At 59.2% G+C, this 115,343-nt stretch carries 100 protein-coding genes, 5 tRNA genes, 2 pseudogenes and 1 riboswitch (1 of these 108 only partly in view); of the genes and pseudogenes, 63 read left to right on the forward strand and 44 right to left on the reverse strand.

Annotated elements, in window-relative coordinates:
• Positions 1-10: 10 nt before the first annotated feature.
• The 3 genes and pseudogenes from H4V96_RS00250 to H4V96_RS00260 all read right to left on the reverse strand — a co-directional run.
• Positions 11-616, reverse strand: coding sequence for a hypothetical protein (locus tag H4V96_RS00250; RefSeq protein ID WP_280720632.1), 606 nt, complete (start codon positions 614-616; stop codon positions 11-13).
• Between the two features lie 344 nt (positions 617-960).
• Positions 961-1,467 (reverse strand): ImmA/IrrE family metallo-endopeptidase, encoded by a 507-nt coding sequence (locus H4V96_RS00255; protein WP_196856370.1) that lies wholly within the window; start codon positions 1,465-1,467, stop codon positions 961-963.
• Between the two features lie 168 nt (positions 1,468-1,635).
• Positions 1,636-1,827 (reverse strand): annotated as a pseudogene (locus H4V96_RS00260) (IS5/IS1182 family transposase); the annotation flags it as partial.
• 1,294 nt (positions 1,828-3,121) lie between these two features.
• On the opposite strand from H4V96_RS00260, the gene H4V96_RS00270 reads away from it, so the two are divergent.
• From H4V96_RS00270 to H4V96_RS00280, 3 genes are read left to right on the forward strand one after another with little or no spacing between them, the layout of a single operon-like run.
• A complete protein-coding gene (locus tag H4V96_RS00270; RefSeq protein WP_196856371.1) occupies positions 3,122-3,916 on the forward strand; it encodes a TIGR04255 family protein in 795 nt (264 codons plus the stop codon).
• Positions 3,917-3,928: 12 nt separating this feature from the next.
• Positions 3,929-4,564, forward strand: coding sequence for a hypothetical protein (locus H4V96_RS00275; protein ID WP_196856372.1), 636 nt, complete (start codon positions 3,929-3,931; stop codon positions 4,562-4,564).
• 9 nt (positions 4,565-4,573) lie between these two features.
• Positions 4,574-5,413 carry a hypothetical protein gene (locus tag H4V96_RS00280; protein WP_196856373.1) on the forward strand — a complete coding sequence of 280 codons (840 nt, stop codon included), beginning with the start codon at positions 4,574-4,576 and terminating at the stop codon, positions 5,411-5,413.
• A gap of 228 nt (positions 5,414-5,641) precedes the next feature.
• On the opposite strand, the gene H4V96_RS00285 is transcribed toward H4V96_RS00280, so the two are convergent.
• The 4 genes from H4V96_RS00285 to H4V96_RS00300 all read right to left on the reverse strand — a co-directional run bounded on the left by H4V96_RS00285 (position 5,642) and on the right by H4V96_RS00300 (position 9,807).
• Positions 5,642-5,827 (reverse strand): hypothetical protein, encoded by a 186-nt coding sequence (locus H4V96_RS00285; protein ID WP_196856374.1) that lies wholly within the window; start codon positions 5,825-5,827, stop codon positions 5,642-5,644.
• A 106-nt stretch (positions 5,828-5,933) separates the two neighbouring features.
• The gene (locus H4V96_RS00290) at positions 5,934-6,503 is read right to left on the reverse strand and encodes a recombinase family protein (RefSeq protein ID WP_196856422.1); all 570 of its coding nucleotides are present in this window, start codon (positions 6,501-6,503) and stop codon (positions 5,934-5,936) included.
• A 1,465-nt stretch (positions 6,504-7,968) separates the two neighbouring features.
• Positions 7,969-8,412, reverse strand: coding sequence for a hypothetical protein (locus H4V96_RS00295; RefSeq protein WP_196856375.1), 444 nt, complete (start codon positions 8,410-8,412; stop codon positions 7,969-7,971).
• Positions 8,413-9,087: 675 nt separating this feature from the next.
• Positions 9,088-9,807, reverse strand: coding sequence for a hypothetical protein (locus tag H4V96_RS00300; RefSeq protein ID WP_196856376.1), 720 nt, complete (start codon positions 9,805-9,807; stop codon positions 9,088-9,090).
• A gap of 334 nt (positions 9,808-10,141) precedes the next feature.
• Between H4V96_RS00300 and H4V96_RS00305 the strand changes: the two are divergent.
• The 3 genes and pseudogenes from H4V96_RS00305 to H4V96_RS00315 all read left to right on the forward strand — a co-directional run.
• Positions 10,142-10,325 (forward strand): annotated as a pseudogene (locus H4V96_RS00305) (ISL3 family transposase); the annotation flags it as partial.
• Positions 10,326-12,480: 2,155 nt separating this feature from the next.
• Positions 12,481-12,849 (forward strand): hypothetical protein, encoded by a 369-nt coding sequence (locus H4V96_RS00310; protein WP_196856377.1) that lies wholly within the window; start codon positions 12,481-12,483, stop codon positions 12,847-12,849.
• Positions 12,850-13,126: 277 nt separating this feature from the next.
• A complete protein-coding gene (locus H4V96_RS00315; protein ID WP_196856378.1) occupies positions 13,127-13,639 on the forward strand; it encodes an HAD domain-containing protein in 513 nt (170 codons plus the stop codon).
• Positions 13,640-13,976: 337 nt separating this feature from the next.
• Here the strand turns inward: H4V96_RS00315 and H4V96_RS00320 are convergent, their stop codons facing one another.
• Positions 13,977-14,285: a helix-turn-helix transcriptional regulator gene (locus tag H4V96_RS00320; protein ID WP_280720633.1), complete on the reverse strand. Its 309-nt coding sequence runs from the start codon at positions 14,283-14,285 to the stop codon at positions 13,977-13,979.
• Between the two features lie 57 nt (positions 14,286-14,342).
• Positions 14,343-14,582, reverse strand: coding sequence for a hypothetical protein (locus tag H4V96_RS00325; protein WP_196856379.1), 240 nt, complete (start codon positions 14,580-14,582; stop codon positions 14,343-14,345).
• A gap of 745 nt (positions 14,583-15,327) precedes the next feature.
• Between H4V96_RS00325 and H4V96_RS00330 the strand changes: the two genes are divergently transcribed.
• Entirely contained in the window at positions 15,328-15,633 is a 306-nt protein-coding gene (locus H4V96_RS00330; protein ID WP_196856380.1) for a helix-turn-helix domain-containing protein, read from the forward strand.
• 85 nt (positions 15,634-15,718) lie between these two features.
• A complete protein-coding gene (locus H4V96_RS00335; protein WP_280720634.1) occupies positions 15,719-16,681 on the forward strand; it encodes a replication initiation protein in 963 nt (320 codons plus the stop codon).
• 22 nt (positions 16,682-16,703) lie between these two features.
• Here the strand turns inward: H4V96_RS00335 and H4V96_RS00340 are convergent, their stop codons facing one another.
• Positions 16,704-18,299: a hypothetical protein gene (locus H4V96_RS00340; RefSeq protein WP_280720635.1), complete on the reverse strand. Its 1,596-nt coding sequence runs from the start codon at positions 18,297-18,299 to the stop codon at positions 16,704-16,706.
• Positions 18,300-18,430: 131 nt separating this feature from the next.
• On the opposite strand from H4V96_RS00340, the gene H4V96_RS00345 reads away from it, so the two are divergent.
• Positions 18,431-19,426, forward strand: coding sequence for an IS481 family transposase (locus H4V96_RS00345; RefSeq protein WP_280720636.1), 996 nt, complete (start codon positions 18,431-18,433; stop codon positions 19,424-19,426).
• Positions 19,427-20,785: 1,359 nt separating this feature from the next.
• A complete protein-coding gene (locus tag H4V96_RS00350; RefSeq protein WP_280720637.1) occupies positions 20,786-21,268 on the forward strand; it encodes a toll/interleukin-1 receptor domain-containing protein in 483 nt (160 codons plus the stop codon).
• 51 nt (positions 21,269-21,319) lie between these two features.
• Here H4V96_RS00350 and H4V96_RS00355 read toward each other — a convergent pair whose 3' ends face one another.
• The 12 genes from H4V96_RS00355 to petA all read right to left on the reverse strand — a co-directional run bounded on the left by H4V96_RS00355 (position 21,320) and on the right by petA (position 36,185).
• The gene (locus H4V96_RS00355; RefSeq protein ID WP_280720638.1) at positions 21,320-22,105 is read right to left on the reverse strand and encodes a hypothetical protein; all 786 of its coding nucleotides are present in this window, start codon (positions 22,103-22,105) and stop codon (positions 21,320-21,322) included.
• 864 nt (positions 22,106-22,969) lie between these two features.
• Positions 22,970-26,089: a DEAD/DEAH box helicase family protein gene (locus tag H4V96_RS00360; protein ID WP_280720639.1), complete on the reverse strand. Its 3,120-nt coding sequence runs from the start codon at positions 26,087-26,089 to the stop codon at positions 22,970-22,972.
• A gap of 41 nt (positions 26,090-26,130) precedes the next feature.
• A complete protein-coding gene (locus H4V96_RS00365) occupies positions 26,131-27,069 on the reverse strand; it encodes a DUF5655 domain-containing protein (protein WP_196856385.1) in 939 nt (312 codons plus the stop codon).
• A complete protein-coding gene (locus H4V96_RS00370) occupies positions 27,066-28,337 on the reverse strand; it encodes a restriction endonuclease subunit S (RefSeq protein WP_196856386.1) in 1,272 nt (423 codons plus the stop codon). The genes H4V96_RS00365 and H4V96_RS00370 overlap by 4 nt, the downstream gene beginning before the upstream one ends.
• On the reverse strand, positions 28,334-30,181 hold the full coding sequence (locus H4V96_RS00375; protein ID WP_196856387.1) for a class I SAM-dependent DNA methyltransferase: 1,848 nt from the start codon (positions 30,179-30,181) through the stop codon (positions 28,334-28,336). Before H4V96_RS00375 ends, H4V96_RS00370 begins: the two co-directional genes overlap by 4 nt.
• Positions 30,182-30,590: 409 nt before the next feature.
• Positions 30,591-31,658, reverse strand: a complete 1,068-nt coding sequence (locus H4V96_RS00380; protein WP_196856388.1) for a site-specific integrase — start codon at positions 31,656-31,658, stop codon at positions 30,591-30,593.
• A gap of 134 nt (positions 31,659-31,792) precedes the next feature.
• Positions 31,793-31,868: transfer RNA gene (locus H4V96_RS00385), tRNA-Thr, on the reverse strand.
• A 26-nt stretch (positions 31,869-31,894) separates the two neighbouring features.
• A complete protein-coding gene (locus tag H4V96_RS00390) occupies positions 31,895-32,407 on the reverse strand; it encodes a ClpXP protease specificity-enhancing factor (protein ID WP_196856389.1) in 513 nt (170 codons plus the stop codon).
• Between the two features lie 225 nt (positions 32,408-32,632).
• On the reverse strand, positions 32,633-33,244 hold the full coding sequence (locus tag H4V96_RS00395) for a glutathione S-transferase N-terminal domain-containing protein (RefSeq protein WP_010394154.1): 612 nt from the start codon (positions 33,242-33,244) through the stop codon (positions 32,633-32,635).
• A gap of 120 nt (positions 33,245-33,364) precedes the next feature.
• A complete protein-coding gene (locus H4V96_RS00400; protein ID WP_010394155.1) occupies positions 33,365-34,129 on the reverse strand; it encodes a cytochrome c1 in 765 nt (254 codons plus the stop codon).
• A 32-nt stretch (positions 34,130-34,161) separates the two neighbouring features.
• A complete protein-coding gene (locus H4V96_RS00405; RefSeq protein ID WP_010394156.1) occupies positions 34,162-35,574 on the reverse strand; it encodes a cytochrome bc complex cytochrome b subunit in 1,413 nt (470 codons plus the stop codon).
• Between the two features lie 2 nt (positions 35,575-35,576).
• Positions 35,577-36,185: a ubiquinol-cytochrome c reductase iron-sulfur subunit gene (petA, locus tag H4V96_RS00410; RefSeq protein ID WP_196856391.1), complete on the reverse strand. Its 609-nt coding sequence runs from the start codon at positions 36,183-36,185 to the stop codon at positions 35,577-35,579.
• Positions 36,186-36,598: 413 nt separating this feature from the next.
• Between petA and mscL the strand changes: the two genes are divergently transcribed.
• Genes mscL through H4V96_RS00430 form a run of 4 tightly spaced genes read left to right on the forward strand, consistent with a single transcriptional unit; the run spans position 36,599 to position 39,331 of the window.
• Entirely contained in the window at positions 36,599-37,048 is a 450-nt protein-coding gene (gene mscL, locus H4V96_RS00415; RefSeq protein WP_029496110.1) for a large conductance mechanosensitive channel protein MscL, read from the forward strand.
• Between the two features lie 39 nt (positions 37,049-37,087).
• A complete protein-coding gene (locus tag H4V96_RS00420) occupies positions 37,088-38,248 on the forward strand; it encodes a Do family serine endopeptidase (protein ID WP_196856392.1) in 1,161 nt (386 codons plus the stop codon).
• Between the two features lie 21 nt (positions 38,249-38,269).
• Positions 38,270-38,962 carry a DUF2461 domain-containing protein gene (locus tag H4V96_RS00425; protein WP_196856393.1) on the forward strand — a complete coding sequence of 231 codons (693 nt, stop codon included), beginning with the start codon at positions 38,270-38,272 and terminating at the stop codon, positions 38,960-38,962.
• 27 nt (positions 38,963-38,989) lie between these two features.
• On the forward strand, positions 38,990-39,331 hold the full coding sequence (locus tag H4V96_RS00430; protein WP_196856424.1) for a cupin domain-containing protein: 342 nt from the start codon (positions 38,990-38,992) through the stop codon (positions 39,329-39,331).
• A 9-nt stretch (positions 39,332-39,340) separates the two neighbouring features.
• Here the strand turns inward: H4V96_RS00430 and H4V96_RS00435 are convergent, their stop codons facing one another.
• From H4V96_RS00435 to H4V96_RS00455, 5 genes are all read right to left on the reverse strand, one after another.
• Positions 39,341-40,387, reverse strand: coding sequence for an NAD(P)H-dependent glycerol-3-phosphate dehydrogenase (locus H4V96_RS00435; RefSeq protein ID WP_010394163.1), 1,047 nt, complete (start codon positions 40,385-40,387; stop codon positions 39,341-39,343).
• Between the two features lie 116 nt (positions 40,388-40,503).
• A complete protein-coding gene (locus tag H4V96_RS00440; protein WP_010394166.1) occupies positions 40,504-40,965 on the reverse strand; it encodes an SH3 domain-containing protein in 462 nt (153 codons plus the stop codon).
• Between the two features lie 83 nt (positions 40,966-41,048).
• Positions 41,049-41,522, reverse strand: coding sequence for a protein-export chaperone SecB (gene secB, locus H4V96_RS00445; protein ID WP_010394167.1), 474 nt, complete (start codon positions 41,520-41,522; stop codon positions 41,049-41,051).
• A gap of 160 nt (positions 41,523-41,682) precedes the next feature.
• A complete protein-coding gene (grxC, locus tag H4V96_RS00450) occupies positions 41,683-41,949 on the reverse strand; it encodes a glutaredoxin 3 (protein WP_010394169.1) in 267 nt (88 codons plus the stop codon).
• Positions 41,950-42,099: 150 nt separating this feature from the next.
• The gene (locus H4V96_RS00455; protein WP_010394171.1) at positions 42,100-42,516 is read right to left on the reverse strand and encodes a rhodanese-like domain-containing protein; all 417 of its coding nucleotides are present in this window, start codon (positions 42,514-42,516) and stop codon (positions 42,100-42,102) included.
• 106 nt (positions 42,517-42,622) lie between these two features.
• Between H4V96_RS00455 and gpmA the strand changes: the two genes are divergently transcribed.
• From gpmA to H4V96_RS00540, 17 genes are all read left to right on the forward strand, one after another.
• Entirely contained in the window at positions 42,623-43,369 is a 747-nt protein-coding gene (gene gpmA, locus H4V96_RS00460) for a 2,3-diphosphoglycerate-dependent phosphoglycerate mutase (protein ID WP_010394173.1), read from the forward strand.
• 76 nt (positions 43,370-43,445) lie between these two features.
• Positions 43,446-44,906: a peptidoglycan DD-metalloendopeptidase family protein gene (locus tag H4V96_RS00465; protein ID WP_196856425.1), complete on the forward strand. Its 1,461-nt coding sequence runs from the start codon at positions 43,446-43,448 to the stop codon at positions 44,904-44,906.
• Positions 44,907-44,953: 47 nt separating this feature from the next.
• Complete coding sequence (locus H4V96_RS00470; RefSeq protein WP_196856394.1) at positions 44,954-46,447, forward strand: S41 family peptidase; 1,494 nt, start codon at positions 44,954-44,956, stop codon at positions 46,445-46,447.
• A gap of 84 nt (positions 46,448-46,531) precedes the next feature.
• Positions 46,532-47,284 carry a molybdopterin-synthase adenylyltransferase MoeB gene (gene moeB, locus H4V96_RS00475; RefSeq protein WP_196856395.1) on the forward strand — a complete coding sequence of 251 codons (753 nt, stop codon included), beginning with the start codon at positions 46,532-46,534 and terminating at the stop codon, positions 47,282-47,284.
• Positions 47,285-47,386: 102 nt separating this feature from the next.
• The gene (gspG, locus tag H4V96_RS00480; RefSeq protein ID WP_196856396.1) at positions 47,387-47,839 is read left to right on the forward strand and encodes a type II secretion system major pseudopilin GspG; all 453 of its coding nucleotides are present in this window, start codon (positions 47,387-47,389) and stop codon (positions 47,837-47,839) included.
• Between the two features lie 12 nt (positions 47,840-47,851).
• Positions 47,852-48,346, forward strand: coding sequence for a GspH/FimT family pseudopilin (locus H4V96_RS00485; protein WP_010394184.1), 495 nt, complete (start codon positions 47,852-47,854; stop codon positions 48,344-48,346).
• Complete coding sequence (gene gspI / locus H4V96_RS00490) at positions 48,343-48,762, forward strand: type II secretion system minor pseudopilin GspI (RefSeq protein WP_280720640.1); 420 nt, start codon at positions 48,343-48,345, stop codon at positions 48,760-48,762. The genes H4V96_RS00485 and gspI overlap by 4 nt, the downstream gene beginning before the upstream one ends.
• A complete protein-coding gene (locus H4V96_RS00495) occupies positions 48,762-49,385 on the forward strand; it encodes a prepilin-type N-terminal cleavage/methylation domain-containing protein (protein ID WP_010394188.1) in 624 nt (207 codons plus the stop codon). The genes gspI and H4V96_RS00495 overlap by 1 nt, the downstream gene beginning before the upstream one ends.
• The gene (gspK, locus tag H4V96_RS00500; protein WP_280720641.1) at positions 49,382-50,359 is read left to right on the forward strand and encodes a type II secretion system minor pseudopilin GspK; all 978 of its coding nucleotides are present in this window, start codon (positions 49,382-49,384) and stop codon (positions 50,357-50,359) included. The genes H4V96_RS00495 and gspK overlap by 4 nt, the downstream gene beginning before the upstream one ends.
• A 19-nt stretch (positions 50,360-50,378) precedes the next feature.
• Complete coding sequence (gspL, locus tag H4V96_RS00505; RefSeq protein ID WP_280720642.1) at positions 50,379-51,608, forward strand: type II secretion system protein GspL; 1,230 nt, start codon at positions 50,379-50,381, stop codon at positions 51,606-51,608.
• On the forward strand, positions 51,605-52,144 hold the full coding sequence (gene gspM / locus H4V96_RS00510; RefSeq protein WP_196856399.1) for a type II secretion system protein GspM: 540 nt from the start codon (positions 51,605-51,607) through the stop codon (positions 52,142-52,144). The genes gspL and gspM overlap by 4 nt, the downstream gene beginning before the upstream one ends.
• On the forward strand, positions 52,141-52,917 hold the full coding sequence (locus H4V96_RS00515; protein ID WP_010394198.1) for a type II secretion system protein N: 777 nt from the start codon (positions 52,141-52,143) through the stop codon (positions 52,915-52,917). Before gspM ends, H4V96_RS00515 begins: the two co-directional genes overlap by 4 nt.
• Entirely contained in the window at positions 52,914-55,172 is a 2,259-nt protein-coding gene (gene gspD, locus H4V96_RS00520; protein WP_196856400.1) for a type II secretion system secretin GspD, read from the forward strand. The genes H4V96_RS00515 and gspD overlap by 4 nt, the downstream gene beginning before the upstream one ends.
• A 10-nt stretch (positions 55,173-55,182) precedes the next feature.
• A complete protein-coding gene (gspE, locus tag H4V96_RS00525; protein ID WP_010394202.1) occupies positions 55,183-56,604 on the forward strand; it encodes a type II secretion system ATPase GspE in 1,422 nt (473 codons plus the stop codon).
• A 10-nt stretch (positions 56,605-56,614) separates the two neighbouring features.
• The gene (gspF, locus tag H4V96_RS00530; protein WP_010394204.1) at positions 56,615-57,835 is read left to right on the forward strand and encodes a type II secretion system inner membrane protein GspF; all 1,221 of its coding nucleotides are present in this window, start codon (positions 56,615-56,617) and stop codon (positions 57,833-57,835) included.
• A 19-nt stretch (positions 57,836-57,854) separates the two neighbouring features.
• Complete coding sequence (locus tag H4V96_RS00535) at positions 57,855-58,415, forward strand: type II secretion system protein N (protein WP_196856401.1); 561 nt, start codon at positions 57,855-57,857, stop codon at positions 58,413-58,415.
• 70 nt (positions 58,416-58,485) lie between these two features.
• Positions 58,486-60,744 (forward strand): patatin-like phospholipase family protein, encoded by a 2,259-nt coding sequence (locus H4V96_RS00540; protein WP_196856402.1) that lies wholly within the window; start codon positions 58,486-58,488, stop codon positions 60,742-60,744.
• Here the strand turns inward: H4V96_RS00540 and H4V96_RS00545 are convergent.
• The 9 genes from H4V96_RS00545 to H4V96_RS00585 all read right to left on the reverse strand — a co-directional run bounded on the left by H4V96_RS00545 (position 60,717) and on the right by H4V96_RS00585 (position 69,418).
• The gene (locus tag H4V96_RS00545) at positions 60,717-61,502 is read right to left on the reverse strand and encodes a helix-turn-helix transcriptional regulator (protein WP_043460548.1); all 786 of its coding nucleotides are present in this window, start codon (positions 61,500-61,502) and stop codon (positions 60,717-60,719) included. The genes H4V96_RS00540 and H4V96_RS00545 overlap by 28 nt on opposite strands.
• Positions 61,503-62,018: 516 nt before the next feature.
• On the reverse strand, positions 62,019-62,213 hold the full coding sequence (locus tag H4V96_RS00550) for a hypothetical protein (RefSeq protein ID WP_070345939.1): 195 nt from the start codon (positions 62,211-62,213) through the stop codon (positions 62,019-62,021).
• 18 nt (positions 62,214-62,231) lie between these two features.
• Complete coding sequence (gene hslU / locus H4V96_RS00555; protein WP_280720643.1) at positions 62,232-63,602, reverse strand: ATP-dependent protease ATPase subunit HslU; 1,371 nt, start codon at positions 63,600-63,602, stop codon at positions 62,232-62,234.
• Between the two features lie 43 nt (positions 63,603-63,645).
• The gene (gene hslV, locus H4V96_RS00560) at positions 63,646-64,182 is read right to left on the reverse strand and encodes an ATP-dependent protease subunit HslV (protein WP_010394217.1); all 537 of its coding nucleotides are present in this window, start codon (positions 64,180-64,182) and stop codon (positions 63,646-63,648) included.
• 217 nt (positions 64,183-64,399) lie between these two features.
• Entirely contained in the window at positions 64,400-64,852 is a 453-nt protein-coding gene (gene dksA / locus H4V96_RS00565; RefSeq protein ID WP_010394218.1) for an RNA polymerase-binding protein DksA, read from the reverse strand.
• Positions 64,853-65,333: 481 nt separating this feature from the next.
• On the reverse strand, positions 65,334-66,461 hold the full coding sequence (locus tag H4V96_RS00570) for a GTP-binding protein (protein ID WP_280720644.1): 1,128 nt from the start codon (positions 66,459-66,461) through the stop codon (positions 65,334-65,336).
• Between the two features lie 139 nt (positions 66,462-66,600).
• The gene (locus tag H4V96_RS00575) at positions 66,601-67,548 is read right to left on the reverse strand and encodes a tyrosine recombinase XerC (protein ID WP_196856405.1); all 948 of its coding nucleotides are present in this window, start codon (positions 67,546-67,548) and stop codon (positions 66,601-66,603) included.
• Positions 67,549-67,555: 7 nt separating this feature from the next.
• Positions 67,556-68,221: a DUF484 family protein gene (locus H4V96_RS00580; RefSeq protein ID WP_196856406.1), complete on the reverse strand. Its 666-nt coding sequence runs from the start codon at positions 68,219-68,221 to the stop codon at positions 67,556-67,558.
• Positions 68,222-68,398: 177 nt separating this feature from the next.
• On the reverse strand, positions 68,399-69,418 hold the full coding sequence (locus H4V96_RS00585; protein ID WP_196856407.1) for a porin: 1,020 nt from the start codon (positions 69,416-69,418) through the stop codon (positions 68,399-68,401).
• A 415-nt stretch (positions 69,419-69,833) separates the two neighbouring features.
• Here H4V96_RS00585 and H4V96_RS00590 point away from each other — a divergent pair, with 415 nt between their 5' ends.
• Positions 69,834-71,333 (forward strand): SEL1-like repeat protein, encoded by a 1,500-nt coding sequence (locus tag H4V96_RS00590; protein ID WP_070345936.1) that lies wholly within the window; start codon positions 69,834-69,836, stop codon positions 71,331-71,333.
• Positions 71,334-71,356: 23 nt separating this feature from the next.
• Here the strand turns inward: H4V96_RS00590 and dapF are convergent, their stop codons facing one another.
• Genes dapF through H4V96_RS00605 form a run of 3 tightly spaced genes read right to left on the reverse strand, consistent with a single transcriptional unit; the run spans position 71,357 to position 73,991 of the window.
• Complete coding sequence (gene dapF / locus H4V96_RS00595; protein WP_010394225.1) at positions 71,357-72,220, reverse strand: diaminopimelate epimerase; 864 nt, start codon at positions 72,218-72,220, stop codon at positions 71,357-71,359.
• Between the two features lie 20 nt (positions 72,221-72,240).
• Positions 72,241-73,125 (reverse strand): lipid A biosynthesis acyltransferase, encoded by an 885-nt coding sequence (locus tag H4V96_RS00600; protein ID WP_010394226.1) that lies wholly within the window; start codon positions 73,123-73,125, stop codon positions 72,241-72,243.
• On the reverse strand, positions 73,122-73,991 hold the full coding sequence (locus H4V96_RS00605) for a lysophospholipid acyltransferase family protein (protein ID WP_196856408.1): 870 nt from the start codon (positions 73,989-73,991) through the stop codon (positions 73,122-73,124). Before H4V96_RS00605 ends, H4V96_RS00600 begins: the two co-directional genes overlap by 4 nt.
• A 188-nt stretch (positions 73,992-74,179) precedes the next feature.
• Here H4V96_RS00605 and metK point away from each other — a divergent pair, with 188 nt between their 5' ends.
• The 5 genes from metK (at position 74,180) to metF (ending at position 78,901) form a co-directional block, all read left to right on the forward strand.
• On the forward strand, positions 74,180-75,346 hold the full coding sequence (gene metK / locus H4V96_RS00610) for a methionine adenosyltransferase (RefSeq protein ID WP_070345934.1): 1,167 nt from the start codon (positions 74,180-74,182) through the stop codon (positions 75,344-75,346).
• Between the two features lie 143 nt (positions 75,347-75,489).
• Positions 75,490-76,002 (forward strand): hypothetical protein, encoded by a 513-nt coding sequence (locus H4V96_RS00615; protein WP_196856409.1) that lies wholly within the window; start codon positions 75,490-75,492, stop codon positions 76,000-76,002.
• Positions 76,003-76,089: 87 nt separating this feature from the next.
• A riboswitch (S-adenosyl-L-homocysteine riboswitch) is annotated at positions 76,090-76,154 on the forward strand.
• A 24-nt stretch (positions 76,155-76,178) separates the two neighbouring features.
• A complete protein-coding gene (gene ahcY / locus H4V96_RS00620; protein WP_070345932.1) occupies positions 76,179-77,603 on the forward strand; it encodes an adenosylhomocysteinase in 1,425 nt (474 codons plus the stop codon).
• Between the two features lie 124 nt (positions 77,604-77,727).
• Complete coding sequence (locus H4V96_RS00625) at positions 77,728-78,084, forward strand: phage holin family protein (RefSeq protein ID WP_010394234.1); 357 nt, start codon at positions 77,728-77,730, stop codon at positions 78,082-78,084.
• Complete coding sequence (metF, locus tag H4V96_RS00630) at positions 78,071-78,901, forward strand: methylenetetrahydrofolate reductase [NAD(P)H] (protein ID WP_010394235.1); 831 nt, start codon at positions 78,071-78,073, stop codon at positions 78,899-78,901. Before H4V96_RS00625 ends, metF begins: the two co-directional genes overlap by 14 nt.
• A gap of 20 nt (positions 78,902-78,921) precedes the next feature.
• Here the strand turns inward: metF and H4V96_RS00635 are convergent, their stop codons facing one another.
• Positions 78,922-79,521: a 5-formyltetrahydrofolate cyclo-ligase gene (locus tag H4V96_RS00635; RefSeq protein WP_348533187.1), complete on the reverse strand. Its 600-nt coding sequence runs from the start codon at positions 79,519-79,521 to the stop codon at positions 78,922-78,924.
• A gap of 32 nt (positions 79,522-79,553) precedes the next feature.
• Here H4V96_RS00635 and H4V96_RS00640 point away from each other — a divergent pair, with 32 nt between their 5' ends.
• From H4V96_RS00640 to H4V96_RS00655, 4 genes are all read left to right on the forward strand, one after another.
• A complete protein-coding gene (locus H4V96_RS00640; protein ID WP_196856411.1) occupies positions 79,554-81,533 on the forward strand; it encodes a lytic transglycosylase domain-containing protein in 1,980 nt (659 codons plus the stop codon).
• 22 nt (positions 81,534-81,555) lie between these two features.
• Positions 81,556-82,272: a glutathione S-transferase family protein gene (locus tag H4V96_RS00645; protein WP_010394242.1), complete on the forward strand. Its 717-nt coding sequence runs from the start codon at positions 81,556-81,558 to the stop codon at positions 82,270-82,272.
• Positions 82,273-82,285: 13 nt separating this feature from the next.
• On the forward strand, positions 82,286-83,383 hold the full coding sequence (locus H4V96_RS00650; protein WP_196856427.1) for a multifunctional CCA tRNA nucleotidyl transferase/2'3'-cyclic phosphodiesterase/2'nucleotidase/phosphatase: 1,098 nt from the start codon (positions 82,286-82,288) through the stop codon (positions 83,381-83,383).
• 87 nt (positions 83,384-83,470) lie between these two features.
• Complete coding sequence (locus tag H4V96_RS00655; RefSeq protein WP_196856412.1) at positions 83,471-84,187, forward strand: GNAT family N-acetyltransferase; 717 nt, start codon at positions 83,471-83,473, stop codon at positions 84,185-84,187.
• On the opposite strand, the gene H4V96_RS00660 is transcribed toward H4V96_RS00655, so the two are convergent.
• Complete coding sequence (locus H4V96_RS00660; protein ID WP_010394249.1) at positions 84,188-84,712, reverse strand: Lrp/AsnC family transcriptional regulator; 525 nt, start codon at positions 84,710-84,712, stop codon at positions 84,188-84,190. It lies immediately after the preceding gene.
• Between the two features lie 125 nt (positions 84,713-84,837).
• Here H4V96_RS00660 and hppD point away from each other — a divergent pair, with 125 nt between their 5' ends.
• The 6 genes from hppD (at position 84,838) to kefC (ending at position 98,261) form a co-directional block, all read left to right on the forward strand.
• Positions 84,838-85,956, forward strand: a complete 1,119-nt coding sequence (gene hppD, locus H4V96_RS00665) for a 4-hydroxyphenylpyruvate dioxygenase (RefSeq protein WP_196856413.1) — start codon at positions 84,838-84,840, stop codon at positions 85,954-85,956.
• 234 nt (positions 85,957-86,190) lie between these two features.
• Positions 86,191-89,787 (forward strand): indolepyruvate ferredoxin oxidoreductase family protein, encoded by a 3,597-nt coding sequence (locus H4V96_RS00670; RefSeq protein ID WP_010394255.1) that lies wholly within the window; start codon positions 86,191-86,193, stop codon positions 89,785-89,787.
• A 130-nt stretch (positions 89,788-89,917) separates the two neighbouring features.
• Positions 89,918-91,450, forward strand: a complete 1,533-nt coding sequence (locus H4V96_RS00675) for a S41 family peptidase (RefSeq protein ID WP_280720645.1) — start codon at positions 89,918-89,920, stop codon at positions 91,448-91,450.
• A gap of 163 nt (positions 91,451-91,613) precedes the next feature.
• Positions 91,614-94,337, forward strand: a complete 2,724-nt coding sequence (locus H4V96_RS00680; RefSeq protein WP_196856415.1) for a TonB-dependent receptor — start codon at positions 91,614-91,616, stop codon at positions 94,335-94,337.
• A 158-nt stretch (positions 94,338-94,495) separates the two neighbouring features.
• Complete coding sequence (locus H4V96_RS00685; RefSeq protein WP_196856416.1) at positions 94,496-96,304, forward strand: M14 family metallopeptidase; 1,809 nt, start codon at positions 94,496-94,498, stop codon at positions 96,302-96,304.
• Positions 96,305-96,437: 133 nt separating this feature from the next.
• Positions 96,438-98,261, forward strand: coding sequence for a glutathione-regulated potassium-efflux system protein KefC (gene kefC / locus H4V96_RS00690; protein WP_196856417.1), 1,824 nt, complete (start codon positions 96,438-96,440; stop codon positions 98,259-98,261).
• Between the two features lie 93 nt (positions 98,262-98,354).
• On the opposite strand, the gene ttcA is transcribed toward kefC, so the two are convergent.
• Genes ttcA through H4V96_RS00705 form a run of 3 tightly spaced genes read right to left on the reverse strand, consistent with a single transcriptional unit; the run spans position 98,355 to position 100,551 of the window.
• Positions 98,355-99,317: a tRNA 2-thiocytidine(32) synthetase TtcA gene (gene ttcA, locus H4V96_RS00695; RefSeq protein WP_280720646.1), complete on the reverse strand. Its 963-nt coding sequence runs from the start codon at positions 99,315-99,317 to the stop codon at positions 98,355-98,357.
• Positions 99,314-99,712 carry a dihydroneopterin aldolase gene (locus H4V96_RS00700; RefSeq protein ID WP_010394268.1) on the reverse strand — a complete coding sequence of 133 codons (399 nt, stop codon included), beginning with the start codon at positions 99,710-99,712 and terminating at the stop codon, positions 99,314-99,316. The genes ttcA and H4V96_RS00700 overlap by 4 nt, the downstream gene beginning before the upstream one ends.
• Before the next feature lie 53 nt (positions 99,713-99,765).
• Complete coding sequence (locus H4V96_RS00705) at positions 99,766-100,551, reverse strand: SDR family oxidoreductase (protein WP_196856419.1); 786 nt, start codon at positions 100,549-100,551, stop codon at positions 99,766-99,768.
• A 101-nt stretch (positions 100,552-100,652) separates the two neighbouring features.
• On the opposite strand from H4V96_RS00705, the gene H4V96_RS00710 reads away from it, so the two are divergent.
• The 16 genes from H4V96_RS00710 to rpoB form a co-directional block, all read left to right on the forward strand.
• Positions 100,653-101,804, forward strand: a complete 1,152-nt coding sequence (locus tag H4V96_RS00710; RefSeq protein WP_010394273.1) for an SAM-dependent methyltransferase — start codon at positions 100,653-100,655, stop codon at positions 101,802-101,804.
• Between the two features lie 119 nt (positions 101,805-101,923).
• Positions 101,924-103,012, forward strand: a complete 1,089-nt coding sequence (locus tag H4V96_RS00715; protein ID WP_196856420.1) for a DnaJ domain-containing protein — start codon at positions 101,924-101,926, stop codon at positions 103,010-103,012.
• A 63-nt stretch (positions 103,013-103,075) separates the two neighbouring features.
• Positions 103,076-104,671 (forward strand): DUF3369 domain-containing protein, encoded by a 1,596-nt coding sequence (locus H4V96_RS00720; protein ID WP_010394279.1) that lies wholly within the window; start codon positions 103,076-103,078, stop codon positions 104,669-104,671.
• A gap of 145 nt (positions 104,672-104,816) precedes the next feature.
• Positions 104,817-106,463, forward strand: a complete 1,647-nt coding sequence (locus tag H4V96_RS00725) for a response regulator (protein WP_196856421.1) — start codon at positions 104,817-104,819, stop codon at positions 106,461-106,463.
• Between the two features lie 233 nt (positions 106,464-106,696).
• Positions 106,697-106,781 (forward strand) — tRNA-Tyr (locus tag H4V96_RS00730).
• 59 nt (positions 106,782-106,840) lie between these two features.
• A tRNA-Gly gene (locus tag H4V96_RS00735) sits at positions 106,841-106,914 on the forward strand.
• 41 nt (positions 106,915-106,955) lie between these two features.
• Positions 106,956-107,030, forward strand: a tRNA-Thr gene (locus tag H4V96_RS00740).
• Positions 107,031-107,118: 88 nt separating this feature from the next.
• Positions 107,119-108,309, forward strand: coding sequence for an elongation factor Tu (tuf, locus tag H4V96_RS00745; RefSeq protein WP_070345915.1), 1,191 nt, complete (start codon positions 107,119-107,121; stop codon positions 108,307-108,309).
• Between the two features lie 66 nt (positions 108,310-108,375).
• A tRNA-Trp gene (locus tag H4V96_RS00750) sits at positions 108,376-108,451 on the forward strand.
• 32 nt (positions 108,452-108,483) lie between these two features.
• The gene (gene secE / locus H4V96_RS00755; RefSeq protein WP_010394308.1) at positions 108,484-108,867 is read left to right on the forward strand and encodes a preprotein translocase subunit SecE; all 384 of its coding nucleotides are present in this window, start codon (positions 108,484-108,486) and stop codon (positions 108,865-108,867) included.
• Positions 108,867-109,493 carry a transcription termination/antitermination protein NusG gene (gene nusG / locus H4V96_RS00760; protein ID WP_010394310.1) on the forward strand — a complete coding sequence of 209 codons (627 nt, stop codon included), beginning with the start codon at positions 108,867-108,869 and terminating at the stop codon, positions 109,491-109,493. Before secE ends, nusG begins: the two co-directional genes overlap by 1 nt.
• A 115-nt stretch (positions 109,494-109,608) precedes the next feature.
• The gene (gene rplK, locus H4V96_RS00765) at positions 109,609-110,043 is read left to right on the forward strand and encodes a 50S ribosomal protein L11 (RefSeq protein WP_010394312.1); all 435 of its coding nucleotides are present in this window, start codon (positions 109,609-109,611) and stop codon (positions 110,041-110,043) included.
• Positions 110,043-110,738: a 50S ribosomal protein L1 gene (gene rplA / locus H4V96_RS00770; protein ID WP_010394314.1), complete on the forward strand. Its 696-nt coding sequence runs from the start codon at positions 110,043-110,045 to the stop codon at positions 110,736-110,738. Before rplK ends, rplA begins: the two co-directional genes overlap by 1 nt.
• A gap of 319 nt (positions 110,739-111,057) precedes the next feature.
• Positions 111,058-111,600, forward strand: coding sequence for a 50S ribosomal protein L10 (gene rplJ, locus H4V96_RS00775; protein WP_029496119.1), 543 nt, complete (start codon positions 111,058-111,060; stop codon positions 111,598-111,600).
• 67 nt (positions 111,601-111,667) lie between these two features.
• A complete protein-coding gene (gene rplL / locus H4V96_RS00780) occupies positions 111,668-112,039 on the forward strand; it encodes a 50S ribosomal protein L7/L12 (protein WP_010394320.1) in 372 nt (123 codons plus the stop codon).
• Between the two features lie 244 nt (positions 112,040-112,283).
• Positions 112,284-115,343, forward strand: partial view of a DNA-directed RNA polymerase subunit beta gene (rpoB, locus tag H4V96_RS00785; RefSeq protein WP_010394322.1) — the 5' portion only. The gene runs 1,047 nt beyond the window's last position; 3,060 of the gene's 4,107 nt are visible here — the first part of the coding sequence; its start codon is at positions 112,284-112,286; its stop codon lies beyond the right edge, outside the window.

Genomic DNA, 115,343 nt, shown 5'->3' on the forward strand with positions numbered 1-115,343 from the left:
CGCCGTTTCGCTATTTCTTCTCAAAGAATGGGGAAAACAGTTCTTTTAGTCGCTTTCCGAACTCATAGAGGGGGATAGCGTAACCGGATTCCTTGCTAGCGCCGTCCACATCAGGATTTTTTCCTGAGTCAGATTTTTTTGATGGGTCGTATGGTTCTAAAGCGAGCGCAGAACGAAGGATGGCTACGGTAATCACGACGATTGCAATCACCAGAATCGAAATCACAGCTACAGATGATGTGCTGAGGCTAGTCTGGTACGAAGAAATCATCTTGTACAAATGGGCCTGATCGCTTAACTCAGGCTCATCCCCATCCTTCAGCTGCGACGAATCGATATTTGTTTCTTTGCTATCTTTGGCGTCAGCCTTAGCCTTCGAGGCGACTGTTTTCCCGACAAGCGAAGAGGGCGCTGTTGTTGCGGCTACAATCGTTGCAGTCGTAGTGACGGGTTTAGCCTCAACCACTTTGAGCAAGAATGCGTTAGCGCCGCCGACGTGTGTACTAAACGCGCATACCACTGTCCACAAAAGATACAAGAGCACACCTACTGGAATTGCTGCAGCAAGCGCGAACACATAATGTATACGTCGAACGACCTTTACGTCATTAGCCACTAGGGTTAAGGTACTAGTAACTCTCCCCTGCAGTGAACTATTACTATTTATAGAACCTTCGGATTGATCTCCGGCACCTGCGGTTGGCGTACCCGGCTGAGGCGTGTTACCGGCACCTTGGTTTGGCGCACCCGGCTGAGGCGCGTTACCGGCACCTTGGTCTGGAGTACCCGACTGAGATGAATTTCCTGCACTTGGGTTTGATGTACTTGACTGAGGTGCGTCACCGGCACCTGGGTTTTGCGTACTAGACTCAGGTGAGTTTCCGGCACTTGGGTTTGGCGTGTTCGACTGAGGTAAATTTCCAATACTCGGGCTTGGCGCACTCGACGGTTCCATACCACTCATAAAAGTAAACCAATATTATCGAGCCTGTAGCCCATTGCTAAAGTTGACACGCCGAACAAATTTGCAATCTCCTCAATTGAGGAGGCATGGCCGCTCATGACGACATCGTGAACGGTATCAGCGGGCATTAAGATCTCGGCCGCGAACTGGTTCGCCGCGCGCTCACGCGGGTCTCTAGTACCTGTCGTGAAGGAATCGGGATAATCTCGTGGAGATGTACCGTGTTTAAGGACGTAATGACCTAACTCATGTGCGATCGTAAAACGCTGACGCGTAAATGAGTCGTATCCATTGAACTCGATCAGTGGGATTCCATTTTCGGTGTTAGAGGCATCCCTAAAGTAACCACTGAACTGAAATTCCGGGTCGGTGCGCCTTATTACCTGTAAACCCATCCGCCGTGCAATATCATCCACTCGGATCGGCAGACTACCATCCCAATGCATGTGTAGCACGTCCTCAGCGGCCCTACGAGGGTCGCTATAGCTGTTGGCGTAGTACATGATGTGATCGCAGAAAAGGCATGAAGTAATCGTGATAGTAACACAGTGTGACTACCACGCCATAGTTGTCATTGTACTAAGATTGTACGGGATTTCCAATGGTGGAAATCCCGAAGGCTTTGATGCACAAATAAGCTCAGAGCGTAATACCCCTTTTCTCCGGCGCAATTAGGCCATGGCCACCGCCGTCGGCGTGCCGAGTCGAGTGAAGTAATTGAGGATTGCTGCACGCACTTGAAGCTCAGCGACCTAGCGGTCGGAATCGCGCGCCATCACCCGCTCGCCGAGCAGCTTAAAACTGCGCATTTTAGTTTCCACCAGGTCGCTACTGCGCCAGTGCGCCACCTGTTCACGCCAGATCGCTGCAGATGTTCGTGGATTTGCCATGAAGTTCCTTGAAATGAAAACCTCGATTTTACCGACGAGGGCGTTGGCGTTACAGGTGGAATGGTTGGACGCTTACGGTAGAGCACCGCGGGAAACTGCATGAGAGTTGTGCTCGGCTCTTGAGGCCGGGTGGGGGACAAGTGCCGAAAGGCGCTTGCATATTGACTGCGCGTCAGGGGCGACGTCTATACGGAACAGTATTCTTGGGCTGGGGTCGTGTCCCGGCGTTGTCGGACATGTGGCGGACAATGCGGCGCTGACCATTGAGGTTGGCCTGTTGTCCGGCGCTCAAATTTCGAGGCGATGGATGGATCAGCAACAACCGCGAGCAGTACAACACCAGATGTTAAGTTCTCAATCTTGGCAGGGCTTCATGCCGCTTGACCTGGAGCGGCGGACACATGTCGATACTGCATGTGCTGCTTACCACTTGGGGAGAAAACCGCAGACATTGCGGGTATAGGCGTCCGCCGAAAATGGGCCTCTGCGACCGGTTCGGGTGAACGGCCGGCTGGCTTGGCCGGTAGAGGCTATCCGGCGCGTTCTTGGTGCTTGAGAGAAGGGTGTCGCACCTGTGCATGCGACTTATTCGATAAGAGCCCTTTTGGGCTCTTTGGTCACCTGTGCATGGTGCGACAGGCCGCTGGTTAGTCCGGCTTGATTGATCAAGCCGGGTTACACAGGGGTTACATGGCGTCCAGAAAGCAAAAAGCCCAATCCTGAGGATTGGGCTAAGTGCTTGAATTTATTGGTGCCGACTGCCGGTTTCGAACTGGCCACCTGATGATTACAAATCAACTTCAATACCATGTAATCAAAAGAAATTTTCAATAAAATCAATGACTTAAATTACCCTGCTGTACCGCATTTTACCACTATTTACCGCAGTCACTGCAGCAGAATTGCAGCAAAACAGCAAGGAGAGCTGACTGGCGGTAAGACGGCTGTCATCGAGGGCCCTGGCTCTTTGACTGCCCTCGTGCTCGAACGACGATTTGCTCAGCGATTGTTGTGAACGACATTTCATGGTTTTTTGACACTTAGCTAGTCAAGTTTATGTGTGCCATGTTCGTTTGTTACTGCGTTTGGCATAGCACCGCTCTGTGAGGAGTCATGACGTTTTGTTTTGCCGCCTCGAGCCATTCGCTCTTGCCTGAGGTCATGTCGAACGCAGAGCTTGTAAAAATTTGCGCTGCTTTCATTGGTAGAGATGTCAACCATAGTGTAAAGTGGCAGCTCGGACGTCAAGTACAATGTCGAGGACACCATGGGAACCAAACTAAACAACGCGCCCGTCTACTACACGGTCGCACAAGTGCAGTTCAATCCGGTGCTGGACTTGGATGGGTACATTCCTGCTATACAATCAAAGATGCGCGAGGCGCACTTCCCTGACTACAAAAAGGAAGTCTTCCAGCGGCTTGTGCTGCCGTTTAGCAATGCAGAGCAAGGCCAGATGGCGGCACCGAACATTACACCTCAGTCGCGCTACCTGTTCGGCGACATTGATGGGCGCTCGCTGTTCCTTCTAGAGACGAACGCACTGTCGTTCCAGACCACCCGGTACGACACCTTTGAGACTTTTTCTGCGACCCTGCTGATGGGCCTCGGTATTCTACATGGCGCCCTCCGCCTCGACTTTGTGGAGCGCATCGGCCTGCGGTACTTGGATGCGGTCCAACCGTCGAAAAATGGCGAGACCTTGAGGGAATTCCTTGTTCCAGAGGTATTGGGCCACTCGCTGCGCGGAGAGGGACAGCTTCAGCACTCGGTTAGTGAGACGAGCGTTCTGACTGCAGCTGGTCAACTCGTGTCGCGTGTCCTCATTCGGAATGGACATGTGGGGCTGCCGGTGGAACTGGGTGGATTTGCCCCCACCATTGACCCGCGATTCACCCAGCATGAGAGTCTGCATGCCATCGTTGATACGGATGCGTCCATCGCCCATCGGGAGGCGTTCGAACTCGCAAAGTTCGGTGCGCGTCTCACGGCGCTGCACGAAGACATCGTCAAGTCCTTCAATTCCACGGTCACTGACCACGCACGGGCCTCTTGGGCCTAAGGGAACGACATCATGAGCACTGCAATGACCTACGGCGGTTGGGTCACCGACCGACCGGCAGCGACGGGTGTTTCATCCGCTGTGTTTCGATGGGTGGGCTGGATGGCGGCAGCCGGTGCCGCACTGACCGGCCTTGGCACTGGGGGTGAACTATCGATTGAGCACCTGCAGCGCAGCATCCATCAGATGCAGCACATGGCGCCCACAGTTGAAGTCACCGATGTGGCAACGGTTCGTACCCCGGCCGAGGACCTTATTCGCATCCGCGAGGTCTTGAAGCCTGCTGTGTCCGACCTTGCAACCACCTTCGGAGTATCGCGTCAGTCTGTCTATAACTGGCTCAACGGAGAACCTGTTGCGGACGAGAACGCTGCCAAGTTGCAGGACCTCGCACAAGCTGCGGATGTGTTGGACCATGAGGGCATCACGGCCAACGCCGCTCTGTTGAAGCGCAAGTTCGCCAATGGTCGGACGCTGCTGCAGGTGGCCCAAGCTGGAGGGTCTGCACGAGATGCCACCCTGCAACTGGTGCAGTTGCATAAGCGCGAGATGGTCCAGCGCGAACGCATGGCAGCTCGGTTTGCGAATCGTGCGAAGACTCTGCCAAGCGCCGACTTCGACCTTCCGTCGGCTAACGACCATGCTTGAGGGGGAGACGTGGTCGAGTGGAACCGTGACACCCCATGGCGCCAAGGACATCTGCTAAGCAGCGATACCGTCGCGGCCTTGGGGCTTGGTCATGCGACCGAGCCTGAGAAGACCCTAGTCATCGTCGCCAGCCACGATTGCGACCTCGCGCAGTCGGCTGAAGGGGAGCCTAGCATTGAGGTCGTTATCGGCCGACTCGTGACGGACAAGGACGGTAACTGCACCCACGCCAAGAACGCTCGCAAGCTCCAGGTCGAGTTTGCTGGCGCTGCTGTTTTCTGGGCGGAGTTCGAGGCTACGGCCAAGGTCTCTGTCGACAAGCTGAAATTGAACGAGTTCGGTCCGCGCGCCGACGCGAACCTGTCCGGCGAGAACCATGCCATCTTCCAGATGTGGCTCGCCAGCCGCTATCGCCGCTCAGCCTTTCCCGATGAGTTCGAACGCCGCCTGACCTCGAAGCAGTTAAAGCTCCATGAGAAGATTGCCAAGGCGTTGAAGCCCCACGGCGAACTCATCGCGGGTGTCTTCTTCGACGTAGACGGGGGCGCAGAGCTCACGCGGGATGGCCCCGACGACACCTATACCCTCGACATCATCATCCTGCATGCGGCTGACCCAGACTTCGATGCGGCCGAGAAGGCAGCGATTGCAGCAGCCGACGCAATCCGGACGGCGTTCGAGGACAAGCTTTTCAAGCCTAGCAAGACATGGCAGCATATCGAACTAAGTTCCTGTGACGCAATCTCAGAATCTGTGCTGACTTACCAGCAGTTCAAGCTGTTGAAGCGTTGGCGGCTGGACCACATCAGCCTTGCCGCCGAACCCCAGCAGCCCGTGCTGGCCGACTAAGAACCAATGACTAACCATGATTGACCCGTTTCAATCATTGACCTTCACTATGCTGGCCAATCGCGGCGTTTACGTCGTCCTATTCGGCTCTGGCCTCTCGCGGTCGGCCCAGATTCCCACTGGTTGGGAAATCACGCTCGACCTCGTTCCAAAACACCGGTGGAACGTCAGCAGCTTCTCCGGCAAGGAAACTGTCACTGGGCGACCGTTTCCTTGCCGACGTCCAACTTACCCGGTCACCCTTTGCTCGCGCATGATGGGCCGGACTTCGACGAACTTTCGCGCTGGGCGATTGTCATTTGAAGGGGCAGCAATTTTCGCAAAAAGCGCCACAATGCTTTCTGTCTTCTCATCAGCTATTCGCTGGTCAAAAGTGTGATGCCTTCTTGCTAACGGGAATTTTTCCATTTGCATGCTTTCGCCGGTAGAGGCAACAATTTCGGAAATGTTAGCACGAACGTCTCCTGAAAGCCTGTCGTCGGCAGCCGACTAATAGAATGTTTTCTGACTCCGTTTGTCTTTACTTCGCTGGACGTCGGCCCGCAGCTTGTATGTTGTACAGAGTAGAACGTGAAACACTGAACTGCTTCGCAATTTCAGTAATCGACATTTCTCTGTCCTTCATCATTGCCAGGACGGCTCGTTGCTGCACCGTGCTTAGAACGCATCGTCGGCCGCCTACTCGGCCACGAGCCCGAGCGGCCGCCAAGCCGGCCAGGGTTCGTTCTCTCAGCAGCTCTCGCTCGAACTGCGCTAATGCCGCAAACATGTGAAAAACCAGTTTCCCCGCTGGCCCGCTGGTGTCGATGGCTTCCTTCAATGATTTGAACTTAACTTCACGGGCGTCGAGGTCGTTGATGATGTTGACCAGGTCTTGCAAGTTCCGCCCCAGGCGGTCAAGCCGCCAAACGACCAATGTGTCGCCCGCGCGAAGAGCCCTCAGGCAATGACTAAGTTCGGGCCTGTCGATAGACTTCCCGCTTGCTGTGTCTTGGTAGATACTAATTGTTCCGGTGTCGTGTAGTGCGTCACGCTGAAGGTCGAGCGTCTGCTCATTTGTGCTGACTCGTGCATATCCAAAAACTGCCATTGCGTACCCCTTTTTTAGACGCTGATTGATGGAGCGGATGATGAACATCCAAAGGGGTATAGCGCGATGTGAAAGTGATGAATTACAAACGTCCACAAAACCATCGTTTTCCCGACTCATCAGCCGTCCCCGTTGATGAAATCTCATTTGGCAACTCACCAAGCTGGATGCCTTCCTCGGCGCGTTGCCTCACAATCCGTCTCCTGCCAGCCGCTGGCCAAGGCAAATTGCTCGGCCCGAAGACTTGCGTCAGCCGATGCGTCAGTGCCGAGCTGACCGGGCGGCGTGGCGACCTCGTAAAAGCGTCGAGTGGTGCGCGCCCTCGGCTTGCCAAAGCGGCCTGTGCATAGGCAGCTGGCAGCGAACTGCGCGGCCCTTTCCGTGATGGCGCCACGAGGATGACGCAGCTTCTCGTGGCGATGGCAACAACACCCTCGGCGGAGAGACGGCAAGACTGAAGAAAACAGACTGTCATTGTCGTTTCAGTGATGGCGTCACGCGGGCAAGGATAGTTTTCGTGACGGTGCATTACATCAATACCGTAACGGTGTCATGAAGATAACTCAGCTCCCCATGGCGATGGCGACAAGACCCTCGGCGGTGTAGCGGCAAGACTGAAGAAAACAGACTGTCACGGTCGTTTCAGTGATGGCGTCACGCGGGCAAGGATAGTTTTCGTGACGGTGCATTACATCAATACCGTAACGGCGTCACGAAGATAACTCAGCTCCCCCGGCGATGGCGACAAGACCCTCGGCGGTGTCGCGGCAAGACTGAAGAAAAACAGACTGTCACGGTCGTTTCAGTGATGGCGTCACGCGGGCAAGGATAGTTTTCGTGACGATTCATCACATCAATACATTTATGCACCGTGATGCGCGCTATACCGTACATGCGAGACAAATACGACCACCTCACAATGTACCTGTTTACTGACGAAGCACTCCCACAAATGCCCAGCGCGCCGGCGCCCAAGCTTGGTCGTCCGAGAAAAGCGGACGCACTTAGCGATGCCGAGCGCGCCCAGCGCTACCGCGCCCGGAAAAAGGCCCGCTTGGCCGAGCTCAAGGATGAGACCAAGCCGGTAAACTCGACAGTCATAGACTTATCTGCGCTCGCCCCTTGGAAGCGCAGATAGAAGGTGTGGCCGCGATTCCAGGTATGTTTGGGCAGCCAGGAAAAGCGGCATAGGTAAGCGTTTGCACCCACTAGGCCACCCTGCGGGCGTACGATAGCCGGGGCCGGAAATTGCAGGACATAGCGTTGCTGTCAAAAAACGGCGACATAAGAAACTGAACCTGGTTGGCCGCTGTCTGCGCGGCGCTATACCCGGTTACTCGCCACGCTGACGGAGGTCACGCAAGTCCCCAGGCAGCGTCCCGTGTTTATGCAATCTGGTTGCCTAAAATAGGTTAGCAGAGTCGACGGCGACTGTAAGCCGCCGTGCCACTTGGAGAACGCGTGTTCAGTGTGTAATCGGACGCCAAACCATGTTGTCGTCCATGATTTCGATGCTCACATCTTCAAGCGACATTGACCCAACGTAGCCCAGCCAATCGACCGGATTCGCTTTCATCTTCTTTCCAGATTTTTCTAGCTTTCGCCAGACCGTAGCAAACATTTTCGCTGTTCTGCGCAGTTCCTCGCCGCGTATGAGGACAGCTGCGGAGATGCCGAACCGAACTAAGCCGCCGCCCACTTCGTATAGTTCTTTGACAGTCAGCACCCGTGTAACATTTCCATATTCATCGCCGAGCGGCTTCAGAGCGGACGGCTCGTATTTCGGATGAGTAGAGAACCACAGGATAGGCAGTTCAGGAGCACTCACACCGATATCGGAAGGCAAGAGCAAACCGCTTTGCTTGATGAGGTCGAATTTTTGTGCGGTGGTGTAGTGGTAAGCAATCATCTTAATCTCTTTTATCAATGGGTTAGCGAGACGATGTGCAGGGACATCGTCGCGGTCAAAGGATAAAAAGAGAGAAAAGCTCGCTTTTTGATGTGTCGGCCGTAGACAAGCGTCTAGGATGGCTTAATTTTGCCACATGGAAATTATTCTTGCAAGTCGTGGCGGCTCACCCGTGGTAACGCGTATAGCGTGAAGTTAAAAAAGTGACCTACCAGGACACTTCTTTCGCCGTACGGATGCAGCCCAGAACGGTGGATGCGCCGTGGCTGTAAAAGATTGTCTGAGTCGCCATGTCGCCCGCATCCGAAAGAGGCTAAGCGGTAGCGTGGTGACTCATCATCCAATCGGCAGATTTACGAGCGACTAACCGATACTGAAAAACTGTCCTAGTAGGACAGTTTTCATCGGGCCCGGGTAGCAGCCTGGGGTAATGGCAGCCGGCGATGAAAAAAGTGTCCTAGTAGGACAGTCTCTCAGGTCCGGAGCGCACCCACGGGCGACGCGCGACTGGCGCTGGAAAAAGTATTGATTTGACGACAAGAGAGCGTCACGGCCGGAAACAGGTAAGTCTCGCATTTCCGTCACTTCCAGCGGGGAGCAGAACGACCGCAAGCAAAAAAGCATGCATGAATTTCGGCTGCATGCTGCTCAGAATCGCCGAGTCGGCGGTGAGTTTTACTCTCTTTGATAGGACGTGTAATAGCAGCGTTCAAGTCCGCCAGACAGCTTGAGGCAATAGTCGATGTCCGCCAGTTGAAGGTCTCGGACACCTTCTCGCAGCTCTTCAAGGCCGGCTGCGTCTAGGATGCCGTACTTGACCGGGGCGCCGTGGTTGAAGATGATGACCATTGCCTCTCCGTCATCAAGCTCGACGACCTCGGGCCTTGCGTTGTGGTAGTACACAGACGGCGAGCACAGTGCTTCATCGCTGTCGGCAGCGATGGCTCGGGCCTCATGCAGGCTCCAAGGCTCGGCCGGGCTGAACTTCAAGCTCGACGCCTTGCAGCCTGCGACGTTGACTTCTAGGTCGTAGATGTCAGTAATCCAGTCACATTCCATCCAATCATTACCTTCGAGGAACCGCTTAAAGCCATCAAGGTCTGTGTGCGTCATGCCGCCGTTGTGCCCGATGTCTGCACTGTGAAGCAGAATTCCATCGCAGCGTGCCGTTGCAACACTGAACTCGTCGCCTACCCGGTCGAGCTCTTCGTCAGTGCAATTTGCTAGGGCAGCCAAGGCGGCCGCTTGAGGTGTGCGGTACACAGAGAAAAATGCACCCTGATACTCTTGGTTCGCGGTCTCGCCGACGTACTGTTCGTTGATGTAATCAGTGCCTTCATCGCTGCGGGCGAAAGCAATGCTGGTGTCAAAATCGATGTAAATGAATTCGCTCATGTCAAAGTCTTTAGTTAAGGGGAGCGGTGCCGAGATGCCTTTTTGACATGGATTTTTATGTCGAGTCGTTGGTTGATGATGAGCCAATCTAAACGTAAAAATGGTCTGTCGGCAGGCCGCGATACGAGCAGTATAATTGCTTTACGGAAATTCGCAAGTCCTTGATTTGATTAAATTTTTTGTTATTTTCTGCAATCGTAAAAATGCCCACTATTTCCAAGTTATTTTTCAGATTATTTTATTTTTAGTGGCACCGTAAATTGTTTCAAATTCGAAATAATATTGGCGTAATTTTTAGACTACTGGAGGGCGGCATCGGGCGCCGTACCATTTTTACAGCTCCGAGGTCGTGCGTGCCCGGCTCCTGTTTAAGAATCGGGGGCGCAGCCAGCCCAAGGCGGTTGTCGAGGACCTGATAAGCCGCCCCCACGCCGACTCACGAGTCCCTGATAGAGATGCTTGGGGACCGGTGTGGGTCGTGCCCGGGCGTGTTCGACGGCTGGATGCTTGAGGGCCACCGGGTGCCGCAGTGCCGGCGCAGGCCCGCCGGGAAATGCTCCGCTTTGTGAAGGATGCGCGCGACGCGCAGCTGTTCAAAGTTAGGATTGCGTAGCTTGTCCGTGGAGGACTCTCAGCCGTGAGCTGGGTGCTAATTGTTGGTATGCAGAACGCCTAGCCGGCGCTCGTGCGCGTGATTATTCCGCGCTGAATAATTTCAGGTTGGTCAGGTGGCGATTGTCCGTGGGGGACGCTAAGTAAGCGCGCGTAAATTCTTGTGATTTCTGGCTGCCATAAGGGGCGCTTTGCTGCGTTGCTCACCGCTAGCAGCCGCGGCGGCGGACCGGCTCTTACTGCGTCGCGGCGCGCGCCTTGCGTCGCATCCCCTTCTGTTCGATATAAATCACAAGAATTTCTGCACGCTTACTTAGAAGGACAGTTTTTGGTCACCCACCCGGCGCCAGGTCGAAGTCGCTGGAGTTGCGAAACTGTCCTACTAGGACAGTTTGTGGCGGCCGGCGCGGGGCCAGGTCGTTGGGGTTGTGAAAGTGTCCTACTAGGATAGTTTGTGGTGGCTGGCGCGGAGGCCGGTCGATTGTGGCCGGCACGGCGCCCGGAAGAGCTCGTTGGGGTTGCTAAAGTCTGCTACTAAGACAGTGTGTGGTCACCGGCGCGGCGCCAGGTCGTTGGGGTTGTGAAACTGTCCTACTAGGACAGTTTTTGGCGGCTGGCGCGGGGGCCGGTCGATTGTGGCCGGCAAGGCACCAGGTCGAGCTCGGTGGGATTGCGAAAGTGTCCTAGTAGGACAGTTTGTGGTCGCCGGCGCGGGGCCAAGTCGTTGGGGTTGTGAAAGTGTCCTACTAGGACAGTTTGCGGGGGCTGGCGCGGGGGGCGGTCGATTGTGGCCGGCAAGGCACCAGGTCGAGCTCGGTGGGATTGCGGAAGTGTCCTAGTAGGACAGTTTGTGGCGGCTGGCGCGGGGGCCGGTCGATTGTGGCCGGCACGGCGCCCGGACGAGCTCGTTGGGGTTGCGAAAGTGTCCTACTAGGACAGTGTGTTGTCACCGGCGCGGCGCCAGGTCGTTGGGGTTGTGAAACTGTCCTACTAGGACGGTTTGTGGCGGCTGGCGCGGGGGCGGGTCGATTGTGGCCGGCAAGGCATCAGACCGAGCTCGGTGGGATTGCGAAAGTGTCCTAAGTAAGCGCGCATAAATTCTTGTGATTTCTAGCTGCCATAAGGGGCGCGCTGCTGCGTTGCCCACCGCTAGCAGCCTCGGCGGCGGACCGTCTCGCTCTGCGTAGCGGCGCGCGCCTTGCATTGCATCCCCTTCTTCTGCTCGCCATAAATTCACAATAATTTCAGCACGCTTACTTAGCCGTGACCTGGGCGCTAATTGTTGGTATGCAGAGCGCTTCGCCGCTGCTCATGCTCGTGATTATTCCGCGCGGAATAACGCGCGGCCTTGGGTAGCGTTGGGTGGATGAGTCCACTCAGACATACGTCGCTGTGACCCATGAGCGGGCATTATTCCACGCGGAATAATTTTGTATTGGTCAGGTGGCGGTGGTCTGCGGAGTGCGCTCAGCTGGGCACCAATCGCCGATTGATGGCATGCAGGACGCTTAGCCGCTACTTGCGCGCGTGATTAGGCCAGAACGGCGAAGGCTCTTGAAGGAACATAGCTCCCGTCCGCGATGCCTGCAGCTCGCGCGCGGAGATGCTTATGCCGGGCAAACTGGCCCGGCCTGACAGGCGCTCAAGGGTAGGTGATTTGGCGTCCTCCAAACTGTTCAAACCAAAAGTGTCCTAGTAGGACACTTTTGGCCGGAAGTGAGAATTCGTCAGAAGCTGGACGGTGGCTTCATCAAATGCGAACCCCACCCGATAGCCTTCTCAGCACCCAAAACAACAGGTCGTATACCGCGCAAATGCCAATTTGCCAACCGACCTCTAACTATCGTTGACCTCAGAAACACGTGAATGCTATTTTGAAAAAGTAATTGTGTTCATCCCTTTCGCTCGCGATTTGCGCGGCCGAAGTTGCCTGAGCTTGCGAAGTGGGCGGAGCTGCTGAGCGCTGATGAGGTAGTGATGCTGGCGTCTACAGATGATTGTTAGGTGTAGCTCGGGCAGGCCTAGTAGCGTTGAGTTCGCTTAATGATGAGGGAGCATTTGATGTCAGAAACTTCAAAAACTGAAGCGCGCGAGATACACCTAGAATTTCCCGTTGAGCTGATTTTGGGTGCTATCGGAGGCACGCAGCCGAAGCTGTTGTTGAGCCGCGGCGCGAACGGGACTTATGCCAGCCCAAAAAGGTCGCCTGAAGAAATTAAGCATCGCTTCACGGTAGCGGACGACATCGTAGACCAGCTCGTGGCCTACTTCATGCGCAAGAAAAAAGAATTTCCCGATTGGACTGACGAAAAGAACTATGAGCGAATTCGTCTTGCTTTGATAAACAAAGCCGACGAGGGAAAGTGGCGCTTTACCGACGCTGAACAGGCGTGGATTATGGCCCGCCTGCGTGAGCGCAGCGCATCATGAAGTCTCCGCCTCGTACAGCATGCGAAAGCTCCATCAACGTCAGCGCGCACGAGCGCATTCGAGGTTGGCTGAAGCGCGTACACCAAGCGGAGCACTCGGCTCCTGAGTCGGACCAACAATCTGTGCGTGATGTACTTGGACGCGAATTACCGATTTTTTGTGCGTCTCAACTTCGGATTACGCCGCGGCGAACACCGGAGGATATTAGGCGTGCGATGTCAGACGGACGATTTGCAGAGATGACTCCGGACCTGGCTGGATATGACGACGATGAGAAATGAGCGACGATAAAGACCTACATCAAGACCCGCTCTGGGTCTGCTATTGTGATTTCGATGGTGTTACGCATGACGACGCGGTGTACTCTTCCCGACAGGGTGGCATACACATGCGTACTCCAGGCAGAACCCTATTCGAGTGGCTACCGATTCTCGAAGAATTGCTTGCGCCATACCCCGATTTGAAAATTGTTTTGAGCACCTCGTGGGTGCGGGTCAAAGGGTTTGAGTTCACGAAACGTCAGCTGACTCCAAGTTTGCAGTCGAGGGTCATCGGTGCGACATTTCATAAAAGAGAGACACAGAAATTCGACTTCGACAACATGTCGCGGGGCATGCAAATATGCGCTGATGTGCGGCGCCGAAGACCGACGCGCTGGTTCGCGATTGACAATGATGACCATGCTTGGCCGGCTTGTTGCCGTGACCATCTCATCAAAACGGAAGACCGTCTTGGGCTGAGCGACCTGGGTGTGCAAAATGCCATTCGGAAGGTCTTAGCTTCGTACTGACGTCTACGAGAATATCCCTTGCAGGTAGGTGGCCCTCATTGCACGGCGAAGCGAGGGGCAATAAAGTCGCTTCAGAGCGCTACTAGCGCGGGTCGTAGCGGCGCAGCCACAGCAATTGATTCTTCGGCCGCCAACGCTTCTGCGATGCGGTATTCCGCGTACTCCTGAACAAGCGGCAACTGTGTTCGCGCGGTTTGCATAGGCACCGGGCCGCGACTGCAGACTGTGTGGGGACCGGCCCCGAGTCTGGGACTGACGGGGCTTATGACTTCAATTGCCATGCCCTCGCGACTGCCCCGTTTGAGTCGGTGTCTTTCGCGGCCTGGGAAGGTCGTCTCTAACCGGTTTCTCTTTTCGACCTGCGAAGCTCAAGGTCTTGTAGCTTCCGGCCCAGCATGTCATCGCGCGCGACTCCATCGATGTCACTATCAAGCCCTAAGACACGCAGCGCACGCAGGTACGTACCCATCGCGATTGTTGGGTCGCCATTTTCCAGGCGCCGCAAAGTTTCGCGAGACACGCCCATGCGCTCGGCAAACAGTTCAGTGCCTATCAACCGGCGGCGGCGTGCCAACCGCAGACGCTCGCCTAGGTCGGCGAGCTGTTTGAGCGCGGTTGGGAACATAGCGAGAGTTTTCTTGGTCATGCCACATATATTAGCTAAATTTATATAAATTGGCCATTTTATATGGCATTGTCGGCTCTAATGAATTGTGAATAAAGTATTTTTCGGCCCGCTCTGTTGCTCGCAAAAAGCCGTTTGGGAGAGCGCGGTATCAAGAGTTCTCATCACTTTTGAGAAGTCCCCAATGATGAATACTTCTTGATACCAGAACATAGCTCCGGTGCGGGCAGTGGAATTGTGCGGCGCGAGAAGCATGATTCCGGCGCGACGTGACCGGGTAATGCCTACACGTCCTTGATAGTACGTGTCCACTGCCATTGAGTTCTCCTATTGGACGAGCCCGCTTGGCGGCTTTCTCAGTCCACGCGTACTTGATAGTACGAGGAAGAACACGCTAAGTTTCACCCAGTCGAGCTGGAACGACGGAAGTCATAGTCAAGATGCGCTGCCAGGCTCAACGTGGGCACGTGCATTTGGCGCGACCGGTCGACTCGCTCAATGCCGAGGCGTGCAAGCTCCTACGTAAAGCCGAGTACCGCTTAGCGGGCATATCCGGCTCACAGCGACGCGCAAGCGTCGAGCAGAGGGTTTGAATAGCGCAGACCTCCTGGGCGTCACCTTGGGCCGGAATTTGCCCAGCCAAGAGCCGCTGGTGGCGGCGCGGTCCGTGCGCGCAAGTTCGGACATCGAGTCGTATTAGACCTGCGCCTTCGGCCGGGCGCAAAAGAGGTGAACCGCCTGGGTGCGCGCAGAAGGAAGTTATTGCCGCGGCTTCGATTCATGAAAAAAATCTGACCGTGGATGTGGCCGCATGAAAGAGGCTCATTATACCGAGCGAGGATAATGCGCTATAACGGCCACTTCAATACAATACTTTCTGTTCTTGAGGCGGACTATTGGTCGGGGCCACCAACTGCGCTCGTGTCTGCCGACTACCCACTCCAATTTACAGTTCGACACCGCCAGCAATCAGTAATTAACTCAGCGGTAAAACGCCGAAACATGGGGTAGCTATCGACATATACTGTCTGCAGTCGTCGTGATTGCATACTCTCGCTGACAAATGAAACAACTTCTCACCCCACGTGAACTCGCAAGCCTGCTCTCCCTGAAAGAGCAAACAATTTACAACCGCCATAGCATAGGCGGCAGTCTGCCAACTGCCATCAAGATAGGGAGCCGATTGCGCTTCCGCCAAGCGGATGTCGACGCCTGGATTGAAGCGCAAATGGAATTGCAACCGGTCGCATCCATCCCTCCTCAGGCCGCGATTGACCCGGCACGCCCACGCGGCAGGCCCACCAAGGCTCGGCAAATAGCATCACGCAAACACGTGAACACACTGAGCCGAAATACCCACAACAACTAACTCGCGCCGTGCGCAGCGCGAGGACACACACGTAATCTGAGGAATATATTTTTAGCTGCATGCGGCACGCCCTTTGGAGCGTGCCATGGCTTCTGCCGCCCTTATTGCGCTTGTTCAAGCGCAAGCCCCGAAGCGCCCTTACTGTGCCTTCGTAAAAAATAACGCAATTGTTCGCCGGCGGGAAATCGCGTTGGCGGCGCCGTATCTACAACTGAACCCTCCTGCACACCGCTCCTGGATAATATTGGACATTGACCGGAGTGGCGCGTCGCATGCGTGGGAGGATGCGGCGCTCCCGGTGCCAACTTACTGCGCTATCAATCGTGAAAACGGGCATGCCCACATTGGTTATGCGCTGTCCGCACCGGTATGCACGTCCGCTGCGGCAAGATTGGCACCGCTGCGCTACCTGGCTGCAATTGAGTATGCATACACCGCAAAGGTGCATGCCGACGCAGCCTTCACAGGCCCGCTGGCAAAGAACCCAATACACCCTAAGTGGCAGCTATGGGAGCCTGCAAATGCACCGGTTTATGAGCTTGGCTATCTCGCAGACTTCGTAGACCTGACGACCAAACAGCTTCCCAGGGACGCTGGCCTCGGCCGCAACTGTGACCTGTTTGACGGACTGCGCGACTGGGCGTACAGCGCTGTACGTCAGTTCTGGCGCCCTCGCGGCGAGGACCTATGGCGAGCAGCCGTCCGCCTTCAAGCCGAATCGCTGAATACCTTCACCGTGCCTCTGAATTCCTCAGAGGTCGCTGGTATTGCTCGCAGCGTGGCGCGGTACGTTTGGCGGCGCTATACCCCAACCAAGTTCCGTGAGGTGCAAGCAGCACGCGGGCGATTGGGCGGAATCGCCTCCGGTGCTGCCCGCCTCATTTCCAGCGAGGATAAGCGCGTCAGTGCCCGGCTGATGGCTGCAAACGGTATGAGCACCCGGGCAATAGCCGACGAGCTCGTTGTTGGAAAATCGACCGTCGCCCGATGGGTGTCCCACGAAGCCATATCAGGTAACAGCACCGTTGGCTTTAATAGCAGCGCTTAGCACGTTCGGCGGGGGAGGCTCGCTACGGGGCGCAGAACGTCGAAGAGCACAGCGACGCGAGGGGCGTAGCCCCCAACATCGGCAGGGTAGGATTCGGCTTCTTATTAATTTTCCCGTCTAAATACATTTTTGTCTCTTTTATCCAAGAGTCAGGGCTTAGGCTAACAATCAAGGAGCCAAGTGCCAGAACTATTGTCAGGTAAGTCAAAAATTCCATCCGCCTTTGGGTCTTTACGCTTTCTCGAGTGCTCATAATACTCGCCAACTGTTCAAAATGTTCCCGCACTCCCATTTCTTCATTTATAGTTTTCTTACTTAAAAACGCCACATGATTCCTTAGCACTTCAGATAATTGCGAAGCTTCCTCACCCTCTGGCCAAGGTGTATTTTCAAATTTATATGAGTTCCAAACTTTCTTACGTTCCGATATTTCTTGTAGGTCGCTCAAAATTATCGGAACACTTACAGAGGAGTTAAAATATATTTTGATTCTGTCTAAGGATTTTATAATTTTCCCATAGTTCGAACTCTTAATATTAAGTTTCTGTCTATTTTGTTTTATTAAACTTCGGATTTCATGTAAAATATATAATGCCGCATTCTGACATAAAAATCCATCTATGTTCTCGTGAACGAATTTAACGATGCTTCCAGGCGTCACGCCACCATATATTGAAAACTCTTCTGATGGTAATGTGGCTGTCTGGACTGAGACAATGGTGTGAAATGGAATATCGTCGAGAGGTTCACTATGGCGAATGCGAAAGCCCGGATATTTGGTGCTTGCCCATACGTCTCCCCAGCCATAAGGCGTTAGCAGGCTGCACCAGGGCATCTCTGGCACATTATTTCCTTTTGGCGTCAAAATTAATTCGTTATGACAGCTGAGCAGTTCAGTAGTGGGCAAACGCTTACCGCCGCTTGTAGCAAAGAAAAATCCACGGAGATTAATTCCGAACCAAGAAGAAATCATCTCTCTGTTACGTGCTCGTATCTCATCGATTGATTCTCGTTTCAAGAGTTCCACACCCAGAGTAGAGTATGTGAATCTTCCCAAAATTGGCCGATGTGTGTGTTTTCTATCGGTATTCAAGGACATTTCGTAAGCTTTAGATAGCTCGTCATTCAAGCGAAATCCGACCAAAACACAAGTTATTTCTGGGGTGAGTTGGACTATATTAACTAGAAGGTATTCTACATTTTTAGGCACCGGGCCGCGGTAGTTTGCTGAGTAGTTGGAGGAATTAGTCCCCTGAACTAACCCTATATTAAAATTTCCTGTATATCCATATGTACGCCATTCTTTTATAGTTTCAACAGTGCCCTTGCCAAGTCTGTGGGTTGGAGGTTTGTCCCAGCCCAATTTTCTTAGGTGTGAAAAAAGTGAATCAATTTCACTTGGCCCAAAGATTTCAATTCCCCATATACAATCCACTCTAAGGGATTCATCTGATGAAACCCGAGTCTCTATATTCTCTTCTATATCACGTTGTCGCAAATAGTCACGGTCGTTCCTATCCGGCCCATTAATAAAATTAGGAAAGGTGGCGTGAATTCGCCAGCGTATTTTTTTTGCCTTATCTTGAATCCAAGAGCTTGCATTGTTTTCATCGGTCATATGCGTTGGAGGTTGTGGTTCCCTAGGTGTTTAGATATGGGTGATCATATTCCAACTCGCAGCCTGCCATTTTTCAGGGCCAGGTTGCTTTTGAGTACACTGTTGAATCCTGTCACCTAACTACCAGCGCCATGAGCCAAGCCCTTCACAGCCAAGCCCGCACTACTCATCTGATCCGTGACGAAATCCGCAAATCGACGCTCTCTCAACGGGAACTGGCTGAGCGCTACAACGTTAGTCGTCTGACGATCCGCAAATGGCAGAACCGCGACAGCGCCGAGGATCTTTCGCACCGGCCACGTATCATGCACACCACGCTCACGCCTGCGCAGGAATTGATCGTCGTGGAGCTGCGCACCACGCTGCTGCTGCCCACCGACGACCTGCTGGCGGTGGCCCGCGAGTTCGTCAATCCAGCGCTTTCGCGCGCCGCCCTGGGGCGCTGCCTGCGTCGCCATGGTGTCTCCAGCCTGCTTGAACTGGCCGCCCGGGAAACCGATAAGCCCGTCACCAAAAAGTCGTTCAAGGACTACGAGCCCGGCTTTTTACATATGGATATCAAGTACTTGCCGCAGATGCCTGACGAAACCGAACGCCGTTACCTGTTCGTCGCCATCGACCGCGCCACGCGTTGGGTCTTCATGGAGATCTATGCCGACCAGTCCGACAGTAGTAGCACCGACTTCCTGATCAAGCTCAACAAAGCCTGTCCGATCGCCATCGTCAAGCTGCTCACCGACAATGGCAGCCAGTTCACCGACCGCTTTAGCAGCAAGAAAAAAGACCCGGAAACGGGCGACCGGATTCCCAGCGGCAAGCACGCGTTTGACGTGCTATGCAGACAACTGGCGATCGAACATCGCCTGATCCCGCCACGTCATCCGCAGACCAACGGCATGGTGGAACGCTTCAACGGCCGCATCAGCGAGGTCGTCAATCAGACCCGTTTCGCATCCAGGGCCGAGCTCGAATCAACACTACGCAATTACCTGAAAATCTATAACCACAACATCCCACAGCGTGCTCTCAACAACGAAACGCCGATTCAGGCAATGAAGAAATGGCAGGCAAAAAAGCCACAATTATTCGTTAAACGTGTTTATAACCAGGCGGGTCTTGACACCTAGGTAACTGCAATATTGATTTCAATTTTATTTTTTTCGAAATGGTCGGTTTCCGAATTTTCCTAACCAATGCAATAACCATTCGAACGTTTGTATTGGCCAAATGATGAACCAAGAAAGACTGTAACTCATCTGGCAATGTCTGTCAGGTCAAGTCGTACTCATTACATCTTAAAATGCCGCTGCTGACAGTTCCGGCTATTGTCGTTTAGCGTGAACACGTTCATGTACAGGGCGAGGATTCGCGCCTCCCACGCGCTCCCTTGACGAGGTCATTCCGATTCTGGTCTATACGTCAGCGTCACACGCAGGTACTGTCAATCCTATTGGTCCCGGGGCCGTGATGACGAAGTGCACTACTGTGATAAGCTTTTCAACGCCCATGGCGCGCATGCGTGCGGATACCTTCCTGAAGCGAGGTGGGCTCCATTGTGGCTCGCCGTGCTGCACCAGTAGCAGTGACATTTGCGAGCTGGTCGCCGTTGACGCTGTTATCATCGCGCCGGTTAGAAATGTAGCTGCGCTTAAGGAGCCAGCGCAGCGACCGACCTGCCAACTTTAGGATGCTCTCGTCGTATCGTCACCAGTGCATTCTTGCCATCGGTAGTCTTGTCGCATATCTATCCACTCATCTATCTACTTGACCCGGAAACGTTGTGTTGCTAACGGCAGGAGCCTCCGGACTGTGGCCGAAGAGCTCGGTATTGGTAAGTCTTCAGTGGCAACAGAGGTGTCCCACGAAGCCATATCAGGTAACAGCAGTCATGCATGCGAGTAGTGCCAGATGCGAGAGGGGAGGGGGAGGCTCGCGAAGAGCGCTTGGTTCGGGAAAGTGCATCAAGCGCGAGGGGCGCAGCCCCACAACAAGAAGCGTGGCGTGTTTCCCATTCTATGGGCCAGTTCCAAAGTATTGCACCGGGCCAATCCCAACTCTATTAATTCAGAGACACAACGGACTTCACAATTTGAAAGGGGAAACCTTCGCGGCACTTTGGTGCTCAGCGATGGAGGCACGACCCAACGTTATACTATGAATATTAGTGTTATATTAATAATTAAAAAGCCAATGCGCTAATGCTGCGCCAGCATTCAACGGTCAACTGTAGTTATTGCAAGTAGATGGATTAAAACATGACAAGATGTACAGCACCTGTGCGTGGACATAGCTCGTCGGCCGCTGCCGCCGCCTGCCCTGCATGCCGTTATCGCACTGGATACGCCTATGGCGGCCATAGCTCGTCCTATTCACCGTCGGGCAGCAGTGGGGCCAGCTATAGCTCCGGCGGTGGTGGCGGGGTTAGTAGCCGTTCAAGGCCGCGCTGGTCCAAAGCGGGTTCGTCTTTGCTCTACACGTCTGCCCAAGTGCAATCGCTCACTCCAATCCGCGAAACCGTTGAAACACGCGCAGCGCAGCAACCTGACCTTCGTGACGTCTTCCTGTGCCACGCGTGGGACGACCGACAAGGAGCGGCCAAGGAGCTGCGCGACTTGCTCGTGGCGGCTGGTGTGAAAGTCTGGTTCAGCGAGAACGACCTTGCGCTTGGCGTGCCGATGATGCGCGCCATTGACAAGGGCTTAGCGAATTCGCGAATTGGGCTTGTGCTGGTGACACCTGCGCTGCTTGCCAGCCTCCCAAGGGAGGGTGTCGCCGATAAAGAGCTTGCGGTACTTTTGATGCGTAATCAGCTCGTTCCAATCGTGCACAACACGACGTATGGCGCCCTTCTCAATGTCAGCCCTATGCTTGCCTCACGAAGCGGCCTGAGCACTGGAGAAGATTCAATGGCGGTTGTCGCGGCAAAAATCGCCGAGCTGGTTGCTGTCCAGCAGCCCGGGTCTTGCTAAAATTACAAAAAGTGTCCTAGTACGACACTTTTTGAGCACGATGCGAAGATTTCAGAACGCGACGGCTGACAGCTCCAAGGTTTCGCTGTTGAGCATGAAAACCTTCATGAACCCGTTAAGGATTTTTGAGTCTAGTTCCTTTGCCTGTCGAGGCCATCCTGATTGTGCATCATGTGTGAGAGCCTTGCGAAGCCGGGCGCCGATGGTTTTTGCACCTGGCGCTGTAATCACAAAGTGGACTTGGGCAATACGGGGGTCAACGAACATGGTTCGCATGCTTGCCACTACTTTGGCGAGGTCCTTGTCGCTACGCCAACTATTTTCAACTTCGACCCAAGCTAAACCGATTGTTAGCTGCAGGAGCACATCAGGTACTTTTCCCTGCACAACGCCTTCGTGACTGTAGGCTAACTGTTTGAACGGTGCCATGTCGGCTTGAATCTGCAGTTCTGACCATGCGCACCGGTCTGCTAGCAGGCCGGCGGTGGCGGCATACACTGAATTGCAAGCTGTGCGGTGACTGTGGGCATGACGTAGCCAATCACGAGCGTTTGCCTTGCCAAACGGCAGAGGGTCCCCGTTCTTGGCCAGCCATTTGGCTCCAGCGGCAGTGACGGCTGCCAGCTGCTCCCCGTTGACGCTATCACCATCTCGTTTAGTGACGATGTAGCCGTGCTCATGAAGCCAGCGAAGTGTCCGACCTGCCATCTTCCTCGAGCTTCCGTCACATTGCCGCCAAACTATTTTCGCAATTTGTCGCGTCGTTGCGTAGCCCAAATATGCCAGCGCCCTCAGCGTCAATACCCGATACAGCGCTCCCTGCTCTCGTTTGTTCATTTTCCGCTCCAGAGTGTATGTATCTCTGTATAGCGCCGCCAGCGGGAACATGAGCTTACCATCTTTTGGGTGAGGTCTCCGACGTCACCCTACGCCCACTAAAGTGGGCTGCGCGGGGGGATAAATCCCCCCTTGCGGCGGGACGAATTCGGCTTCACGGGCTGGACGCCCTACCGACTTCTTGGACCTAGGGGTCCACCGCGCCTGCGGCCCCTCGCGCGCTCGGGCAACCGGCTACCGCCGGCGCTTCACCTGAAGGTGTCGCGGTCCTTTGGACTCACCTCCCTCCCCATCTGCCGTCAAGCCGGCAGCGGGGGCCCGGGTCGGCGCCCGGCGGTAGCCGGTTGCCCGAGTGCCTCGGGGCCGGGGAACTATCGTTCCCCCGGAGACAGGTCGGCGCTTGGGCGCCTGGCGGTCGGGGACCGCCACCTGTCTCCGGCTCCCCCTATGGCATGCCTGGCCGTGGGCGGCCAGGCACCACTTCGCGCGGGGGCGCTCCGTGGCCCTGCGGGTGCTGTCCTTCGGCGCTGGGCGCCTGCGCGTGCCTAGGCCTTCGGCCCGGCACTTGCGCCCCTCACGTAAGCAGGTTGAGCACTATCAGGTTTGAACTATCAAAAGGTCACAGAAATTGTGCAGAGCAGGTGCCTTCTCGGTGAAAGGTCACCTCCGATTGTGCTGAAATCTGTGGCTTCCTCGGAGCTTTGCTTCCGCCCCTAGTCGTAACCGATTGATTTATTGGGAAATACTATCGACAAGCGGTTGAGCAGGGCTCGTTTGGGCACTATTTTCGTGCCTTCGCCGGCCCTAAGTGGCCATCATGCACAATTCTTGTGACCTTTCGCGCTATCGATAGGCCTGAGACCCTTAATTTCCAGTCCTGGTTTCTCCATGCGCGGACTTGTTTCTCAATGCTTCGTAGAGCTGCGCCGGCCCCAGCAGAATGTCGCGCAGGCCTTCACGAACCCGTTCAGAGCCCAACGCCTGGGTGCTCATGGTCTGATGGGCGTCGAGCGCATCCATAATCGCATGCATGACCGCATCCTTGAGGTCGGGCGAGTTGGCGAATTGTTCCTTGCTATTGCTTGCTGCCTGGCGCATTAAGGTTTCGTTCTCCAGCAACTTGCCTTTAAGTACGCCATTGACATAAACGAGCTGGTCGTCGTCGCTGAGTTGCCCCTCGAACAAGCCATTCACCTTCTCGATAATTTCGTTCAGGTAGGCTTGCTGTTTCTCTTGCACGCTGCCGCTGCCGACCGCATCCATCGGCGGCAACTTGTAGCTGCCGTCCGCGTTCAACCCCATCGGCTGTTTGCCATGGCTTTTCAGCGTGTGATGGGTCAGGACTACTTTGCTCAGGTCTACCGTATCGCGCTCGCGTCCGAAATCCAGCAGAGGTATCAGACGCTTATAAAACAGGAAGCGCTTTTCGATGTCGGTGTTGCCGTAGTCGAAAATCTGGCTCAGGAAGGAATAAAGCCGCACGTAGGCGCCCATATCGTTCTTGAAGAGCAGTAGGGCTTCCAGCTGGTCCTTGGCCGCGCGCGCGGCCTTGTCGTCGTGCTTTTCCTCGGCTACTAACTTGTCCTGCTGCGCCACCTTGTAGCGCTTGAGTAGACGGTCGGCTGCTGGAGCGATGGCGGCATCTAGCTGTTTCTGGGTGCCGTTCGGGTCCAGGTCCACCTTGGCGACGCGTTCCACCTCGTAGTCGTCGTAAAAGCCAGCGGCGTCTAGCTTAGCGCGCAGGTCGTAGACCAGGTGCGGGTCAGTTACCGCCTCCATTTCGGCGGTCTCGTAATACGTTTTGAAGGCCTTGAGGATTTCCGCCGGCTCGTTGACGAAGTCGAGCACATAGGTAGCGTCCTTGCCTGGGTAGGCACGGTTTAGCCGGGAGAGCGTCTGGACGGCTTGAATACCACCGAGCATCTTGTCTACATACATCCCGCACAGCAGCGGCTGGTCGAAACCCGTCTGGAACTTGTTGGCCACCAGCAGAAGGTGGAAGTCTGGTGATTTGAACACCTCGCGGATTTCCCTGCCACGAAGGCCCGGATTTAAAGCATCGCTGGACTCGGTAACTGGCTCGGGAAAGCTTTCGGTGTCAGTGACATCACCAGAAAAAGCCACCAACACCCCAAGCGCATAGTTCTGCCTGGCGATATAAGCCCGAATGGCCTTCTGCCAGCGTACTGCTTCCTTGCGACTTCCAACTACTACCATCGCCTTGGCTTTGCCTTCCAGCAGGGGCTGCACATTTTCGCGGTAATGCTCGACAACGATTTGCACCTTGCTCGCAATATTGTAGGGGTGGAGTCGCACCCATTGCATCAGACCTTTCATCGCCGTACTTCGCTCGACTGTCTTGTCGTCCCACTCTTGCCCGTCATGAGCAAGCTTGAAGGCAAGCTTGTAACTGGTATAGTTTTTTAGCACGTCGAGGATGAAGCCTTCTTCGATGGCCTGACGCATCGAGTAGACGTGAAAGGGTTGCGGTAGTCCGTCCGCGCCTTTGCGGCCGAACAGTTCCAGCGTCTTCGTTTTCGGGGTCGCGGTGAACGCCACGTAGGTCAGCCCCTTCACTCCAGAGCGGGCCTCCATCTGCGCAGCAAGCAACGCTTCGGTGTCAACTTCGCCGCCGTCCTGCAAATCTGCCCATTCCTGAGCCGAAAGCAGCTGCTTGAGCTTGGCTGCTGCCTCGCCGGTCTGAGAACTATGCGCCTCGTCGGCAATCACGGCGAAGCGCTTGCCCTCCGTGGCGGCCAGTTCCTGCACGGCCTGCAGGGCGTGAGGAAAGGTCTGGATAGTGCACACGATGATTTTCTTGCCCCCTTTCAGCGCCAGGCCGAGTTGGGCGCTCTTGCTGCCGTGCTCGTTGGTGATGGTGGCCACCACACTGGTTGTGCGCTCGAAGTCGAAAATTGCCTCTTGCAACTGGGCGTCCAGTACATTGCGGTCGCTAACCACCAGCACACTATCGAATAGCTTCTTGTGCTGCGCGTCGTGCAGGTCCGCCAGAAAGTGCGCCGTCCAGGCAATCGAGTTGGTCTTGCCTGAGCCAGCGGAGTGCTGAATCAGGTAGCGTTCACCAGGGCCCTTGTCCAGCACATCTGCTACAAGGGCACGCGTGGCGGCGAGCTGGTGATAGCGCGGAAAGATGACGGCCCGCGGCTGTTTCTTGTCGTTGCGCTTGCAAATGAGGTAGCGGTGCAGGATGTCCAACCAGCTGTCCCGCGCCCATACTTCTTCCCACAAGTACGCTGTGGCAAAGCCGTCGGGGTTCGGAGCATTTCCCGCGCCACCGGCGTTGCCCTGATTAAAAGGCAGGAAGGTTGTTGCCGGGCCCACCAGCTTGGTTGCCATCATCACTTCACTCTGGCTTACTGCGAAATGCACCAGTGCTCCACCAGGGAAGCCCAGCAGCGGCTCCAGCACGCCTCCCTTGGGCTGCGGGAGGCGGTCAAAACGGTACTGGTCCACGGCATCCTGTACGTTCTGCGTAAAGTTGCTCTTCAGCTCCACAGTGGCCACCGCAACGCCGTTGAGGAACAGCACCAGGTCAAGCTCGTCCTTGGTGTTGTTCGGCGAGTGGCAGACTTGCCGTACTACGCGGAGTCGGTTTGCGGCGTACTTTGTCTGGATAGTCGGGTTAATGGCCAAGGCGGGCTTGAACTGCGCGAGGTCCAGCGGCGCCGAGAGCCCCAACATTTCCACGCCCCGCCGCAGCACGTCCAGCGTGCCGCGCTCATTCATGTTCTTGCGAATGCGGTCGGCTAGCACTTGGGGAAGGGCGGCGCCGTGGGTATTAGAGAGGCGCTGCCAATGTTGGGGCTGCGTCAACTCCATCCACGCCAGCAGGTCTGGCAGGAACAGGCCGCTCGAGCGGTCGAACCGGGCTGCGTCGCCGTCCTCATACAGCCAGCCATTAGCAGCCAGGTAGGTGCAAATTTCGGTTTCGAAGTGGTGTTCCTGGTGCAGATTCTGGCTCATGTTCGTCCCTGATTATTCTTCTTTGCATGCTTACGTAGCATTCAGTTCTCGGAGTAACTGCGCTCCAGCAGTGCTTGGGCCCGTTGCAAGTCGGCCGGGCCGAGCAAGCAGAGCTCTACGTCGCCGGTGCCCCAATGACCAATCTCACTGACGTCGCGGCTAAAACCATTCTCGAAGGTGACTGTTGCCGGGCTGAGCTTGAGTGTGATTAGTACGCGGTTCGGATAAACGATGACGCAGGCAAAATTCTTCAGCCGACGGAAGGCCGTGTAGAGCTTTAGTGGCTTTTGCTGTACGTCGTCCCCAAGAGAAAGCAGCAGCGAGCTGGTCTGCTCGTAGAGCGCTCGAACCTTCGACGTGGCTAGTGCCAATTGCTCGGCCAGTGATTTGTCTTTTCCTGTCGACTTCAGAGCTTCCTGCTCGACTGGCAAGGCACCAGTTGGTACTGGCTTTATGGCCGTGGCGTCTGGCACGCTCTGCGAATTGACCAGTTCCAGCAGCAAGAGGTCGTCGCCGAATAGCTTGTAGCGGATGAGCTCGATGTTGCGCGGAATCTGCTGTACCGCGTACTGGTCGTAGCGAGTGAAGTCGGATGCAATGCACAGCAAGCGCGTTCCCTTCCACTCGATGTGCTGGGCGGTCTCCTTGCCTAACTTTTCCATGACCAGCCAGCGAAATTCCGCTTGATGGTCCAGCAGCCAGTCCAAGTAGAACAGGCCCTGGTTGATGACGTTCTCGGTGGTATGCCGTTTGTACTCGACAATGACCGGGCAGCCGTTTTCGTCAAGGCCTAGCGAGTCAATGCGGCCCCTATGAGTCTTGCCAGTTGCGTATTCACTAGCGAGGAACCGCACGCCCAAGAAAATTTCCATCTTGCCTTCGATGAGCCTTTGTAAGGTCCTTTCCAACGGAGCGGCTTGGCTGGAGAGGTCGGTGACTGTGCTGTTGCCGTGCAGGCGAAAGAGTTGAATGTCGCTCATGCGGCGATGGCCTCGGAGCATTTAACTGCGACCTGCGGTGCTGCGCTGCGCACATCTATTTGGCCGGTGACAGCAGCGCCGATGAGAGCGTTTCGGCGCTCCTTCAGCAGGGAGATAGCGCGCTCTGCTTCTGTTTTCAATGAATCAAGCTTCCTCGTCTCATTCTCGATAAATTTGGCAATTTCTAACTGTTCGGCTTTCGGCGGAAGCGCAATTTGTATCGTCTTGAATTCTTCCCAGTACAGACGCAAACGGAAATCCGTTATCCCGCGTGAATGTCGCTTCATCTCGGCCACGACTTGCGGCGTGCGAAGAATGCACTCCACGTGAGTGGTCAGGAAATCTGCCATCGGCCGTGCTACGACATATGCTGGACTTACCATCCCATCGACAGTGACGGACCCGAAGCCACCTTGCCAAGCGCGCATCATGTTGTACGTCAAATCACCAGGACGCACGGCCTTATATTTTGACCTGTCACTACTGCGAGACACCTTGCGGTCGAGTTCGCTTTCCCCAAGTTCTTTGTCAGACACGCCATTGTGAATCGAGACACTCAGAATCGGCAACGCTTCACTGCCAGGCTCATCAATATCGCGAAATAATGAACCAAGCCGGAAAATACCCCAATGGGCTGGTACGGTCCCGGTCCACGCTAAGCCGGAATCCTTCATCGGCGACTTGGAGTAGAGTCCCTTAGTAACGGCATGTGAGATGGCTGCCTGGCGCTTTTCAGCCAAAAGCGCGATGAGTTTTTCCTGCTCTGAAACCAGTGTGTCGATTTTGGCGGTCTCGCGGTCGAGGAAGGCGGCGATGGCTCTTTGTTCATCTATCGGCGGGCACGGTACTATATGGGAACCGAGCACGCTTTTGGTCATGCTTGGAAGCGCCGTGCTGGTCGAGTAGTAGTCAAATGGCATCGTAAGGGTCACGTAGTATGCAAAGCGACCACAGGTGCCGGGAAGAATTTTTGACCAGTACATGGTGTCGACCGTCCAGAACTTGCCCGTAACGTGCAGAGGCTTATCAATAGTGCCTTTCCTGCCGAGTAAAACAGATTCCCCGTCATACAGAAAGTCGGTGGCGAAGGTGAATGGTCCGCCGGAACCTATAACGGGAACGCCTTCTGTGCTCTCTACAGCCTTATGGTCTGCACCATTTTGAATGTCGAGCATGCGCTTGATGGGGCCGACGGCCCAATGTGCTGGAATTTGTCCGCCCAACTTTGCACCACTGTCTTTGTACTCCTTGTACCTCGGCAAACTCATTCCGCTAACTCCTCGAGCAACTTCATGATGCTGGCCGTAACGGTCTTGAGCTCGTCATCAATTGCATGCAAGCTGCGCAGCGGTTCGAAGACGTAAAAGTGCCGATTGAACGGAATCTCATATCCCACCTTGCTCTTCTCCGCATCAATCCACGCATCGGGGGCGTGCGGCAGCACCTCACGCTCGAAGTAGGTCTGGATGTCGTCGCTCAAAGGTACGTTCTCGGTATCGCGGAGCGCGCTGTCAGGCTGGAGCTTGCCCTTTTGCTTGCCCTTCCAGTTCAGTACCGGATTGCCGGAGTCGTCGCGCGATGGTCGCTCGACGGTGATGGTCGTGTAGCCAAATTCCTCGTTCCTGAAGATTCGCGAAATGGGAATGCGCGTAAGCCTGCCGCCCTCGGGCGCAACCGGTGTGTCGTCGGTGCCTGTGACGAGCTGCGGCTCGCCTAGCGTGGCGCCCGCAGCATTGAATACGGTAATTTGCTCGGCCTCGATGAAGTTGCCGAACAAGCGCGTGACGATGGCGATATGCGCATCGCTCATCTCCTTGCGTTTGCTGCCCAGGCTCTTGTGCATCTTCTGCCACAAGCCGCTGGCGTCGATGAGCTGCACCTGACCCTTGCGGTCTGGCGGCTTCTTGTTCGACAGAATCCAGACGTAGGTCGCAATGCCGGTGTTGTAGAACATATCGGTGGGTAAGCCGACAATGGCCTCTACCAAGTCGTTCTCCAACACGTAGCGGCGGATTTCACTTTCGCCGCTGCCGGCGCCGCCAGTGAACAGCGGCGAGCCGTTGAGCACGATGCCGAAGCGGCTACCGCCTTCCCCATTAACAACGGGCGTCATCTTCGATAGCAGATGCATCAGGAACAGCATGGAACCGTCAGAGACGCGCGGGAGGCCTGGACCGAAACGGCCATCAAAGCCCTTGCTCTCATGCTCTTGGCGCACGGCTTTCTCGACCTTCTTCCATTCCACGCCGAACGGCGGATTGGATAGCATGTAGTCGAACTTGCGTCCGCTATGGCCATCCTCAGACAGTGTATTTCCGGAGATGATGTTCTCGACAGGCTGGCCCTTGATGAGCATGTCGGCTTTGCAGATGGCGTAGGATTCGTCGTTGAGCTCTTGGCCAAACATCGACAGCCGCGCCTGTGGGTTGTGCTCCCGCAGGTATTCATCTGCAATTGACAGCATGCCGCCCGTGCCCGCCGTCGGGTCGTAAATGGTTCGAACCACGTCGCTACCTGGCATGAGTACGTCGTCGTCCTCGATGAACAGCAGGTTCACCATTAAACGGATGACCTCGCGCGGGGTGAAGTGTTCACCTGCTGTCTCGTTTGAAATTTCGGCGAATTTACGAATCAGTTCTTCAAACACCAGACCCATGCTGGCGTTGTCCACGACTTCGGGATGCAGGTCGATGTTGGCGAACTTCTCGGTAACGAGGTAGAGCAAGTTAGCCTTGGCTAGGCGCTCTACCTGCGTGTAGAAGTCGAAGCGTTCGAAAATGTCGCGCGCGTCCGGCGAGAAGGCCTGAACATAGGCGAACAGATTCTGGCGAATATGGTCTTGGTCTCCGAGCAACTTTACCAAGTCAAGCGGCGATGTGTTGTAAAATCCCTGACTTGTCTTGCGTCGCAGGAAAGGTTCGGGATTTAGGCCTGCCTTGGATTTGGCGTTGAACTCAGCTAGCACTGCCGCCTTAGTTGCTTCCAGTACGCAGTCGAGTCGACGCAATACTGTGAAAGAGAGGATGACGCGGCCGTATTCGGACTGTCTGTAGTCTCCACGAAGTAGGTCGGCGACAGACCATATGAATGACGAAAGGGACTGATGGTTCATGTACTTCCTGTTCAATGTCGTTCAGCTAAAACACCATCTTAACACTCTTGAAAATGGGTCTGGCTGGCCCTCAAGGAGATGCTAACTGAAGCCTTGCGCAGGCGCTAGAAATGTGTTCTGGCAATATTATGAAGGGTTTTTAAAGTCGATTGCGCGCTCGGGCGAGTGTTTTGGAAGGAAAAGTTCGGGCGATTGCGCAGCAACTTTTCTGCCTGACGCGAAAGAAGATGGCCTCAGAACAGCCCCGCTAGAGAGAGCTGTTACTTGCATAACTTATGGTTGTATAAAGACACTCGGCAGCGCGCGAATAATACTAGCCTGACTTCCGAAGGTAAGATGCAGCTCTGCAAGATGCGAATTGCAGAAGGGCCTCCTTTTTACAGTTGCCAACCATCGTAAGCACGGAGAATCAGGAATGCGCGGTTGAAAAGACAGCCGCCTTCGCGACCGCATCCGAGGACGCCAAGTTACGATTGCGAAGAGCTTCGGCTTCTCGACGTAACTTTACAAGCTCTTCGTCAGTCGGATTGTAGTACCGCATTGCCATCTGGAGAGTTTTCCAACCCATCAATTTCGCTAAAACGGGCGCCTCTACTAAAGGCGCTAGCCGGGTGGCAGCATCGTGTCTCAAATCGTGATAATGCAAACCCGAAATGCCAGCTTTTTCGCACGCCACTCGAAAGGCAGCGCCTAGCCCGGCTGAGTCGTAAAACCCGGCAATTCTCCCAGTCTTGTCTGCGCATGGGTAAGATTTCAACATTGCCTCTGCAGTTTCCGATAGTGGGACCGATAACCTTTCGCCGTTCTTTGTCTTTCCGACAAAAATCAAATGATTTTCCAAGTCGATGTCCTCCCAGCACAGCTCGACGATATTTCCAGCGCGCATTCCGGTCTCAATTGACAAGATAAAGCACAGTTCGAATGCCTGCGCATCCGAGTCGCGAACTGCTGTTAAGAGGCGGGCTTCTTCATCTCCAACCAAGCGGCGTTGCCGGCCAGGCGGCGCAGACGGCTTCCGAACATTCTCAAGGAAGTTTTCGATTTGGATAGACCACTCCTTCCGAGCTGTAGTGAACATGGTGGAAAGATATGCCAATTCAAGCCTCACGCTGTTGGGTGATGCCTTCTCTGCCAAGCGTTCATCTCTATACTTCGCGAAATCGACGCTACGTAAGGTTGCGAGAGGCCGCAGCGCCAGAGGATGGCGCAGGAACCTACGAGCTGTTACGAGCTCGGTTCGGCAAGAGAGTTTATTGGGGGAAACCTCCGCGCTGTACTTCTCGATAAGGTCTGCGAGGGTGGTTCGTTCTAGTTCGGTCCGGTCCGCGAATACCCCTCGAACCATTTCCGACTCCACAATCGCAGACCATGCTTCCGCTTCTTTTTTTGTCTCGAATGTGTTTGATTGGGATGGGTACCCCTTTTTACGAACGGTTGCTTGCCACTGATAAGGACCGCGATTTGAGATTGATGCCATGCATTGCTCCAAAGTTGTTTGTAGGAGCAGGTGTATAGCGTTGCCGTAGGGGCATGATTGCAGCAAAAATGCAGCAGATATCCCAGAAACGACAAAGGGCTACAGGCGAATGCGCTGTAACCCTTTGATTTTATTGGTGCCGACTGCCGGTTTCGAACTGGCCACCTGATGATTACAAATCAACTGCTCTACCAAATGAGCTAAGTCGGCAAAAACTGTGCGTTGCGAATTATACGCTATTTAATGCGTGTCAGGGTCGGGCGGCCACCTTTTTTTGGTGGCTCGTCGTCGCCGGGCGTGGCGTTGTCGCGTTGTTCGGCGGAACTGGTCGGCACGGACGACAGGGTCGGGGTGCTGGCGGCGGGGGTGAGCACGGGGGGCGGGACGTCGGCTGAGGCTGGGCTGTCCGTCGGTTGCGCGTCGGGATCATCGTTGCCCAGCACCGGCTCGAAGGCCATGCCCTGGCCGTTTTCGTTGGCGTAGATGGCCATCACGTTGTCGACCGGCACGTAGATTTCGCGCGAGACGCCGCCAAAACGGGCGTGGAAGCGGACGGCGTCATTATCCATCTTCAGGCCGCTGGTGGCGCCAAAGCTGATGTTGAGCACGATTTCGCCCTTTTTCACGTATGCCATCGGTACCGTGGTGCGCGAATCGACTTTGACCGCGAGATATGGCGTGTAGCCGCTGTCGGTGCACCACTCGTAGATGGCGCGCAGCATATAAGGTTTGGTTGAGATTTCAGACATGATAGGCACTGTGAGGCGGGAGCGCCCTCATCAAGCATGAGGCGGGCGCACCGGTAGTTCAAAATACTGGGATAGCGCAAAAACAACGTTAGTACCTGGCCCAAGATGCCCCAGAAAGCGTAGCGAGCTGGCCCTATATTGGCCTCGGTAACGCAGCCGTACCGAAGTACGGTGAGTAACGCCAGGTCAAGAGCGGGCTGCGCAGTCGCTGAATGGGGATATCTTTTAGCGGCGCATCACTTTCTCGGATGGCGTCAGCGCTTCGATGTATGCAGGACGCGAGAAGATGCGTTCGGCGTATTTCATCAGCGGTGCTGCCGTCTTCGACAGTTCGATACCGTAGTGGTCCAGGCGCCACAGCAGCGGCGCGACAGCCACGTCGAGCATCGAGAATTCGTCGCCCAGCATGTACTTGTTTTTCAGGAACAGCGGTGCCAGGGTCGTCAGGCGGTCGCGGATTTCCGCGCGTGCCTTGTCGTGGGCCTTGTCGTTGCTCTTGGCGCGTTCGCTTTCCAGCACGTGCACGTGCACGAACAGTTCTTTTTCGAAATTGAACAGCATCAGGCGCGCGCGGGCACGCATCAGCGGATCGGCCGGCATCAGTTGCGGATGCGGGAAGCGCTCATCGATGTACTCGTTGATGATGTTCGATTCATACAGGATCAGTTCGCGCTCGACCAGGATAGGCACCTGGCCGTACGGGTTCATGGTCGAAATATCTTCCGGTTTGTTGAACAGGTCGACGTCGCGCACTTCAAAGTCCATGCCTTTTTCAAACAGGACCAGGCGGCAGCGTTGCGAAAATGGGCAGGTTGTACCCGAATAGAGAACCATCATTTTTTATAGTTCCTTAGAAACAAAGGGGGTGAAGCCGCGAACGGCTCACCCCAGGTCGCTTGTCCACTCATGCGGACAATGCAGAAACAGGCATAAACCGGCCTATGGCCGGCGCCTCACTTATTTGACTTCCTTCCAGAACGACGCGTTAAGGCGCCATGCCAGCAGAGCAAAGGCCGACAGGAACAGCAGCACCCAAACGCCCAGGCGCTTGCGTGTTTGCTGTGCCGGTTCGGCCATCCACTCCATGTAGCCGACCAGGTCGGCTATCGCATTGTCGTACTCGATCTTGTTCAACGTGCCTGGCTTGACTTGCTCGAAGCCGGCAAATTTGTGGATCTTCTTGCCAGCTTCGTGTGGATCATTTTCTTCCACGAACTTGGCAGTCTGGATACCTTGCAATTCCCATAATACATGCGGCATGGCGACATTCGGCAAGACCATGTTGTTCCAGCCGGTCGGCCGAGTGTCGTCTTTATAGAACGTACGCAGGTAAGTATACAGGTAGTCGCCGCCTGTGCCAGCGGAAGATGATTTCGCGCGCGAAATTACCGACAAATCGGGCGGTACGACGCCAAAGAAAGCCTTGGCATCCTGCGGTGCCAGGCTAGTTGTCATCAAGTCGCCGATTTTGTCCGCGGAGAACAACAGATTTTGCTTGATCTGGTCTTCCGTCAAACCGAGGTCGCGCAGACGGTTGTAGCGCATCGACACGGCAGCATGGCAATTCAGGCAATAATTGACAAATAATTTGGCGCCATGTTGCAGCGCAGCCATGTTGGTCTGGCGATCAGGCGCCTTGTCCAGCGGAAAGCCGCCTTCGCTGGCGAGAGCCATGGCGGGCACGAAGGCCAGGATGGCGAGCAGTTTTTTTGAAAATTTCATGTAAGGTCCTTTGAGCGTGGCGTGAGAGCGGCTTAGTGCGGGTGAAACGTCACACGCGACGGCACGGTCTTGAACTTGCCCATTGCACTCCACCATGGCATCAGCAGGAAAAAGCTGAAGTAAATCAGTGTGCACACTTGCGACACGATGGTTTTCGTATCCGTTGGCGCCTGGGTGCCGAGGTAGCCCAGGATCAGGAACGACAGGCCGAAGATGGCGTACACATATTTGTGCCAGGTCGGACGGTAGCGTATCGATTTCACGGGCGAATGGTCGAGCCATGGCAGGAACGCCAGGATCACGACGGAGCCGCCAAAGAACACGACGCCCCAGAATTTCGCATCGAGCACCTGCGGCAGCATGCCGATGATGGCGACGATGGCGATGCCAGCGATGACGGACTTGACGCTCGTCGAGAGGCGCGACTTGAGCCAGATGAATACCACGTAGGCGGCTACGACACCCATCAGCACGTACATGAAGTCGGCCGTGGTAGCGCGCAGCACCGAGTAGAACGGCGTGAAGTACCAGGTTGGCGCGATGTGCAGCGGGGTTTTCAGCGAGTCGCCAGGCAGGAAGTTGTTATATTCGAGGAAGTAACCGCCCATTTCCGGCGCGAAGAACACCACGGCGCTGAAAATGACGAGGAAGATCGACACGCCGAACAGGTCATGCACGGTGTAATAAGGATGCGAAGGAATCGAATCGACCGGGTGGCCATCGGCGCCCAGGTTTTCCTTCACTTCGATGCCGTCCGGATTGCTCGAACCGACTTCATGCAGGGCGATCAAGTGCGCTGCGACCAAGCCCAGCAGTACCAGCGGGATGGCGATCACGTGGAAGGCGAAGAAGCGGTTCAGAGTCGCGTCGGAGACGACATAGTCGCCGCGTATCCACAGCGACAGGTCAGGGCCGATGAACGGAATGGCGCCAAACAGGTTGACGATCACTTGGGCGCCCCAGTACGACATCTGGCCCCACGGCAGCAGGTAGCCGAAGAATGCCTCGGCCATCAGGCACAGGAAGATGGCGAAACCGAACAGCCAGATCAGCTCACGCGGCTTGCGGTACGAGCCATACATCAGGGCGCGCGTCATGTGCAGGTAGATGATGATGAAGAAGGCGGAGGCGCCTGTCGAGTGCATATAGCGTACCAGCCAGCCCGACGGCACTTCGCGCATGATGTACTCGACGGAGTTGAAGGCCAGCGCCGCATCCGGTTTGTAGTGCATGGTCAGGAAGATGCCGGTGACGATCTGCAAGACCAGCACCAGCATGGCCAGCGAGCCAAAGATGTACCAGAAATTGAAGTTTTTCGGGGCGTAGTACTTGCCCCACTGATCATTCCACAGCTTGGTCAGGGGAAAGCGGTCATCGACCCAGCCCAGCGCTTTTTCGGCGACGGGAGCGTCTGCCGGGAATTTCGTTTCTTTAAAAGCAGCCATGATCAAGCCTCGCCTTTCTCGTCTTTACCTATCAGCAATTTGGTGTCGCTCAGATACATATGGCGCGGCACTTGGAGGTTGTCCGGCGCCGGCTTGTTCTTGAACACGCGGCCTGCCATGTCGAAGGTGGAGCCGTGGCAAGGGCACAGGAAGCCGCCTTCCCAGTCATCGGGCAGCGACGGTTGCGGGCCGGGGGCAAATTTCGAGGAAGGGGAGCAGCCCAGGTGGGTGCAGATGCCGACGGCGACGAGAATTTCAGGCTTGATCGAGCGCGCTTCGTTCATGCAGTAGTCGGGCGTGAATTCGGCGGGATTGCGTTGCGAGTTGGCATCGGCGACTTTGCCGTCGGTCTTTTTCAGGGACGCGATCATTTCCGGCGTGCGCTTCAGAATCCAGACCGGCTTGCCGCGCCATTCAACGGTGCGCATTTCGCCCGGTTGCAAGGTGGCGATGTCTACTTCGACCGGCGCGCCCGCCGCTTTCGCGCGCTCCGACGGCTGGAATGTACTTACCAAGGCTCCCGCGGTTGCCAATCCAACTACACTGCCCGCCGCGCACGTGGCGACGAGCAAGCCGCGACGGCCTGAATCGACCTGCTTTTCGTTACTCATGCAAACCCCAATCAGTCAAAATGCGAATCTTTATTATGACTGGCAGCCGCGAAAAATCCGTCGCCGAAGCTCTTTCCCACTGATTGCCGCAATCCGCATCTTTGTGCAGTAAAGTGGCAATATCCCTGCGGAACTTCGGACTATGGCGCAGCCCATGCCAGTTTCTTGTTGATTATCCGGAAGTAAAAAAGCCACTTCTAGCAACCGCAAATTATAAGTGAAGCAAACAACGAATAGAACAAAAACGTTGCTTGTACCATAATTTATATACTTTTGCAGGAGGTGGCTAGTTCTTTCGAACTAGATGCGCTTGGCTGTATCCGAATTGGTCTTCTTAATAACCATAAGTTGGTGGCACCCGGAATCAATAGTATGATCGGCATGTTTTTTTTACATATTTGAAGGAGAAATTCATGGCAATGATGAAGGAATTTAAAGAATTTGCAATGAAAGGCAACGTTGTCGATCTGGCGGTCGGTGTCATCATCGGCGGCGCCTTTGGCAAGATTGTCGATTCCTTGGTGCAAGACGTAATCATGCCGCCCATCGGTCGCGTTTTCGGCGGCCTTGATTTCGCCAATTACTACCTGCCCTTGAACGGCCAAGCCACGACGATGACACTGGTGGAAGCAAAAAAGGCGGGCGCGGTGCTGGCCTACGGCAACTTCCTGACCATTTTGCTCAACTTTATCATTCTTGCCTTCATCATCTTCCAGATGGTGCGCCTGATGAACAAGGCCCGCCGCAGCGAACCGGTCGCACCGGCACCGGCGCCAGTCACGCCGGAAGACATCGTGCTGCTGCGTGAAATCCGCGATTCCCTGCAGAAGAACGGACAGAGTAGCAACGATCTGGCAAAATAAGGCGTTCCGGCATCGGCTGGTTGACCTCGATAGGGCTCTATGCGGCGATTTTGGTTATTGTTTGCGCAAACCGTGACCATCGCGTTGGCGCTGTACTTTGTGTACGGCGCACTGCGCCCGGCCAGCCGGGTACAGCAGCTAGGCTCTGCCGCCAAGCCGGTGCCCGTGGTGGAAACGGCGTCGAGCAGCCTGGCGCCCGGTTCCTACCGCGACGCGGCAGCGCGCGCCATGCCCGCTGTCGTCAACATCCTCACCCTGCAAGTGTCCAAGCGCGGCGCCCACCCGCTGGCGCGCGATCCCTTTTTCAAACGATTCTTCGGCGAGCGCGACCTGGATGGCGAGGATGACGCTGACTTGAAAAACAGCCTCGGTTCGGGCGTCATCGTCAGCCATGAAGGGTATGTTCTCACGAACAATCATGTGGTGGAGGGCGCCGACGAAATCGAAGTCGTGCTCACCGATGGGCGCAAGGCGCCGGCCAAGGTGGTGGGCCTGGACCCGGAAACCGACTTGGCCGTGATCAAGATCGAACTCGACAAACTGCCCGTCATCGTGTTGGGCCAGTCGGAACTGGCGCGCGTGGGCGATGTGGTGCTGGCCATCGGCAACCCGTTCGGCGTAGGCCAGACGGTGACCATGGGCATTATCTCCGCCTTGGGCCGCAACAACTTGCACATCAACAGCTTTGAAAATTTCATCCAGACGGATGCGGCCATCAATTTCGGTAATTCGGGCGGCGCCCTGGTCGATACGCGCGGCAACTTGATCGGTATTAATACTGCCATCTATTCGCAAAGCGGCGGCTCGGTCGGCATCGGCTTCGCCATTCCGGTCTCGACGGCCAAGGCGGTGATGGAAGCCATCATCAAGGATGGTCATGTGGTGCGCGGCTGGATCGGCGTGGAAACGCAGGACATCACGCCCGAGCTGGCGCAAAGCTTCGGCTTGCAGCGCTCAAGCGGCGCCATCATTGCCGGCGTGGTGCGCAATGGCCCGGCCGACAAGGCCGGCATTGTGCCCGGCGACATCTTGCTGACGGTGCAAGGCAAGGCCGTGGGCGATACCACGGAAATGCTGAATCTGATCGCCCAACTGCCACCGGGCGGAAAAGCTAAAATGACGGTGCTGCGCAAGAATCGCGAAGCGGCACTCGACGTGATGGTGGGCAAGCGCCCCCTTCCGAAAGAGCTTTCCAAATAGTTGCTGATCGGAATTTGACACATGCATGTGCGTGATTTGACCCAATTTTTACGTGAACTGAGCGACAACAACAACCGTCCCTGGTTTGTCATGAACAAGCCCCGCTACGACATCTTGCGCGAGGAATTCCTCGCGCTGGTCACCAACCTGATCGGTGAGCTGGGCAAGTTCGACCCGGCCGTGAAGTACTGCAACCCGAAGAAGGCCTTGTTCCGCATCAACCGCGACGTGCGTTTTGCGCACGACAAAAGCCCGTATAAAACGCGTTTTTCGGCCGCCATCGCGCCAAACGACATGCGCCGTCCCAGCAAGGCGGGCGGGCCCACTTACTATCTGCAGATCGATGGCCAGGGCAACTTGCTGTTCGGCGCCGGCGAATACATGCCGCCAGCTGGCCGCCTGAAGGCGCTGCGCGAGCACATGCTCAACGATGCGCCAGGTTTTTCCAAAGTGCTGAAAAATAAGCGTTTCAAGGCCCGTTTTGGCAGCTTGCAAAATGAGGGCAAGTTGCAGCGTCCGCCCAAAGGCTTCGATGCGCAGGCCGAACATATCGAATTCATTAAGTTGAAGAGCTTTTTTGTCTGGACCGAAGTGCCGCTGCCCGTGAACGAACCCGAGAAACTGCTGTCGACCCTGGCACAAGGCTTGCAGGATGCGTGGCCACTGGTCGAGTGGATGCGCGGCGCGAAAGAGCCGGGAGAAGTCCCCGAGTAATTGCTGAAATTGCTGAAGGAGCACATGATGGCACTGGAGCACGCAAGTTCAGGACAGGTGATCGAGGTGCTGCGCAGGGATGACGACGAGCTGTCGCAGTTTTCCGCCATCGCGCTGGCCAAGACGGACGAACTGGAATTGATCCGCATGTGCATGCCCAAGGGCAAGACCATGCCCGAACATCACGTGTTCGGTGAAATCACCCTGCTGTGCCTGCAAGGGCAGGTGGCGGTGACGGCGCATGGCGGGGAGCAGGTGCTGGGGCCGGGGCAGATGCTGTATTTGCGCGGCGGTCAGGCGCATGCGCTGGCCGCGCGCGAAGATAGTGTGCTGCTGCTGACGATACTGATGGCCAAGGCCTGGCGCTAGGGCCGTGGGTCAGGCCGACTCAGCGCGCGGATCGCGCGACAGCAGCTGCTGCACCATCAAGTGCGGCAAATCGCCATCGAACAGTACGCCGGCCACCGCATTCGTGATCGGCATGTCGACATCCATGCGGCGCGCCAGTTCGCGCACGGCCTTGGCGCAGGGTACGCCTTCGGCCACGTGACCGAGTTCGGCCACGATGGTCGCCAGCGCCTTGCCTTGCGCCAGGGCCAGGCCAACCTTGCGGTTGCGCGACAGGTCGCCGGTGCACGTGAGTATCAAGTCGCCCATGCCCGTTAAGCCCATGAACGTTTCTGTCTGGCCACCGAGGGCCGTGCCCAGGCGCGTGATTTCTGCCAGGCCCCGCGTGATCAGTGCGGCGCGCGCATTCAAGCCCAAGCCCAGACCATCGGCCACGCCGGTGGCAATCGCCAGCACGTTCTTGATGGCACCACCCACTTCCACGCCGACCAGGTCTTCGCTCGCATACACGCGGATGGTGCCGCCATGCAATGCCGAGACGACGGCGTCGCGCAAGGCGGCACTGTGCGAGGCGATGGTCAGCGCGCACGGAAGGCCGCGTGCCACTTCCTGCGCGAACGAGGGCCCCGACAGGGCGCCGCCGGCGACCGTGTCGCCCAGCACCTCTTGCACGATCTGGTGCGGCAGCAGGCCCGTGCCGCCTTCAAAGCCCTTGCACAGCCATACCAGGTTCGGGATGGCCTTGCCCTTCAGTTGCAGCAGCAGGGGCCGCAGGCCTGCCACCGGGCAGGCGGCGATCAGCAGACCCCGTTCGCCATTCGCGTGCGCGAGGGCGGCGTCGAAATCGGCGACCAGGCGCAACTGCGGCGGTAAAGCAAAACCGGGCAAATAGCTGTTTTCGCCGCTGGCGGCCATGGCGGCCATGGCGTCGCTATTGCGGCCCCACAGCAGTACGTCGTGGCGGCCGGCCAACGCCATGGCGACGGCTGTACCCCAGGCGCCAGCGCCCAGCACGGTAATGCGGCGCGGGGCAGCTGTAGCGGTGGTATCGGGAGTGTTTTCAGGGGAAACTTGCATGCAACCTCAGTCTGGCAGGGGGAGGGGCGCGGCGCGGTTGGCCGCTGCCCCGATGAATCTGGCGGTGCTTAGAGCCTATCCCAGTAGGGGATGTAGTCATCTACTGGGATAGGCTCTTACAAGCCCCACACTTCGCTGGTCTTGACATAGCCGCTCTGGCCATCTTTGTGGCGCACCTTGAGCCAGCCCGAGCTCGGCTGCTCGCTCATTTCCAGCAGCACGTTCTTGTCGACGAGGATAATCGGGGAAGCGCTGTCATCGGGGCTGACGCGTACCTTGAGGTTGGCGGCGCGCGCCACGACGTTGCGCTTGGCCGACAGACCCTTGGCTTCGGTCCAGGCCATTTCGCCGCTGGCGTCGCGCACCTTGACCCATTCGCCGTAGCTGAGCACGACTTCCAGCGGCATGCCGCGTGGCGCCACGTACAGCTTGCCACCCTTGGCAGACGGCGCGTCGTACAGGATCACGGGGGTCGCGCCCACCGTTTTGAAATCGACGGCGTGGCTGGCGGCGGTGGCCAGCAGCAGCATGGTGCCGGCTATCCAGCGCAACTTGCTCGAGAGCGCACTTTTCAACATGATATTTTTTGAACCTTAACGAAACACGGCGGCCAGGCCGCCGTGTCAGGCCAGCCTTGACGGCCAGCGGGGTCTTGCATAGCTTAGTGCGTTTCGCTGGCTGCTGGCGCTGCGGCAGCGGCGTCAGCAATAGCTTGCAGACGTTGTTGGTAGAACACTTCGAAGTTGATCTCGGCCAGGTGCACTGGCGGGAAGCCGGCACGCGTGATCACGTCGGCGATGTTGGCGCGCAGGTAAGGGTAGATGATGTTCGGGCAGCCGATTCCCAGCAGCGGATCGAGTTGATCGGCAGGAATGTTGCGCGCTTCGAAAATACCAGCTTGCTTGCCTTCTACCAGGAAAGCAACTTTGTCGCCGACTTTGGCGGTCACGGTGATGGTCACGGTCGCTTCGAAGATGCCATCGGCCAGAGGCGCAGCGCCCACGTCCAGAGCCACTTCGATCGCCGGTGCTTCTTGTTCCAGGAAAATAGCTGGGGAATTTGGTTGTTCCAGCGACATGTCTTTCAGGTAGACGCGTTGGATTTGGAAGACTGGTTGCAGATTTTCGTCAGACATGGAACGCTTTCGTTGTAAAGGACAAGAACGGCACACCGTTCAAATATGGTACTTGCGGTATGTCAACCGTGCCGGATAGGCACGGCCAGATCAGATGCGAGGGCAATTGTATCAAAACAATACGACAAGAAACCAAGCAATTTCTCGAACCGCCTTTATATCAGGCTGCCGTGCCATTTAACAAGGGGTCGAGCTTGCCGGCTTGATCGAGCGCATACAAATCGTCGAATCCACCCACGTGGGTGTCGCCCACATAGATCTGCGGCACCGTGCGGCGGCCCGTGCGTTCCATCATCTTGATGCGCTCTTCCGGGTCGAGGTCGACGCGGATCTTTTGCACGCTCACGCCCTTGGCTTCCAAGAGGCGCTCGGCGCGCACGCAATACGGGCACACGGCGGTGCTATACAAAATTACAGGTACGGTCATGATCATTCCTTCAGTTAAAAACATCGAACCAAACCTGCTGCACGTCGTGATTTGCGGTCTGTGATGCTCACTGTGCATTCGCACAGTTGCGCTTCTCATCCACAACTCCCACCGGCCCGCTACGGTTTTGTTGGGTGTTGCAATACGGACTTATTTCGCCAGCGACAAAGTTTTCAATGGCAAACCTTGTTTTTTCCATTCGTCGATGCCGTCTTCCAGGCTGGTGGCTTCGGCGAAACCTGCTTTGCCCAGCAGGCCGACGGCCGTTGCCGAACGCGAACCTTTCTGGCAAACCACTACAATGGGGCGCGTTTTGAATTTTTCCAGCTCGCCCAAGCGTTTTGCCAGTTCCGGCAACGGCATGTTTTTCGCGTCAGGCAAGTGGCCCGTGGCGAATTCTTCCGCGCCGCGCACGTCGACGATGATGGTCTTGCCACGGTTGATCAGTTGCGTAACTTCCAGCACGGTCGCGCGCTTGCCGCGCATCGACAGCAGCGGCCAGAGGAGGGCGCCGCCGGAAATAATGACGATGGCAAACAGAAAAATATGGTCGATAATGAATTTCACGTAGGGTCCAATGGTTTAAGTCAATCTGCGCATTATAAAATAGAAGCTGGACGAGGTCTTTTTACGTTTTGCTTTTTTGATTTGAACCCCTTGAGAAGATAGAACTATGTACAAAATCGTTTTCATGCGTCACGGCGAGTCCACCTGGAACCTCGATAATCGCTTTACCGGCTGGACCGACGTCGATCTGACGGAAAAGGGCGTCAACGAAGCCAAGGCCGCCGGCCAGATCCTCAAGCAGGAAGGTTTTACGTTCGACGTGGCCTACACTTCCGTCTTGAAGCGCGCCATCCGCACTCTCTGGCTGGCGCTCGACGAGATGGACATGATGTATTTGCCGATCAAGAACGACTGGCGTTTGAACGAGCGCCATTATGGCGCCCTGCAAGGCCTGGACAAGGGCGAAACGGCGGCCAAATATGGCGACGAGCAAGTACTGGTCTGGCGCCGCAGCTATGACACGCCGCCGCCGCCACTGGCGCAAGACGACGAGCGCGCCTCGTTCAACGATCCGCGCTATACCGGCTTGCCGCAAGCCTCGATTCCCCTGACTGAATGCCTGAAAGACACGGTGGCGCGCGTGATGCCGGCCTGGGATGAAGAAATCGCCCCGGCCATCCGCGCTGGCAAGAAAATCATCATTTCGGCGCACGGCAACAGCTTGCGCGCCCTGATCAAGATGTTGGACGGCATTAGCGACAGCGACATCGTGGGCCTGAACATTCCTAACGGCCAGCCGCTCGTGTATGAACTGGACGCCGACCTGAAACCGATCCGTCATTACTACCTGGGCGACCCGGCAGCGATTGCGGCAGCGCAAGCGGCCGTGGCGAACCAAGGGAAGGCCAAGTAACTTGTTGTCTTTCTTCCGCGGCACAGCGATCGCCCCCTCTGCTGAACGACCCCTGCCGGCGTGGCGCGCCGGTGCCATGCTGTGCGCAGCGCTGCTGCTATCGAGCGGCCTTGCTGCCGCTGCCAAGCCCACCGAGCGCAGCAAGCAGAAAGCGGCCGCGGAAGCACAACGTGCTGGACTGCAACAAAAGCTGACGGCGCTCAAGCGCGACATCAGCCGCACGGAAAGCGCCAAGGATGACGCGGCCGATACCCTGGCCGAGTCGGAAGAAGCCATCTCCAACGCCAACCGCGCCTTGCGCGACCTGGCGCAGGAGCAAAGCGAGACTGGCGTGAAACTCAATGCTCTGGGGCAAGAGCATCAGCAATTGACGGCCACTGTCGAAAAACAAAAGGCACAGCTGTCCAAATTGCTGCGCGAACAATATGTCGCCGGCAACGAAGACCGCATCAAGCTGCTCTTGTCGGGCGACAATCCGAACCGCATCAACCGCGACTTGCAACTGATGGCCTATGTGTCGCAGGCCCAAGCGCGCTTGCTCGACGCCTTGCGCGCCAACTTGCTGGCGGCGGAGAAAAACCAGGCGGACGTGCAGAACGCCAAGGATGAACTGGAAGAAATCGCCCAGGAAGAGCGCGATCAGAAGGCCCTGCTGGTGCAGGAAAAGGCGCGCCGCGCCGCCTTGCTGACTAGCTTGTCGCAGCGTTTGGTAGCGCAGCGCAAGGAAGTGGGCAATGTCGAACGCGACGAACAGCGCATGGGTAATCTGGTCGACAAGCTGGCGAAACTGATCGAAGAGCAGGCAGCCGCTGCGGCGGCCGAAAAGAAACGCCAGCAATTGCTGGCCGAGCAGCGCGCCGCAGCGAAAGCGGCCGCCGATGCCAAGATCGCCGCTGAAAAGCGCGAACGTCTGCTGGCCGCGCGCGCCAAGGCTGCGCAGGCGCAGGCTGAACGCGAACGCATCGCGAAAGAGCAGCAAAACAAATCGGGCAAGATCAAGCCGCAGACGCCGCCACCGCCCGTCAAGCTCGAACCGATCGATGACGATGTGCCGCCGCAGGTGGCCAACGTGGCGACCAAGCCCGAACCGAAGCCACAACCGGAGCCGGCACGCCCAAGCCTGAGCCCGGACGTGCCGGCCGGCGCCTTTGCAAGCCTGAAAGGGCAGCTGCGCGCGCCCGTGGCGGGCAAGATTGCCGCCCGTTTCGGCAGCAAGCGCGGTGACGGCCCCAGCTGGAAGGGCGTCTTCATCCGCACCGGCGAAGGCAGCGAGATCCACGCCATCGCCGGTGGCCGCGTGGTGTTTTCTGACTGGCTGCGCGGTTTCGGCAATTTGATCATCGTTGACCATGGCGGCCAGTACATGAGTATTTATGGCAATAATCAGTCGCTGCTGAAACGAGTGGGTGATGCCGTCAAGGGCGGCGACGCCATTGCCAGCGCGGGCAACAGCGGCGGCAACGAGGAATCGGGGCTATACTTTGAATTGCGTCATCAGGGCCGCGCCTTCGACCCCGCCACCTGGGTGAAGTTTTAAGTCCCCATCATTGCTGCGGCAGCGAATTTGTAGATTGCGAATAATACATGGGTATCAAAGTCAAAAGTATCGGCCTGATCGGTCTGGGCGTACTGGCCGGCATCGGCATGTCGCTGCAGTTCCCGGCCGTGGCGCAGAAAATCACGAATACCCCGCTGCCGCTCGACGAGCTGCGCCAGCTGTCCGATGTCTTTGGCTTGATCAAGTCCGATTATGTCGAAAAGGTAGAAGACAAGAAACTCTTGACGGAAGCCATATCCGGCATGGTCTCGTCGCTGGACCCGCATTCCGTCTACCTCGATAAAAATGCCTTCAAGGAAATGCGCGAAAGCGTGCAGGGCAAGTTTGTCGGCATCGGCATCGAGGTGAGCATGGAAGACGGCTATGTGAAAGTCGTCTCGCCCATCGAAGACAGCCCTGCCGCCAAGGCCGGCATTCTGGCCGGTGATTTGATCACCCGTCTCGACAACATCGCGCTGAAAGGCTTGCAGCTGGAGGAGGTCATCAAGAAGATGCGCGGCCAGCCGAAAAGCAAGCTGGTGCTGACCATTTCCCGCAAGGGCGAAAGCCGCCCGCTGGTCTTCCCCATCGTGCGCGAGGAAATCCGCGTGCAAAGCGTGAAGGCCAAGATGGTCGCGCCCGGCTATGCCTGGCTGCGTATCGCCCAGTTCCAGGAACCGACCGTCGATGATATGGTCAAGAAAATCAATGCGCTGTATGCGCAAGACCCCAAGCTCAAGGGCTTGGTGCTGGACTTGCGCAACGATCCTGGTGGCGTCGTGCCGGGCGCTATCGGCGTGGCGACAGCATTTCTTCCGGGTAATTCCGTGATCGTCTCCACCAAGGGCCAGTTGCCGGAATCGAAACAAGTGTTTTATGGCCGCCGCGAATTCTATGCGCCGCCAGGCGCCAAGGCCGATCCGTTGGCCAAGCTGCCGGCCGCGCTGAAAACCGTGCCATTGGTGGTGCTAGTCAATGCCGGCTCCGCTTCCGCCTCCGAGATCGTCGCCGGCGCCTTGCAAGATTACCAGCGCGCCACCGTCATCGGCACGCAAACGTTTGGCAAGGGGTCCGTGCAAACCTTGCGCCAGATCACTGCCGATACGGCCGTCAAGCTGACCACGGCCCGTTACTACACGCCGAAAGGTCGCGCCATCCAGGCGCGCGGCATCGTACCCGACTTGCTGGTCGATGAAACGGCCGAAGGCGATGGCTGGAACAGCCTGCGCGTGCGCGAGGCGGACCTGGAAAAGCACTTGGGCAGCGACGATGGCAAGCCGGAAGCGGCCAAGCCCACCATGGAAGGCATGCAGCAACAGCTCGATGAAGAGCAGCGCCTGGTCGCCACGGCGAAAAAGCGCAAGCCGCTCGAATACGGCGCCAAGGACGATTTCCAGCTGCAGCAAGCCTTGAACCACTTCCAGGGTTTGCCGGTGCAGCTGGCCAAGCTTGATGCCAAGGGCGAGAAGATCAGCGCCAAGCCGGAAATTGCGGCCGACATCAAGGCCGATGACAAGAAAATCCCTGTGCAGAAACCGTGATGCTTAACCCAATGCAAGTGCCGGGGTCGGACCCTGAGGGTCCGACCCCAGGGTTTGATCTGGGTTTGCAGTAGACGTAAAACCATGAACGACAATCAACTGCTGCGCTATTCGCGCCATATCCTGTTGGATCAGATCGGTATCGAAGGCCAGCAAGCCTTGCTCGATGCGCATGTGCTGCTGATCGGCGCGGGCGGGCTCGGTTCACCGGCCGCCATGTATTTGGCCGCCAGCGGTGTGGGCAAGCTGACTGTGGTCGACGACGACATGGTCGACCTGACCAATCTGCAGCGCCAGATCGCCCATACGACGGCCCGCGTGGGCCAGCCGAAAGTGCTGTCGGCGCGAGAAACCTTGATTGGCATTAACCCCGAGATTGACATCATCGCCTTGCAAGAGCGCCTCGACGGCGCGCGCCTGGCTGAACTGGTGGCCTGCAGCACCGTGGTGCTCGACTGCACGGATAACTTTGCCACGCGCCACGCCGTCAACCGCGCCTGCGTGGCGGCGCGGGTGCCGCTGGTGTCGGGCGCCGTGATCCGCTTCGATGGACAAGTGAGCGTGTTCGACCCGCGCACGGGCACGCAGCCGTGTTATTGCTGCCTGTTTCCGCAAGAGCAGCAGTTCACGGATGAGGCGTGCTCAAGCATGGGCGTGTTCGCGCCAATGGTGGGCGTGGTGGGCGCCATGCAGGCGGCCGAGGCGCTGAAATTGGTCATGGGCGTGGGGCAATCATTGGCCGGACGCCTGCTGTTGCTCGACGGCTTGCACATGGAATGGAGCAGCATGCGGGTGGCGCGCGACCCGGGCTGCGCCGTTTGCGGTGACGTGCTCTAGCCGCTCTGAGAAGCGGCGCAGAAATTTTTCCCTATATGACAGGCTTTGTCATATTTCCGCTTTATACTCTGCACTCATTACTTACCTTCTTCTTTCTTTCCTATGCAAAACGCAGCAAACCATTCGACCAGTCAGCGCCGCGCGCGCGGCTTCACCTTGATCGAAATCATGGTCGTGGTGGTGATCATGGGCATTCTCGCCTCGCTGGTGGTGCCCAAACTGATCGCCCGCACGGGCGAGTCGAAAGTGGCGGCAGCGAAAGTCGACATCGCCACCGTGATGCAAGCCTTGAAATTGTACCGCCTGGATAACCAGCGCTACCCGACCACCGAGCAGGGCTTGCAGGCGCTGATCGAGAAACCGAGTGCGGGACCGGCCGCGAATGGCTGGAAGGCGGGTGGCTACCTGGAAAAAATGCCCAAGGATCCATGGGGCAACCCCTACCAGTTCTTGTCGCCGGGCGTGAAGGGCGAAGTCGACATCATTTCGCTGGGCGCCGATGGCCAGCCTGGCGGTAGCGGCGACGATGCCGATATCGGCTCCTGGGAACTGTAAGTTTTCCATTGCATGCCTGCCATGACCAACGGTCGCGCAGTTCACAGGCAATGCGCCAGCGGCTTCACGCTGATCGAATTGCTGGTGGTGATGGTCATCATCGGCGTCACGCTGGGCCTGGTGTCGCTGAACGCCATGCCCAATGGCCAGCAAGCACTGCAAAAAGAAGCCGAGCGCATCGCCCTGCTGCTGCAGTTGGCGCGCGATGAAGCCATCGTGCGCAGCCGGCAGGTGGCATTCGAGGCTGACGAAAATCAATACCGTTTCCTGGTGCTCAATGAAAAGCTGTGGCAGCCCGTGACGCAGGACGATTTGCTGCGCGAGCGCGCATTTGCGAACACGCCCATGCTGCTCAGCGTGCAGCCGTCGAACAGCGTGGCCCAGCCACTGCGCATCATCTTCGGCCGCGAACCGGTCGACAAGCCTTTCGTGCTGACCCTGGCCAGCGGCGAGCGCAGCGTCGCCATCCGCGCCGACGGCATCGGCCATTTCACGGTCGAGCAATGATGGCTTTCTTCCGGCCACGGCGCCCGCGCTGCGCTCACTTCGGCTCGCCGTACGGCTGCCAGCGCGGCTTTACCTTGCTCGAAGTGCTGGTCGCCCTGGTCATCGTCGGCACGGCCCTGGGCGCCTCGCTGCGCGCCGTGGGCAGCCTGACGCAAAACAGCGACGGCTTGCGCAGCGCCATGATGGCCACCTGGTCGGCGGAAAATCACCTGGTGCGGCTGCGCCTGGCAAAAACCTTCCCGCAGACGGGCAAGCGCACGCTCGACTGTCCGCAAGGCGATTTAAAACTCATTTGCGAGGAGGAAGTGGTGGCCACGCCGAATCCCCGCATCCGGCAAGTGCGCGTGAATGTGTACGACGTGAAATATCCGGCCCGGCGCATCGTGCGCTTGGTCTTGCTGGCGTTCAACGACTGATGGCGCGCCGCAATCACTGCGCCGCAGGCTTCACCTTGATCGAGCTGCTCGTGGCGATCGGCATCCTGGCCATGGTCGCCGTACTGGGCTGGCGCGGCCTCGATAGCATCATGCGTTCGCGCGAAGTGTTGACCAGTCAGCTGGAGCAGGCGCGCGGCATGCAGCTGGCATTTGCCCAGATGCAGAGCGATTGCGATCACCTGGCCGGTGCCGGCCTGACGAACAAGCTGCTCAATGGCCGCACCAACCTGAGCGCAGAGACTGACCGCCTGACTCTGGTGCGCCTGGCCGCGTCGGAACAGGAGCCGCAACAGTTGCAAGTGGTCACTTACCGTCTGCGCGGCGGCGTGCTGACGCGGCGCGAGTCGAACGGCACGCGCGACCTGGCCGTGCTCGACACCCTGTGGCAGGCGGCGCGCGACGATACCGATAGCGCCAACGCCGACGTGGCCCTGATGCGCGGCGTCGACAGCATGGTCATGCGCGGCTGGAACAATGGCGCCTGGAATGTGCTGACGGCTGGCGCCAGCATCTCCACGCAAGTGCCGGGCCTGGAAGTGACCTTGCAAATGCCGGGCCAGGACGCTGGCCTGTCCAAAGTGTTCTTGCTGGGGCCGGGATGAAGCGCTTTTCCTGCCTTCCCCGCCAGCGCGGCGTGGCTGTCATCACGGCCTTGCTGTTGACGGCGCTGGCCATCACGGTCGTCGCCAGCCTGTTCTGGCAGCAGCAGGTGCAAGTGCGGTCGATGGAAAACCAGCGCCTGCGCCTGCAGACGCAATGGGCCATGCGCGGCATGGTCGACTTCGCCCGCTTCTGGCTACGCCAGGACAACCCCACGCTGACGGCCGCCGACGGCGTGTGGGCTACGCCGATCGAGGAAGCACGGCTTGACGATTACGTCGACCGCGAAAAGGTCGATACGGAAAAATTTGACGCCACCGTCTCGGGCCGCGCGCTCGATGCGCAGGCGCGGTTTAATATCACTAACCTGGTCGCCGCCACGGGCGGCATCAATCCGAAACAGGTGCTGGCCTACCAGCGCCTGTTGTCAAACATGAAGCTCGATAGTTCGCTGGCGCAGGCCACGGCCGATGCTGTGCTGCGCGCGCAGCCGAAGCCACGCACCGCTGACAGCGGCAGCGATGGCAAGACAGCTGCCGCCCCGCCCGCCTCGGGTGGCAGCAGCGAGCCGGTAGCGTTCACGCAGGTCGAGGATTTGCTGTCCGTGCCCGGCTATACGCCGCAGATGATCGAGCAGCTGCGCGATGTCGTCATTATCTTGCCGGAGATCACGGGTGTGAACGTGAATACGGCCCCGGCCGAGGTACTCGCTGCCGTGACGATGATGTCGCTGTCCGAGGCGAGCGCCCTGACTTTGAGCAATCCGCGTAAAAAGTTTGTTGATTTGGCAAACTTCAAGAATAATATTGATAGTAAGCAAGTGATTGAAGATGTGGAACTCGATGTGAAGAGCCGCTACTTTCTCACCGTCATCCGTGTGCGGCTGGACCGTGCCGCCCTTGATGCCGTGGCGCTCATCAATCGAAAAACGGATCCGCAGCGCACCACCAGCCTGGTCTGGTTGCGGGAAAATTAACAGCTGAAAGCGAGTCACTTTGACAATATTGTATATCCGTCACCCGGCCAAGGCGTCCACCGACAGCGCGCCTGCCTGCTCCTTCGTGCTGGCCGGCGACGGCGGCGTCCTGCTGCAGCAAGGCAGTGCGCCGCTGGGCAGCCTGGGCCAGCTGATCGCTGGCGCGCAGCAGGTGGTCTTGCTGCTGGCGGCTGCCGACGTGACTCTGCTGCGCCTGAAAACCCCGCCGCTGGCCGGCGCCCGCCTGCGCGCGGCCTTGCCTGGCCTGGTGGAAGAACACATCCTCGGTGAGGCCCAGGATTGCCTGCTCGCTGCCGGCGCGCCCGACGCTGCCGGCATGCGCACGGTCGCCGTGGCGCAGCGCGCCTGGGCCGCCGTACTCGTGCAAGCTTTGCTGGCGCAGGGTGCGCGCAAGGTGGCGCTGCTGCCATCGCAGCTGTGCCTGCCCCTGCAGCCTGGCAGTGTGACGGCATCCCTGCACGCGGTCGGCAACGGCCTGGAACTGGCTTTGCGCCAGGCGCCGCAAGAAGGCCTGGGCCTGGTGTTGCCGGCCCAGCCGCAGCAAGCGCTGCTGACGACGCGCGCATTTGCCGGCGACGTGCCGCTGACGCTCTACGTGGCGCAGGCTGAGCTGGCGCAATATCAACAGCTGGCCGCCGATATGCAGGGCGTGACGCTGGAGAGCGACCATTGGGTGCACTGGATCGCCGGCGCAAAAAATGCAGGACTGGATCTGGCGCCGGCGCTGGGCACGGCCACGGGATCGGCCACCGAATGGCGGCGCTGGCGCTGGCCGCTGCGCCTGGCGCTGCTGGCCGTGATCGTCAACCTGGCCGGCATGAATATCGAATGGATGCGTTTGAAGCGCGAGGCGGCCACCGTGCGCACGTCGATGCAGCAAACCTTCAAGGCCGCGTATCCGAATGAAGTGCCGGTGTATGGCCTGGAAGCGGAGCAGATGCGGCGCAATATCGCTGCCGCCCGCCTGCAAAGCGGGCAAGCGAGCATGGACGATTTCACCAGCATGAGCGCGGCGCTGGGCGAGGCGCTGGGTGGCCTGGCCGGGCGCGGCGTGGTGGCCTCGCTGGAATACCGCGAGCGCAGCCTGATCGTCAAGCTGAAACCGGACACGCTCGACGCCAGCGCCCAGGCGCAGGTGCGCGATGGCCTGGCCGCGCGCAAGCTGACCTTGAATGAAACGGCGCCGGGCGTGTGGAAGATCACGCCGGCCACGGGAGCAAAAGTATGAGTGCAGCAGTCAACCAAGCGCGCGCCGCATTGACGCGCCAGCAGCAGGTCGTGCAAGCCTTCTGGGCCGAGCGCACGCAGCAGGAGCGCAAGCTGCTCTGCGTCGGCGCTGTGGTGGCCGGCCTGGCCCTCGTCTACGCAGTGTTTTTCGCGCCGGCCTGGACGGGGCGCATCGCCTTGCAAAAGAGCTTGCCCGAGCTGCGCCAGAACGCGGCCCAGCTGCAGTCGCTGGCGCGTGAAGCGGGCGAACTGGCGCGCCAGGCGCCCGTGCAGGTCGCTCCCATGGGCCGCGACAGCCTCGATGCTTCCTTGAAAGCGCGCGGCCTGGCGCCGCAATCGCTGTCGCTGACGGGCGAATATGCGCGCGTGCAGTTAAATGGCGTGCCGTTTGCCAGCGTCATGCTGTGGCTGGACGGCTTGCGCCGCGAAGGCCGCGTGGCGGTACAGGAAGCGAAGATTACGGCGCAGGTGCAGGGTAAGGCGGGGCTGGTCGATGCCAGCCTGACCTTGCACCAGAGCGCGGGCGCGGCACGATGACGCGCCAGCTTGCCTGGCTGCTGGCCATCATCGTCAGCGTGTGCGTCACCGTGCTGATATTTTTTCCGGCCGGCTGGGTCGCGGGCATCGTGGAAAAGCAGACGGGCGGACGTTTGACCTTGGGCGACGCGCAAGGTACCCTGTGGCGCGGTTCGGCCTTTATCGGCGGGGCCGCTAGCGCGAATGGCGCCGTGACGCCTTTGCTGCCGGGGCGCTTCAGCTGGCGCATTTCGCCCTCGGTGCTGTGGGGATCGGCGGACCTGGAACTGCAAAACCCGCAGGCGCTGTCCCAGCCGGTGAACTTGCGCGGCTCGTGGTCGCACTGGCAGGTCAGCCCGGCGGCCCTGCTGCTGCCGGCCGATGGTCTCGGTGGCCTGGGCGCGCCGTTAAATACCGTGGCGCCGACGGGCAGCATGCGCCTGTCATGGAGCACCTTGGAATTGGCTTTGGCGCAGCGGCAGTTTTCCGCCGTCGGCCGCACCACCTTGCAGATGACGGACATGGCATCGCGCCTGTCGTCCTTGCGTCCGCTGGGCAGTTACGAGCTCGATTTTGATTGGCAGGGGCAGCAGGCGACGTTGACCTTGCGCTCCATCAAGGGACCGCTGCTGCTCGATGGCAGCGGCAGCCTGCAACAGGGGCGCATGCAGTTTTCCGGCCAGGCCCAGGCCGCAGCAGGATATGAAGAGACCTTGGCGAGTTTGTTGAATTTGCTGGGACAGCGCCGTAGCAATAGCGAAAAAAACATCATCGCCTTAGAGTTCAGACAATGAAAAAACCATCCGTGAGCCGCAATACTTTCTCCTTCTCGCTGCGCCGCCTGTCGGCTGCCGCCTTGTTGTGCTGTTCCGTGGCCGGCATGCCGGCACCCGCCTGGGCCGCACCGGGCGATGAAGCGGCGCTCAATTTCGTCGGCGCCGACATCGAATCGGTGATCAAGGCCGTGGGCCATTACACCAACATCAATTTCGTCATCGACCCGCGCGTCAAGGGCACGATCACCCTGGTGTCGGAAAAATCGATCAGCAAGACACAGGCCTTCGGGCTGCTGGCCTCGGCCTTGCGCTTGCAAGGTTATGCGGTGGTCTCCGGCGATGGCTACGCGAAAGTGCTGCCGGAAGCGGACGCCAAGCTGCAATCGGTGCCGACCCAGGTGGGCAACGGCGCCAGCCAGGTGAAAGGCGACCAGATCGCCACCCAGGTGTTTTACCTCAATTACGAATCGTCGGCCAACCTGCTGGCCGTGCTGCGCCCTTTGATCTCGCCGAACAACACGATCAATGCCAACCCGGGCAACAACTCGCTGGTGATCACCGATTACGCGGATAACCTCAAGCGCCTGGCGAAGATCATCGCCGCGCTCGACGTGCCCGCCGCGACGGACCTCGATGTGATCCCCGTACGCTATGCGATCGCTTCCGACCTGGCCTCGATGGTGAATAAACTGATGGAAGGCGGCAATGCGGGCGCTGGTGCGGGCGCCGACACGGGCAAGGTTTCCGTGCTGGCCGACCCGCGCACCAATTCGCTGGTGCTGCGCGCGCCGTCGACGGCGCGCGCCAATCTGGCCAAGTCGCTGATCTCGAAGCTGGACCAGCCCACCACGCAGCTGGGCAATGTGCATGTGGTGTACCTGAAGAACGCGGATGCCACCAAGCTGGCGCAGACCTTGCGCTCGGTGGTGACGTCGGACGGCACGGCCGCTGCGCAGCAGCAGGGCAGCAGCAACCCGGGCACGAACAACCAGATTAACCAGAACAACAGCGGCATCAATAGCAGTGGCATGGGCGGCAATACGCAAAGCGGCGGCACGGGCGGCGCTTCGCTGAACAATGCGCCGCAGCAACTGTCCTCGGGCGGCGCGGCCGGTTTCATTCAGGCTGACGCTTCGACCAATACGCTGATCTTGACCTGCAACGAGGCTGTCTACCGCAATCTGCGCGCCGTGATCGACCAGCTCGACGTGCGCCGCGCCCAGGTCTACATCGAGGCGCTGATCGTTGAAGTGACCTCGTCCAAGGCTTCCGAATTCGGCGTGCAGTGGCTGGGGCTTTCCGGCGACAGCGGCAGCAACTACCGCGTGGGGGCGCTGCAGTCGTTCGCCTCCGGCACCAGCAACAACATCGGCGCCATCGCCCTGGGCGGCGGCAAGGTCTTGCCGACGGGCGGCCTGACGGTCGGCATCTTCAAGCAGATCAACGGCGCGCTGGGCCTGGGCGCCGTGGCGCATGCGCTGGAATCGGACGGCAACGCCAACATCCTGTCGACGCCAAATCTGATCACCCTGGACAATGAACTGGCGACCATCAAGGTGGGCCAGAACGTGCCTATCCTGACGGGCCAGTACACCAGCACCGCCGGCACCAACACCAATCCTTTCCAGACTATCGACCGCAAGGAAGTAGGCCTGACCCTGAAGGTGCGCCCGCAGATTTCCGAAGGCGGCACGATCAAGCTGGGCATTTATCACGAGACGTCGAGCGTGGACAAATCCACCGCGTCGGCCGTCAGCGGCATTACCATCAACAACCGCGTGATCGAAAACAATGTGCTGGCCGACGATGGCCAGATCATCGTGCTCGGAGGCTTGATCGAGGACAGCACCGGTGACAATGCGGAGAAAGTGCGCGGCCTGGGCGATATCCCCCTGATCGGCAACCTGTTCAAGTACCAGACGCGCGAGCGCAAGAAAACCAATCTGATGATCTTCCTGCGCCCCGTTATCGTGCGCAACAAGGAGCAGAGCGGCAGCCTGGCTGCCGACCGCTATGACTACATGCGCTCGGCCGAGGCGGCCGCCGTGCCGGCGACGGGCAATCTGATGCTGAAAGACCTGGGCACGCCTGTGCTGCCGGCCCTGCAGGATGGCCAGCCGCTGGGCGGCAACATGGTGACGCGCCCGGTGCCGCCGGCACCGACGCCGCCGCCAGGCGCGCCGGCCAACGCGGCCACGCCAGCGCAGACGCTGCTGCAGCAATACCAGCAGCAGTCACAGCCACAGCCGCAGTCACAGCCGCAGCAGAAGTGACGGGACAGCCATGAGTAATCTGCTTCCCTACGCCTACGCGCGCGATTTCAGCCTGTTGGCGCGGCCCGGCGCGCTCGATGGCGCCCCGGTCGACGTGCTGGTGGCGGCATCGACGGCACCGGCGGCCATTGCCGAAGTATCGCGCCGTTTCGGCCAGATTCAATTGACAGTGCTGCCGCGCGGCGAACTCGATGCTGCCATTGCCGCTGCCTACGCGGGCGGCGGCGGCGATGCTTCGCAGATGGCCGATGAATTCGACGCCGACCTGGACTTGACCAAGCTGCTGCAGGACGTGCCGGCCATCGAGGACTTGCTCGAATCGTCCGACGACGCGCCCGTCATCCGCATGATTAACGCGCTGCTGACGCAGGCGCTGCGCGAAGGCGCTTCCGACATCCACATCGAGCCGTTCGAGCAGACCTCTGTCGTGCGCTTTCGCATCGACGGCAGCTTGCGCGACGTGGTGCGTCCGCGCAAAGCCATCCACGGTTCGCTCATTTCGCGCATCAAGATCATGGCGCAGCTCGACATCGCTGAAAAACGCTTGCCGCAGGACGGCCGCATCACCCTGCGCGTGGGCGGCAAGCCCGTCGACGTGCGCGTTTCCACCCTGCCCACCGGGCATGGCGAGCGCGCCGTATTGCGCTTGCTGGACAAGGAAGCGGGCCGCCTCGACCTGCAGCACCTGGGCATGAGCGCGCCGATGTTGCAACAGTTCGATGGCCTGATCACGCAGCCGCACGGCATCGTGCTGGTCACCGGTCCCACCGGTTCGGGCAAGACGACGACTCTGTACGCAGCGCTGTCGATGCTCAACGCCACCACCACCAACATCCTGACGGTGGAAGACCCGATCGAATACGACCTGGCGGGCGTGGGGCAAACGCAAGTCAATCCGCGCATCGACATGACATTTGCGAAAGCGCTACGGGCGATTTTGCGGCAAGACCCCGATGTGATCATGATCGGCGAGATTCGCGACCTGGAAACGGCGCAGATCGCCGTGCAGGCTTCGCTGACGGGCCATCTGGTGCTGGCGACGTTGCACACGAACGATGCGTCGGCGGCTGTCACGCGTTTGCTCGACATGGGCATCGAGCCGTTCCTGCTGTCGTCGTCCTTGCTCGGCGTGCTGGCGCAGCGGCTGGTGCGCAAACTGTGCGGCTCGTGCAAAACCTTCGATGGCGAGTACTGGCAGGCGGTTGGCTGCGAGCACTGCGGCCAGACGGGCTACCAGGGCCGCGTGGGGGTGTATGAATTGCTGCGCACGACGCAGCAGATTCGCGCGCAGATCCACAACCGCGCCTCGGAAGCGGAAGTGCGCGCCGTCGCCTTGCAGGACGGCATGATGAGCATGCGCGAGGACGGCGAACGCTGGCTGCGCGACGGCACGACTACGCAGGCTGAATTGCTGCGCGTGACCAAAGACTAGGCCCGCCACCATGCCCGCATTCCGTTATGAAGCCGTCGATGCCCAGGGCGCCACCCGCAAGGGCGTGCTCAATGCCGACAGTCCCCGTTCCGCGCGCGCCGAACTGCGCGTGCAAGGCTTGGTGCCGCTGGCCGTCGAAGCGATCGCCGCGCAAGTCGATGCCGCCGGCGTGACCAAGCGTCGCGGTTTCGGCGAGCGCCTGTCGAGCACCGAGCTGGCCCTGTTTACGCGCCAGTTGGCCAGCCTGCTGGAAGCGGGCCTGCCGCTGGAGCAAGCCTTTTCCGCGCTGCTGGAACAGGCCGAGCGGCCGTATTTGCGCGACCTGATCGCCTCGATCCGTTCGGAAGTGATAGGCGGCGCCGCGTTTTCCGACGTGCTGGCGCGCCATCCGCGCGATTTCGCGGAAATTTACCGGGCGCTGGTGGCGTCGGGCGAGCAGATCGGCCACCTGTCGCGCGTACTCTCGCGCCTGGCCGACTATATCGAGCGACGCAATGCGCTGGTGCAGAAGGTCAAGCTGGCGTTCACGTATCCTGCCATCGTCACGGTGGTGGCGTTTTCCATCGTGATTTTCCTGCTCACCTACGTGGTGCCGCAGATCGTCTCCGTGTTTGCCAATACCAAGCAGAAGCTGCCGCTACTGACCGTGATCATGCTGGCGCTGTCGGACTTTGTGCGGCACTACGGCATCGTCGTGGCGATTGCCCTCGTCGGCGCCTGGTTTGCCTGGCGCCGCGCGCTGCAGCAGCCGGCCTTGAAACGGCGCTGGCATACCTGGCTGTTGACCGCGCCCCTGTACGGCAAGTTCGAGCGCAGCCTCAATACGGCGCGCTTCGCCAGCACCCTGGCCATCACCACCGGCTCGGGCGTGCCTATCCTGCGCGCGCTCGACACTAGCCGCGACACGCTCACCAATGTAGCGATGCAGGAACTGGTGGCCGAGGCCAGCGGCGCCGTGCGCGAGGGCGTCAGCCTGGCGCGCGCGCTGTCGGCGCAAAAGCATTTTCCACCCATGCTGATCCACATGATACGCGCAGGCGAAATCACGGGTGAACTGCCAGCGATGCTGGAACGCGCCGCCAGCGCGCAGGAGCAAGACCTGGAACGTCGCACCCTGACCATCGCAGGCCTGCTCGAGCCGGCCCTGATCCTGGCCATGGGCGTGGTGGTGCTGCTGATCGTGCTGGCCGTGCTGATGCCGATTATCGAAATTAATCAGCTGGTGCGTTAAGAGACATAACAAGGAAACCATGAAGCGTTTGCCACAATTTGTAAGTTTGCTCGCCGTCGTGGCGCTGTCCGTCTCGCTGGCCTACTGGGCCATGCAGCTGTTCAAGGCGCCGCAACGTCCGATCAATCCGCCCGCCGCAGCGGTGGTGCAGGATGCCAGCGTGGAGGCGGGTGCCTCGCTGTTCGGCGGGCAGGTCAGCGTCGCCACGGCCAGCAACTATCAGCTCAAGGGTGTGGTGGCCGCCAGCAATGGCCGCGGCAGCGTGGCCATCATCTCGACCGATGGCAAGCCTTCCGTGGCCTTGCCGGAAGGCGCCGAGGTGGTGCCCGGCGTGACGGTGCTGGAAGTGCATGCGCGCCATGTGCTGCTGCGCGATGGCGGCGTGAGCAAGCGCATCGATCTGGTGGCCGACGACAAGGCGCTGGCCTTGCCGGCGCAGGTGGCTGCCAGCCCGGCGCCTGCCGCCGCCCCTGGAGCGGTCACAAATCTGGTGCCGCCGCCGCTGCCGATGGAGCAGCAGCGTGCGGCAACCATGATGCCGGCACCGCCGCAGGTGAGCAGCACGCCGCCGTCGAATTGAGCTGATTTTCGTCACTACCCGATTACCATCATGCTGATGGCGCCGCGCCGCCATCGCGACAGGAGTCCTCATGTTTTCGATCCGTGCCGTCCTGGCAGCAGGCTGCGTGGCGGCGCTGTGCGCCTTGCCGCACGCTGGCGCCAGCGACAACTCTCCCCCTGCTGCCGTTTCTTCACCGGCAGCCGCTCAGGAGCTGTCAGCGCCCGCGCGCCCGCGCATCGCCCTGGTGCTGTCAGGCGGTGGCGCGCGCGGTCTTGCGCATATCGGCGTATTGAAAGTACTGCAGGAGCTGCATGTGCCGATCGACATGGTGGTTGGCACCAGCATGGGTGGCGTGGTGGGCGGTGCGTATGCGGCCGGCGCTTCCGTGGCGGACCTGGAAACGATGGCGCGCGAGACCAACTGGGCGCGCGTGGTAGCCGACCGGCCGCCGCGTGACGAACTGGCGTTCCGCCGTCGTGAGGAAGATTTATTGTTGCCGTCGCGCTTGGAGTTTGGCACCAGCCGTAACGGCATTTCCACGCCGCCGGCGGCGGCCAGCAATGCGGCGCTGGAAATGGCGCTGAACCGCTTGCTGCCGGCCGGCATGCGCGATCGCCCGGCCAGCCAACTGCCGCTGCCCTTTCGTTCGGTGGCCTCCGACCTGGTCAATGGCGAACTGGTGGAACTGGTCGACACGCCGCTGTTCCTGTCGATGCGCGCCTCGCTGGCCGTGCCGGGCGTGTTCGTCCCGGTGCGCGTGAATAATCGCCTGGTGGTCGATGGCGGCCTGGTGCGCAACCTGCCCGTCGACATGGCGCGCGCCATGGGCGCGGACATTATCATCGCCGTCAACGTGGGCACGCCGCTGGCGCCGGAAAAAGAGTTGGGCAGCGCCATCGGCGTGGCGCAGCAGATGCTGCAGATTCTCACGGAGCAGAATGTGCAGCGCTCGCTCAAGGAACTGCAGGCGCAAGATATCCTCGTGGCGCCAGATCTGACGGGCGTGAGTTTCCTCGACTTTGAGAATTACGCGCGCGCCATGCGCGCCGGTGAACAGGCGGCGCAGGCCTTGGCTTCCCGCCTGGCACCGCTGTCCCTGCCGCCGCAACAGTACGCAGCGCGCGAGCAGTTGCGCCTGGCGGCACCGGCCTTGCTGGACGTGGCCCTGCCGCTCGTGCGCCTGGCCGTGGAGAGCGAAGGCGATATTAATCCGCGCATCTTGCAGGCGCAATCGGGCCTGGTGGAAGGGCAGATGGTGAACCAGGAAGATGTGCTCAAGGTGGCGACCAAGCTGTATGGTCGGGGCGACTTGGCGCGCGTCGAGACGCAAGTGGTCGATGCTGGCGACCAGCGCGCCGTGACCATCAAGGCAGTCGAAGCACCGTGGGCCAGTAGCCGCCTGCGCGTGGGCCTGGAAATGGCCAGTGATTTCAGGGATAGCAATACCTTTGCCCTGAAGCTGTTGCATGTGCGCTCGAATTTGAACAGCTGGGGTGGTGAATTGCGCAGCATGGTGCAGATCGGCACCACGCGCAACTTCGGGGTGCAGTACTGGCAGCCGCTCGGTGCCGGCAGCCCGTGGTACATCGCCCCGTCGATCCAGTACAGCTCGCAGGCGGTCGATCTGTTCGACAAGGGACGGCGCAATGCGCGCGTCGCCTACAGCGGCCAGAGCACCAGCCTGGTGCTGGGGCACCAGTTCGGTTTCTGGGGCAATCTGCAGTTGGGCGTCACGCGCAGCGAAGTCAAGGCGGACATTAGCATCCCCGCCGACCCAGCCTATCCCAAGGAGCGTTCACTGGGCACCAACCAGTTCGTCCAGTTCCGCGTTGACACGCTCGATTCGCCCGGCTTCCCCACGCGCGGCGCGCTGTTGGATGCCACCTGGACGCGCGCCTCGACCACCGGCTCGGGCGAGTCGGGCCTGGGGCGTTCCGCCATCACCGGCCTGCAGGCGTTTGGCAGCGGCAACTGGGCCGGCCACGTGTATGGCGAATGGGCGCGTGCGCAGCGCGGCGAGGCGCCGCTCAGCCTGGGCGGTTTCCTGCGCCTGTCCGGCACGCAGTTCGAGTCGGTGACTGGGCGCAGCGTGGCCCTGGCGCGCTTCGTGATGGCGCGCCGCATCGCTTCCCTGCCCAGCACCCTGGGCGGGGCCGTGCGAGCCGGCTTTTCATTGGAAATGGGCGGTGGCTTTGATCAGAGCGAGCGCTGGAAAGCCAGCAAGTTCACGCAGGCCAGCAGTGCTTTCATTTCCGTCGATACGCGCTTCGGTCCTGTGTACGTGGCGTCGGGCGCATCGAAGGGCGGCGAGAGCACGCTTTATCTATTCCTGGGCCCGGTCTGGTAAGGCGCCGCCGGGGCGGTAGGCGCCGTGCTGCGGCGCAGGGCCGTGAAGGCGGCAAATTCCCATGAGCGAAAGCCCAGTAGCAGGGTAAAGCCATCGCGCTCGGCGGGTGCCAGGCGCCGGTCATTCTGGTGCAGTCGCGCCAGTTCCTCGGCCAACTGGCGTATCTTTTGCACCAGCTCCTGCGCGCTCGACAGTGACAGGCGTGCCGGAATGCACATCAGGGTTTCGCCGGCGCCGTCAAAATGCCCGCTGAAATAATCGGCCACCACGTGTGCGCGGAAGTACTGCTGCACCGGACCGTCGGCCAGCCAGTGGAAGGCGTTCGAGACGCGCAGGCTGTAGCGGTTCAGCGGTTTGAGTTCGATCAAGCCCAGCCGGTCCAGTTCGGCCAGGCAGACGATGCATTCGGCCTGCGTCAGCGCATACGTTTCCACCACCTGCTCCAGGCTCCAGTGACCGAGGCAGCAGATTGCCACCAGCAGCAGGCGCGGATGCGCCACCAGCGACTTTTCCTGCACCAGGGTGAGCGTGTCGGCATGCGGCGTGATGTCGGCCGCGTCGCGCAGCACGTCTTCCATGGCGATGCCCGATGTCTTGCAGATCAGGGCCAGGCGCGACAGCGACATATCATGCTGGCCAAACATGCGTTTGACGCTCGATTCGCTCATGCCGATGCGTTCGGCCAGTACCTTGTACGTGATGCCGGCGGCGCGCAGTTGGGTGCGCAGCACGCGCAAGACCAGCTCAGGTGAACTCACGAGATATCCTTTTTTACAAGTTTGGTAGCGGGTGACGCTACAAAATGTAGCCCTTAATGACACTTTGCACAAGATGATAGTACTTTTTGGCAAAAGCGATGACACTCCCGCTTGTGGCTCGCGCAGCGCGCTACAAGCAGGCAGTGCGTCCACTGGCAGAGCTTATCTATCAAGGTCGATCGCTTGGCTTGGGCGGCGGTTCAGACAAGAAGAACAAGGCAGGCCTGAGCTGCGGCATCGGCGCGGCGTATGCGCTGAACCAGAACGGGTCGCTGCACCTCGACTGTGACCACGTGCCCGTCAAGTACAACAGCATGCAACGACGAAGGTCGACATTTTTCGCTGGGCGCTTCCTACCGTTACTATGGGGGGCGGTCAGCAGACGATGGCCTGATGGCGGACGCCCTTGAACGGGGTGTCCGCAGGCGGCCTAAAGTGACCAAGGCGGCGTTGCATGGCCTCGCCGTATTATCCATACTGTCTTCGTCCATGCGCCTTGTCCTGGACATGTTGAGATCAGTCTTTGACGTCGACTTTCAGCAGCAATTTCGCCAGCAGGCGTTTTTCCTGCTGGCGCTGGCCCGATACGCTTTTCACGTGCGCCCCGGCGGCGCGCTTGCCGGCGGCAGTGGCGACCGGATTGCGCGGCTTTTGCGAGGGTTCGACGCGGAACTGCATTTTCTGCCGCGTCGCCAAGGCTTTGTTTGCCACCGGGTTCCCCCTTCCTTCTTACAGCACGTAGCGCGACAGGTCCTCGTTGACCGACAGCGCTTCCAGGCGTTCATTCACGTACGCGGCATCGATCAGCAGCAGGTTTTCCGTGCTGCTGCTGCCTTCGCTGGCCGTAAACGACACTTCTTCCAGCAGCTTTTCCATCACCGTATGCAGACGGCGCGCACCGATGTTTTCCGTGCGCTCGTTGACCGAATAGGCGATTTCCGCCAGGCGCGTGATGCCTTCCGGCGCGAATTGCAGCGTCAGGTTTTCCGTCGCCAGCAAGGCTGTGTACTGCATCGTCAGGCAGGCGTCAGTGCTGGTCAAAATGCGCTCGAAATCCGAGATCGACAGCGATTCCAGTTCCACGCGAATCGGGAAACGTCCCTGCAGTTCGGGAATCAGGTCCGACGGTTTCGACAAGTGGAAGGCGCCCGAGGCAATGAACAGGATGTGGTCGGTGCGTATCATCCCGTACTTGGTGTTGACGGTCGTGCCTTCGACCAGCGGCAGCAGGTCGCGCTGCACGCCTGCGCGCGAGACGTCGGCACCGCCCGATTCCGAGCGCGAGGCGATCTTGTCGATTTCATCGAGGAAGACGATGCCGTTCTGCTCAACGTTCTGGATGGCTTTCTGCTTGAGCTCATCTTCGTTGACCAGCTTGGCCGCTTCTTCCTCGACCAGCAGTTTCAAGGCTTCTGCAATCTTGACCTTGCGCGCTTTCTTGCGCTGCCCGCCCACGCCCGAGAACATGGACTTGATCTGCTCCGTCATCTCTTCCATGCCCGGCGGTGCCATGATTTCCATCTGCGGGCCCGCCTCGGCCAACTCGATCTCGATTTCCTTGTCATCGAGTTCGCCCTGGCGCAGGCGCTTGCGGAAGGTCTGGCGCGTACTGTCGCCGCTGCCGCTGCCGCTGCCGCTGCCGCTGTCCACGGCGGCTGGCGTATTCGGCGTGAAGCCGAAGTCGCGTGCTGGCGGCACGAGGATGTCGATGATGCGGTCTTCCGCCGCATCCTCGGCGCGTGCGCGTACTTTCTTCATCTCCAATGCGCGCGTCTGCTTGATGCCGATGTCGATCAGGTCGCGGATGATGGTGTCGACGTCGCGCCCCACATAGCCCACTTCCGTGAACTTGGTCGCCTCGATCTTGATGAACGGTGCTTCCGCCAGCTTGGCCAGGCGGCGCGCGATTTCCGTCTTGCCGACACCCGTCGGGCCGATCATGAGGATGTTCTTGGGCGTGATTTCATGGCGCAGGGGCTCGGCCACCTGTTGCCGGCGCCAGCGGTTGCGCAGGGCGATGGCGACGGCGCGCTTGGCCTTGGCCTGGCCCACCACGTGCTTGTCGAGTTCGGTGACGATTTCCGACGGTGTCATGTTCATGATCATAATTGGCTTTCTATTCTTTGCTCAGGCACGCTCAGGTTTAGTCTAAGGTCTCGATAATGTGGGACATATTCGTATAAATGCACAGCTCGGCGGCGATGGTCAGCGATTTCTTGACCACTTCGGCTGGCGATAAGTCCGTGTTTTCCTGTAGTGCCTTGGCGGCCGACTGGGCGTAGGTGCCGCCCGAGCCGATGGCGCCGATGCCATCTTCCGGTTCCAGCACGTCGCCATTGCCCGTGATGACCAGGGTCGACTCGCTGTCGGCCACCAGCAGCATCGCTTCCAGGCGGCGCAGCACGCGGTCGGTGCGCCAGTCCTTGGCCAGTTCGACCGAGGCACGCAGCAGGTTGCCCTGGTGTTTTTCCAGCTTGCCTTCAAAACGGTCGAGCAGCGTGAAGGCATCGGCGGTGCCGCCGGCAAAGCCGACCAGGACTTTGCCCTGATACAACTTGCGCACTTTGCGGGCCGTGCCCTTCATGACGATGTTACCCAACGTTACCTGGCCGTCGCCGCCCAGCGCGACTTGCTTGCCGCGCCGGACGCAGAGGATGGTGGTGCCGTGAAATTGTTCCATAGTGACCTCAAAAGATTCGTGCCGATGCGTGCAGCGTCATGCGGTGCGCGCCCATGGCATAAAAATGGGGATGGAAAAGGCAATTGCAAGCGGCACTTGCCGCTGCCCGGCCTGCTACCGTGTCGTCGGCGCAGGACGAAAAAAAAGCACGCAACGCAGGTTGTGTGCTTTTTCGCCATTGCGCGGTCGACGGGGCGGTTGCGCAAGGGAGGGGCGATCAGTCGCCGTACAGTTTTTGCTTCAGTTCGCGCCGTTGCTGGGCTTCCAGCGACAGGGTGGCGGTCGGACGGGCGATCAGGCGCGGGATGCCGATAGGCTCGCCCGTTTCTTCGCACCAGCCATAGTCGCCGCCATCGATGCTGGCGATCGATTGCTGTACTTTCTTCAGCAATTTGCGTTCGCGGTCGCGCGTGCGCAGTTCCAGCGCATGCTCTTCCTCGATGGTGGCGCGGTCGGCAGGGTCCGGGACCAGCACGGTTTCACGCAAGTGTTCCGTGGTTTCGCCGGCGTTTTTCAGCAAGTCTTTTTCGAGTTGCTGCAGGCGCGCCTTGAAGAATGCCAGTTGTGCCGGATTCATGTAGTCATCTTCGCTCATGGCGCGAATTTGGTCTTCGCTGATGAGAGGGATGTCTTGGTTGGCGGCCGGGGTCGATTTATTAGTTTTGGTCATAACTTCGCTTACCTTCGATACGACAGAGTTTTCAAATTGATCAGTTGATGCGGCGATGCCGAGCAACTGTACAGGTTCCGCTGGGCATTGCTGTCCGGATGTACTGCTTGCGACCTTGGCTTGCCGGCGAAAGCCAGAACTACTGGCCGGCTATGGTGCCATGTTGATAACTTTTTACCGCTCTATGCCGGTCGCGCTATGCGCGCGACAACGGGCGTGTTGGGTGGATCGCTTGCATGCCTGGCATGTGGCCAGCGGCAGTTTGCCAGCATTTCATGACAGGCCTACGACATGGGCCGTTTTCGTCGCTGATTTTGGCACGCTTTGCCTTATATTGCCATCCCGATTTGTTGACTAGCCGATCAGAGACGGCCACTTGTTGGTTTATGCCAGCAAGATGGGTGCCGGGTGGCGGGAAAGCGTGCTTAACTTTCCCTTTTGTTTCTGCTTTGCAAACGATACTTTGCAAAACCCGGCTAGTTTATACCAAACATTGTTCGAGTCCGCGAATAAAAATGTCTTTTGGTAGATTCTTGCCAATAAATACCATTTTGCTGCCACGTACTTCATGCTCGCCCCATTTGGCACCCAGGTCGCTACCCATCAGCTGGTGCACGCCCTGGAATACCACCTTGCGTTCGGCGCCCTGCATCAGCAGCACGCCCTTGTAGCGCAGCATGCGCGGGCCATACACTTGCACCAGGCCGCCGAGGAACTCATCGAGTTTGGCGCTGTCAAATGGCTGCGTGCTCTTGAAAACAAAGGCGGCGATATCGTCGCTGTGCTGCGCATGATGGTGGTTTGCGTGGCCGCAATCGGTGGCGCAGGCCGCAGTGTGCTCATGCTGGTGTTCGTGAGCGTGCTCATCTGTGTGTACATGCCCATGCCCATGCTCGTGCGCTTTGTTTGCATCCTCGTGCGCTTTGTCGTGATCATGTACGTGCGCCGTTTCCGTGGCCAGGAAATCCGGGTCCAGTTCCAGCTTTTCATTCAGGTTAAAGCCGCGGATGTCGAGCACTTCGGCCAGCGGCGCGCGGCCGAAATCGACCTTGGCGATGGGCGCGCGCGGATTGATGCGCTTGAGGCGGCGCGTCAGCGTGGCCACGTCGGCTTCACTGACGAGGTCGGTTTTCGACAACAGCAGCTTGTCGGCAAAACCTACTTGCCGTTGGGCTTCCTCGTATTCATCGAGTTGCTTCATGGCATGGCGGGCATCGACCACGGTGATAATGGCGTCGAGCATGTAGTGGCTGCCCACTTCTTCATCGACAAAGAAGGTCTGCGCCACGGGACCGGGATTGGCCAGGCCTGTCGTTTCGATGACGACGCGGTCAAACGCCAACAGGCCGGCGTCGCGCTTGCGCGCCAGTTCCGTCAGGCCCACGATCAGGTCGCCGCGCACGGTGCAGCAGATGCAGCCGTTGTTCATCTCGATGATGTGCTCGTTACTATCTTGCACCAGGATTTCATTGTCGATGTTTTCCTGGCCGAACTCGTTTTCGATCACGGCGATGCGCATGCCATGCTCTTCCTGCAGTATGCGGTTGAGCAAGGTGGTTTTGCCGGCGCCCAGGAAACCGGTGAGGATGGTGGTTGGTATCAGTGCCATGAAGGATGCCTATGCTGTAATCGATGGTGCCACCGCGCAAGCGGAAGAATGCGGACGATTATGCCGGAATTTTGCAAATGCTTGCAAATACGCGCCCATCCGCTTGATATTGATCACGCTAGCCAGTGGGGGCAAGTGCCTACTTGAGCTTGGCGCGCGGGTGCGCCTGGTCATACACGTGCGCCAGGTGCTGGAAATCGAGGGCCGTATAGACCTGGGTCGAGGTGATGCTGGAATGGCCCAGCATTTCCTGCACGGCGCGCAAGTCACCCGACGATTGCAGCATATGCGAGGCAAACGAGTGGCGCAGCACGTGCGGGTGCACGTTCGCGGGAATTCCGGTGGCCAGCGCATGCGCCTTCAGGCGCAGCTGCAGCACGCGCGGCGAGATGCGCGTGTTGCGCGTGCTCAAAAACAAGGCAGCGCTGCCATCCCTGGCGGGCGGGCGCACGGCCAGCCAGCCGAGCAGCGCGACCAGGGCGGCCTTGCCGACAGGCACCTTGCGCATCTTCCTGCCCTTGCCCGTGACGACGACTTCGAAGCTGGCCATGTCTAGCCAGCCCAGCGAGGCGGGCTGGCCATCGCCGGCCTTGCAGTAATGCGTGTCCAGGCTGGTCAGCTCGGACACGCGCAAGCCGCTCGAATACAGCAGCTCGAACATGGCGCGGTCGCACAGCCGTTCCGGCTCGGCGCTAGCCGGTTGCTGTTGCGCGGGCGCCACGAGGCGCACGGCATCGTCCACTGAGAGTGCTTTGGGCAAGGTTTTGGCCCGCTTGGGCGCGCGGATGCCGTCGACGGGATTGGCATCGAGTGCCGTTTCACCGCTGAGCCAGTTGAAAAAGCCCCGCCACGACGATAGCTTGCGGGCGATCGAACGTGGGTCGAGGCCGCCAGCGTGCAGCTTGGCCGTGTAGCGGCGTATTTCGTTGTGCGCGAGGGCGGTCCAGCGAGTATCACCGCTCAGTTCCAGCAAGGCGCGCAAGTCGCGTCCGTAGGCGTCCAGCGTGTGCGGTGAGAGCTTGCGCTGAGTGGCCAGCTGCGCCAGGTAGCTGGCCAGCCATTCGGCCTTGCTGCGCGCTCCGTCCACCGCGTTCTCAGGCGCGCAGTGCTGCCAGCGCAGCGCTGGCCGTGGCACCGATGTGCACCAGGAAGTCCGTGCCCATGCTGTAGGTAAAGCGTTCGCTGTCGGGCGAGCCGAGCACCAGCAAACCGAAGGTGCCTGTGGTGCCGGGCGCGCGCAGGGCGATCATGACGGTCGATTCGATTTTGTCGGCCTGCAACCAATGCACGGCTTCGAAATCGCGGTTGCTGCCGCAGTATGGCGCTTGCAGGCTGTTGGCGAACATGCGCACGTCGGCCGTGACATCTTGCGTGAACCAGCCGTCGGCGTGTTCCGGCAGCACTTGCCATAGGCGCAGGCTGACATAGGGCACGTCGAAATTGCTTTGCAAGGCATCGACCAGTACGCGCGGCATGGCCGCATCGCTGCGCACTTGCAGCATGGCCTGGTTCCAGCCGTGGAACTTGCTGGCGATGTCGCCATTTTCCTCAGCCAGACGGCTCAGCTTGGACATGCGCAGTTCCAGCGCCTTGTACTTGTCACGCATCACTTCCATTTGCCGCTCCTGCAGCGAGATGGTGCGTCCCGTCAGTGGGCTGCTCAGCTTGACCTCACCGAGCAGCGCGGTATGCTCTTCGAAGAAAGTCGGATGCTCGCTCAGGTAATGGGCGACGGTGCTGGAATCGAGTGTGGCGGTCATTGATAGTGAGAAGAAAGAAGGATGAACGCTTCATTCTAACCGAGAGTGCGGCGGCATAGGCGCAAAGGGCGCGGTGCCTGCGCATTTTCGGCGCGCGCATGAAAAAAGCGGCATGGTTGCCCATGCCGCCTTGTCTTCCTGGTCAGCTGTCACCCGCAGACGATGACAGGCCGGCCATTAGAAGTTGTGATGTACGCCCAGACCGATGTAGGTCTTCGAAACTGCGTCCTTGCGGTTCGAGATGTCTGCGTACAGGTAAGTGCGCTTCGACAGGTTGTAGTCGTAGCCCAGCGATGCTTGCTTGGTCTTGGTGACGCCATCCGGCGTTTTTTGACCGTAGCCAGCGCGGATCTTGCCTGGGCCGACATCATAGTTGGCGCCAACCAGCCATGCCTTGGTGTCGGTATTGATGATCTTGAACTTGCTGTCATCCTGGTGCTGGTACGACGCCATCAGTTTCAGTTCCGTCACTGGATTGAACGATGCGGCGACCGACCACAGTTTCGCTTCCAGCGCATTACGCTCGTAGGCGGCCATGGCGGCGAATTGTGCGTTGTTGTACGTGGCCGAAATCGAGTACGGGCTCACTTCTGGCACGGCATTGAGCGGTACGGGGCGGTTGCCTGCCGTGGCAACGACGGCAGCGTTGTTGTTGGCTTCCTTGGCAGCGACAGTGGCATTGATCTGGAAGCCGCTAAATACTGGCGAGTTGTAGAACACGGCATTCGAGAAGCGGTTACGCGAATTGTTCGTCGCGCTCAGTGGATCGCTGCTGTAGGCGGCTACTGTGATGTCGGTTTGGAAGCCGGCAGTCGTCGGCATGCCCGACCATGGTTCGAACGCGGTGCTCGCTTCCTGGAACGCGGTCAGGCCACGGCCCAGGCGTACGGTACCGAAGTCGCCTTGCAGGCCAACGCGGCTTTGACCCTGGAACAGGGGACGCGCGTTGCTTTCCAGCGTGCCCGTATCGGCTTCATAGCGAATTTCCAGTTGGAAAATGGCTTTCAAGCCATTGCCCAGATCTTCCGAGCCCTTGAAACCCAGTTTGTTGTTGTCGCGCTTGGTGACTTTGGTGGTTTCACCAGTCAATTTACCCAGGCCAGCATCGATCGTGCCGTAGATTTGGACGGACGACTGCGCTTGTGCGGTTGCGGCAAAGGCGCCGAAGAGTGCGAGGGCAACGAGTGATTTTTTCATGTTTTATTCCCTATTAAAAGTGAGTTTCGTCCGAGATCCGAGCAGATCGACATGCGCAGACTGTTACGTTTGGATGAATGAACCTTAGTTCTTCGGCGCGCAAGACGTGCGGTATTGGTCAAATATGCGTGAAAAGATTGGTGAAAAGCGTCATATATCGATGGCCCTGTTGTATTTTTGTAACGCCCGGTTTTTGTCTATTTTTCGCTCATGATCAGCATTCCCCCCTCGTCACGGTGGCTGTGCCTTGCCATATTGGCGTGTTCTGGCTGGGACATTGTTGCGTTGAATCAAGTTCTTGAGCCGGCTTAGGCGGATTTATGACACAAGGACGTTACACTAAGAGACGGCCTGCACTGATGGGCCCGGGGACGACATACTATTTTTAGAATCATTGACTCAATATCGAGAATCGATGGCAAATCGTGAAACATTAGGATTGATCAAGGGCGCACGTGCCGGCGATGTCGCTTGCCAGTTGGCGCTGGGAAGGGTGTATCTGTTCGGACAAGGTGTGCCGCAGAGCTTGCCGACCGCCGTGCACTGGCTGGCGCGGGCGGCCCAGGAGGATAGCCAGGAAGCATGCTTGCTGATTGGCGCGCACGTGCCGTTCGAAGTGGCGCAAGCGGCAGCCAGGACGCTGATTCCATATTACGCTCAGGCGTTCGATGCTGGTCTGGTGCAGGCGGGCCTGGTGCTGGCGCAACTGGTGCTGGGCAACCCTGCCGGCAATTGTGAAGCCTTGCGTGCCAAGGCGCGCGGGGCGCTGGACGCCGCCGTGCATGCTGGCTTGCCCGATGCGCAATGGTTGTTATCCATGCAAGAAAAATCGTCCTCAGCCTCCATGCAGCATACCGGCATCGCTGGCGAGCATGCGCTTGATCGCGACACGCCGCTGTACGCCTGGCTGGAGCAGGCCTGGAACCAGGGTAACCAGGCCGGCTTCCTGTCACAAGGCTTGCCGCTGGCGCGCGAGCTGTTGCAGCGCCAGGCGGCCGGGGCGCGTGCCACCACCCTCGACGCGCAGCAGGTGCTGTTGCTATCGCGTTGCGCCCAGGCATTGGCGCCAGGCGGCGATGCCGAGGGTTGGCAATGCTGCGAGCTGGCCGCGCATGGCGGCGACCGCACGGCGCAGCTAGAGTTGGGACTCGGCTATGCGCGCATGGATGCGCATGGCCGGCGGCTGGCCACGCGCAATGGCGCGGCCAATTTTAAGCGGGCCGTGCGCTGGCTGACGCAGGCTGGCGAGCAGGGCCTGGCCGAAGCCTGGTTCGTGCTCTCGCGCATCTATACAAAACCGGAGTTTTCTCAGCGCAATGTGCTCGAAGCCCATTGCTGCCTGGAGCGTGCCGCCGACCTCGGGCACGGCCCGGCCCAGCTCGAGTGCGGCATGCATGCCTGGCGCAATCGCCGCGACGGCGTTAACAATGATGTGCGTGCCGCTTATTGGCTGCTGCAGGCGCAAGCGCAAGGCAGCAATGAAGCGGAGGCGGCGCTGGCGAAGATCGCGCCGCGCGGCCAGCCCGGCGACTGGGGTCAGTGCGCCGCTCTGCACGCCGATGGACACCTGCGCCAGCTGGACCAGGGCCACCCTTTGCTGGCGGCGCGGCTGGCGCTGGCGCGCTGCTTCCATTTATCGCGTGCCGAGGCGCTGCTGCTCGATCTGCATGCGGCTGACCAGGGGCATTGCCTGCTGATCGATATCAGTGCCACGCATGGGCGTGGCAAGCGGCGCCTGGCGTTGATCCGCACGGCGCAAGAGCGCCAGTTGCTCGACCAGGTGATGCGCCTGTTCGAGCGCGTCGATTGCGGCGTGACGGGGCCGGAAGGCAATTACCGGCAGCGCCTGTACCGCTTGAAGTGCTATCTGGCCGAACTCGGTGTCGCGCAGGAGCAGCAATTCCTGGCGGCATGATCGGTTGCGGCTTGGCGCTTTGATTACAGCTCGATCGTGCCGTCGAATACGGTCACGGCCGGGCCCGTCATCAGGACCGGCTGACCCGGACCTTGCCAGGCGATCGACAGTTCGCCGCCGCGCGCGCTGATGCGCACCGGGGAATCGAGCAGGCCGCGCATGATGCCGGCCACTGCAGCGGCGCAGGCGCCCGTGCCGCAAGCGAGCGTTTCGCCCGCGCCCCGCTCATACACGCGCAGTTTCACGTGATGGCGCCCGATCACTTGCATGTAGCCGGCGTTGACCCTGCGGGGAAAGCGTGGATGGTGCTCGATGCGCGGGCCCGATTGTTCCAGGTCTTGCGCGTCGACATCGTCGACCACGTGCACGGCATGCGGGTTACCCATCGACACGACAGATACCAGCACGGGGGCACTCTGGCCCGGCAGCGCCAGGTCTAGCGGCCACACCGTGTCTTCGCCCTCGGCCACGCCATCGAGGCCGTCGGCATCGAACGGCACCAGCTTTGGCTCCAGTACGGGCGCGCCCATGTCGACCGTGATGCTGCCATCGGGCTCCAGGCGTGGCGCAATGATGCCGGCCATGGTTTCCACGCGGATGCTGGTCTTGCTGGACAGCCCCTTTTCGCTGACGAACTTGACGAAGGCGCGCGCGCCATTGCCGCATTGTTCGACTTCGCCGCCATCGTTGTTATAGATGCGATAGCGGAAGTCGCAGTCGGCCAGGCGCGGCTTTTCTACCACCAGGATCTGGTCGGCGCCGATGCCGAAACGGCGGTCGGCCAGGCGCTGCCATTGGGCCGGCGTAAAGTCGATATCTTGATTGATGGCATCGATGACGATGAAGTCATTGCCGGCGCCATGCATCTTGGTAAAGTGGAGTTTCATGTTTTGCCGTATCACTTGTGCTAGTTATGCTGGTTATGCTGGTCATATAACGACGCCTCGCCTGCCGGACGCGTCTTGAAGCGTTTATGCGTCCAGAAATATTCGGCCGGCGCTTCGCGCACGCGTTCTTCGATGAATGCGTTCATGCGGCGCGTGGCGGCCGTGATGTCGTCGCCCGGATAATCATCCCAGGCCGGGTAATAGGTCACTTTCCAGCCCTGGTAATTGGGCAGGAAGGTGGCGATGACGGGAATCACCTGCGCCTTGGCGGCCAGCGCCAGGCGCGCCGTGGCCGTCAGGGTGGCGGCGGGCACGCCGAAGAAGGGCACGAATTCGGCATCCTTTTCGCCGAAATCCATATCCGGCAGCATGAAATACGGCAAGCCGTCGCGCAGCGCGCGCAGAATCGTCTTGATGCCGTCCTGGCGCGTAAACAGCTTCGGTGGCTTGAAGCGCGAACGGCCGTTGCGCAAGGCTTGGTCGAAGGCGGCGTTCTTTTGCTGCACATACATGGACGAGGCGGAAATTTGCATGGCCGTGGCGGCGCCGGCCACGTCGAGGCAGACGAAGTGCGGACACAGCAAGATGGTCGGCTTGGCCGCGATCTGCTGGCCCGGGAAGGCAGGCACCTTTTTGATCAGGCGGTTCAGGCGCGCTTCCGACGACCACCACAGGATGCTGCGTTCCCACACGCTGCGCGAATAGCTTTGAAAATGCTGGCGCGCCAGGGTCACGCGTTGCTTTTCCGTCAATTCTGGCATGCACAGGCGCAGATTTGTCAGGGCAATCTTGCGCCGCTTGGGCATGACGATGAATAGCATGCTGCCGACGGCTACGCCGAAGCGGCCGAGGATGGGCAGGGGCAGCCAGTGCAGCAGCCACATGAAGCCGATCAGCAGCCTCATGCCTGCTCCTTGGCGGCAGTCGGCGTCGCGGGCGTGGGCGGTGGCGCGCCGCGCGGCACCTTGTAGCGGTTGTAGCTCCACAGGTATTGCGCGGGGCTGCGGGCGATCAATTGTTCCATCGCCATATTGATGCTGCGCGCCTGTTCGGCCGAGTTACCGTCGAGCGACACGCTGAAGGGCACGAAATGCACGATATAGCCGCGCCCGCCCGGCAGGCGTTCGGCGTAGGTGATGATGACTTCGGCGCCGCCCATCTGCGCCAGCTTGGCCGGCAGGGTCATGGTGTAGGCCGGGCGGCCGAAGAAATCGGCCCACACGCCTTCACCCTCTTGCGGCACCTGGTCCGGCAACAGGCCGATGGGCTGGCCTTTTTTGAGGCATTTGGCAAAGATGCGCACGCCCGACATATTGGCCGGCGCCAGCATCAGGTTTTTGCGCGCGCGGGCACCTTCAATCAGCGGTTTCAGGGCGGCGCGCTTGGGCGGGCGGTACATCACGGTGAGCGGCGTGCGCAGGGCGATTTGCTGCGCGACGATTTCAAAGCAGCCCAGATGCGGCGTCAGGAAGACGATGCCGCGGCCGTGCTGTAGCGCTTTTTCTACCAGTTCCCAGTTTTTCACGCTGGCATGGCGCGCCACGCGCTCGGCTGGGGCGCACCAGATGAAGGGCAATTCCAGCACACTCTTGCCCGCTTCGGCCACGGCCGTGTGCAAGTGTTGCGAAAACCCCGCACCCTGCATGTTTTCGCGCATGCGGCGCCGGTAGGACGGGGAAATGGCGTAAATCACCCAGCCGAGCGCAGCGCCCAGGCCATGCAGGACGGGCAGGGGAAAGAGGGATAAGAAGCGGAAAATTGGGACTAACATGAATAAGCTGTTTCCAAGAATGACGTGTTGCTGTGCCAAAATTTTTTAAGAAGCGTAAAATACCACGTATGTAGTAACCGCTGAGTTAATAGACAACTTGCGAAGCGGAATATAAGTATCGCTAAAGCGTCGCAGGCAAAATCCTCTTTACTGCGACAGAACATTCACACAGTAACCAGGAGCTTGCAATGTCAAACGACTATCTCTTCACTTCCGAATCCGTCTCCGAAGGTCATCCTGACAAGGTTGCCGATCAAATTTCCGACGCCATCCTCGACGCCATCCTGGCCCAGGATCCGAGCGCCCGCGTGGCTGCCGAAACCCTGTGCAACACCGGCTTGGTGGTGCTGGCTGGCGAGATTACCACGCACGCCAATGTCGATTATATTCAAGTTGCGCGCGAAACCATCAAACGCATCGGCTACGACAATACCGAATACGGTATCGACTACAAGGGTTGCGCCGTGCTGGTGGCCTATGACAAGCAGTCGCCCGACATCGCGCAAGGCGTCGATGAAGGTGCAGGAATCGACCTGGATCAAGGCGCTGGCGATCAGGGCTTGATGTTCGGCTACGCCTGCGATGAAACGGCCGAGCTGATGCCTGCCGCCATCCATTACGCACACCGCCTGGTCGAGCGCCAGTCGCAGCTGCGCAAGGATGGCCGTTTGCCATGGCTGCGTCCAGATGCCAAATCGCAAGTAACCCTGCGCTATGTCGATGGCCGCCCCGTTGGCGTGCATACGGTCGTGCTGTCGACCCAGCATGCACCGGAAATGACGCACAAGCAGATCGAAGAAGCCGTCATCGAAGAAATTATCAAGCCCATCCTGCCGCGCGAGTGGTTGACGGAGACGAAATTCCTGGTCAACCCGACGGGCCGTTTCGTCATCGGCGGTCCGCAAGGCGATTGCGGCTTGACCGGGCGCAAGATCATCGTCGATACCTACGGTGGCGCAGCCCCGCACGGCGGCGGCGCGTTCTCGGGCAAGGATCCATCGAAAGTCGACCGTTCGGCAGCGTATGCGGCCCGCTACGTGGCGAAAAACATCGTCGCCGCCGGACTGGCGCGTCAATGCCAGGTGCAGGTCAGCTATGCCATCGGCGTGGCCAAGCCGATCAACATCACCGTCTACACGGAAGGCACGGGCGTGATCCCTGACGCGGAAATCGCCAAGCTGGTGCTGGCCCACTTCGACCTGCGTCCAAAAGGCATCGTGCAAATGCTCGACCTGCTGCGCCCGATTTACCAGAAGAGCGCCGCCTACGGCCACTTCGGCCGCGAAGAGCCGGAATTCACGTGGGAGCGCACCGACAAGGTGGCCCTGCTGCGCGACGCCGCCGGCTTGAAATAAGCTAGTCCGCTTGCAACAACAGCGCCCCAGCCCCCGGCTGCGGGCGCTTTTTTTTAGGCGCGTGCCTGTGGCGGTGTTTGCTGCACTACGCTGCCTGGGCGATACGCTACAGTTGGTAGTCAATAAATTAATTGGAGAGTTCCATGACTTGCTTGCGCGCATGCTCGTTGTTGCTGGTTCTGGCCGCTACATTGGGCCTGTCCGTTGTCGTGGCGGCGCCCGCCACGTTGACGCTGGGGCAATGGCTGGACAAGGCCGAGGCGGGCGATGGTCATGCCGTGCTGATCCTGGCAGCGGCCGGCAAATTTGTTTTCCCCGATGGCTCGCTGGCAACGCCGCTGCAGATCCGACCCGAACTGACCGAATTGATGGGGCAAATGTCGGCACGCCAGGCCTTGCATGTGCTCACCGTCTATGCGAACAGTGGTTTTCTCGCCACAGATCGTGATGCCTGGCGCGCCAATATCAAGCCCGATCCCGTGATCACCTGCAAGTGGGCCATGCGCGCCGCGAACTATCCGACCGACGGCAGCTTGGCCGATAAAGAGCTGCTGTCCGTCCTGCGCACCCTGGCCGAGGAAATGGCGCAGCGCCTGGATGCCGACGAGCGCGCCATCTGCCTCACCGAGGGCAAGAACTGGCTGCGGCAACCCTAGGGCGCCAGTGCGCATCGCGGGCCTGCCAGGCGACCGATTTACTTGACTAGTGGTTGCCGTTGGCGCGTGGCCAATGTTATGATAGTGCGTCCGAGGAGCGTTGCGACGAAGAAATTCGCCAGGCTCGGAATATGGAACTGCGCTCACGTACTTTTTTCAACTGAAAGGAGGGCGTGATGAACGCCGTACTCAAATTGCAACACGACTACACCATCGCCGATATCACTCTGGCCGCATGGGGCGACAAAGAAATCAAGATTGCTGAAACGGAAATGCCAGGCCTGATGGCCATCCGCGAGGAATTCGCGGCAGCGCAGCCTCTGAAAGGCGCGCGCATCACCGGTTCCATCCACATGACCATCCAGACCGCTGTCCTGATCCAGACTTTGGAAGCACTGGGCGCGCAAGTGCGTTGGGCATCGTGCAATATCTACTCGACACAAGATCACGCTGCCGCCGCCATCGCTGCTGCCGGCACGGCCGTGTTTGCCGTCAAGGGTGAATCGCTTGATGAATACTGGGAATACACGCACCGCATCTTCGAATGGCCGAGCGTCGACGGCAAGGCTGTCTACTCGAACATGATCCTCGACGATGGCGGCGACGCGACCCTGCTGCTGCATCTGGGCGTGCGCGCCGAGAGCGATATCTCGGTGCTGGCCAACCCTGGCTCGGAAGAAGAGATCTGCCTGTTCAACTCGATCAAGCAGCGCTTGCTGGTCGACCCGACCTGGTACTCGAAGCGTCTGCCGGAAATCCTCGGCGTGACCGAAGAAACCACCACCGGCGTGCACCGTTTGTACCAGATGCACAGGGACGGCAAGCTGGCTTTCCCCGCGATCAACGTCAACGATTCCGTCACGAAGTCGAAGTTCGACAACCTGTATGGCTGCCGTGAGTCGCTGGTCGATGGCATCAAGCGCGCCACCGACGTGATGATCGCCGGTAAAGTGGCGGTGATCGCCGGCTACGGTGACGTCGGCAAGGGTTCGGCCCAAGCCATGCGCGCCCTGTCGGCGCAAGTATGGGTGACGGAAGTCGACCCGATCTGCGCACTGCAGGCGGCGATGGAAGGCTACCGCGTGGTGACCATGGATTACGCCTGCGAACACGGCGACATCTTCGTTACCGCTACCGGCAATTACCACATCCTCACGCACGATCACCTGACGCGCATGAAAGACCAGGCCATCGTCTGCAACATTGGTCACTTCGATAATGAAATCGACGTTACTTCGTTGAAGCAATACGAGTGGGAAAACATCAAGCCGCAAGTCGACCACATCATCTTCCCGTCGGGCCGTCGCATCATCCTGCTGGCCGAAGGTCGTCTGGTCAACCTCGGTTGCGGCACGGGCCACCCGTCGTACGTGATGAGTTCGTCGTTTGCCAATCAGACGATCGCCCAAATCGAGTTGTACGCGAACACGGCCAATTATCCGGTCGGCGTGTACACCTTGCCAAAACACCTGGACGAAAAAGTCGCTCGCTTGCAACTCAAAAAGTTGAATGCGCAGCTGACGGAACTGACGCAAGAGCAAGCCGACTACATCGGCGTGCGCACGGAAGGCCCGTATAAACCTGAGCACTACCGTTACTAAGATGGTTGCCTCATGAACCTACTGCGCGGCGAATCCGCTCGCTACGGCTCCTGAGGCAACAAGACTGATCGGTAATCTTTGTGCCGGCTGTTGCCGGCCTGAGTTTCTTTGACAGGCTGGAGAAATGCGCTTGCTACTAAGTTGGTTTATCAATGCGGCAGCCCTGTTTGCCGTTCCTTACCTGATGCACTCGGTGACGGTGAGCAGCGGCTGGACCGCCCTGCTGGCCGCTGCCGTGCTGGGACTGGTCAATGCGCTGATCCGCCCCCTGCTGATCTTGCTGACCCTGCCCGTGACATTTTTGTCCCTCGGCCTGTTCATCCTGATCATCAATGGCTTCATGTTTTGGCTGGTGGCGCAGATGATCGGCGGTTTCCATGTCGCCAGTTTCTGGTCTGCCGTCGGCGGTGCCATTCTGTACAGCATCATTTCCTGGGCCTTGTCGACCTTACTTTTGAGTAATGACGATGGAAAAGCATAATTTCAGTATTGAGTTTTTCCCGCCGAAAACCCCGGAAGGGGCGGAAAAGCTGCGCGCCACGCGTACCAAGTTGTCTCAATTGCAGCCGAAGTACTTCTCGGTGACGTTCGGTGCCGGTGGCACCACGCAGCAGGGTACGCTCGACACCGTGCGCGAGATCCTGGCGGCCGGCGAACAAGCTGCGCCTCATCTGTCTTGCGTCGGCGGCTCGCGCGAATCGATCCGCGCCGTGCTGGCCGACTTCAAGGCGGCCGGCGTGAGCCGCATCGTGGCCCTGCGCGGCGACTTGCCCAGTGGCTACGGTGCCTCGGGTGAGTTCCGCTACGCCAACGAACTGGTGGAATTCATTCGCGCCGAGACGGGCGAGCATTTCCACATCGAAGTGGCGGCCTATCCGGAAGTGCACCCGCAAGCCCGTTCGCCACAGGACGACTTGAATGCGTTTGCGCGCAAGGTGCAGGCCGGTGCCGATGCGGCCATCACCCAGTACTTCTACAATGCCGACGCGTATTTCCAGTTTGTCGAGCAGACGCAGAAGATGGGCATCAACGTGCCTATCGTGGCCGGCATCATGCCGATCACGAATTACACGCAGCTGATGCGCTTTTCGGACATGTGCGGTGCGGAAATTCCACGCTGGGTGCGTCTGAAACTGGCCAGCTTCGGCGATGACAGCGCGTCCATCAAGGCCTTTGGGCTGGACGTGGTGACGGCCCTGTGCGAGCGTTTGCTGGAAGGCGGCGCGCCAGGCTTGCACTTCTACAGCATGAACCAGGCCGCGCCCACGACCGCACTCTGGCAGCGCCTGGTGAAGTGAAGTAAACCGTACTGATTGAGTTATAGCAGATCGCCCTCGGTCATGATGTGATCGAGGGCGATGTCGTATTCGCCGTCGGGAAAACTGGTCGCCAGGCAGGCATAGGCGATGCCCAGCGTGCGTGGACGCGGCGTGGTCGCCAGCGTACGGTCGTAATAGCCGCCGCCATAGCCGAGCCGAAAACGCTCGCCATTGAATCCCAGGCAAGGCACTAGCACAGTGGCTGGCGCCGGGCCCAGGCGCAACTGGGCCGGTACGGCCACGCCCATGCCATCCTTGAGCATCGCTTCACCGGGTGTCCAGGCAGAAAAGGCCAGCGGTGCATGCTTTGCCAGCACTACCGGCAAGCATAATTTTACGCCGTGCGCGGCCAGCTGCGCATAGGCGGGGTGCAAGTCCGGCTCGCCGTGCAGTGGCCAGTACACGCCCAGTTCTCCGATGTTTTCCTGCGCGCACCAGTCGAGCAGACGCTGCGCAATGGCCGCATCCCACCCGGCGCGCGTGGCGACGGGCAGGGCGCGCCGGGCTGCCAGCAGAGCCTTGCGCAAGCGCGCTTTGTCGTGTGGCGCAATGGGTGGCCGCGCAGCCGGATCGCATGTTATTCTAGGGTCGCTATTCATATCACCATCAAGTTAAGATTGAGAGCCGTACATTGATTTCCCCACTGAAATGGATTGCCGGCACGATGCTGTGTGTTGCCTCGGCCTTGTCTCCCCTGGCCGCCCTGGCCCAGGTATCGGCCAGCGTCGCTCCTGCCGCACCCGATACGCGCAGCGAGGACGATGCCTTCCTGCTGCTGCGCGACGCCGCGCGCAAGGATGACGCCGAAAAAGCCGATTTTTATGCGGGACGCCTGACGAATTACCAGATTGCTGCCTATGTTGATTATTATCGGCTGAAACCGCGCATCAAACAGCTGACCGAAGCGCAATTTCGCGATTACCTGAATCGCTACAAGGGCAGCGCCATCGCCGACCGTTTCCGCAACGACTGGCTGCTGGAGCTGGGCCGCAAGCGCGACTGGGTCGTGTTTGACGAGCAATACCCGCAATTCGCTCTCGACGATGATACCCAACTCAAATGCTATGCGCTGCTGTCGCGCGCCGCCAAGGGGCAGAACGTGGCGCCCGAGGCGCGCAATCTGCTGCTGTCACCGCCTGGTTATGGCGAAGCGTGCGGCAGCCTGATCGCCGTATTGGCGCAAAATGGACAATTTGACGCCAATGAGCTGTGGGCGCAGATCCGCCTGGCGGGCCAGACGAATGCCACCGGCCCGGCGCGCCGCATCGCGCTGCTGCTGGGCGCGTCCGATGCGAAGATGGCGCAAGCGATCGACTTGCCCGCGCTGACGCTGGCCAAGGGCCCGGGCCCCAGCCGTGCCGAGCATGAAATGTACCTGGTCGCCATCGGCCGCATGGCGAAAAGCACCTTGAAACTGGGTGTCGTGGCCCTGCAAAAGGCCAGCGGACAACTGACGCCGCAAGAGCAGGCCATCGGCTGGGCCAACCTGGCCTTGCAGGCATCGTATGCGCTGGCGCCGGAAGCGTTTGAATATTGGCAAAAATCGAATGGCGCACCGCTGACTCTGGAGCAGATGCAATGGAAAACGCGCATTGCCTTGCGCGAAAGCAATTGGCCCATGGTGAAATCGACGATTCAAGCCATGCCCGCCTCCCTGCGCACGGACCCCACCTGGGTCTACTGGCTGGCGCGCGCGCTGCAGACGGAAACGCCGGGCCGTGCGAACACGCAGGCCGATACCCTGTATCGCGCGATTGCCGAGCAGTCGAATTTCTACGGCTTGCTGGCCAATGAAGAGCTGGGTAACCATCTGTTGTTGCCGCCGCCGGGCCAGCCTGTCAGTCCTGCGGAAATCGCCGCCATGGCGGCCAATCCGGGCTTGCAGCGCGCCTTGAAGTTTTTCAATATGCGCTTGCGCTTCGAAGGCACGCGCGAGTGGAACTGGGAATTGCGTTCGATGACGGATCGGCAACATCTGGCGGCGGCGGAATTTGCGCGCCAGAACAATGTGCTCGACCGCATGGTCAACACCTCGGACCGCACGCGCCTGGAAGTGGACTATACGCAGCGCTATCCGACGCCGCATGACGACGTCATGCACCCGGCCACGCAAACCCTGGGTCTGGATAAAGCCTTGGTGTATGGCTTGATTCGTCAGGAATCGCGCTTCATCATGGATGCGCAGTCGCATGTGGGCGCCTCCGGCTTGATGCAGGTAATGCCATCGACGGCCCGCTACGTGGCCAAGAAAATCGGCCTTACCGATTTCGTCACGGAAACCTTGAGCGATGTGCGCACCAACGTCTTGCTGGGCACGAATTACCTGAACATGGTGCTCGGCGGCCTCGACGGTTCGCAAGTGCTGGCCAGCGCCGCCTACAATGCCGGGCCGGGACGCTTGCGCATCTGGCGCGCCAGCATGACGCGTCCGCTGGAAGGCGCCATCTTTGCCGAAACGATTCCGTACACGGAAACGCGCGGCTATGTGAAAAACGTGATGGCCAACGCCACTTACTATGCGGCTCTGTTCGACAAGCGCCCGCAATCGCTGAAGGCGCGCCTGGGCACCGTGGGACCGAAAAACAGCGCCATCGCAGCCGATTTGCCTTGAACCACACCTTTGATACCCGACCATGCAAACGACTATCCTCGATCCTAGCCTGACGCAAACCCTGGCCGCCGCGCGCGCGCCGGGCCTGACCCTGATCATCGGCAACAAGAACTATTCTTCATGGTCGATGCGCCCGTGGGTGGCCATGACGGCGTTCGGCATTGCGTTCCAGGAAGTGCGCGTGCTGCTCGACCAGAGCGACACGGCGACGAAAATTGCCGAGTATTCGGCCTGCGGCCGCGTGCCCGTGCTGCTGGCGGGAGAAATGACGATCTGGGATAGCCTGGCCATTTGCGAATACCTGGCCGAGCAGTTTCCTGACAAGCAGCTGTGGCCGCAAGACGTGGCCGCGCGTGCCATGGCGCGCTGTATCTGCGCGGAAATGCATTCCGGTTTTGCCGGCTTGCGCACCGATATGTCGATGAATATCCGTGCGCAGTTGCCGGGACGGGGCCGCACCGCCGCGGCGCAGGCCGACATAGGCCGCCTCAGCGAAATCTGGGAAGAGTGTTTATCGCGCTTTGGCCACCACCAGTTCCTGTTTGGCGAGTTTTCCATCGCCGATGCGTATTTTGCCCCTGTCGTGATGCGTTTTCGCACGTATGGCGTGTCGCTGGCGCCGGCGCTGAACGCCTATTGCGAGCGCGTGCGGGCGCACCCGGCCGTCGCGCGCTGGATCACGGAAGCGCTGGCGGAGACGGAAGTTGCTGCCAAGCACGACGCGCAATTACCCGATTAAAGAGAAGTTGATGATGAAGATATACACGGTCGGTGGCGCGGTGCGCGACCAACTGCTGGGCTTGCCCGTGAAAGACCACGACCATGTCGTCGTGGGCGCCACGCCGGAAGACATGCTGCGCCAAGGTTTTCGGCCCGTCGGCAAGGATTTCCCCGTTTTTTTGCATCCGAAGACGCAGGAAGAGTATGCCTTGGCCCGCACGGAGCGCAAGACGGCCCCCGGCTACCGTGGCTTTGTCTTCCATACGGCGCCCGACGTCACGCTGGAAGACGACCTGGTGCGGCGCGATCTCACCATCAACGCCATCGCCATGGCCGAGGATGGCAGCCTGACCGACCCGTTCGGCGGTATGCACGATATCAAGAATAAAGTCTTTCGCCACGTCTCCGAGGCATTTGGCGAAGACCCCGTGCGCATCTTGCGCCTGGCCCGCTTTGCCGCCCGTTTCGACGCTTTTACGGTGGCACCGGCCACCCTGGCCCTGATGCGCCAGATGGTGGCGGATGGTGAAGTCGATGCCCTGGTGGCCGAGCGCGTATGGCAGGAGGTGGCCAAGGGCTTGATGGAAAGCCATCCTTCGCGCATGTTGACGGTGCTGCATGAGTGCGGCGCGCTGGCGCGCATCATGGGGGAAATTGCACTCAGCGAGCGCTTGCTGAAGGTAATCGATCATGCCGCCGCGCAAGGTGTTGAATTGCCAGTGCGCTACGCCGTCTTGATGCTGCATGTGAGCAAGGCTGCCATCGAGCAGCTGAGTGAGCGCCTGCGCGTGCCCAATGAGTGCCGCGAACTGGCCGTCATGGCGGCGCGCGAACACGACAATATCAACGCTGCGCTGGACTTGAGTGCTGCAGCCAGCGTCGCCTTCTGCGAACGCTGCGATGGCTTGCGCAAGCCGCAGCGCTTTGCGCAACTGCTGCAAGCGGTAGCTTGCGATGGGCTGGTCAGCGGCGACTTTGCGCCGGCGGCACGGCTGCAGGGCGCGCTGGATGCGGCGCGTGGCGTCAACGCGGGCGCGCTGGCGCAAGCCTGCGCGCAGCCGAAACGCATCCCCGAAGTGATCCACGAAGCGCGGGTAGTCGCCGTGCAAGCATTCCTGGCCCAGGCTTGAGGGGCGGGAATAGGCTACAATAACGCCATAATGTTGCACCGCACAATATCGGCCTGACGTGCCGCAGCACCGTCCCCAGGAGTCGTCGTGACCTTACCGAAGCTGTTCCAAAATATGTTTCGCCGCTGGCGCAATCGTAGCGGCGGCGCGCGCCCGAGCGTGCTGGTCAAGCAGTTGCATGAGCGCGACCGGCGCCGCATGATGAAGCATTTCCTGTCGCTGGAGAAAAGTGACCGCCTGCTGCGCTTCGGCAGCGCCTTGCCCGATGAACTGGTGGCGCAGTACGTGCAGAAGATGGATTTCTCGCGCGACATGATTTATGGCGTCTATAACAGCTTGTTCAAACTGGTGGGCGTGGGGCATCTGGCGTTCGCGCCGAAGGACAAGTCGCCGGCGAAAAGCGTCGTCACGGACAAGGAGCAGGTGGCCGAGTTTGGCGTATCGGTGTCGAAATCCATGCGCGGCATGGGGGTGGGCTCGAAATTGTTCGAGCGGGCGGCTATCCACTGCCGTAACAACGATGTCGATACCCTGTACATGCATTGTCTGTCATCGAACAAGACGATGATGCATATCGCCAAGAAGGCGGGCATGGAAATCCAGCGCGACTATGGCGAAGCCGATGCTTATTTGAAATTATTGCCGCCGAACCCATCGAGCATGCTGCAGGAAGCCGTGCAGGAGCAGTTCGCCATGTTCGACTATACGTTCAAGGCCAACGCGCGCGCTGCGTATAAGCTGTTCGAGCGCTTGCCGGGGCGCAAGAAGCCAGTGCCGCCCGCATCTGCGCCGCCAGCCGACTGATTACAGCAGCGGCAGCGCCGTCGTATCCTTGATGCGCTGCAAGGCAAAGCTTGATTTGACGTCCAGCACGGCCGGGTGGCGCAGCAGGGTCGCCATCATGAAGCGCGAAAAATGCTCCATGTCTTCCACGTGCACGCGCAGCAGATAATCCATTTCCCCCGTCATCGCATAGCAGGCCAGCACTTCCGGCCATTGCGCCACCGCCACGGCAAAGTCGGCACGTGGCGAGGTATGCGTGACCAGATTGGGCGCCAGCACGCGCGCCGTGCTGTGGGCGGTGTCGCCGCTGTGCTTTTCCAGCCGCACATTGACGTAGGCCAGCAAGCCCAGGCCGATCTTTTCCGGGTCCAGCAGGGCCACATATTGGCGGATGACGCCTGCTTCTTCCAGCCGTTTGACGCGGCGCAAGCATGGCGACGGCGACAGGCTGACCTGTTCGGCTACATCCTGATTCGACAGGCGGCCATCGGCCTGCAAGACCGCAAGGATCTTGCGGTCCGTTTTATCCAACGTAATTTTGCTCATGCTTCCTCCGGTGGTTCTCGTTCCACGCAATATTATTGCGCAAATCATGGTTGTTCGGGAGATCTTTGGCATTTAATGCCCGTGACCCACGCCTATACTGTGCTTTACTTTTTGGAGGAGACATCATGCAATTTCAGCCTTGGGATAACCCGATGGGTACCGATGGTTTCGAGTTCGTCGAGTATGCAGCACCAGACCCAAAAGCATTGGGCAAGCTGTTCGAGAACATGGGCTTCACGGCCATCGCGCGCCATCGCCACAAGGATGTGACCCTGTACCGTCAGGGCGACATCAATTTCATCATCAATGCCGAACAAGATTCGTTCGCGCAGCGTTTTGCTCGCCATCACGGCCCGTCCGTGTGCGCCATCGCCATCCGCGTCGACGACGCCGCCTTTGTGTACCGGCGCGCGCTGGAACTGGGGGCCTGGGGCTTCGACAATAAAACCGGACCGATGGAATTGAATGTCCCCGCCATCAAGGGCGTGGGCGATTCGCTGCTGTACTTCGTCGACCGCTGGCGCGGCAAGGGTGCGGACAAGGAAGGCGCGGCTGCACCGGGCGGCATCGGCGACATCAGCATCTATGACGTCGACTTCGTCGCCATCCCCGGTGCCGTCGCCAATCCTGTCGGCCACGGCCTGACGTATATCGATCACCTGACGCACAATGTGCACCGTGGCCGCATGAAGGAATGGGCCAGCTTCTATGAAAGCCTGTTCAACTTCCGCGAAGTGCGCTATTTCGACATCGAAGGCAAGCTGACGGGCCTCAAATCCAAGGCCATGACTTCGCCCTGCGGCAAGATCCGCATTCCGATCAACGAATCGTCGGACGACAAGTCGCAGATCGCCGAATACCTGGACCAGTACCACGGCGAAGGTATCCAGCACATTGCCCTGGGAACGGACGATATCTACGCGTCCGTGCAAGGCCTGCGCGATACGGATATCGTTTTCCAGGACACGATTGAAACTTACTATGAGCTGGTTAACCGCCGCCTGCCGAACCACGGCGAGCAACTGGAAGAACTGCGCCGCCTGCGTATCTTGATCGACGGCCACAGCACGGAAACGGAACGCGAACTGCTGCTGCAGATTTTCACGCAGACGGTGATCGGCCCGATCTTTTTCGAGATTATCCAGCGCAAGGGCGACCAGGGCTTCGGCGAAGGCAATTTCCGCGCGCTGTTCGAGTCGATCGAGCTGGACCAGATCAAGCGCGGCGTGCTGACGGCTGCATAAACGTGCCGGGGTCAGACCCGTCGGGTCTGACCCCGGCACTGCGCTGATCTGACCAAAAGTAACAAAAAATGTATCCCCACGGTAGTGCAGCGCAGCAAAGAATTGTGCGCATTCCTGTGGTAGTCTATAAAAAACAAGTCATTTTTCCGCACCGGGACGCTCACAAAGCGCCACCGGTACGTGTGAGTTCAACCGACTTTGCACGCGTAGCACAGAGAATAATGGAGACAAGTAATGAATGCACCAATCAAGGGCTCGAGTCTTGAGCCGGGCGCGCACGCGTCCGAGATTTCCCTGAACGACAAATACACCCTGCAGCGTGGCCGCGCCTTCATGACGGGGACGCAAGCGCTGATTCGCCTGCCCATGCTGCAGCGCGAGCGCGACCTGAAGGCGGGCCTCAATACGGCCGGCTATATCACCGGTTACCGCGGCTCGCCCGTGACGTCCGTCGACATGACGGCGGTCAAGGCCAAGAAATACCTCGATGAACACCATGTCAAATTCCACCCGGGCCTGAACGAAGACTTGGCCGCTACGGCCGTCTGGGGCACGCAGCAAACGAATCTGTTCGAAGACGCGAAGTATGACGGCGTGTTCGGCATGTGGTACGGCAAGGGCCCTGGCGTCGACCGCTGCGGCGATGTGTTCAAGCACGCCAATAACGCCGGTTCTGCCAAGCATGGCGGCGTGCTGGTGCTGGCCGGCGACGACCATGCAGCCAAATCCTCGTCCACGGCGCACCAGTCCGACCATATCCTGAACGCCTGCGGCATCCCCGTGCTGTACCCGTCGTCGGTGCAGGAATACATCGATTATGGCTTGCACGCCTGGGCCATGAGCCGCTACACGGGCCTGTGGGTATCGATGAAATGCGTGACCGACATCATCGAGTCGGGCGCCGCCGTCGATTTTGACCCGGATCGCGTGCAGATCACCTTGCCGCTTGACTTCGAGATGCCGGCCGGTGGCCTGAACATCCGCTGGCCCGACACGGTGCTGGAACAAGAAGTGCGCATGAATAGCTATAAATGGTATGCGGCGCTGGCGTATGCGCGTGCCAACAAGCTCAATAAAATCATCTGGGATAGCCCAAAGGCGCGCATCGGCATCATCACGGCCGGTAAATCCTACCTCGACACGCGCCAGGCGCTGGCCGACCTGGGCATCGATGAGCAGACGGCGTCCGACATCGGCATCCGCCTGTACAAGATCGGCATGACCTGGCCGCTGGAAGCGGACGGCGTGCATGAATTTGCCAAGGGTCTCGATGAAATCCTCGTGGTGGAAGAAAAGCGCCAAATCCTCGAGTACGCGCTCAAGGAAGAGTTGTACAACCTGAAAGATGGCGAGCGTCCGCGCGTGGTCGGCAAGTTCGATGACACGGGCGAATGGAGCAACCAGAAGGGCACGGGACACGGCGACTGGCTGCTGCCGGCCACGTATGAGCTGAACCCGGCCATGATCGCGCGTGCGATTGCCAGCCGCATTTCGCGCTACTACGCCGGTCATCCGGTGGAGCAGCGCGTGAAGGAGCGCATCGCCTACCTGGAAGCGAAAGAAAACGTCCTCAAGGCCATCAGCGTCAAACCCGATCCGCAAAAAGACCGCACGCCGTTCTTCTGCTCCGGTTGTCCGCACAACAGCTCGACCAAGGTGCCGGAAGGTTCGCGCGCGCTGGCCGGCATCGGCTGCCACTACATGGTGCTGTGGATGGACCGCGAGACGTCGACGTTTACCCATATGGGTGCCGAAGGCGTCACGTGGGTTGGACAAGCGCCGTTCACGAATGAAAAGCACGTGTTTACCAACCTTGGTGATGGCACGTATTTCCACTCGGGCATCCTGGCCATCCGCGCCGCCGTCTCGGCCAAGGTGAATATCACCTACAAGATTCTGTTCAACGATGCGGTGGCCATGACGGGCGGCCAGGAATTCGACGGTCCGCTGTCGCCGGCCATCATTTCGCGCCAGATCGCCGCCGAAGGCGTCGGTCCCATCATCGTCGTCACCGACGAACCGGAAAAATACCCGAAAGATTACGCCTGGGCGGAAGGCGTCACCGTGCGCCACCGTTCGGAACTGATGGACGTGCAGCGCGAACTGCGCGACTTGCCCGGCGTATCAGCCATGATCTACGACCAGACCTGCGCCTCGGAAAAACGCCGCCGCCGCAAACGCAATGAATACCCGGACCCAGCCAAGCGCGCCGTCATCAACGACGCCGTCTGCGAAGGTTGCGGCGACTGCTCCGTGCAATCGAACTGCCTGTCGGTGGAGCCGCTGGAAACGGAACTGGGGCGCAAGCGCCAGATCAACCAGTCGTCCTGCAACAAGGATTTCTCTTGCACGACGGGCTTTTGCCCAAGTTTCGTGACGGTGGAAGGCGGCGGCTTGAAAAAGCCGAAAAAAGCGGCCAGCGCCGACAAGGACGCACCGGCAGTGCCAGCCTTGCCGACACCAAGCATTCCCTCGACGGCGCAACCGTTTGGCATCTTGGTGACCGGTATCGGCGGCACGGGCGTGGTCACCGTTGGCCAGATCCTGGCCATGGCGGCGCATGTGGAAGGCAAGGGCTGTTCCGTGCTCGACATGAGCGGCCTGGCGCAAAAGGGCGGCCCCGTGATGTCGCACGTGCGCCTGGCGGACCGCCAGGAAGACATCCACTCGACGCGCGTTGGCACCGGTGCGGCCGATCTGGTGATCGGTTGCGATTTGATCGTCACGGCCAGCCGCGACGCCTTGTCGCGCATGGGTGAGGGACGCAGCTGGGCCATGATCAATTCGACCAGTTCGTCGACGGCCGCCTTCGTGAAAAACCCGGACTGGCAATTCCCCGGCGCTTCCGCGCGCATGGAAATTGAAAAGGCCTGCGGCAGCGACCACGTCGACTTCATCGACGCGGGCCAGATCGCCACGGCGCTGATGGGCGACTCGATCGCGACGAATATGTTCATGCTCGGTTATGCCTGGCAAAAGGGCAAAGTGCCGCTCACCGAAGCGTCGATCATGAAGGCGATCGACTTGAACAACGTCTCGGTGGCGTTCAACAAGGCCGCCTTCAACTGGGGCCGCGCCGGCGCCCATGATACGGCCAGCCTGGTGCGCATGACGACACCGGCGAAAGTGGTGGAATTCAAGCGCATCGACACGCTTGACGACATCATCGAAAAACGTGTGGTCCTGCTGACGGCCTATCAGGACCGCGCATATGCGCAGCAGTACCTGGACTTCGTCGCTCAGGTACGCGCCGCCGAAAGTGCCCTGAATGGCCCGCAGTTGCGCCTGACGGAAGCCGTGGCCCGTTATTTCTACAAGCTGATGGCCTACAAGGACGAGTACGAAGTGGCGCGTCTGTACTCGGACGGCGCCTTCCAGGCGAAGATCGCCGCCATGTTCGAAGGCGACATCAAGCTCAAGTTTCACCTGGCGCCACCGATCATGGCGAAAACGGATAGCCAGGGCCATTTGGTCAAGAAGGAATTTGGCCCGTGGATGATGAAGGCCTTCGGCGTGCTAGCCAAGTTCAAGGGCTTGCGCGGCACGGCCTTCGACGTGTTCGGCCATACGGCCGAGCGCAAGATGGAGCGCGCGCTGATTCTTGAGTACCGCACGACGGTCGCTGCTTTGCTGCCGAAACTGACGACGGCCAAGCTGGCGCAAGCGGTGGCCATTGCCAGCATCCCGGAAGACATCCGCGGCTATGGCCATGTGAAGGAGCGTCATTTGAAGGCGGCGAAAGAGAAGGAAGCGAGTTTGCTGCTGGCCTTCAATGCGCCAACGCCGCTGCCGCCAGTCGTCACAGCGCCTGTGGCGGCCAGCGTAGCGTGATGGCGTGATGGTGAGCGAGTGATGCTGTAGTAATGGCGCCTGCGGGCGCCATTTTTTGTATCAAAGAAAACAAGGTCTGTTTGTAAAACGCATTATAATTTTTAGATAATTTCTTTTTGGAAAGTTTATCATGCGTTCCCTGCGTTTTTCCGCCCTGGCTGTGCCCTTTGCTTATCCTCTTTCTCTTTCTCTGTCGCTGGCATTGCTGTTGAGTGCCTGCGGCGGTGGTGGCGCCAGCAGCAACGATAGTGTGGCCGTCGTCCCTCCCGTGACGCCGACCGGGCCGACGGCGCTGGTCCCTTCGTTCACGGTCGCGTACCGCTGCGAGGCGCCGCGCAGCGGCAGCAGCATCGATATGCAGGGTACCTTGCTCGATGAAAAGACGTGGGTGCGCAGCTGGATCGACGAAACCTATCTGTGGTACCGCGAAGTGCCGAGCACGTACCAGCCGCAAAGCTTCGCCACGCCCATCGCGTATTTTGACGTACTGAAAACCACGGCCACGACGGCGTCCGGCAAGCCCAAGGACCAGTTCCATTTCAGCTTGCCGACGGCCGAGTGGGAGGCGGCGCAGAATGGCGTTGAACTGGGCTACGGCATGCTGCTGGCCGTGACGCGCAAAGCGCCACCACGCCAGGCGGTGGTCTCGATCGTCGAACCGGGTTCGCCGGCGGCCTTGATGGGTTTGCAGCGGGGCGACCTGCTGCAAACCATCGATGGCGTCGATTTCATCTACGCCGCCGATACTGCCAGCATGAATATCATTAACGCGGGACTGTTCCCCAAGGCGCAAGGCACGCACACGCTGGGCTTGAGCCGCAACGGGACGCCCATTTCCGTGAGCCTGACGGCGGTGGAAGTGAGCACCAGCGCGGTGCAGAACGAGCGCATCATCGACACGCCTACGGGCAAGGTTGGCTATCTGACCTTCAATACCCACAATAATGTCGCCGAGCGCCAACTAGTCGAGACCATGCGCCGCTTCCAGGCGGCCGGCATCAGTGACCTGGTGCTCGATGTGCGCTACAACGGCGGCGGCTATCTGGATATCGCCAGCGAGCTCGCTTACATGATTGCAGGTCCGCAAGCGACCACCGGCAAGACCTTCGAGCAGTTGCTCTTCAATGACAAGACCAAGCCGCAAGCGCCCGTGCCATTCCATACGCAAAGCCTGGGCTTCCCGGCCCCGAATCGCCTCGCCCAGGGCACGCCCTTGCCCTCCCTGGGCTTGAAGCGCGTGACCTTGCTCACTACCAGCAATACCTGTTCCGCCAGTGAAGCCATCATCAACGGCTTGCGCGGCGTCGACGTGCAAGTGAATCTGATCGGCGGCACGACGTGCGGCAAGCCCTATGGCTTTTATCCTGCGGCCAATTGCGGCACCACCTATTTCGCCGTACAGTTCCAGGGCGTCAACGCCAAGGGCTTTGGCGACTTTGCCGATGGCATCGCGCCGACCTGCGACGTGACGGACGATTACCAGCACCAGCTGGGCGACCCTGCCGAAGGCATGCTGGCGGCAGCGCTGCGCTACCGCAGCAGCGGTAGTTGCGTCCCGGCCACGGGCGCCACCAGGCTATCGAGTGCCATCGAGAGTCCGTTTGACACGGCGACACGCCTGCTGCGCCCGGCCTACAAGGAAATTGCCATCCTGCGCCGTTAAAGCGCAGGCTTTTGCCAGGTCCGGAGGGAGGGGCTTGGCGTTTTCCTGCTCATTGATTGTTTTATATAACAATTTTGATATTTGGAAAGTTGAATCCATTCGTTCTGTAATTGCTGGCATCTTGATATCTTTCGCTTACTCCCTAACCTTGAGAAGCGCAAAGATGGCTAAACCATTCAAGTTACCACCGCTCAGCGTAGCCGTACTGGCCATCCTGGGCGGCACCGCATGGCAGGCGCACGCGCAAACGCAAGCGCCCGCAGCGTATCAGCAGGCAGCGGTGACCCCGCCAGCCGTCGTCGTCACCGGTTCGCGCATTCCCCGCGCCAGTCTGGAAGGCCCGTCTTCGGTCACCATCCTGACCGGCGATGAAATCACCAAGCAAGGTTACAAGAACGTCTTCGACGCGCTGACCAACCAGGTGCAGAACAGCGGCTTTACGCAGGGCGAAGATTTCGGCAATACCTTCACGCCGTCGGCCAATACCATCAGCCTGCGCGGCCTGGGGCCGAACCACACCTTGATACTGCTCAATGGCCGCCGCCTGGCCGACTTCCCCATCGCCTATGAAGGCACGGTCAACTTCACCAACCTGGCGAATATTCCGTCCAGCATTGTCGATCGCATCGAGATCCTCAACGGCGGCGCTTCGGCCATCTATGGCTCGGACGCGATCGCCGGCGTGGTCAACGTCATCCTGAAAAAGCAGACCGAAGGTTTTGATATCAACGTCAAGGCGGGCGGCACCACGCGCGGCGGCGCCGGCAACCAGCGCGTGCAGCTGACGGGCGGCGCTAATTTCGACAAGCTGCATGCCCTGTTCAGCGTGGAGCTGAGCCAGCGTGATCCGCTGTCGAGCCTGCAGCGCGACTTCATGGCCACCCGCTCGGGGACGCCGACCAATATCGCGTCGCGTCGCGTGGTGCAAGCGGGCACCTCCGGCACTTATGTGGACTTGGGCGACACCTGCAAGCAGTTCGGCGACCTGTTCGGCGCCAGCGTCGTCAAGTACCAGGCGAAGAACGGCAGCTATTGCGCCAGCCCGAAAGTAGGCCCCACTTACTGGACCACGCAAACCAAGAACCGCAGCCAGAACGTGTTCGGCAGCGCCAACTACGCGCTGTCGCCGGAAACGACTCTGTTCGCCGACCTCTTGATCGGCAAGAACTCGACCGAGAACAACACGCGCGGCCCGACGTGGACCTCGTCGTCGACGGGCAGCAGCTATTTCCGTAACCAGAGTAGCAATCGCTACGAAGCGTGGACGCGCTATATGTCGCCTGAAGAAATGGGCGGCGTGGAGCGTTACAACCGCCAGTGGGACGACATGGCCACCGCCATCTCGCTGGGCGCCAAGGGCCGCATTCCCGGCACGTCATCGTGGCAGTATGAAGCCAATTACAACGCCTCGGTGTACAAGAGCGAAAGCCACACGCCACGCGCGCTGGCCAATATCGACAGCTTCTTCCTGGGGCCGAAACTGGGCACCGACGCTGCCGGCGTGCCGATCTACGCACCGGACCCGGCCCGCTTGTCGCGCCGCCTGACGGCGGCCGAATTCGACAGCATCACGGGCAATGCCAATAGCGATGACAAGGCCTGGACGAATACCCTGAGCCTGGCCACCAATGGCGACCTGTTCCAGCTGCCCGCTGGCGTGGCAAAGATCGCCAGCATTGCCGAAGTGGGCAAGCAGGGCTTCAGCAATGTGCCCGATGCGCGCCTGAACGACGGTTACTTCAACGTCGCCACCAGGTCCGACATTACGGCTGGCACGCGTACCCGCTATGCGCTGGGCGCGGAAGTGAACCTGCCGTTGCATGAAAAGCTGATCGCTACCCTGGCTGGCCGTTATGACCGCTACAGCTTTGCCGGCCGCCATGAGGGCAAGTTCACCTACAACGGCGGCCTGGAACTGCGTCCCGCGCCTGAGCTGCTGTTACGCGCCAACTACGCCACCAGCTTCCGCGCGCCGGACATGAACTATATCGACAAGGCGCGCGGCACCGGTTACTATTCAAGCACCACCGATTACTACCGCTGCGGCGCCGCAGGTCAGAGCATCGACAAGTGCGAATTTGCGAACAAGTCGCCGGGCGCGGACTATGTGCAGAACGGCAGCCGCGATCTGCAATCGGAAAAAGGCAAGTCCTTCGGCGTGGGCGCCGTCTGGTCGCCAAGTTCCAATTTCGACGTCTCCATCGATTACTGGAACATCTTGATCGACGACCTGGTGACGAATCTGAGCGCGGACAAGATACTGCGCGACGAAGCGGACTGCCGCCTGGGCAAGCTCGATGTCGCTTCGCCTACCTGCGTCGATACCCTGGGCCGCGTCGCGCGTTTTGCGGCCACTGCCCTGAACCGCGCCGGCGAGATCAGGACCATCACCGTCAATCCGATCAATGCGGCCAAGCAGAGCAGTAGTGGCATCGACATCAGCGTGAAGTATTTGCTGCGTACGGCGAACTATGGGCGCTTCGCCTTCAAGGCCAATTACGCCAAGGTACTGAGCAATAAATCGCAGCAATTTGTCGGCGACGAAGAGATTGACGAGCTCAAATCGCTCAACAACTCGGATTGGCGCGACAAGCTCAATCTGAGCGTCAACTGGGGCGCAGGGGATTGGTCGAATACCTTGCTGGTCAGCCGCTACAGCAAGATCCCTAACGCCGCCGGCAAGGCCTACCTGACGCCGACGGCGCTGGCCAACATCAGCAGCGTGTATCGCATCAACGACCGCGCCACCGTTTCGCTGATCGTCAACAATGTGTTCGACAAGATCAAGCGCGACGATAGCGGCGGCTGGCCGTACTATCCGGTGGGCAGCTACAGCCCGCAGGGCCGCCAGGGATGGGTCGAATTTAACTATCACTTCGGCTCGTGACATCACGCCACGGTTTCTGGCATAACATCGGCCAAAGGCCAGCATAAAAAATAAACCGGAACAGCGCATGCTGTTCCGGTTTTTTCATTTCCAGCGCGGTTATTGCGTGACCACGCCTCTATAATTGCCCGCTTGTCCCTCTTGATGGAGCTAGCCCGATGCTACGCCATGTCCTGCTGTCCGCCGCCGTGTTTTCCCTATTTTCTGTCAACGCGCATGCCGCACGCGATACGCGGCAGTTTTCCCTCAAGACGGTGGCCGAGTACTCGGCTTTCCAGCAGACGGGCCGCTACGCGGAAGTCGAAGCCTTGTGCCAGCGCTTCCAGGAGCACTATCCGAAACAGGTGCGTTGCTTTGAATTTGGCCGCACGCCGGAAGGACGGCGCATGCTGGCGCTGGCCGTTTCCAACACAGGCGCGCTGACGCCGGAAGCGGCCACGCTGCGCAAGGTCCCGGTGCTGCTGGTGCAGGGCGGTATCCATGCGGGCGAAATCGATGGCAAGGATGCGGGCTTCCTGGCCCTGCGCGAAGTCTTGGAAGGCAAGGCCGCCAGCGGCGCGCTGGACAAGCAGGTGCTGTTGTTCGTGCCCGTGTTTAATGTCGATGGCCATGAGCGTTTCGGAGCCTGGAACCGCCCGAACCAGCGCGGGCCGCAGGAAATGGGTTGGCGCAGCACGGCGCAAAATTTCAATTTGAACCGCGACTACATGAAGGCCGATTCGGCCGAGATGCAGCACATGCTGGCGCTGGTCAATGCCTGGGATCCGCTCGCTTACGTGGATTTGCACGTGACGGACGGCGCCCAGTTCGAACCCGCCATCTCGATCCAGGTCGAACCCGCGCACGCGGGCGATGCCGGCTTGCGCCTGGCGGGGACGGCGCTGCGCGACGGCGTGCTGGCCGACCTGGCAAAGCAGGGCACCGATCCGAAGCCGTTCTATATGTCGTTTGCCGAAGAAGACAATCCCCTCTCGGGTTTTGTCGATACGACGCCGAACCCGCGCTTCTCGCACGGTTATTTCCTGTTGCGTAACCGTTTCGGCGTGCTGGTGGAAACCCATTCGTGGAAGGATTATCCGACCCGCGTGCGCATCACGCGCAACACCATCGTCTCGCTGCTGTCGCAAGTGGCACAGCACGGCGCGCAGTGGCGGCAAGTGGCGTTCGAGGCCGATGCGCGCGCCGCGCAACTGGCCGGCAGCACCCTGGCGCTCACGTATAAAACCACGGACAAGAGCCGCATGATCGCGTTTCGCGGCTATGCCTATACGCGCACGCCGTCCGAAGTGTCGGGCGCGCTGATGACGCGCTATGACGAAAAGACGCCGCAAGTGTGGAACGTGCCGCTGCGCGACGAGATCGTGCCCGATCTGCAAATGGCCGCGCCGAAAGCCGGCTACCTGGTGCCCGCCGCGCAGGTGCAGATGGTGGCGGCCAAGTTGCGCCAGCATGGCGTTGCCTACCAAGTGCTGGGCACCGCGCCGGGCAAGCTGCCGGTCGAAACCTTCCGCGCCACACAAGTGAAGTTTGGCGCGCAGTCGTTCGAAGGACGCCAGACGGTGGCGCTACAAGGCGAGTGGAAAAAAGAGCAGCGCGTGGTCGATGCGGGCGTGCTGTACGTGCCCGTCAACCAGCCGAAGGCGCGCCTGGTGGTGGCGCTGTTCGAGCCGCGCGCGCCCGACTCGCTGCTGGCCTGGGGCAGCTTCAACACGGCGTTCGAGCGCAAGGAATACATGGAAGACTATGTGGCCGAGGATGTGGCGCGCGCGCAGCTGGCGGCCGACCCGGCGCTGGCGGCGCAATTCCGGCACAAGCTGGCCAGCGATCCCGCGTTTGCAAACAATGCGCATGCGCGCCTGGAGTTTTTCGCCCGCCGTCATGCCTCGTGGGATGAGCGCTTGAACCTGTATCCGGTCATGCGCGTCGATGTGGCGCCCGTCGGCTTCATGGATTTACCACGCCCGTGACGACTGTGACGGCCGTTGTGGGCACAGAGGGGGCGCCGTGGCGCCAGCACATCGACGCGTCGCAGCGCTGACCCCCGCAGGCGCACCACTTCAGGCATGATTGCGATTCCAATCACGTTTTTCCGGAATCCGCATGGAACACCACAGCTTTCTCATCAACATACTGTTTTACCTGGTGGCCGCCATCATCATGGTGCCACTGGCCAAGCGCCTGGGCATGGGCGCCGTGCTCGGTTACCTGGTCGCTGGCGTCATCATCGGCCCTTGGGGACTGGGCTTGATCAAGAATGTCGAGGTGATTCTCAGCTTTTCCGAATTTGGTGTGGTGTTGCTGCTGTTTTTGATCGGCCTGGAGCTCGAACCTAAGCGTTTATGGCTGCTGCGCCGGCCCATTTTTGGCTGGGGCGGGGCGCAGGTGGGCATCGTCAGCGCGGCACTGTGCGCCGTGGCCATGGCCTGTGGCGTGGACTGGCGCACGGCGCTGGTGGGCGCGCTGGGATTGTCGCTGTCGTCGACGGCGATAGTGCTGGCCACCTTGGGCGAACGAAAACTGATGAGCACACCGGCCGGTTCCGCCGGTTTTTCGATTTTGCTGTTCCAGGATATCGCCGCCATTCCCATGATCGCGCTGGTGCCGCTGCTCGGCGGGCTGGTCACGCATAGCGGCGAATCGGGCTGGCTGCGCGTGGCCAAGCTGGTCGCCGTGCTGGCCGCCTTGGTGATCGGCGGGCGTTTCCTCGTCAACCCCATCCTGCGCTTCATCGCCAGGACGGATTTGCGCGAAATTTTCACGGCGTTTGCGCTGCTGCTGGTGATCGCCATTTGCGTGCTGATGGAATCGGTGGGCTTGTCGATGGCGCTGGGAACCTTCATGGCGGGCGTGCTGCTGGCCGATTCCGAATACCGGCATGAGCTGATCAGCGACCTGGAACCGTTCAAGGGCCTGTTATTGGGCCTGTTTTTCATCGCCGTCGGCATGTCCGTCGATTTCGGCGTGCTGCGCGCCCAGCCCTTGCTGATCCTGGCCCTGGTGGCTGGCCTGCTGCTGGTCAAGATCGCCTTGCTGTACCTGTTGTCGAAGTTTGTCGACATTCCCCGCGCCCAGCAGTTGTTCTTTGCGCTGCTGCTGTCGCAGGGTGGCGAATTCGCTTTTGTCGTGTTTGCCGCCGCCGAGGCCGCGCATGTGTTTGCGCCGCAGACGGCGGCGTTGCTGGTGGTCGTCGTGACCCTGTCGATGGTGGCCACGCCATTGCTGTTGCTGTTGCATGACAAATTGCTTGCACCGCGCCTGCAAGGCGAAAAGAAGCGCCGACCCGACGAGCATATCGAGGCGCAGGACAACCCCATCGTCATTGCCGGCTTTGGCCGCTTCGGCCAGATCATCGGCCGCCTGCTGGCGGCCAACAAGATCGGCGTGACGGTGCTCGACCACGACCCGGATCAGATCGACCTGTTGCGCAAGTTCGGCTTCAAGGTGTTCTATGGCGACGCCACGCGTGTGGACCTGCTGGTGGCGGCCGGCATAGAGAAGGCCAGGGCGCTGGTGATCGCCATCGACAATGTCGATGACAGCCTGGCGCTGGTCGACGCCGTGCGCCTGCGCCTGCCCGCACTGACGATCCTGGCGCGCGCGCGCAACGTCACGCATTACTCTGAATTGATGAAGCGGGGCGTGACCCTGATCGAGCGCGAGACCTTCGCCGCCGCGCTGCTGCTCGGTGAGCAGACTTTGCAGCAGGTGGGCTTCAGTGCGGAACGGGCGCAACGCGCGGCCGGCATCTTTGGCCGGCATAACCTGAAAACCTTGCTGGAAGTGGCGCCGCACTTCCAGGACCAGCAAAAAGTCATGTCGCTCACGCGCCAGGCGCGCGAGGAACTGGAAGACATGTTCGAGAGCGATGCGGCAGCGTTTGCTGCCGAGAAGGTGGCAGAATCGGACTCAGCGCCTCGGCTCTGACGCCGACGCCGAGTCCTCGGCCTTGACTTGGCGCGAAGCTGACTTCGTCGGCTGGCCGTGAGTCGCGACGCGCTGCTGCAGGGCGCGTGCGGCTCAGCCCTGTTGCAGGGTAATCGTCGCGCCAAACGTCGTCGGCGTCGAGCAGGGCTCTTCGTCGAAGGCGATGTCGCCCATGGGGTTGGCCATGCCGTCCGCCTTCAAATCCTTGAAGCCGAACAGTTTCGGGTCCATCAGGTGCGACGGCGCCACATTCGACAGCGCCGAGAAGATGCTTTCCACGCGGCCGGGAAATTGCTTGTCCCATTCGCGCATCAGCCCCTTGATCTGTTTGCGCTGCAGGTTTTCCTGCGAACCGCACAGGTCACATGGGATGATGGGAAAGCCCTTCACTTGCGCATAGCGCTGCGTATCTTCTTCTTTGACATATGCCATCGGGCGGATGACGATGTGCTTGCCGTCGTCCGATTGCAGCTTGGCCGGCATGCCTTTGAGTTTGCCGCCGAAGAACATATTGAGGAAGAAAGTTTCCAAAATATCATCCCGATGGTGGCCCAGGGCGATCTTGTTCGCGCCCAGCTCGTCGGCCACGCGGTACAGGATGCCGCGACGCAGGCGCGAGCACAGCGAGCAGGTGGTCTTGCCTTCCGGGATCAGGCGCTTGACGATGCTGTAGGTATCCTGGTTTTCGATGTGGAAGGCCACGCCCAGCTCTGTCAGATAGGCTGGCAGGATTTCCGGTGGAAAGTTCGGCTGTTTCTGGTCCAGGTTGACGGCAACGATGTCAAAGTGAATCGGCGCGCGTTCGCGCAAGGTCATCAGGATGTCCAGCAGGGCATAGCTATCCTTGCCGCCCGACAGGCACACCATCACCTTGTCGCCGTCTTCGATCATATTGAAATCGCCGATGGCTTGCCCTACCAGGCGGCACAGCCGCTTGTGCAGCTTGTTATTTTCCAGGGCGATCTTTTCCGCCTTCTTGCGCGCCAGTTTCTGCGCTTCCACGTTGGCCGGGAATTCCACGGCCGTTGCCACCGCTTCCATCACTGCTACGCTCATGCTTCATCCTTGATCTTGAATGCTTCCACGCCCACTCCTTCGCAGTCGGGATAGACATCCGGCTTCATGGACGAGACGCGCGCGGCGCGCACGCGTGGATGCGCCAGCATGGCTGCCAGTACGTCGTCAACCAGGCTTTCCTGCAGTTGCACATGGCCTTGCGACACGCGCTTGGCGATGGTGTCGCGCATGAAGTCGTAATCGACTACCTCTTCCAGCTGGTCATCCTTCGGCGTCGACAGGGCCAGGGGAATATACAGGTCGACATTGATGAGGACGCGCTGCTCGCCCTTTTTCTCGAAGTCATAGACACCGATGTTGATGAAGATTTCGTAATTGCGCAGGAACAGGAGGCGGCAATCGGCCAGGCGAGGGTGGGACAGGGTGGACGACATAGTTTTACCTTTTAGGGGATGCTGGAATGCTGGTTGTTGGGGTTGGCTGCTGATTATTTGGTCAAAAACATGACATCGCGTGGCAAGCCGATCAGATGCTGGCCGCCATCGACCAGCAGCGTCGTGCCCGTCAGCGCACGCGCGCCGGCCACATAGCAGACGCAGTCGGCCACATCTTCTGGCGTGCTGGAACGTCCCAGTGGCGTGTTTTCATGCGCCTTGGCAAAGCCCGCTTGCGTCTGCTCGCCGGAGACCATAGTGATGCCTGGGGCAATGCCCACTACACGCACTTTTGGTGCCAGCGCCTGGGCCAGCATGGTGGTCGCCGACAGCAGCGCCGCCTTGGACAGGGTGTACGACAAGAAATCAGGATTGAGATTGTACAGTTTTTGATCGAGCAAGTTGATGACCACGGCTTGCTCTCCGCTTGGGGTGGCCTGGTACAGCGCTTGCGCCAGCAGGATAGGGGCGGCCAGGTTGGCGTGCATGTGGGCGTCGAGCGCGGTAAAGGAAAAATCGCCCGCATTGTCGTATTCAAACAACGATGCGTTGTTGATGACGCAAGTAAGCGGTCCCAGCGCCGCCTGTACCTGCGGCAACAATTGGCGTACAGCCTCTTCCTGTGCCAGGTCGCAGGGGAATGCCTGCGCACGGCGCCCCAGCGCCGAAATTTCCGCCACCAGGCTGAGCGCTTCATCGCGCGAGTCGCGGTAATGCACGGCGATATCCCAGCCGTCGCGCGCCAGGCCCAGCGCGATGGCGCGGCCGATGCGGCGTGCTGCGCCCGTGACGAGGGCGACCCGGGGTGTGCTGTGTGGCAGTGTCGATGCTGGAGTCATGTCTTTATTTTTACAGTGCTTGTGAGTGAAGTAGGCATGGCCGCCGTGGCCGCCATGGCTGATACTGGCGCCGTGGCCCGCCAATTCGCTACAATGCTGGAATGTCTCTTCCCGCACCCGATAGCGACGCGCTGGCCGCGTCCCATGCCTTGCAGCACCAGATTGCCGCTGAAATTGCGCGCAATGACGGCGCCATTCCCTTTGTTCGCTTCATGGAGCTGGCGCTGTATGCGCCGGACCTCGGCTATTACAGCGGCGGCGCCGCCAAGCTGGGCAAAGATGGCGATTTCATAACCGCGCCGGAGATTTCGCCCCTGTTCGGCGCCACTCTGGCCCACGTTGCAGCCTCTATTATGGCGCAAACTGCCCCGCGCATCCTTGAATTCGGTGCCGGCACCGGCAAGCTCGCTTGCGATATCCTGACTGAAGCGGCCAGCGCCGGCATCGCGATAGAGCAGTATGCGATCGTCGAGTTATCCGGCGAATTGCGCGCGCGCCAGGAACATGCGCTGGCCGCCTTCCCGCAAGTGGTGTGGTTCGATGGCTTTCCCGACAGTTTCGAGGGCGTCGTGTTCGGCAATGAAGTGCTCGACGCCATGCCCGTCAACCTGATTAGCAAGACGCCGGCCGGCTGGTGCGAGCTCGATGTCGGCATTGCCGATGGCCAGTTTGTCTTTATCGAGCGCCCGGCCGGTGCCGACGTGGCCGCGCAGATTGCAGCCCAGGTGCCCGAAGCCGATGCCTTGCCGGTGGGCTATGTCAGCGAAATTCATGGCGTCGCTTGCGGCTTCATGCGCTCGCTGGCGCGCATGCTGACGAATGGCAAAGGCGGCGCGGCCGTGTTGTTCGATTATGGCTTCCCCGCACACGAGTATTACCTCGATATGCGTGCCACAGGCACCCTGATGTGCCATTATCGCCACCACGCCCATGCGGAACCTTTTTATCTGCCCGGCTTGCAAGACATCACGGCCCACGTCGACTTCACTGCGATGGCGGTGGCGGCGCAGGACGCTGGCCTCGATGTGCTCGCGTACATGAGCCAGGCTTCTTTCCTGCTGGGTGCCGGTATCGGCGACCTGTTGCTGCGCACCGATCCGGAACAGCTCACATTGTATTTGCCGCAGGCCAGCGCCGTGCAAAAGCTGGTCTCGCCGGCCGAGATGGGAGAATTGTTCAAGGTGCTGGCGCTGGGACACCGCGTGGAGTTGCCGGAAGCGCTGTTGTCCGCTGACCGCAGTCACCGCTTGTAAGCGCTGCAATTTCCTGTCCGCCGGTGGTTATTATCTTGTCATATCGGATATGATGACCGGCACAGCACGGTTCCAACCTGTAAGAACCCGTCGCCGCGCACCGATTTCAAGATAAAACGATGGGAAAGATACACACACACTACGACAACCTGAAGGTGGCGCGCCTGGCGCCGCAGGAAGTCATACGTGCTGCGTACAAAGCCCTCAGCCAGAAATACCACCCTGACAAGAATCCCGGCGACGAGAAAGCCGCGCGCATCATGGCGATCCTCAACAGCGCCTATGGCACTTTGTCCGATCCGCAACGCCGCAGGGAGCACGATGAGTGGATCGCTGCTGAGGAGTGGGAAATCGAATGGCTGGAAAGCACACAGCAGGAAGAAGGCAAGAGCCGCGATGGTCGCGCGAAAGGCCACCCTCAGCCGCATGAGCAGACCTGGGCGCAGGATGTGCCACCATCGAAGGGCAAGCCGCGGCAAGGCTTGCAGCCCGTCTGGCGCAACTGGCGTTGGTGGTTGAGCCTGCTTGTTTGCCTGTTGCTGGGCTGGCTAGGTGCCTGGCTGGTGCTCGATACTTCCCAGCCCGCGCCCGCCGCGCTGGCATCGGCGTGGAGCGGGCTGGCCCGCGATGGCGCCAAACCCCATGCGCTGACGGTTACGCCAGCGGCCGGTGCTGCGCCAGCGTCATTGAAAGGCGAGACCCTGGCAATCGATAGCTGGGCGGTGGGCAAGCCGTATGCAGCGGAACCCCAGGAAGCGAAGACGCCCGAGATTCGCGTGCTCGCTGTTTCCCAGCTGAACCTGAAAGCCATCCAGCCGGCCTGCGATGGCGCAGCCAAGACAGAGTCTGCATCGCTGGTGGCGCCGAATGGCGAACCCTGGCCAGTGCGTTCCGGCTATGTCGATGGATTCCCGATCGGTAACAAGGGCGAGGAGCTGGCCGTGAGCATCGACAACAGCAATAATGCCGCGCCCGTGTTCGTCAAACTGTATGACACGGAGCGGCGCTCGAACGTGCGCTACCTGTACATTGTCGCGAACGACAAGTTGCTGGTGGAACAGCTCAGCGCAGGCAAGTATGAAGTGCGCTACCAGGCAGTCGGGCCGGGCCAGGACAATTGTGGCGGCACCACGCGTGGCGGTGCGTCGGCACCCGCGCCGGCCGTTGGCGAAGATGGTGCGAAGAATCCTGTTGTAAGCAACATCTAATGTGATTATGCTTGATATGCGTCAACGTGGCGTCCATATCGACCTTATTCATTAGGAGTATCCATGACCGACCTCAAAGCCGATGCAGATGATAACTGGCTGCTCGACGAGGATGAGCCGGTGGCCAGCCCTGCCGGGCTGGCCGCGCCCGACCAGCGCCTGTGGCGTGTCTTGATCGTCGATGATGACGTCGATGTGCATGCGGTCACGCGGCTGGCGCTGCGCAATGTCAGTTTCAAGGGCCGCGAGTTGGAACTGTTCTCCGCCTATAGCGGCAGCGAAGCGTATGACATCTTGCGCGATACGCCCGATATCGCGCTGGTGCTGCTCGACGTGGTGATGGAAACGGATGATGCAGGCCTGATCCTGGCCAAGCGCATCCGCGCCGATCTGAACAACGCCATCGTGCGCGTCGTGCTGCGCACGGGCCAGCCCGGTCAGGCGCCCGAGCAGCGCGTCATCATCGAATACGATATCAACGATTACAAGGCCAAGACGGAACTGACGACGCAGAAGCTGTTTACCACCATCATCTCGGCTTTGCGTGCCTACGAGAGCCTGATGATGCTTGAGCGCAGCCGCATAGGCCTGGTCAAGATCCTGGCCGGCGCCACCAATCTGTACCAGATCCGTTCGCTGCGCGAATTCGCTTCCGGCGTGCTCAACCAGGTTAGCGCCATCCTCGACGTGGGTGCCGACGGCGTGCTATGCCTGATGCAGGGCGGTGCCGGGCGGCCCGAGGTGGTCGCCGCTACGGGCACGTATGCCATGCTGGCCGAGACGGCAGCCCTGCCGATTGACCATGCGCTCACCCCCACCATCGCCAAGGCATTTGCGGAAAAGCGCAGCCAGTTCGAGCATCCGGCCAATGTGCTGTTCATCCATACGGAAGGCAACCGCGAGCTGGCCATCTCCGTCACGCCGCCCTGGCCGCTGGCGCAGATCCAGCGCGACTTGCTGGAAGTATTTTGCCAGCGCATCGCCGCTGCCTTCGACAACCTGTACATGTTCGGCCAGCTGCGCAAGGCGCAGGAAGCGACTGTGGTGGCGTTGGCCGATCTGGCCGAGTTCCGCGACAGCAACTCGGGTGGCCATGTACGGCGGGTGCAGCAATTATCCGACGCCATCGCCCGACGCATGCATCAGCGCGGCGTGTATGCCGACGAACTCACGCCGCAGTTGCTTGACATGATCGGCCTGGCCAGCATCTTGCACGACGTCGGCAAGGTGGCCACGTCGGACGCCTTGCTGCTCAAGCCGGGCAGGCATACGGACGAGGAGCGGGCGCAGATGCAGCTGCATGCCAGTGTCGGGTGCACCATCCTCGAGCGCGCCGCCAATATGGTCGACGGCGTCAGCTATCTCACGTATGGCGCGCAGATCGCTGGCGGCCACCACGAACATTTCGATGGCGCCGGCTATCCGAACGGCCTCGTGGGGCGCGATATTCCGGTGGCCGCGCGCATCGTTGCCGTGGTCGATGTCTTCGATGCCTTGCTGCACGAGCGGCCTTACACGGAGCCATGGCCGTATCCGCAGGTGCGTGCATATATCGAACAGCGCAGCGGCAGCCAGTTCGATCCGGAAGTGGTGACGGCGCTGCTCGATCTGATCGACCACGAGCCGCAACTGTGGCATCCGGAGTACGCCGCCGCTTGAGTTGCAACTGCCTGGCCAACTTCGTCGGCGTTTTTCGGTGCCACACCATTCCCTTGCACGCGGCGTCGTCATATACTCGGCAGCCTCATGCTGGCCGGCGCCACGCACCAGTGTGGCGCGCCGCTGAGTTTTCGGACATCACGACATGAAAGAACTGAAGGGCCTTAGCGCACTGATTATCGAGCCGCATCCGGGCATGCGTGCCAGCCTGCACAATATGCTCAATCTGTGCGGCCTGGCAATGATCGATGACGCAGGCAGCTCGGGCCAGGCGATCCGCATGCTGGCTGGCAAATCCTATGATTTGATCCTGTGCGAATATGACCTCGACGGCGGACAGGATGGCCAGCAGCTGCTGGAAGACTTGCGCCACCATAGGCTGATGCATGCGTCGACCATGTTTTTCATGGTCACGGGCGAGGGCAGCTTCGCCAAGGTCGTCAGCGCCGTCGAGCTGTTGCCCACTGATTACATCCTCAAGCCGTTTACCGCTGACAACATGTTGGAGCGCATAGCCCGCGCACTCGACAAGCGCAATGCGTTCTTGCCCGTGTATGAATTGATCGACGTGGGCAATGAGCGTGCGGCGATTGCCGCCTGCGCCGAGGGCGCCAGCCTGTACCCGCGTTACGCGACCGATTTCCTGCGCCTGCGCGCAGAATTGCATTTGCTGCTGGGCGAGGCGGCCGACGCGGAGCCGATTTACGCAGCCCTGTACGGCGCCAAGGCCATCGGCTGGGCGCGCCTGGGGCAGGCCAAGACGCAATTCCTGCTGGGCGAGTACGCAGCAGCGCAGGGCATGCTGGAGGGGCTACTGGAAAACAATAAGCGCTTTCTCGATGCCTATGACTGGCTGGCGCGCACGCACTTGGCGCAAGGCAAGCCGGAACTGGCGCAGGCCGCCCTGAGCGATGCGGTGGCCCTGTCACCGCATGCCGTGCGCCGCTTGCGCCGGTTGGGCGAGGCGGCCCTCGCGGCCGACGATCTCGAGATGGCGGAAAAAGCCCTGAAGCTGGTGGTCAGCAAGGCCAAGTATTCAGAATTTCGCGACCCGGAAGATCACGTGCGCCTGGTGCAGACCCTGGTACGCAAGGGTGACCCCTTGCAGGTGGGCGCCGTGATCCGCGACCTCGACAAGTCGATGGGCAGCCAAAAGAATGCGCCATTGTGCAGCGCCCTGTGCAGCGCCATGCTGCACGCGCATACGGGCAATGAGGAACGCCTGCAGCAATCGCTAGTCGCCGCCCTGGCCGCCAACCGCCTTAGTGTCGGCAGCTCGAATGCCTTGAAAACGGAGCTGGCGCGCCATTGCCTGGCGCACGGGCACGAAGACGGCGCCGCCGAGGTGATGCGTGAAGTCATGCGCAATGCGCCCGACAGCGCCGCCATGACGCGCGCCATGGCCGTGTTCGAGCAGGCGGGGCGCGAGGAGTTGGCCAAGGTGCTGGCGCGCCAAAGCCGCCAGGAAGTGGCCGACATGGTCGCGGCGGGCGCCGCCAAGGCGGGAGACGGCGATTTCCGCGGCGCGGTCGATCTGATGGGCGAGGCCGTCACGCGCCTGCCCGATAATCCGCAAGTGGTGTTCAATGCAGCCGTGGCCGTGCTGAAATGCCTGGAACACGAGGGCTGGGATGAGCGCATGGGGCAGCAGGCGTTGACTTTTATTGCCGGTGTGCGCCGCCTGGACCCACGCAACCCCAAATTGCCCGTGCTATCGGGCTTGCATCAGCAGTTATTGCGTAAATATAAGCCGCTGGGCAACTCGTGGATGCATCCGTCTGACGCCCGGTAAACAGGAAAAATGGGGGGCGAATGACGGAAAAATGCGGCTTGCAGCCAGGGTGGATAAAAAAATGCGAAAAAAAGTCGACTTTTTCACGCCAACCCTTGCACATTCTCAAATCGAGAGCTTATAATCACGCCCCGAAGCAGCCAACTTCTTCTTTATACGCAAATGCAGCAGTCAGGCATCAGTAAATAAGGTTGACAGTTGTGAGTAGATGCTTCATACTCTGCGGTTCCCGCGGAGGGGTGGCCGAGTGGTTAAAGGCGACAGACTGTAAATCTGTTCTCTATGAGTACGCTGGTTCGAATCCAGCCCCCTCCACCAAGTTTTTGCAACAAAAACTGGGTAGCAGCAAGCAAGTGAAGATAAGTGAACGATACCTCGCGGGTGTAGCTCAATGGTAGAGCAGAAGCCTTCCAAGCTTACGACGAGGGTTCGATTCCCTTCACCCGCTCCAGTTCCGTTCAGATGCTAATGCATCGCATGCAACAAATTACAGCCCTTGTAGCTCAGTGGTAGAGCACTCCCTTGGTAAGGGAGAGGCCACGTGTTCGATCCACGTCAAGGGCACCAGAATTCGCAGCAGGCAGCACAGAAGCAATTCAAACCAGACCGTCGGGCGTGTGCCTGAGCAATCTAATCAAATCATTAGGAGTTCAAAATGGCAAAAGGTAAATTCGAACGGACCAAGCCGCACGTCAACGTCGGCACCATCGGCCACGTCGACCACGGTAAAACCACGCTGACCGCTGCAATCGCAACGGTTCTGTCGAAGAAATTCGGCGGCGAAGCTAAAGCATACGACCAGATCGATGCAGCACCAGAAGAAAAAGCGCGCGGTATTACGATTAACACCGCCCACGTCGAGTACGAAACGGCATCGCGTCACTACGCGCACGTTGACTGCCCAGGCCACGCCGATTACATCAAAAACATGATTACCGGTGCTGCGCAGATGGACGGCGCGATCCTGGTATGCTCGGCAGCTGACGGCCCAATGCCACAGACCCGCGAGCACATCCTGCTGGCGCGTCAAGTTGGTGTTCCATACATCATCGTGTTCCTGAACAAGTGCGATCTGGTCGACGACGCAGAGCTGCTGGAACTGGTTGAAATGGAAGTGCGCGAGCTGTTGTCGAAGTATGAGTTCCCTGGCGACGACGTGCCTATCATCAAAGGTTCGGCACGTATGGCGCTGGAAGGCAAAGAAGGCGAAATGGGCGTGGATGCAGTGTTGCGTCTGGCCGATGCCCTCGATTCGTACATCCCAACGCCAGAGCGCGCTGTTGACGGTGCATTCCTGATGCCAGTAGAAGACGTGTTCTCGATCTCGGGTCGCGGTACTGTTGTGACCGGTCGTATCGAGCGCGGCATTGTCAAAGTCGGCGAAGAAATCGAAATCGTCGGTATTATCGATACCGTCAAAACGACTTGCACCGGCGTGGAAATGTTCCGCAAACTGCTGGACCAAGGTCAAGCAGGCGACAACGTTGGTCTGCTGCTGCGCGGCACCAAGCGTGAAGACGTGCAACGTGGTCAAGTTCTGGCAAAGCCAGGCTCGATCAAGCCGCATGCGCACTTCACCGGCGAGATCTATGTTCTGTCGAAAGATGAAGGCGGCCGTCATACGCCATTCTTCAACAACTATCGTCCACAGTTCTACTTCCGCACGACGGACGTGACTGGTTCGATCGAGTTGCCAGCAGACAAAGAAATGGTCATGCCAGGCGATAACGTGTCGATCACCGTCAAGCTGATCAACCCGATCGCCATGGAAGAAGGCCTGCGCTTCGCTATCCGTGAAGGCGGTCGTACCGTCGGCGCCGGCGTGGTTGCAAAAATCCTCGCATAAGGAAATGTTATGCTTCCACCTGGGGCGTCCTAGGTGGTAGAATAGCACTCCTCGAAAGTTTTACGTAGGGACGTAGCTCAATTGGCAGAGCGTCGGTCTCCAAAACCGAAGGTTGGGGGTTCGATGCCCTCCGTCCCTGCCACCGTCAAGGTGCAGGGCACCGAAAGTAGAAAAATGTCAAATCAATCCGTGCAAACCGTTAGCACGTCGAGTGACAAGATAAAAGTCGCGCTGGCAATAGTGGCTGCGATTGCAGGAGTAGTCGGGTTTTATTACCTGGCAGGCCAACCAGCTCTGGTGCGTGCAAGCGCGCTTGTGGCTGGTTTGGTTATTGCTGTTGCGCTCTTGTATGTCTCGACGACCGGCCGTGAATTTCTCAATTTCGCCAAAGAAGCTGTGCGCGAGACCAAGAAAGTTGTTTGGCCTACCCGCAAAGAAGCCACGCAGATTACTGCGATCGTGTTTGCCTTTGTGTTGGTCATGGCGATTTTCCTGTGGGGCACGGATAAATTGCTCGAATTTTTGTTGTATGACGTAATTCTGGGTTGGAAAAAATAATGAGCGAAAATGTGCATGATGAAGCGGCGGGCGAGTCCGTTCCGGGTGACGCTCCGGTAGCGGATACTGGTGCAGCGCTGAGCGTGCCAGTCAGTAGCAAGCGCTGGTATGTCGTGCATGCTTATTCCGGCATGGAAAAAAGCGTCATGCGCGCACTGACCGAGCGCATCGAGCGTGCGGGCATGCAAGACCAGTTTGGCCAGATCCTGGTGCCGATCGAAGAAGTGGTCGAAGTCAAGAATGGTGTGAAGTCCGTTACCGAGCGTCGTTTCTATCCTGGCTATGTGCTGGTTGAAATGGAAATGACGGACGAGAGTTGGCACTTGGTCAAGAACACCAGCAAGGTTACCGGTTTCATCGGTGGCAAGTCGAATAAGCCGACGCCTATTTCCGCGCGCGAAATCGACGGCATCATGAAGCAGATGCAAGAGGGTGTTGAAAAGCCCCGTCCAAAAACCTTGTACGAGGTGGGCGAGCAAGTGCGCATCAAGGATGGTCCGTTCACCGATTTCAACGGCAATGTCGAAGAAGTCAATTACGAAAAATCCAAAGTGCGCGTCTCGGTCACCATTTTCGGTCGCGCTACTCCGGTAGAGCTCGAATTCGGCCAGGTCGAAAAAGTTTAAGTATTTTCAAGCGCCACCAGGAGCGTCGCGGTAGTAACAGCGAAATCCGGTCAGAGGAGCCCCGCCAGGGTAGGATCGGCGGGGCGCTACTACTCAATCCAAGATAGGAGCCATCATGGCAAAGAAAATCATTGGTTTTATCAAGCTGCAAGTGCCAGCTGGTAAAGCAAACCCATCCCCACCAATCGGTCCAGCTCTGGGTCAACGTGGTCTGAACATCATGGAATTCTGCAAAGCTTTCAATGCACAGACCCAAGGTCTGGAAGCAGGCATGCCGATTCCAGTCGTGATCACCGCGTTTGCGGACAAGTCCTTCACGTTCGTGATGAAGACGCCTCCAGCAACCTACCTGATCAAAAAAGCTGCAGCGATCACCAAAGGTTCGCCGAAGCCACATACCGACAAAGTCGGTACGCTGACCCGCGCACAAGCTGAAGAAATCGCTAAATTGAAAACCCCTGATCTGACCGCTGCCGACATGGATGCTGCTGTACGCACCATCGCTGGTTCCGCTCGTTCGATCGGTATCACGGTGGAAGGTGTTGTATAATGGCTAAGTTATCCAAACGTATCAAGGCTTTGAAAGCCAAAGTCGACCGTACCAAAGTGTACGCTTTCGACAACGCTGTCGCTCTGATCAAAGAGTGCGCAACGGCCAAGTTCAATGAATCGATCGACGTATCGGTACAGCTGGGCGTTGATCCTAAGAAATCCGATCAAGTGGTGCGCGGCTCCGTCGTGCTGCCAGCTGGTACCGGCAAAACCGTGCGCGTGGCAGTATTCGCGTCGGGCGACAAAGCAGAAGCTGCTAAAGCAGCTGGCGCCGACATCGTTGGTATGGAAGACTTGGCCGAGCGTATCAAAGCCGGCGACATGCCTTTCGATATCGTCATCGCTTCGCCAGATACCATGCGTATCGTTGGTACCCTGGGTCAGATCCTGGGCCCACGCGGCATGATGCCTAACCCGAAAGTTGGCACTGTTACTCCTGACGTCGCTACCGCCGTGAAAAACGCGAAAGCTGGTCAAGTTCAGTACCGTACCGACAAATCAGGTATCATCCACGCTACCATCGGTCGTAAATCGTTCGCTGACGCAGATCTGAAGTCGAATCTGGTCGCACTGATCGACGCACTGAACAAAGCCAAGCCAGCATCGAGCAAAGGCGTGTACCTGCGCAAAGTTTCGCTGTCGTCGACCATGGGCGCTGGCGTCCGTGTTGACCAGACTAGCCTGGCAGCTTAAGTAACAGAATCAAGTCCCATGCGCCTTCGGGCGCTGTGGGCGCATCTTTGGGCTGTCTGCCCGGCGTTCGCGCCAGGCAGGCAGACAATCAAAGACCGTTGGGCCGACTGTGATCGCATATGCAGAAGGTTAATAGGCTTGCCGGCAACGGCAAGTGCCCAACGCAGATGGTGTACCCGAACAAGTTTTGTAGTCCTCATGCTGCGTGAATTCATCCGCTCAGTTTAGTACTTCTTGACTTCGGACGCCGTGTTCGAACCGATGCAAGGCGCTCAACCACTCGGTTGTGATTGCCGAACATCATTTAAGGAGGTTGACCGTGAGTCTCAATCTGAATGACAAAAAGGCCGTTGTCGCCGAAGTTTCCGCACAAGTAGCAAATGCGCAAACGATCGTCGTGGCCGAATATCGTGGCATCCAGGTTGGTCACTTGACGCAACTGCGTGCTAAAGCGCGTGCCCAAGGCGTGTACCTGCGTGTGTTGAAAAACACTCTGGCTCGTCGCTCCGTTGAAGGTACCGCATTCGCCAGCCTGGCAGATGCCATGACCGGCCCGTTGATCTACTCGATCTCGGCCGATGCCGTTGCAGCAGCTAAAGTCATCGCTGACTTCGCTAAAACCAACGACAAACTGGTCATCAAAGCAGGTAACTACGCAGGCAAGCCGCTGGATACAGCTGCTGTCACCGCGTTGGCGAGCATTCCTAGCCGTGAAGTCCTCATTTCGCAGTTGTTGGGCGTTATGCTGGCTCCGGTTTCGGGCTTTGCACGTGGTCTGGCTGCCCTGGCAGCGAAAAAAGGCGAAGGCGCCGAAGCTCCTGCAGAAGAAGCAGCAGCAGAAGAAGCCCCAGCAGCCGCTTAATTGCGTGCGCTTTTTTCTCTCAGTACCAATCTGATGTAACTAACGTAATAAATTTAGGAGTTTCAAAATGGCAATTAGCAAAGACGATATCCTGGAAGCAGTTAGCGCCATGTCCGTAATGGACCTGAACGACCTGGTTAAAGCATTCGAAGAAAAATTCGGCGTATCCGCAGCAGCGATGGCTTCGGCCGGTCCTGCAGCAGGCCCAGCAGCAGCTGCTGAAGAGCAAACCGAATTCAACGTCATCCTGGACAGCTTCGGCGCAAACAAAGTTGGCGTCATTAAAGCAGTTCGCGAAATCACCGGCCTGGGCTTGAAAGAAGCTAAAGACCTGGTCGATGGCGCACCAAAAACTGTGAAAGAAGCAGTGTCGAAAGCTGACGCTGAAGCAGCACAGAAGAAATTGGTAGAAGCCGGCGCAACCGCTTCGATCAAGTAATATCTGTACCGGCGGCAGTTAGCGCCCGAGTCAAAGTCTGAGGTTCCCCCTCGCAAGGGGGGGAATCCGACTTTGGCTCCTTTGTCGTCTGCATCGTATTTGTCATGTAGTTGTAGCAGCAGTTTTTATTCGATTCAAGCCGGAAAGCAGAGCCTTGAGGTTTCGTCTGTGTCACACGCAGCGGTGCAAACGAACACTTGCAAAACCTGAATTTTCTATCCTTTCTGTCACTCACGGAGTGTCCATGCACTACTCATTTACTGAGAAGAAACGCATTCGCAAATCATTCGCGAAGCGCGCCAACGTTCACCACGTTCCGTTCCTGCTGGCGACCCAGCTCGAGTCTTATCATAGCTTCTTGCAAGAGGACATAGCACCGTCCGGCCGCAAGAATGATGGCCTGCAGTCGGCTTTCACCTCGATTTTCCCTATCGTGTCGCACAATGGTTTTGCGCGTCTCGAATTCTTGTCGTACGTTTTGGGCGACCCTGCCTTTGACGTCAAAGAATGTCAACAACGTGGCCTGACGTTCGCGTCGCCGCTGCGCGCGAAAGTGCGTCTGGTGATTCTGGACAAGGAATCGCCAACCAAGCCTGTCGTCAAGGAAATGAAAGAACAAGAAGTCTACATGGGCGAATTGCCGCTCATGACGACCACCGGTTCGTTCGTCATTAACGGCACGGAACGGGTTATCGTTTCCCAGTTGCACCGTTCGCCTGGCGTGTTCTTCGAGCACGACCGCGGCAAGACTCACTCGTCCGGTAAACTGCTGTTCTCGGCGCGTATCATTCCTTACCGCGGTTCGTGGCTGGACTTCGAGTTCGACCCGAAAGACATCCTGTTCTTCCGTGTCGACCGCCGCCGCAAGATGCCAGTAACGATACTGCTCAAAGCCATCGGCATGTCGCATGAGCAAATCCTGGCCAATTTCTTTGTCTTCGACAATTTCAACCTGCGCTCCGAAGGCGCGGAAATGGAATTCGTCGCCGAACGTCTGCGCGGCGAAGTGGCGCGCTTTGACATCGTCGACAAGTCGGGCAAGACCCTGGTGCTGAAAGACAAGCGTATCAACGCCAAGCACGTGCGTGATATCGAAGCTGCCGGCATCAAGCACATTTCCGTACCGGAAGACTACCTGCTGGGCCGCGTATTGGCGAAGAACATCGTCGATGGCGACACCGGCGAAGTCGTTGCCTCCGCGAACGATGAGCTGACCGAAGACTTGCTGGGTCGCCTGCGCGATGCCAACATTTCCGAAATCCAGACCTTGTACACCAACGACCTGGATCAAGGCGCCTACATCTCGCAAACGCTGCGTATCGACGATACCGCCGACCAGATGGCCGCGAAAGTGGCGATCTACCGCATGATGCGTCCAGGCGAACCGCCAACGGAAGACTCCGTTGAAGCGCTGTTCAACGGTCTGTTCTACAACTCGGACCGCTACGACCTGTCGGCCGTGGGCCGCATGAAGTTCAACCGCCGCATCGGCCGTGATGAACTGACCGGCGCCATGACCCTGTCGAACGAAGACGTGCTGGCCGTGATCAAGATTTTGGTGGAACTGCGCAATGGTCGCGGCGAAGTCGATGATATCGATCACTTGGGTAACCGTCGCGTACGTTGCGTGGGCGAACTGGCAGAGAATCAATTCCGCGCCGGTCTGGTGCGTGTTGAGCGCGCCGTCAAGGAACGCCTCGGCCAAGCCGAAGCGGACAACCTGATGCCGCACGACCTGATCAACTCGAAGCCGATTTCGGCTGCGATTCGCGAGTTCTTCGGTTCGTCCCAGCTGTCGCAGTTTATGGACCAAACCAATCCTCTGTCGGAAATTACCCACAAGCGTCGTGTATCGGCTCTGGGACCCGGCGGTCTGACACGCGAACGCGCCGGCTTTGAAGTGCGCGACGTGCATCCGACCCACTACGGCCGCGTCTGCCCGATCGAGACACCGGAAGGTCCGAACATTGGTCTGATCAACTCGCTGGCTCTGTATGCCCGCCTGAATGAATACGGCTTCCTGGAAACCCCGTACCGCAAGGTCGAAGGCTCCAAGATCACCGATCAGATCGACTATTTGTCCGCCATCGAAGAAGGCCGCTACATCATCGCTCAGGCGAATGCGACCATCAGCGATGAAGGCACCTTGTCCGATGAACTGGTGTCGGCCCGTGAAGCCGGCGAAACCATCTTGGTATCGCCAGAGCGCATCCAGTACATGGACGTGGCCCCAGGCCAGATCGTCTCCGTCGCTGCTTCGCTGATTCCGTTCCTCGAACACGATGATGCAAACCGCGCATTGATGGGTGCCAACATGCAACGCCAGGCTGTGCCTTGCTTGCGTCCTGAAAAAGCGCTGGTCGGTACCGGTATCGAACGCACCGTTGCGGTCGACTCGGGCACCACCGTGCAAGCCTTGCGTGGCGGTATCGTCGATTACATCGATGCGGGCCGTGTCGTGATTCGCGTCAACGATGACGAAGCTACCGCTGGTGAAGTGGGCGTCGACATCTACAACCTGATCAAGTACACGCGTTCGAACCAGAACACCAACATCAACCAGCGTCCTATCGTGCAAGTGGGCGACCGTGTTGCCAAGCGCGACGTGATCGCCGATGGCGCATCGACCGACCTCGGTGAGTTGGCGTTGGGCCAGAACATGACCGTGGCTTTCATGCCATGGAATGGTCTGAACTTCGAAGATTCGATCCTGATCTCGGAAAACGTCGTCAAGGACGACCGCTACACCTCGATTCACATCGAAGAGTTGTCGGTGGTTGCCCGTGATACGAAACTGGGCGCTGAAGAAATTACGCGCGACATCTCGAACCTGGCTGAAAATCAGCTGGCACGTCTGGATGAGTCCGGTATCGTCTACATCGGCGCTGAAGTACAAGCCGGCGACACCCTGGTCGGTAAAGTGACGCCTAAAGGCGAAACCCAGCTGACTCCGGAAGAGAAGCTGCTGCGCGCGATTTTCGGCGAAAAAGCGTCGGACGTGAAAGATACCTCGCTGCGCGTGCCTTCGGGCATGATCGGTACCGTGATCGACGTACAAGTCTTCACCCGTGAAGGCATCGTGCGCGACAAGCGTGCCCAGCAAATTATCGATGACGAACTGAAACGCTTCCGTCTGGACTTGAACGACCAGATGCGTATCGTTGAAGGCGATGCCTTCCAGCGTCTGGAAAAAATGCTGATCGGCAAAGTTGTCAACGGCGGCCCTAAAAAGCTGGCTAAAGGCGCCAAGATCACCAAGGAATACCTGGCCGATCTGGATAAATACCACTGGTTCGACATCCGC

This window comes from Janthinobacterium sp. CG_23.4 (genome assembly GCF_029892305.1).
GTDB lineage: Bacteria > Pseudomonadota > Gammaproteobacteria > Burkholderiales > Burkholderiaceae_D > Janthinobacterium > Janthinobacterium lividum_D.

Bases quoted from the DNA above. Each gene is read 5' to 3' on its own strand.
- tuf (WP_070345915.1), top strand. From the start codon at position 107,119: ATGGCAAAAGGTAAATTCGAACGGACCAAGCCGCACGTCAACGTCGGC.
- dapF (WP_010394225.1), bottom strand. From the start codon at position 72,220: ATGAAACTCCACTTTACCAAGATGCATGGCGCCGGCAATGACTTCATC.
- H4V96_RS00425 (WP_196856393.1), top strand. From the start codon at position 38,270: ATGCATGTGCGTGATTTGACCCAATTTTTACGTGAACTGAGCGACAAC.
- H4V96_RS00715 (WP_196856420.1), top strand. From the start codon at position 101,924: ATGGGAAAGATACACACACACTACGACAACCTGAAGGTGGCGCGCCTG.
- H4V96_RS00485 (WP_010394184.1), top strand. From the start codon at position 47,852: ATGCCTGCCATGACCAACGGTCGCGCAGTTCACAGGCAATGCGCCAGC.
- metF (WP_010394235.1), top strand. From the start codon at position 78,071: ATGGAAAAGCATAATTTCAGTATTGAGTTTTTCCCGCCGAAAACCCCG.
- H4V96_RS00255 (WP_196856370.1), bottom strand. From the start codon at position 1,467: ATGTACTACGCCAACAGCTATAGCGACCCTCGTAGGGCCGCTGAGGAC.
- H4V96_RS00590 (WP_070345936.1), top strand. From the start codon at position 69,834: ATGGCAAATCGTGAAACATTAGGATTGATCAAGGGCGCACGTGCCGGC.
- rplK (WP_010394312.1), top strand. From the start codon at position 109,609: ATGGCAAAGAAAATCATTGGTTTTATCAAGCTGCAAGTGCCAGCTGGT.
- H4V96_RS00325 (WP_196856379.1), bottom strand. From the start codon at position 14,582: ATGGCAGTGGACACGTACTATCAAGGACGTGTAGGCATTACCCGGTCA.
- H4V96_RS00605 (WP_196856408.1), bottom strand. From the start codon at position 73,991: ATGTTAGTCCCAATTTTCCGCTTCTTATCCCTCTTTCCCCTGCCCGTC.
- H4V96_RS00335 (WP_280720634.1), top strand. From the start codon at position 15,719: ATGGCTTCTGCCGCCCTTATTGCGCTTGTTCAAGCGCAAGCCCCGAAG.
- H4V96_RS00720 (WP_010394279.1), top strand. From the start codon at position 103,076: ATGACCGACCTCAAAGCCGATGCAGATGATAACTGGCTGCTCGACGAG.
- H4V96_RS00650 (WP_196856427.1), top strand. From the start codon at position 82,286: ATGAAGATATACACGGTCGGTGGCGCGGTGCGCGACCAACTGCTGGGC.
- secB (WP_010394167.1), bottom strand. From the start codon at position 41,522: ATGTCTGACGAAAATCTGCAACCAGTCTTCCAAATCCAACGCGTCTAC.
- H4V96_RS00370 (WP_196856386.1), bottom strand. From the start codon at position 28,337: ATGAGTTTGCCGAGGTACAAGGAGTACAAAGACAGTGGTGCAAAGTTG.
- grxC (WP_010394169.1), bottom strand. From the start codon at position 41,949: ATGACCGTACCTGTAATTTTGTATAGCACCGCCGTGTGCCCGTATTGC.
- gspD (WP_196856400.1), top strand. From the start codon at position 52,914: ATGAAAAAACCATCCGTGAGCCGCAATACTTTCTCCTTCTCGCTGCGC.
- H4V96_RS00585 (WP_196856407.1), bottom strand. From the start codon at position 69,418: ATGAAAAAATCACTCGTTGCCCTCGCACTCTTCGGCGCCTTTGCCGCA.
- H4V96_RS00685 (WP_196856416.1), top strand. From the start codon at position 94,496: ATGCTACGCCATGTCCTGCTGTCCGCCGCCGTGTTTTCCCTATTTTCT.
- H4V96_RS00680 (WP_196856415.1), top strand. From the start codon at position 91,614: ATGGCTAAACCATTCAAGTTACCACCGCTCAGCGTAGCCGTACTGGCC.
- gspE (WP_010394202.1), top strand. From the start codon at position 55,183: ATGAGTAATCTGCTTCCCTACGCCTACGCGCGCGATTTCAGCCTGTTG.
- nusG (WP_010394310.1), top strand. From the start codon at position 108,867: ATGAGCGAAAATGTGCATGATGAAGCGGCGGGCGAGTCCGTTCCGGGT.
- H4V96_RS00310 (WP_196856377.1), top strand. From the start codon at position 12,481: ATGTCAGAAACTTCAAAAACTGAAGCGCGCGAGATACACCTAGAATTT.
- H4V96_RS00290 (WP_196856422.1), bottom strand. From the start codon at position 6,503: ATGGCAGTTTTTGGATATGCACGAGTCAGCACAAATGAGCAGACGCTC.
- H4V96_RS00670 (WP_010394255.1), top strand. From the start codon at position 86,191: ATGAATGCACCAATCAAGGGCTCGAGTCTTGAGCCGGGCGCGCACGCG.
- H4V96_RS00440 (WP_010394166.1), bottom strand. From the start codon at position 40,965: ATGTTGAAAAGTGCGCTCTCGAGCAAGTTGCGCTGGATAGCCGGCACC.
- H4V96_RS00535 (WP_196856401.1), top strand. From the start codon at position 57,855: ATGAAGCGTTTGCCACAATTTGTAAGTTTGCTCGCCGTCGTGGCGCTG.
- H4V96_RS00495 (WP_010394188.1), top strand. From the start codon at position 48,762: ATGGCGCGCCGCAATCACTGCGCCGCAGGCTTCACCTTGATCGAGCTG.
- secE (WP_010394308.1), top strand. From the start codon at position 108,484: ATGTCAAATCAATCCGTGCAAACCGTTAGCACGTCGAGTGACAAGATA.
- gpmA (WP_010394173.1), top strand. From the start codon at position 42,623: ATGTACAAAATCGTTTTCATGCGTCACGGCGAGTCCACCTGGAACCTC.
- hslV (WP_010394217.1), bottom strand. From the start codon at position 64,182: ATGGAACAATTTCACGGCACCACCATCCTCTGCGTCCGGCGCGGCAAG.
- H4V96_RS00645 (WP_010394242.1), top strand. From the start codon at position 81,556: ATGCAAACGACTATCCTCGATCCTAGCCTGACGCAAACCCTGGCCGCC.
- H4V96_RS00725 (WP_196856421.1), top strand. From the start codon at position 104,817: ATGAAAGAACTGAAGGGCCTTAGCGCACTGATTATCGAGCCGCATCCG.
- H4V96_RS00400 (WP_010394155.1), bottom strand. From the start codon at position 34,129: ATGAAATTTTCAAAAAAACTGCTCGCCATCCTGGCCTTCGTGCCCGCC.
- rplA (WP_010394314.1), top strand. From the start codon at position 110,043: ATGGCTAAGTTATCCAAACGTATCAAGGCTTTGAAAGCCAAAGTCGAC.
- gspI (WP_280720640.1), top strand. From the start codon at position 48,343: ATGATGGCTTTCTTCCGGCCACGGCGCCCGCGCTGCGCTCACTTCGGC.
- metK (WP_070345934.1), top strand. From the start codon at position 74,180: ATGTCAAACGACTATCTCTTCACTTCCGAATCCGTCTCCGAAGGTCAT.
- H4V96_RS00420 (WP_196856392.1), top strand. From the start codon at position 37,088: ATGCGGCGATTTTGGTTATTGTTTGCGCAAACCGTGACCATCGCGTTG.
- kefC (WP_196856417.1), top strand. From the start codon at position 96,438: ATGGAACACCACAGCTTTCTCATCAACATACTGTTTTACCTGGTGGCC.
- H4V96_RS00705 (WP_196856419.1), bottom strand. From the start codon at position 100,551: ATGACTCCAGCATCGACACTGCCACACAGCACACCCCGGGTCGCCCTC.
- moeB (WP_196856395.1), top strand. From the start codon at position 46,532: ATGAACGACAATCAACTGCTGCGCTATTCGCGCCATATCCTGTTGGAT.
- dksA (WP_010394218.1), bottom strand. From the start codon at position 64,852: ATGACCAAAACTAATAAATCGACCCCGGCCGCCAACCAAGACATCCCT.
- H4V96_RS00375 (WP_196856387.1), bottom strand. From the start codon at position 30,181: ATGAACCATCAGTCCCTTTCGTCATTCATATGGTCTGTCGCCGACCTA.
- H4V96_RS00580 (WP_196856406.1), bottom strand. From the start codon at position 68,221: ATGACCGCCACACTCGATTCCAGCACCGTCGCCCATTACCTGAGCGAG.
- H4V96_RS00515 (WP_010394198.1), top strand. From the start codon at position 52,141: ATGACGCGCCAGCTTGCCTGGCTGCTGGCCATCATCGTCAGCGTGTGC.
- H4V96_RS00390 (WP_196856389.1), bottom strand. From the start codon at position 32,407: ATGTCTGAAATCTCAACCAAACCTTATATGCTGCGCGCCATCTACGAG.
- H4V96_RS00365 (WP_196856385.1), bottom strand. From the start codon at position 27,069: ATGAGCGACATTCAACTCTTTCGCCTGCACGGCAACAGCACAGTCACC.
- hppD (WP_196856413.1), top strand. From the start codon at position 84,838: ATGCAATTTCAGCCTTGGGATAACCCGATGGGTACCGATGGTTTCGAG.
- H4V96_RS00675 (WP_280720645.1), top strand. From the start codon at position 89,918: ATGCGTTCCCTGCGTTTTTCCGCCCTGGCTGTGCCCTTTGCTTATCCT.
- H4V96_RS00360 (WP_280720639.1), bottom strand. From the start codon at position 26,089: ATGAGCCAGAATCTGCACCAGGAACACCACTTCGAAACCGAAATTTGC.
- H4V96_RS00330 (WP_196856380.1), top strand. From the start codon at position 15,328: ATGAAACAACTTCTCACCCCACGTGAACTCGCAAGCCTGCTCTCCCTG.
- H4V96_RS00600 (WP_010394226.1), bottom strand. From the start codon at position 73,125: ATGAGGCTGCTGATCGGCTTCATGTGGCTGCTGCACTGGCTGCCCCTG.
- H4V96_RS00635 (WP_348533187.1), bottom strand. From the start codon at position 79,521: ATGAATAGCGACCCTAGAATAACATGCGATCCGGCTGCGCGGCCACCC.
- H4V96_RS00615 (WP_196856409.1), top strand. From the start codon at position 75,490: ATGACTTGCTTGCGCGCATGCTCGTTGTTGCTGGTTCTGGCCGCTACA.
- H4V96_RS00340 (WP_280720635.1), bottom strand. From the start codon at position 18,299: ATGACCGATGAAAACAATGCAAGCTCTTGGATTCAAGATAAGGCAAAA.
- H4V96_RS00540 (WP_196856402.1), top strand. From the start codon at position 58,486: ATGTTTTCGATCCGTGCCGTCCTGGCAGCAGGCTGCGTGGCGGCGCTG.
- H4V96_RS00320 (WP_280720633.1), bottom strand. From the start codon at position 14,285: ATGACCAAGAAAACTCTCGCTATGTTCCCAACCGCGCTCAAACAGCTC.
- H4V96_RS00435 (WP_010394163.1), bottom strand. From the start codon at position 40,387: ATGCAAGTTTCCCCTGAAAACACTCCCGATACCACCGCTACAGCTGCC.
- hslU (WP_280720643.1), bottom strand. From the start codon at position 63,602: ATGAACATGACACCGTCGGAAATCGTCACCGAACTCGACAAGCACGTG.
- H4V96_RS00275 (WP_196856372.1), top strand. From the start codon at position 3,929: ATGAGCACTGCAATGACCTACGGCGGTTGGGTCACCGACCGACCGGCA.
- H4V96_RS00380 (WP_196856388.1), bottom strand. From the start codon at position 31,658: ATGGCATCAATCTCAAATCGCGGTCCTTATCAGTGGCAAGCAACCGTT.
- H4V96_RS00315 (WP_196856378.1), top strand. From the start codon at position 13,127: ATGAGCGACGATAAAGACCTACATCAAGACCCGCTCTGGGTCTGCTAT.
- gspG (WP_196856396.1), top strand. From the start codon at position 47,387: ATGCAAAACGCAGCAAACCATTCGACCAGTCAGCGCCGCGCGCGCGGC.
- H4V96_RS00700 (WP_010394268.1), bottom strand. From the start codon at position 99,712: ATGTCGTCCACCCTGTCCCACCCTCGCCTGGCCGATTGCCGCCTCCTG.
- H4V96_RS00430 (WP_196856424.1), top strand. From the start codon at position 38,990: ATGGCACTGGAGCACGCAAGTTCAGGACAGGTGATCGAGGTGCTGCGC.
- mscL (WP_029496110.1), top strand. From the start codon at position 36,599: ATGGCAATGATGAAGGAATTTAAAGAATTTGCAATGAAAGGCAACGTT.
- rplL (WP_010394320.1), top strand. From the start codon at position 111,668: ATGGCAATTAGCAAAGACGATATCCTGGAAGCAGTTAGCGCCATGTCC.
- H4V96_RS00660 (WP_010394249.1), bottom strand. From the start codon at position 84,712: ATGAGCAAAATTACGTTGGATAAAACGGACCGCAAGATCCTTGCGGTC.
- gspK (WP_280720641.1), top strand. From the start codon at position 49,382: ATGAAGCGCTTTTCCTGCCTTCCCCGCCAGCGCGGCGTGGCTGTCATC.
- H4V96_RS00570 (WP_280720644.1), bottom strand. From the start codon at position 66,461: ATGGCACTGATACCAACCACCATCCTCACCGGTTTCCTGGGCGCCGGC.
- H4V96_RS00285 (WP_196856374.1), bottom strand. From the start codon at position 5,827: ATGCAAATGGAAAAATTCCCGTTAGCAAGAAGGCATCACACTTTTGAC.
- H4V96_RS00300 (WP_196856376.1), bottom strand. From the start codon at position 9,807: ATGAGCGAATTCATTTACATCGATTTTGACACCAGCATTGCTTTCGCC.
- H4V96_RS00270 (WP_196856371.1), top strand. From the start codon at position 3,122: ATGGGAACCAAACTAAACAACGCGCCCGTCTACTACACGGTCGCACAA.
- H4V96_RS00395 (WP_010394154.1), bottom strand. From the start codon at position 33,244: ATGATGGTTCTCTATTCGGGTACAACCTGCCCATTTTCGCAACGCTGC.
- gspM (WP_196856399.1), top strand. From the start codon at position 51,605: ATGAGTGCAGCAGTCAACCAAGCGCGCGCCGCATTGACGCGCCAGCAG.
- ttcA (WP_280720646.1), bottom strand. From the start codon at position 99,317: ATGAGCGTAGCAGTGATGGAAGCGGTGGCAACGGCCGTGGAATTCCCG.
- H4V96_RS00625 (WP_010394234.1), top strand. From the start codon at position 77,728: ATGCGCTTGCTACTAAGTTGGTTTATCAATGCGGCAGCCCTGTTTGCC.
- H4V96_RS00405 (WP_010394156.1), bottom strand. From the start codon at position 35,574: ATGGCTGCTTTTAAAGAAACGAAATTCCCGGCAGACGCTCCCGTCGCC.
- H4V96_RS00465 (WP_196856425.1), top strand. From the start codon at position 43,446: ATGCTGTGCGCAGCGCTGCTGCTATCGAGCGGCCTTGCTGCCGCTGCC.
- H4V96_RS00710 (WP_010394273.1), top strand. From the start codon at position 100,653: ATGTCTCTTCCCGCACCCGATAGCGACGCGCTGGCCGCGTCCCATGCC.
- H4V96_RS00470 (WP_196856394.1), top strand. From the start codon at position 44,954: ATGGGTATCAAAGTCAAAAGTATCGGCCTGATCGGTCTGGGCGTACTG.
- gspF (WP_010394204.1), top strand. From the start codon at position 56,615: ATGCCCGCATTCCGTTATGAAGCCGTCGATGCCCAGGGCGCCACCCGC.
- petA (WP_196856391.1), bottom strand. From the start codon at position 36,185: ATGAGTAACGAAAAGCAGGTCGATTCAGGCCGTCGCGGCTTGCTCGTC.
- H4V96_RS00345 (WP_280720636.1), top strand. From the start codon at position 18,431: ATGAGCCAAGCCCTTCACAGCCAAGCCCGCACTACTCATCTGATCCGT.
- H4V96_RS00355 (WP_280720638.1), bottom strand. From the start codon at position 22,105: ATGAACAAACGAGAGCAGGGAGCGCTGTATCGGGTATTGACGCTGAGG.
- H4V96_RS00295 (WP_196856375.1), bottom strand. From the start codon at position 8,412: ATGATTGCTTACCACTACACCACCGCACAAAAATTCGACCTCATCAAG.
- ahcY (WP_070345932.1), top strand. From the start codon at position 76,179: ATGAACGCCGTACTCAAATTGCAACACGACTACACCATCGCCGATATC.